Origin of the sequence: Amycolatopsis sp. VC5-11 (genome assembly GCF_037034185.1) — a bacterium.
In the GTDB taxonomy this organism is placed as follows: domain Bacteria; phylum Actinomycetota; class Actinomycetes; order Mycobacteriales; family Pseudonocardiaceae; genus Amycolatopsis; species Amycolatopsis nivea.
On record NZ_JBAGKF010000004.1, the window covers coordinates 112,473 to 223,665 of the forward strand.

Genomic DNA, 111,193 nt, shown 5'->3' on the forward strand with positions numbered 1-111,193 from the left:
CATCGCGGCCGTGCTCTGCGCGGGGCTGGGAGTGCTTGCGCTGCGGTGGCTTCCGAAGGATTCGTCAGCTGAGGACGTCGTAAGCGAGAGCGACCGGGTCGTCGACCGTGCCTGACGGCTGGGCCTGGACGGCGGCCGCGGCGGCGGTCGCGTCGGGAAGGGCCAGGTGGGGGCCGCCGCGGAGGTGGTCTGCTGCGGCCAGCAGGTCAGCGGCGACGACTGGGCGGTCCAAGCGCACGGCGTGGTCGGCGATGCCCACGAGGACGATCGACAGATACAACACCTCACCGGATTCCGCGGCCAAGGCCAGTGCTTCGCGGCGGCGGCCCCGGGCCGTGGGCAGATCGCCGGCTTGCGCGTCCAGGTAGGCGTGCGAATGCTGGATCATCGCGCAGAACAACGGATGCGGCGAGACTTCGCTCAGCAACGCTTCGGCCCGGTTCAGTTCCGCCCGGGCTTCCGTGAGGTCTCCGCGCCAGCGCGCCAGATCCGCTTTCGTCTGGGCCAGAAACGCGCGCGAATCAGGGAACGGCACGGTCCGCGCGTCGCGTTCGGCGGCGGCTATCGCGGTCGATGCTGCTGCCGCGTCGCCGAGTTGCCAGAACAGGTGCGCTTGCCGTCCTCGGGCGAAGAGAACGTCTTCGGCCGAACCGATTTCCGACACGACCTGGATGGATTCCTCGTAGCACGCAACGGCTTCCTCCAGTTCGCCGCGACGGCCGACGACCTCGGCGAGGCTGTTCAGCGCCAGCGACATCCCCCAGCGTTCCCCGCTCTGCCGGAACAGCCGGACGGCCTCGCGGGTGTCGGCTTCCTGCGCGGCCGAGTCGTGCCAGCGGTTCTGCTGTATCCGCGCGCGGTGCAGCCGGGCATGAGCGCGCAGCCACGGGTCCTCATCGGACAGTAAATCGTCCAATGTGGACCCTATGATGCTGGGATCCCCGCTTTGCGTGAATACCGGAATAATGGAGCGCAACAAGGCATTCTTGCTGTCGCGGCTGAGTTCGAGCGCTTTGCGGCCCAGCGCGTCGGCGGTGGTCTCGGAGGACATGCCGATGGTCAGCAACAACGCGGCCATCGCGTAGCCCATCGCGCGCAGTTCGCGATCCACCTCGCCAGGCAACGCCAGCGCCGCCTCGATCACTTCCTGTGCCTCGGTTTTGTGTCCGGTCAGCATCCAGAACCACGCGCACGACGTCGCCAGCCGCAGCGCCGTCGCGGCGTCGCCCGCGGCAACGGCACCGCGCGTGGCGGAAATCAGATTGCCGTGCTCGGCGGCGAAACGCGCCAGCCATTCGATCTGCTCGGCCCGGCGCAGGTATTTGTCGCCGGTCTCGGCGAAGGAAGCGAACCATTCGGCGTGCGCTTGGCGCATTTCCTCGCGTTCGTCGGTCGCAGTGAGCTGCTCCAGCCCGTACGCCTTGATCGTCTCGAGCATCCGGTAGCGCGGCTCGGCGTCCGCGGAGGCAGCCAGTAGCGATTTGTCGACTAGTGCGCTGAGCAGCTCCGAAGTACCGCCGCAGACCGCTTCCGCGGCTTCCGCGGTCGCGCCGCCGGAGAACACCGCCAACCGGCGCAGCAGCTGCCGTTCGTCCGGTTCCAGCAGGTCCCAGCTCCAGTCGACCACCGCGCGGAGCGTGCGGTGCCGCGGCAACGCGGTCCGGCTGCCCGCGGTGAGCAGGCGGAACCGGTCGTCGAGCCGGGCCGCCAGCTGCGACACGGTCATCGACCGCAACCGGGCCGCGGCGAGTTCGACCGCGAGCGGCATTCCGTCGAGCGCGCGGCAGATCCGCACCACTTCGTCCACTGTGGACTCGTCAACGACGAACCCTGGCCGCACCGCAGCGGCACGATCGGCCAGCAGCCGCACCGAAGCGCACGACATCGCTTCAACGGACGTGGCGCCTTCCGCGGGCAGCGTCAGCGGCTCGACCGGCCAGAGCGCTTCGCCGGTCAGCGCCAAGGGTTCACGGCTGGTCGCGAGGATGCGCAGCCGCGGGCACTCGCCGAGCAGGTGGTCGGCCAGTTCCGCAGCGGCTTCGATGACGTGCTCGCAATTGTCGAGCACCAGCACTGCGTCCCGGTCACGCAACGCTCTGGTCGCCCGCTCGCGCGGAGTGCCGCTGACGAGCGATCCCTTGTATATCTGCTCGCGAAGGCCCAACGCGTCGAGCACGGCCTGCGGAACGTCCGCGCCATCCCCGATCGGGGCCAGTTCGGCGAACCACACGCCGCCGCGTTCGGCCAGCAGATGCCGTCCGGTTTCCGTGGCCAGCCGCGTCTTTCCGGCCCCGCCGGGCCCGGTCAGCGTGGTGAGCCGGTACTCGCCGACCAGCTTGGCCACGCGCGCGACCTCGGTGTTCCGGCCGACGAAACTGGTCAACCCGGCCCGCAGGTTCGTGCGCGCGACGTCCTCGTCGGCGACCGTCTCGCGGAGGATTTTGGTGTGCGCGGCGGCCAGCTCAGCGGCCGGATCGGCACCGAGCTCGTCCGCCAGCGCCATCCGGATCCGAGCGAACACCTGCAGCGCTTCGGCTGGTCGTCCGGCAGCTTGGAGCGAGAGCATCAACGCCGCGGCCAGCCGTTCGCGCAACGGATGTTCGGCGAGCACCCTCGACAGTTCTTCGGTGAGATCCGCACCGTGGCCCAGCCGGAGCGCGGCTTCGGCGTACTCCTCGGTGGCGGACAGCCGTAGCTCGTTCAGGCGCGCGATATGGCCTTGGAAGAACTGCGCGTCCGAGACGTCGCCGAGCGCCGGGCCGCGCCACAGGTTGAGCGCCTCGCGCAGCAGCACGACGCGCTTCTCGTCAGACGCGGTCCGGGCGGCGGTGACCAGCTCCTCGAAACGGGCCGCGTCGACGGTCGCCTCGGGCAGCCGGTAGCCGGACGGGGTGGAATCGAGCCGCGTGCCGACCCGGCGCAGCCGCGAGACGAGCGCCTGCAACGCGTTGGCCGTGGCCGGCGGACGCGTCCCCCAGACGGCGTCGACCAGCTGCCCGGCCGAGACGACCCGGCCGGGCTCCAGCGCGAGGGCGCTCAGCAGCGTCCGCAATCGGGCGCCGGTGATCTCGACCGCGGCACCGTCGTCGTTCCGGACCTCCAGCGGGCCCAGCAAGCCGATCCGCACCTGGTCGATGATGCCGCGCCGGCCCCCGTCCCGTCCTCCGGGATCTCCCGGATATCCGGGCAATAAATGCAGTCGACACCAAGTTTGCAGTCTGCTTCACTTTCCGGCGTGGGACTTCGAGAGCGGAAGAAGCAGGAGACCGTGCGGCGCATCGCGGAAACCGCGCTGCGGATGTTCGTCGACCGCGGATTCGAGGCGGTGACGATCGCCGAGGTGGCCGAGGCCGCCGACGTCGCGGTCAACACCGTCTACAACCACTTCCGCGTCAAGGAAGACCTGGTGCTGCCGCCGTCGGAGGCGTCGGCGGGACGGCTGGCCGGGATCGTGCAGGCGCGCGAGCCGGGAGTGTCCGCGGCGCGCGCGGTGCTGGACCGCCTGCGCGGCGAGATCGAGCAGCGCTCGCGGACGATCGGGCTCAGCCCGGGGTTCGGCCGGGTGCTGCCGATGATGCTGGCCGCGCCCACGCTCGCCGCCCGGTTGCGGGAGCTCGGCGAGCAGATGGTCGCCGAACTCGCCGACCTGCTGGTCGCGGAAACCGGTGCGGCGCAGGGCGATCCGGTGCCCGGCCTGGTCGCCGCGCAGATCGGGTGGGTGCACAGCCTGCTGTACGGCGAGATCGGCAAACGCACCGTCGCCGGCGAGCGGCCGGACGACATCGCGGAGGCGGCGCTCGCGCTCCTCGACGCGGTGGAAGGCCTGCTCAGCGAGCAAGTTCTGACTTATGCGACCCGGAAGGACACCTGACATGGACGCGTTCCGCGTAATCATCCGCGGCAAATTCGACGCTCTCGACGAGGCCGCCCGTGCTTCGCTCGAGGACAAAACCGACGTCGCCTTCACCGAGGAAGGCACCTTCACACACGACGTCAACGCGACGGCGTTCACCTTCCGCTGCCAGGTCCCGGCTGGTCCGGACGACGACGAACGCGCCGCCAAAGACGGCGCGACCGCCGCGTTGGCCGCGCACGGCCTGCCGTACCGGGACCTGAACTACGCGGTCACCGACCTGCGGACGATCAAGATCCGGCGCAAGAACCGCCAGTGACCTCCGCCAGTGCGGTCGCCGCGCGCCAGCAGTCGTGGAAGGTGGAGTACATCGGCACCGGCGCGAGGCGGATGACGTCGGGTCGGCGTGCGTCCGCGATAACGCCGTGCTGGGTCCGCAGCGCGGCGCTGACGTCGTCGGCGTCCAACCCGTGCAGGCGGACGGAAAGCTGCGCACCCCGACGGTCCGGGTCGCGGGGTGTGAGCACCTCCAGCGGACGTCCCGCGCAGACCTCGTCGAGCAGCGTTTCGAGGTAACCGGTCAGCCGGATGCTCTTGGCGCGCAACGCAGTCATGCCCACCGCGTCGAACATCTCCAGCGAGGCGCGCACCGGGGCCATCGCGAGGATCGGCGGGTTCGACAGCTGCCACGAGTCGGCGGTGTCGACCGGCGTGACGGTCGGCTGCATCCGGAACCGCACGTCCGGGTCGGTGCTCCACCAGCCGGCCAGCTTCGGCAGCGAACGGTCCGCGAGATGCCGTTCGTGCACGAAGGCTCCGGCGATCGCACCCGGTCCGCTGTTGAGGTATTTGTAGGTGCACCAAGCGGCCCAGTCGACGTCCCAGTCGTGCAGCCGCAGCGGCACATTGCCCGCCGCGTGCGCGAGATCCCAGCCGACGATCGCTCCGGCGGCGTGCCCGGCGCGGGTGATCGCCGGGATGTCGAGCAGTTCCCCGCTGTAGTAATTGACCCCGCCGAGCAGGACGAGCGCGACCCGATGTCCGTGCTCGGCGAGCCAGCCGGCGACGTCCTCGCTGCGCAACGTCGATTCCCCGGGACGCGGTGAAAGCCGGATGACGGCTTCGTCCGGGTCGTAGCCGTGGAACGCGACCTGGCTGCGCACCGCGTAGCTGTCGGAGGGAAAGGCGGTGTTCTCGATGACGATCGCGTGCCGCTCCGGAGTCGGCCGGTAGAAGCTGACCATCATCAGGTGCAGGTTGACCGTCAGCGAGTTCATCATCACGACCTCGGCCGGGCGCGCGCCGACGAGCCGCGCGGCTGGCTCGCGCAGCTGCTGGTGGTAGGAGACCCACGGACGCGCTGCCTCGACGTGGCCCTCGACGCCCAGCCGGGCCCAGTCGGCGAGTTCCGCGTCCAGTGCGGCGCGGGTCGCGGTCGGCTGCAGGCCGAGGGAATTCCCGGCGAAGTAGGCCGTCTCGGGGTAGCCGCCGCCGGTCGCGGGCGGAACGTGGAACTGCGCCCGCGACGTCGGCAACGGATCCTGGGCGTCGAGGTCGCGGGCGGCCGCTTCGGCGAGGGCCACGGTCATGGGAACTCCACAAAGTCGGCGAAGGAACGCTTCTCATCGTTCTTGCCGGACGCCATGCCCGTCCAATGCCTGATTTGCTCGTTCCCATGCCTGCCCGGCTATCCCGAGGTATTCCCGAACGGCTATGTCCGGGCGGGCATTCGGTATTTCCGAAGCGTCGCGGATTGGGTCACGCTGTGCCGACCGACAACGGCCAGCAGGAGGCAGTGATCACGATGCCGACCGAAGCAGAAGCGAACCTCAAGCGAAGCATCTCCCTCTTCCAAGCCGTCGGAGTCTCGTTCCACCAGGTAGTGGGCGGCGGGGTCGTCGCGTTGATGGGCACCGCCATCGCGCTGACCGGGGCCGGCGCGCCGATCGCCTTCGCCATCGCGGCGCTCGCGGTGATCGTCTATTCGCTGCCGATCGCGTCGCTCGGCAGCGCGATGCCGGTCACCGGCGGCCGCTACACCTACGCCGCGCGGCTGGTCTCGCCTGGTGCCGGATTCGCGTCGATGTGGCTGTCCGCCGTGTCGGTCATCCAGCTCAGCCTGATGGCGCTGGCCGGGGCGAACTACGTCAGCGCGCTCGTGCCGGGCGTTCCGGTGCGGCCGCTGGCGATCGCGCTGATCACGGTGTTCTTCCTGACCAACCTGGCGGGCGCGACGTTCTCCAGCCGGGTCGGCATCGTGCTCGCGGTCGTCATGCTCGCCGCCTTCCTGCTGTACGGGATCGCCGGAATCGGGCAGGTGCGCCTGAGCGAGTTCGCGAACCTGACCCCGCACGGCATCAGCGGCCTGCTCAACGCGGCGGCCATGCTCACCTTCGCCACCACCGGTGCGTTCCTGATCGCCGACATCGGCGGCGAGATGAAGCGGCCGGGACGCGACATCCCGCTGTCCGTCGTCGGCGGCACTCTCGTCGCGGCGGTGATCTACGTGGTCGTGGCGATCCCGTCGGTGGGCGTGCTCGGCGCGGCGGCGTCGGCGGGCAAGCCGATGTCGGACGTCGCCCGCCACATCCTTTCCCCGGGCGGTTTCGCGTTCTTCATCCTCGGCGGCGCGATGGCGTCGGTGATCGGGCACATCAATTCGCTCCTGCTGGCCGCGACGAAACCCGTGCTGGCCGCGACCGGCGACGGCTGGCTGCCCGCCGGGCTCGGCGCCGTGAACCGCCGGTTCGGCACCCCGCACTGGCTGCTGGCGATCCTCTACCTGATCGGCGTGGTCCCGGTGCTCGCCGGCTTCAGCGTCGCGAACATCGCGGCCATGACGTCGATCGTCACCGGGCCGTTGCTCACCCTGCTGATCATCGCGTCGTGGCGGGTGCGCCGGCAGCGTCCGGAACTGCACGCGGCGGCCCCGTTCCGGATGCGCCGGACGTCGCACGCCGTGCTGTCCGTGCTCGGCGTCGCGATCCTCGGGGTGCAGACTTGGTTGCTGCTCAAGCAGATCACCCTGCCGGCGCTGCTCGCGCTGGCAGCCTGGAGCGTGCTGGGGCTCGTCGTGTGGCTGGCGCGCCGGTCGCGAACTGTTTCCTTCAACCTCGAAAGCGAGTACGCATGACCACGCAGCTCATCCTCCTGGGCACGGCGGGCGGTCCCGCTCCGAAACGCACCCGGAGCGCTCCCGCGCAGGCGATCGTCGTCAACGGAGCCACTTATGTGATCGACTGCGGCAACGGAGTGGCCCGGCAGCTGGTGCACGCGGGCGTCCCGCTCGACTCGCTGCGCGCGGTCGGCATCACGCACCACCACTCCGACCACAACGCCGATTACGGCAATCTCTACCTGCTGGCCTGGGCCGCCAACCTGGAACGGCGGGTCCCGGCGTTCGGCCCGCCGCCGCTCGCGGAGATGACCCGGCATTTCCTGGCGCTGAACCGCTTCGACATCGACACGAGGGTCGGCGACGAGGGTCTGCGCCCGTTGGATGAACTGCTCGACCCGCACGAAGTCACCGGGGATGGCGTGGTCTTCGAGGACGAGAACGTCCGCATCACCGCGGCCCGCGTGGATCACCCGCCGATCGTGGACGCGTTCGCCTACCGCGTGGACACAGCGGACCGGTCAATCGTGATTTCCGGCGACACCGCACCGTGCGAGAACCTGGTGCGGTTGGCAGCTGGTGCGGATGTGCTGGTGCATGAGGTCATGTACGTGCCCGCGGTGGACGCCATGGTGAGCCGCTACAACGGCACGACGCTGCGGGATCACCTGCTGGCGAGCCACACGAGTGTCGAGCGAGTCGGTGCGTTGGCCAAGGAAGCGGGCGTCGGGACGCTCGTGCTGTCGCATTTCGTCCCGACCGACGCCGACATCGCCGACGAGGTGTGGCACGACCACGCCGCTGCCGGGTTCGACGGCGAGGTCGTCGTCGGGAAAGACCTGCTGCGCCTCTGACCGGATCGGGCCGAAGTCGCGTCGTTCCCCGGGTTCAGCACGCTTCGTACCTACAGTGGCCAGGTGACTACGCCTGCCGAGGACCAGCGCGACCACGTGATGGCGCGCGCGTCCGCGCTCCGCCGCGAGCTTCGTGCGGGTCTGGCGCAGCTGCCGGACCAGGCGGAAGACGAACGCACGCAGACGCTCGACGCCTTGGTCGAGCGGGCGGAGGCGCTGCTGAGCACCGAGAAGGAGGTCGACGCGGCCGTCGAGCAGGTGCGGCTCGCCCGGTTGGAGGCGAAGCGTGGGAAGGTGCAGCGGACGACGCTGTACCTGGCGGTCGCGCCGGTCGCGGTCGGGATGGTGAGCGGGGCGATGATGCTGTTCGGCGCGCTCAACGCGGTCTGGCTGCTGCTCGCGTTGCCGCTGCTGGGCGCCGGACTGCGGATCGCGTTCGGGCCGCTCGGGCCGACGCCGCTGATGGTCAACCGGCGGCAGCGGGCCGCGTACAGCGGGGCGCTGGCCGCGATCTTCACCGCGGCCGCGCTCATCGGGACTGGGCCGACGGCCCAGCCGATCGTGGTCGTTCTGGCCGCGCTCACCACGGTGGCGACCGTGGCGTTTCTGGTGCAGGAGGCGCGGTGACCTACTCCGAGTACTACCGCGACACCGAGTACTACCCCGCCGAGGAGGGGCCAGAAGCCGATCCGGAACTGGTCGCCCTCACCGACACTGTCGGCGGGATGCAGGAGACCGTCGACGATCTGGAAAACCGCACCGTCCGCGAGCTTTCCGAACTGCGCGAGACGGTCGAGTCGTTCACCGAAACCCATTCCCGGCACGAAACCCGGCTGGACCACACGGCCCGGCAGCTCGAACGGCTCCGGCAGCGGTTGCTGGTGCTCGAACGCGCGGTCCGGGTGTCGGAGAAGGTGCCGGTGGTCGACCTGGACGACGTCGGCCCGCGGCTGCGGCAGCTCGCCGCGGAGGCGGAGCGGCGGCACAGTCTGGCCGCGCAGCTGCTCACGCCGAGCCAGCGCCGGCCGTACGAAGAGGACGTCGCGCGGCTGCCGCAGGCACGGGAAGTGCTGGCGCAGAGCGAGGAAGCGCTGATCGCCGTGCTGGAGGTGCTGGCGAAAGCCGAGCGTGGCACGCCGGAACGGGACGACGCGGAGTCGCGACTGTCCGAAGTGGTCGCTCGACGGCGCGGTGTGCTGGATCGCCAGCTGCCCGCCGCGCAGCAGGATGCCGAAGCGGCGCACCAGGTTCTGGCCGCGGACGAGGTGACGCGGACCCGGGTGCTGCCGCAGATCGAGAAGTGCGAGCGGGATTGGGAAGAACTGCATTCCCGGCTGCGCGAGCGGATCACCGACGCGATCGGGTCGAGCGCGTTGCTGCCGGTGTGGTTCACGCACGCGTTCGGAGTCGCGCCGCCGTCCGGTGCGGCGGGGGACAAGTGGATCCGCGCGGCGACGTCCGCCCTGGCCTACCGGGTGACGCACGGCGTGGTCGATCCCGCGCTGCCGCTGGGCGAGCCGCCGCCGTCGGACACCGACTGGACGGAACCGAAGTGGTCCTGGCGCGCCCGGCTGGAGAACGACATCGAGGAACTCGACCTCGGCGTGGATTAACGCGGTTCTTCCGGTGTGTCGTCGGAGGCGGGGACGAGTTCTCGCTGCATCCAGGTGACATCGCGCCAGGCACCGTGTTTCCAGCCGATCCGCCGCCAAGTCCCGATGAGTTCGAAGCCCATCGCCTTGTGCAGTCCGACGCTGGGTTCGTTCGGCTGGGTCATGCCGGCCACCGCCATCCGGAAGCCGCGTTCGGCAAGCCGGGCGAAAAGGGCTTCGTACAAGGCTTTCCCGCCACCCGCGCGCCGCCGATCCTGCGCCAGGTAGACGCTGACCTCGCACGACCAACGGTAGGCGGCGCGCTCCTTGTACGGGCTGCCGTACGCGTACCCGACCACCTCGCCGTCGATTTCCAGCACCAGCCACGCGTACGACTTCGTCGCCTTCGCGATCCGGGCGGCCATCTCCGTCGGTGTCGGCGGTTCGGTCTCGAAGCTGATCGTGGTGTCCCGGACGTACGGCGCGTAGATCGCCGCGCACGCCTCGGCGTCCCGTTCTTCGGCAGGTCGGATCAACATGTCCCCGATAGTAGACACGATCCGCTGCTATAGTCGACCACTGTGACCGATCCCCTCTCCGCCTCGCTCGCCGCGGCGGTGCGCGAAGCCCGGCAGGACCGTGCCCTGTCCGCGGGCGTGCTCGCCGAACGTTCCGGAGTTTCCCGTGCCATGATCGGGAAAATCGAACGCGGCGAAGCGCAGCCGACGGCGGTGCTGCTGAGCCGGCTCGCCACCGCGCTCGGGCTCACGCTGTCCGAGCTCATCGCCCGCGCGGAGGGCGACGACGACCGCCGCCTCGCGCGTCGTGAGGACCAGCCGACCTGGCAGGACCCGGTCACCGGCTACGTGCGCCGCGCGGTCTCGCCGCCCGGGCACGGGGCTGCCGAGCTGGTGGAAATCGAGCTGCCGCCCGGCGCGAAAGCCGGATTTCCGGCCAGCTCCTACGCCTTCGCCGAGCACCAGGTCTGGGTGCTGTCCGGCCAGCTGCGGTTCCACGAAGGCGACGTCGTGCACGAACTCGCCGCGGGCGACTGCCTCCAGCTCGGCCGACCGGTCGACTGCGCGTACGAGAACCCCGGCGCTGAGCCGTGCCGCTACCTGGTGGTGCTCACCAAAGTGTGACCCAGTTCACGCCTTGTTTGTCTGATTACCGGGGTCTCCCGCCCGGACATGATGCGACCGCACAGCATCCGGGAGGAGAAGCAAGTGGGTTCGTGGCGCGAATTGGGAGCGCATTCCAGCACCGCGGTCGTGCTGGCCGGCGGCGTACTGGTCGGCGCGGTCAACATCTATGTGGCAGCAAGCCTTTTGCCGACCGCGGTCGCCGACATCGGCGGGGAGCGGCTTTACGCGTGGAACATGACGGCGTTCCTGGTCGCGCAGGTCGTCGCGACGATGTTCGTCAGCCGTGCGCTCGCGCGACTCGGCAACGCGACGGCGTACTACCTCGGGTTCGGCGTTTTCGCGGCGGGCTCGGTGGTGTGCGCGGTGAGCCCGGCGATGCCGGTGCTGCTGGCCGGACGCGGAGTGCAGGGCTTGGGTGCCGGATTGCTGACCGGACTGGGGTTCGCGGTGATTCACTCGGCGCTGCCGCGGCATTTGTGGGCGCGGGGGAGTGCGTTGATCTCGGCGATGTTCGGCGTCGGCAACCTCGTCGGCCCAGCGCTCGGCGGGTTGTTCGCGCAATTCGGTTCGTGGCGGGCGGCGTTCGTCGTGCTGGCTGGCGCGGCGGTCGTGATCGCGGCCTTGGTGCCGCGGGCGCTCCCGCGCAGCGAACGAAGCGGCGACTCGACTCCGGTGCCGACCTTCGCATTGGTAGCCGTCATGGGTGCGGTCGGAGCGGTGAGCGTCGCCGGAATCTTGACCAACGTCGTCGCGATGGCCGCGTTCATCGTGCTGGGATTCGGTTTCGTGGCGGCGTTTCTGCTTGTCGAGAAGCGCGCCGCGGTACGGGTGCTGCCCGCTGAGACCTATTCCGGCTCGCCGCTGCGGTGGATCTACCTGACCATCATGTGCCTCGCAGCCGGAGTTTCCGTCGAGTCGTTCCTGCCGTTGTTCGGCCAGCATCTCGGCGGATTACCCCCTGCCGCAGCGGGTTTCTTCTCCGCCGCGCTGTCGTTCGGCTGGTCTGCCGGGCAGATCGTCAGCTCCTCGGCCCGTCGTGTCCGGCTGCTCTGCCTGGCCGGGCCGACGCTGCTGGCGGCCGCGTTCGTCGTACTTGCCTTGCTGCAGCAGGAAAACGCGTCGGTGCTGGCGTGGCTGGTCGTCCTTCTCGCCGGTGGCACCGGGATCGGCATCGCCATGCCGCATCTGTCGGTCGCCGCGATGACCAGCGGTCAGCAAGCGGCAGCGGCGATCGCGACCGTGCTCACGATGGCGACCGCGTTCGGTGCGTCGATCGCGGGTCTGCTGGTGAACCTGGGCGCGCCGTCGCTGGTGACGTCCGCGCGCTACCTGCTGATCGGCTTCGCCGTCGTGGCCGCGGCCGGGATTTTCACGACAGCTGCGGCAGGCGTTGGTGCACGTCAAGCAGTTGCGCGAACGGATCTCCCGCCTTCGCCACGCGATCGAGCACGGTCCGGATCGTCCACCGATCCGGAGTGAGGTCGGGGTCGTCGAGTTCGTCCCACTCCAGCGGGACGGACACCGGCGCCCCCGGCTTCGGCCGCACGCTGTACGGCGCGACGAGGGTTTTGTTCAGCACGTTCTGCGTGTAGTCGAGCCGCGCCAGCCCGCCGCGGCGGTCCTTGTGCCACGCCCAGTTCACCAGGTCCGGCACGATCTTGCCGATCGACTTCGACACGGTTTCCGCCCACGACCGGGTCTCGGCGTACGTATATCGCGGCTCGATCGGCACCCAAATCTGGATCCCGCGCTGCCCGGTCGTCTTCGGCCGCCCGACGAGCCCGAAGTGATCGAGCGCGGTGCGGTGCAGCCGGGCGAGCGCGAGCACGTCGTCGAACGAGGTTTCCGAACCGGGGTCGATGTCGAACAGCAGCCAGGTCGGATGCTCGACGTCCGACGTGCGCGACGTCCAGGCGTGCAGTTCCAGCGCGGCGAAATTGGCCAGCCAGGCCAGATCCGCGACGCCGGAGGGGACGAGGTACTGCTGCACGTCGCCGGGGTCGGCTGCCTCGTAATGCCAGCGGTGCAGCCACTCCGGCGCGTGGTCGGGGACTTCCTTGTGCCAGAACCCGGGTTTGCCGACGCCGCCGGGGAACCGGTTGGTGTTGAGCGCGCGGCCGGCGAGGTAGGGGAGCATCGTCGGCGCGATCCGGGTGTAGTACTCGATCAGTTCCCGTTTGGTGATCGGCGCTTCGCCGTCGCGTCCGGGGATCAACGTCTTGTCGAGATTGGTGACCTTCAACTGCCGCCCGGCGACCGTCCACGTGCCCTGCTTGCCCAGCTCGCTCAGCGCTTCGAGTTCGTCCTCGGACGCTGGCTCGAACACCGCGTGCAACGGCACTTCCGCCTCGGTCGCGGGCAGATCGCTCCGCCACAACGCAGGCGGAGCGGCCGCGATCTCGTCGTTGGTGAGCCCGCTTTTCACCGACTTCGGATGGTCCTCGGCGTCCCAGCCCGAGGTGGCGTGGTCGTCCTGTTTGTGCAGCAGGAACCACTGCTTCCCGTCGTCGTCCTTCTTCGGACGGATCAGCACGAAGCGCCCGGCCAGCTTCTCGCCGTAGAGGTCGAAGTGCAGGTTCCCGTCCGCGAGCGCCTGCTCGGGATCGTCGGTGTCGACCGGCTCCCAGCGTCCGCGATCCCACACGATCACGTCGCCGCCGCCGTACTCGCCGCGCGGGATGACGCCCTCGAAATCGGCGTACTCCAGCGGATGGTCCTCGACGTGCACGGCCATCCGCCGCGCCTTCGGATCGAGCGTCGGCCCCTTCGGCACCGCCCAGCTGACCAGCACGCCACCGAGCTCGAGCCGGAAATCGTAATGCTTCCGCCGCGCCCGATGCCGCTGCACGACGAACCGGTAGCCGGGTTCCCTCGGAGCGTTCGCACCAGCCGGCTCGTCGGTCTTCGCGAAGTTGCGCATGGCGCGGTACTTCGCCAGCCGCTCGGCGGCACCGTCCATTCGCTGCCCCTCCCGTCAGCAGGTCGGCGGAGGCTCCTCGGTGCAGGAGCTGCTGTCGACCGTTCCGGAAGCCGCTTGCAACAGCAAGTTGTAGAGCTGCTCGCGCTGGTCCGGATCGAGCGCCGCGAAGACCTCGTCCTCGACCGCCGCGAGCGCCGCCTCGGCCCGGGCCAGCTCCTTCGCACCCCGGTCGGTCAGCACGACGACGTGCCGCCTGCGGTCCTCCGGCGAACGGCGCCGCTCGATCAGCTGGTCGGCCTCGAGGTCGTTGAGCAGGCCGACGACGTTGGTGCTGTCCATCTCGAGGATCTGCGCGAGGGACTGCTGGGTGCTGGAACCGCGGGTCTGCAGGACGGTCAGGGCGATCAAATGCCGAGGCCGCAGCCCGAACGGAGCGAGCACGCTCTCCGCGCGCAGCCGGATCCGGCGCGCGAAGTGCTCGAGCAACGCACCAGACCTGCGCGGAGCCTGGGCGACGAGCGGCAGCGGAGCCATGTGTCCAGTCTACGAGACAGTCCGGGTAGCTGCCGTGCTATAAATGGTTTGTCTTACACAAACTATCTACGGACGGTCATCGACATGGCACACCTGCTGCACCTCGACTCCAGCATCAACGGCGACCGCTCGGTGAGCCGCAAACTCAGCGCACGCGCGGCTCAGGCCTGGCAAGCCGCCCATCCAGACGGAACGGTGACCTACCGAGATCTGGGCGCGAACCCAGTCCCGCACCTGGACCCGTTGGCCTGGGAAGCCCGCATCGCCCCCGCGTCGGAGCACACCGCAGCCCACCGCGAAGCCGCCCGGATCGGCGAAGAACTGGCAGCGGAAGTACTGGCCGCAGACACCGTGCTGCTGGGCCTCCCGCTCTACAACTACGGCGCCCCCAGCTCGGTGAAAGCGTGGGTAGACCGCATGATCGCCGCGGCAGGAGAGGACCCGTCAGTCCTGGGCGGCCGAGAACTCCTGGTCCTGGCAAGCCGCGGCGGAGGTTACGGCGAAGGCACCCCGAGGCACGGCTGGGACCACGCAGAAGGCTGGCTACCGCACGGCCTTTCCCTGACCGGCCTGGAACCGCGCTTCATCACGGCAGAATTCACCATGGCAGACGTCAACCCCGCTTTGGCGGAATTCCGCCCGCACGCAGAAGAAAGCCTCTCCGCAGCAGAACGAGAAATCGACGCCCTCTGGACCCCCGCCACCGCAACCCGCTGACAAGCCACACTCTCCCGGCGGCACAACCGGTCGTGAGGGGAACCCTCACAGCCCCAGATTCCCCCAGGGTCCCCCTCACGACCGACCCAACCCACGCGCCCTAAACCGCACCGGTGCACCCAACAATCGGTGCACCCACACCACCCCCGCACCCCAGACCGTCAGCACAATCAAGCTTCGGGGTGCCCCACGCACGCCAGGGCGCAATGTCGCCGCCAGGCGACGAGCCGAACGTCAAACAACATCCCCCCGCCGAACCCGATAAACCTGCAACCTCAACTCGTAATACTTAGTAGTCTCCCCAACCCAAGACATCCCGATCCGCTCCGCAGTAGCAATAGCCCGGGAATTGCTAGGCCGCGCCACCGCGAACAACTCATCAGTCCCGTCCTGGGAAAACGCCCACTCCACCAACGCCCGCGCGGCCTCGGTCGCGTACCCGTGCCCCCACTCCTCGGGCCGCAACTGCCAGCTCAGCTCCAAATCCTCCCGATAGGGCGGCAGCAACCGGATCCCCAGCCCCCCGATCACCCGGCCGTCAGACCGCAGCTCCACCGCCCACCGCCCCCGCGGCGGGGTCAGATTCGGCTGCGCTTCCTGCCAGGCCTGCAACACCGACCGCATCGCAGCGGCATCCGCGACCCGGTCCATCGCGGGAGTGAGCCAGTGCGTCACGTCGGAGGAGCCGTAGATCTGATACGCGGCTTCGGCGTCGTCAGCCGTCCAGTCCCGGATCACGAGACGGTCGGTGGTAATCGGCAGGGTCATGCAAGAACGGTACGCCCGTTCCACCCGGTCGGGGCAAGTGATCCAGGACGCAACGCAGAAGTCCTGCCCGCCAAGGACTCCGCCCGCGACAACGCGCGAGTTAGACTGCGCGGGTGGAGATCTGGGTGAACCCGCGTTGTTCCAAGTGCCGCTCGGCGGTGTCGCTGCTCGACGAGGCCGGCGCGGAGTACACCGTGCGCCGCTACCTGGAGGATCCGCCGACCGAGGCGGAGCTCGTCGCGGTGCTCGACCGGCTCGGCCTCGACCCGTGGGACATCACCCGCACCGGCGAGAAAATCGCCGGTGAACTCGAGCTGAAATCCTGGTCCCGGACCCCGGAAGACCGTCCACGGTGGATCGCCGCGCTCGCCGAGCACCCGGAGCTGATCCAGCGTCCGATCATCACCGCCGACGACGGCACCACGGTCGTCGCGCGCGACGAGGACACCGTCCGGTCGGTGCTCAGCTGACCGCGACCGCGATCAGCGCGGCCGCCAGCAGCACCACGTACGCGACGGCGTGCACCTTGTCCGGCAACCGGTCGGCGACCCGCCGGACGAGTGCGATCGTCGGCAGTGAACCGGCCAGCAGCGCCGCGCCCGCGATCGGGTCGAGATACCCCGACGGCCCGCCGCCCGCTGTCGCGTAGACCGCCGTCGCCACCACCGCGACGGGCACGCTGAGCGGGTTCGCCATCGCCGCCGCGTCCGCCATCGGCAGTCCCTTGCGGCGCAGCAACGGCACCGTCATGACGCTGCCGCCCACCCCGAGAAAGCTCGCTACCGCACCGATTCCGACGCCGCCCGCAGTGGTCGTAAACGTGCTCAACGGCTTGGGTTCGCCTTGCGGCTTCAGGAATCCGCCGCGCACCAGGCTGTCCACAATGGTCACTGCCAGGTAGACGATGAACAGGACGCGCAACAGTCCGTCCCCCGCGTAGGTCGCGGCCACCGAACCGATGACGGCACCGATCGCGACGAACGCGGCGAGCGGCCAGATGTAGTCGCGACGGAGACGTCCGGCCCTGGCTTGCACGACGGTCGCGCTGACCGCGTTCACCACCATTACCGCGGTGGACGTCGCGACCGCGACATGCATCGCGTCGCCGCGGCTCGTGACCGCCGCGACCACCGGCACGGTGACGAATCCGCCGCCGAAGCCGAACAGCACGGTCGTGACGCCGCTGAGGCAGCCGAAGAGCAGAAGAATCAGGATCGAGGTCAACACTGGCTTCAAGGTAGGTCGTGCCGGGTGCGGCGCGCATCCGAAGATTCGCCAGCTTCTTTCGAGGATCGGACACCTACTCTGGAGGCATGCGCAACGTTCCGTTGTCCGAGGTCGACGCCCTGCCGCGGGCAGTGCTCGCGATCAGCACGGACTACCCGCCGGACCACTTCCTGCCGCCGCATCGCCACCGCCGCGCGCAGTTCCTTTACGGGGCCACCGGCGCGATGCGGGTCGGAACGGCAGACGGGACCTGGACCGTCCCGACGCGGCGCGCGGTGCTGATCCCGCCGGAAACCGACCACAGCGTCGTGATGATGAACGTGACCACGCGCAGTCTGTATCTGGAACCGTCCGCCGTGCCGTGGTTCCCGCGCCGGTGCCAGACCGTCGACGTCTCGCCGCTGCTGCGGGAATTGCTCCGGGAAGCCGTGGACGTCGCCCCGGAATACCCTCGCCGCGGTCGCGATGCCACGCTGATTTCCCTTCTGCTGCACGAAATCTCCCGCTGCGTACCGCTGCCGCTCGAACTTCCGTGGCCGCGGCACGAGGGTTTGCGCGCCCTGTGTCAGTCCTTTTCGGACGCTCCCGATGTGCACGATCCGCCGTCTCGCTGGGCGGCGGAGCTGCACGTCAGCGAACGGACGCTGCACCGGCTGTTCCGCGCCGAAACGGGCCTGAGCTTTGCCCGCTGGCGGGAGCGGGCGTGTGTGTTGCACGCGCTCCCGCTGCTGGCCGCGGACCTTCCGGTCGCCGACGTCGCGGTCACCCTCGGATACGAAAGCCCCGCCGCCTTCACGACGATGTTCAGCCGCCTGCTCGGCGCCCCGCCGACGGCTTACCGCGAGCCGTGACCCAGATCTCATTGAGTGCAACTTGATTGTGCACAACTTAGTTGTACTGTGGGTCCCGTTCGGAACTTTCTCTGAGGAGGACCTCATGACTGCCACTGTCGTTCTGGTGCACGGCGCGTTCGCGGATTCGTCCAGCTGGAACGGGGAGATCGAGCGGTTGCAAGCAGCCGGGCACCGGGTGATCGCGGCGGCGAACCCGCTGCGCGGAGTCGCCCAGGACGCCGCCTCCGTGCGGTCTTTGCTCGACAGCATCGAGGGCCCGATCGTCCTGGTCGGCCACTCCTACGGCGGCTCGGTGATCTCGGCCGCCGCGGCGGGCCACCCCGGGGTGCGGGCGCTGGTCTACATCGCCGGCTTCCTCCCCGCCGAGGGCGAAAGCGCAGGCGAACTGGCCGGCAAGTTCCCCGGCGGGACCCTGGGTGAGACGTTGGAGCAGGTCGCCCTGGCGAACGGCGTCGACCTTTACGTCCGGCAAGACCTGTTCCACCAGCAGTTCGCGGCGGACGTCCCGGCCGCGCAGGCCAGCCTGATGGCAGCGGGCCAACGCCCGATCGCGGCAGCGGCCCTGGACGAAGCGTCGCCCGCACCGGCGTGGAAGGACTTGCCGGTGTACAGCCTGATCCCGACCGCGGACAAGAACATCCCCGCCGAGGCGCAGCGCTTCATGGCGGAACGCGCGGAGGCGGAGGTAGTCGAGGTGGAGGGCGCTTCGCACGCGGTGCTGGTTTCGCAGCCGGAAGCGGTGGCGGACCTGATCCTGCGCGCTGCCCGGTGACTTTGCCGAGGTGAGACCGGTCCCGCGCTGCGCGCTTGGGTGTGCAGCGCGGGTCCGGCTCGGCGGTCCCGGCTCTCCGGGCTCGGTTTCGGTGATTGGCCTGGTCAACAGGCCGGTTGTGCGGGGTTCGGGGAGTCGATCGGTCCCGTTGTGCGGACTCGTCATAGCCGAGCCGGAATTTCGCCGTTCGTCGCGTCGGTGCGGCAGTTACCATCGGCGGCCATGAGCACCTCAGGGGGTCCACAGGAGCAGCCAGGAACGCCGCAGGAGCCGGGCGCGGTCCCGCCGGGATGGCAGGCGCCTCCGCCGGGCGCCGGTTATCCGCAGCAACCCGGAACTCAGCCGGGTTATCCGCAGCAGGCCGGGCAGTCTCCGCAGTACGGACAGCAGTACCCGGGCCAGTCAGGCTCGTACCCTGGCCAGGCCGGACAGCCTGGGCAGTACCCCGGACAGCCCGGGCAGGCGCAGTACCCGGGGCAACCGGGTCAGTTCCAGCCGGGCCAGCCGTACCCCGGCCAGGCGGCTTACCCCGGCCAGCCGGGTTATCCAGCACAACAGCCGGGCTACCCGCCCCAGCAGCCGGGCGCCGGTTACGCCGCACCCGGCCAGGGGTTCCTGCCCCAGAACCAGCCGCTCACCACCCCGGGGCTCGGCGCGATTCCGGTGGCTCTCGGCGCGATCCTCGAGGTCGTCGCCCTGTTCGTCCCCTGGGTCACGTTCACCCTGGGCTCCCAAACCGCCTCGGTGACCTTCATCGACGCGTTCAGCAAGATGACGTCCGGCATGGACAGCTTCGCCGCGATGTACGTGCGGTTCCTCGCCTTCCTCTTGATCGCCGCGACGTTGCTGTCCACTCTCCCGTGGACGCTCGGCGCGCTGCGCACGAAGAGGTCGGCGTACTGGCTCAGCGGGATTCGCCGCCGGGAGCTCACTCCGCCGAACTTCTGGTGGTACCGCACCGTCTTCGCGGGCCGGGCGACCGTCATGCTGGCCTTCCACATCGCGGGGATCGTCGCGATGTTCTCCGAGGACCTGTCGAAAATCGGCCTCGGCGCGTATCTGCTCATCCTCGGCGGGGTGCTCGTGATCGCCGGCGCGGCGATCGGGCCGAAGCTCACGGCTGCCCGCTGACGGCGCGGATGACCGGGTTCTGACAAATGTCATCGCGCACCGGTGCGCGGTGACACTACGGCTCGCTTGCCCGTCCGCCCACCATGGGACGGGCAAGCGGCGCCGGCTCCTCCGGACCGCTCAACGGTCCGGAAAGGACAGTCATGAACTCCCGTCCCGCAACGGTTTCCGAACAACCCCGGATCAGGGCGGTCCGCGTCCTCACCGGGGCTTACCTGGCGCTGAGCGTGCTCACCCTCGGCGCGATCTTCCTCTTCCGCGACGACCCGTCGATGGTCACCGACGTCGTCTGGGTCCGGGCCACGATCGTGGCGGCCAGCGCGCTGCTCACGTTCCTGTTCGCGAGAAGCGCGGCTCACGGGTCGAAACGAGGGCTGCTGCGGCTCCGGATCGTGTCGGCGGTGATGACGGTCGCGATCGTCGTCATCGTGTCGATTCCGGGCTTTCTGCCACTGTGGGTCCGGCTTGAGCAGGGCGTCTGCGGGGCGCTGTTGCTGGCGGTGGTCGTCCTGGTCAACGGACGGCACGTGCGTTCGCTGTTCTCCGAGTAGCGTGCCGGACGTGGACCGCGGCCCCGATTCCGACGCGCAACGCTGGGTACTGGGCTGGCGCCGGCTCGTGCTGGACGCCGGCCTCCTGGTGTATCCGCTGATCGTCCTCGCCCAAACCGGCGGCCAGCCCGCGGCGGTGGTGGCGCTGCTGGCGTTCTGCGCCTGCTACATCGGGGCGGCCGTCGCTGCTTACCAGTTCCGGAGCCGGCTTTTCTGGATCCTGACCGGGGCGTTGACGGTGCTGTTCGCCGTCGTGCTGCCGGTCGCTCGGGCGAACGCGTTTTACCTGCTCGCCGTGGTGGTTTCGCTCGCGGTTCCGAGGTTGCCGCGCTGGGGTGCGGTCGTCGTGCCGATCGCCGCGGCGGCGACTGTGGTGGTGCCGTGGGCGGTTTGGCAGACCGACCCGGGGTGGGCGCAGGCGGCGGCGTTGGTGTTCACCGTGCTGGTGGTGGTCGCGTTCGCGGAGGCGTTGCGGGCGAACCGGGCGTTAGTGCAGGCGCGGGCGGAGGTGCAGCGGTTGGCCGCCGATGCCGAGCGCTCGCGGATATCGCGGGATTTGCATGATCTCCTGGGGCATTCGCTCACCGCGATCACGGTGAAGAGCAATCTTGCCCGGCGGCTCGCGGTCAAGGGGGATGAGCGGGCGGTCGAGGAGATCGGCGAGGTCGAGCAGTTGTCCCGGCAGGCGTTGGCGGATGTGCGGGCCGCGGTTTCCGGGTATCGGGAGGTGACGCTGGCCGGGGAGCTTGCGCGGGGGCGCGAATTGTTGCGGGCGGCGGGGATCAGTGCGGATTTTCCTTCTGCGGTGGACGGGCCGCATCAGGAATTGTTCGGCTGGGTGGTTCGGGAGGGGTTGACTAATGTGGTTCGGCATTCCCGGGCTACCGCTTGTGCGGTGATTGTTTCGGGTTCTTCTGTGGAAATTCGTGACGACGGTGTTGGTTCTGCCGCGGATGCTGGGAATGGGCTATCCGGGTTGCGGGATCGGGTGGTCGCTGCTGGCGGGCGGATGGAGGCGGGGCCAGTGCGGCCTCGGGGGTGGCGGTTGCGGGTGACGGTGGCGTGACTATTCGGTTGTTGCTTGCGGATGATCAGGCGTTGGTGCGGCAGGCGTTGGGGACCTTGCTTGATCTTGAGGACGATTTTGTGGTGGTCGCGCAGGTCGGACGGGGGGATGAGGTGGTGGGGGCGGCGCTTGAGCATCGACCGGATGTGGCGTTGCTGGATATCGAGATGCCTGGGTTGGACGGGCTGGCCGCGGCTGCGGTTTTGGCGGAGCAGGTGCCTTCGTGCCGGGTGGTTGTTTTGACTACGTTCGGACGGGCCGGGTATTTGCGGCGGGCTATGGAGGCTGGGGCGGTCGGGTTTGTGGTTAAGGACGCGCCTGCTGAGGCGTTGGGGGACGCTATTCGGCGGGTGATGATGGGGGAGAGGGTGGTGGATCCGGCGTTGGCGGTGGCTACTTTGGCTGCTGGGGAATCGCCGTTGACTGCTCGGGAAAGGGATGTGCTGATCGCGGCTCGAGGTGGGGGGTCGGTGGCGGAGATCGCGGGGAGTTTGTATTTGTCTGAGGGGACTGTGCGGAATTATTTGTCCGGAGCTATTGCCAAGACGGGGGCCCGGAATCGGATGGGGGCGGTTCGGGTTGCTGAGGAGCGGGGGTGGTTGTGACTGCTCGTCGCCTGGCGGCGACATCGGGCGTTGGTTGCGTGGGGCACCCCGAAGGTTGATTGTGCTGACGGTCTGGGGGTGCTTGTCAAGGCGGGAAAGATGCCTTGACAAGCACCCCCAGACCGCAGGGAGGCTTCGTATCGGGGTGCGGGGGAGGGGCTGGGTGCCTCGATGGGTGGGTGCATCGGCTGTGGTTTAGGGCGCGTGGGTTGGGTGCCTGGTCTTGTTGGGTGAGCGGGCTGCGGCGGGTCCGCGTGCGTTGGGTGTCTGGTCTCGTTGGGTGAGTGGGCTGCGGCTGGTGCGTGTGGTTTGGATGGCTGGTCGCGGGTGGGGCTGCGGTCGCGGAATAGCGCCCCATTGTGGCATTGGGTGCATGTGACGCACCGACTGTGGCATTGGGTGCATCCAGCGCACCCAATGTGGCGTTGGGTGCGTGGGGGTGCACCGAACGCGGCGTTGCAGCGGTGGGGAGGTCGTGAGGGGAACCCTCACGGAATCAGGGTCTGTGAGGGGTCCCCTCACGCACTTCGCGCGCCGCGACGAAGGCCGTGAAGGGCTCCTTGAGGGAATCTGCGTCCGTGAAGGGGCCCCTCACGCGCGCCAGAAAACAATCGTGAGGGGAACCTGAAGGAATCAGGGCCCCCACGTAACGCACCAACACGGGCGCGCAAGAAGGTCCGAAGTGGACGGACTAGTCGTTCTTCTCCGCGTTCAGCCTCGCGGCTTCGCGGCGGACTTCGGCTTGGGTTTCGCGTTCGCGTTGCAGCCAGGTGGGGTTTTCGGCTTTCAGGGCCTCGATCTGGTCCGTCGTCAGGGCTTCGGTGACGCCGCCCCTGGCCAGGCCGCCGATGGAGACTCCCAGTTTCGCGGCTACCACCGGGCGCGGGTGCGGGCCGTTGCGGCGCAGGTCGCGGAGCCATTCCGGCGGGTCGGTCTGGAGGGCGTTCAGTTCGTCGCGCGAGACGGCGCCCGCGCGGAACTCTGCGGGGGTCGCTTCGAGGTAGACGCCCAGCTTCTTCGCTGCCGTCGCCGGCTTCATGGTCTGGGGGGTCTTCTGCGCCGTCATGCCCACCAGCGTAACCGGCGACCCCGCGCCGGTAGCCTTGCCACGTGACAGGAGCCGACCAGGCCTCGGCGTTCCGGCTCGCCTACGTTCCGGGTGCGACCCCCGCGAAGTGGGTCCGGATCTGGGGCGAACGCAATCCCGAAGTGCCGCTCGACCTGGTCGCGGTCGCTGCTGCCGAGGCCGCGGGCGTCGTGCGCGACGGTGGGGTGGACGCGGCGCTGCTGCGGCTGTCCGCCGACCGTGACGGGCTGCACGCGATTCCGCTCTACACCGAGACCACGGTGGTCGTCGTTCCCAAGGATCACCTGGTCGCGGCCGCCGACGAGGTGTCCATTGCGGACCTCGCGGACGAGCTCGTGCTGCATCCGCTCGACGACTCGCTCGAGTGGGACCAGCTGCCCGGCAAGCCCGCCCTGGAGCGGCCCGAGACGACCGGCGACGCGATCGAGCTGGTGGCGGCGGGCGTCGGCGTGCTGATGGTGCCGCAGTCGCTTGCCCGGTTGCATCATCGGCGTGATCTCACGTATCGGCCGGTCGAGGACGCGCCGCAGTCGCGCGTCGCGTTGTCCTGGCCGGAGGGCGAGACCAGCGATCTCGTGGAGCAGTTCATCGGCATCGTCCGCGGGCGCACGGTGAACAGCACTCGCGGGCAGCAGGAAACGCAAGCCAAGACCGGCAAGGCGGCGCCGGCCAAGAAGAAGCAGCGCGAACCGGACCGTCGCCGGAGCGTGCCCAAGTCCGGCGGGCGCGGCAAGCCTCGCCGTCGTCGTTGACGTTCAGGGAGCATCCGTGGATCTCGGGTTGAAGGGCAAGTGCGCGGTCGTCACGGGGGCCAACCGCGGGATCGGGCTGGCGGTTGCCGAGGTGCTCGCGGCGGAGGGCGCTGGCCTCGCGCTCGTCGCCCGGGACGCCGAAGCGCTTGCCGCTGCGAAGGAAAGCCTCGGCAGGCACGGCACGAAGGTGGTCGCGGTTCCGACGGACACCACCGACGACGCTGCGGTCGCGGCGATGGCGGAGCGGGTCAAGGCGGAGTTCGGGGCGGCGGACGTCCTGGTCAACTGCGCGGCGCCGGCGTCCAGCGGGGCCCGCACGCCGCTTGCGGACCTGCGGGACGAAGACCTGCGCCTCGAGATCGAGACCAAGGTGCTCGGCTACCTGCGCTGCGCCCGTGCGCTCGCGCCGGGGATGCGGGAGCGCGGCTGGGGCCGGATCGTGAACGTCAGCGGGCTCAACGCGCGGCTGGCCGGTTCGACGTTCGGGTCGATCCGCAATGTCGCGGTCGCGGCGATGACCAAGAATCTCGCCGACGAACTGGGGCCGCAGGGAATCGCCGTGACGGTCGTGCATCCGGGCTACACGGTGACCGAACGGACGCCGGAGAAGCTCGCCGAGATCGCCGCTGCGCGGGGAATTTCCGTGGCGGAGCTGGAAAAGAGCCTCACGGCCGGGGTGAGCATCGGTCGGTTGGTGACGGCGGCCGAGGTGGCGGACGTGGTGGCCTTCCTGGCGTCCCCGCGCAGCGTGGCGATCAACGGAGACGCCATCGCGGTCGGCGGTGGAGTTCCCGGGCAGATTTACTACTGAACGGCCTGGAGTTCGCGCGCTGGACTGAGGTAGCCGAGACGGCCCTTGGTCGCGGCGAGCACGACCAGCGCGGCGGCGGCGAACGCGGCGAACAGCAGGTGCTCGGCGATTTTCGGATCCGCGTTGGGGAACAGTTCGGACCAGGCGACGGACAGGTAGTTGTTGATCCCAGCGTGCAGCAGCAGCGCGATCGGCAGGCTTTCGCCGCTGCGGTTGAACACCCAGGTCATCACGAAGCTGATCGCGATCGCGGTTCCGACGAACTCCAGCACGGACCAGACCGTCACGTTCGGCCAGTGGCCCCATTCGGTGAAGAACAACGGCAGATGCCAGACGCCCCACAGCGGCCCGAGGATCAGCGTGCCGCGCAGCGGGCCGTACTTCGGCTGCAAATGCGGGAGGGCGAAATCGCGCCAGCCGGGTTCTTCGGCGAGGCCGGTGGTGAGCACCTGGAGCACGAAACCCAAGACCCACACCAGGATCAGCGACGCGGCAGGGGCCCGGAGCGCGCCGGCGAACGGCAGGCTGGCGAGCGTCAGCACGACGGGAACAGCGAAGAGCGCGAGTGCGTACCATCGCCAGTTCACCCGCCATCGCAGCAACCGACCCGCCCACGCGCGCAGCCCGGGACGGCCTTCGGCGAGCGCGGTGACGATGAACGCGGAGAAGATCGGGCCGAGGTACGCACCGGGGAGCATGCCCAGGATTTGCGTCGTGCCGAGTACCGGCGGGAATCCGAAGTGGGCGATGCCTAGGCCATTGTCCGAGAGTACATAAGGGAGCCACGCGAGCCAGCTCAGTGCGATGGCGAACGTGAAGAAAGCCGTGATCGGGCGTCGGGCGACGAGGGCGGTCATGATGGTCCTTTGTGGACGAGTCAGCGGTGGGTGCGGTAGTTCGCGACGAGCGCGATGCCCGAGGCGAGGGTGACGACGCCGAAAACGGTGCTCAGCACCAGGTTGACGCCGAGGGCCGAGGTGATCGCGTTGGCCGCGGCGCTGAGCACCAGCACGCCCCACAACAGCGCCCGGGGAGGTGATTTCGTCATGCCGGGAACGCTACGAACCGGGGCTCGCCAGGACGATCCCGTGCGCGGGAGGATCTAGGTACAGCAGGCTGTACTCCTTCGCTCCGCAGCGGTGCCGGGGTGGATTTCTGGGCTAGGGTTCGGCGGGGTGGGAGGTGCGATGGCAACCGCAGGCGAACCGACGCCGCGTCCGTGGACCGTGCGCGTCCGGGCTGCTCTCGACGCGCTGGAACACCTCGTCGGCGGGATCGGCACCTCGGTGCTGGCGCTGTTGGTGCTGCTCGGCGTGGCCGTGGTCGCGGTGCTGAGCCTCGTGGGCGTCGGTCTGCTGCTGGCCCGGCCGATGCTGCGCATCGTGCACGCGGTCGCCGACCGGGAACGGATCCGGCTCACCGCGATGAAACCGGACGTCATCAGCCCCGGCCAGGGCCCCGAACGGCTCGGTGCGGCGCTGCGCGAGCGGACGGTGCAACGCGAACTGCTGTGGGTCGCGATCCACGGTGCGGCGGGCTTTCTGCTCGGCTTCATTGCGCTGACGATCGTGCTCAACACCGCGCGCGACGGGCTTTTCCCGCTCTACTGGTACCTGCTCCCGCCGGACGAGGCGACGGCGTCACTCGGCTGGCCGGTGCACAGCCTGGCGGAGGCGCTCCCGGTGTCGCTGCTCGGCGTCGCGTGGGCGTTCCTCTCGGTCGCGCTGCTGCCCGCGATGGCTCGGCTGCAGGCGTTGCCCGGCCGACGCCTGCTGCCCGCGGGCTCGGACGCTGACGTCACGCTCCGGATCGCCCACCTCACCGCGACCCGAGCCGCCGCGCTCGACGCGCATTCCGCCGAACTGCGCCGCATCGAGCGCGCGCTGCACGACGGCACGCAAAACCGGCTGGTCGCGGTCAATGTCCTGGTCGGCGCGGCCCGCCGGGCAGCCGCCCGAGGTTCGACCGACGTCGACGAAATCCTCGGCCGCGCGCAGGACGCCACCGAGACCGCGCTCGCCGAACTGCGCGCGGTGGTGCGCAGTATCCTGCCGCCCGTGCTGGCAGACCGAAGCCTCGCCGACGCGTTGACCGCGCTCGCCGCGGACTGTCCGGTGCCGTGCACCATCGACGCCGACCTGCCTGGGCGGTACGCCGTTTCGGTGGAGGCGTCGGTGTATTTCGTGGTCGCTGAGGCGCTTACGAACGTCGCCAAACACAGCGGTGCCAGCGGTGTTGAGGTGGTTTTGCGGCGGGAGGACGACGTGCTCCACCTGCGTATCACCGACGATGGCTGCGGTGGTGCGGCGGAGTCCGGTGGTTCGGGCCTCGGTGGGATGCGTCGTCGGGTCGAGGCGCTTGATGGAACTTTCGCGCTGGCGAGTCCCGCTGGCGGACCGACGACTGTGACGGTGAGCTTGCCATGCGGATTGTGATCGCCGAGGACGACCCGTTGCTGCGCGAAGGGCTCGCGCTGCTGCTGCGGGCCGAGGGCCTCGAGGTCGTCGCGACCACCGACAACCCGACCGATTTCCTTGCTGCCGTGGACAAACACGAGCCGGACACCGCGGTCGTGGACGTCCGGATGCCGCCGACGCACACCGACGAGGGGATCGTCGCGGCGGTCGAGGCTCGGCGGCGGCGGCCGGGGCTGGCGGTGCTGGTGCTGTCGGCGTATGTCGAGCAGGCCTTCGCGACCGACCTGCTCGGCAGCGGCAGCGCGCGGCTCGGGTATCTGCTCAAGGAACGCGTCGGACGGGTCACCGAGTTCATGGAGGCGCTGAACCGGGTGGCCGACGGCGGGACGGCGATCGATCCGGAAGTGGTCGCGCAATTGCTGACCCGGACGCGTGCGGATTCCGGGCTGGAACGGCTCAGCCCGCGTGAACGGGATGTCCTGGCGCTGATGGCGGAGGGATTAGGGAATGGTGCCATCGCGGAACGGCTCGTGGTGACGGACGGCGCGGTCCACAAACATATTCGCAGCATTTTCGCGAAACTGGATTTGGCGCCGGACGACAGCGCGGATCGGCGGGTTACCGCGGTCCTGCGTTATTTGGAAGAAGCGCGCCGTTGATCCTTCGCGTGCTTCTGGGTGAAGCGGTGAAGGCTTGACGGCATGCGGCCCGGAAGGCACCGACGGGCTTCCGGTCAGGGCGAAATGGGCAGCATTCACCGGCATTCGGGCGCGCGCAGTTCACCCGGACGAGTGCAGTATCGGACGCACCCCGAACGGGCCTAAGCCCACCCGGGCGCGTGAAAACCGCACCGGAGCTGTCCGGTGCGATCTCCGGCTGGGACGAGCCCGCCGGTGTCTATGTGCCCGAGCCGGGCTTCTCGTCCGCCGCGCCCTGGGCAACGTCCTCTTCGGACCAGTCGAGCCCGGCCTCGGCGACCACGCCGTCGAAGATCGGGGTGGCCACGGCCTGTTCCGCGCTCATGACGCGCTCACCACGTCGATGATCGCGTCGGCCGCGATCCACTGCGGATCCGCGTCTCTTGCCTGGCCGTCGACCTGGACCGGGACCCAGGTGACCGCGGTCGCGTCGTCGGTGACCGGGGCTCCGGTGACCACCCCGCGCCGGCACAGCTGGCGCCTGCCGGTGCGCTGGCCGACCAGGTAGGTGACCCGGTGGCCGGTGGACAGTTCGGACCGGTGCTGTTCGCCGTCCATGTGTTCCTCCCTGCACGCCACCCTTGTGGGCGACGCTCGCTTCATCGACGCGACTCGCTCCCCTCGGGTCGATGACGCACTCCCGGTCCGTGATCTGGGCCACAGCGACGCAACGGGCCGCGGTGAACGCGACACCTACATCGAGGCAGCCCGACCACAGACAGTCATCCCTCTATACCCAAAGTAACAGGTACAGTGGCGTATCCGGTATGTGACCCGGCGATACACTCGCGCGGATGACGTCCTCAGGTACTCCGCCCGACGGGCGGGCCACCCGGTGGGCAGGGCAGCGCGAACGCCGGCGCCGGGAGTTCGTGGAAGCCGGTATGCGCGCGATCGCCCGGTTCGGGCCGGAGGTGTCCACCGAGCAGATCGCCGACGAGGCCGGCGTCGCTCGCACGCGCATTTACAAGCATTTCGCCGACACCGCGGACCTGCAGCGCGCTATCGCGTTGCGCGCGGCGGAAATGATCGGCGCGCAATTCTCTCCGCTGTGGGGAGTTTCCGGCACTCCGCGCGAAATGGTGCACGCGACGATCGGCGCGCATATCGAATGGCTTTCCGAACACCGCGCGCTGTATCAATATCTGATGCGGCAGTCGGTGACCGGGCCGCGCGACGTCGTGGCGGACGTGAAGACCGCGATCGCCCGGCAGCTGACTGTGTTGTTCGAGTACTACCTCGGCCTGTTCGGCGCGGACCAGCGGGTCGGCGAAACCATCGCGTACGGGCTGGTCGGGTTGGTCGAGTCCAGCACCGCGCACTGGCTCGACGCCCCTCGCGGCATCGACCGCGAGGATCTGCGGCAGTTGCTCGCCCGCTGGGTCTGGTCGATCCTCGACGACACCTTGCGCACGGTCGGCGTCGCGCTCAACCCGGACTCGCCGCTGTCCGATCTGGACTACCGCATCCTCGACTGACCGCGCGAAAGAGCCCCTCGCGGGAATCCCCGCAAGGGGCCCTTCTCGGACCAGCGCGTCAGGCCTTCCGGCCGACCCCGCCCGCGATGCACTCCTGGACCTGGTTCAGCGGCTGGTACCGCGGGCCGTCCGGCCACCAGTCCTCGCACAGCACGAGGCCAGGGTCGACCAGTTCGGTGCCGCCGAACATCCGGCCGATCTCGTCCCAGGTGCGGAAAAGACCGCTGCCCATCGGGCTGTGCGTGAACTTGTCCTCCATCCGCCGGGCGATCTCGCTGTGCTCGGGCGTCTGCGGGTCGAGGAAGTGCGCGACCACCACGAACGACCCGGACGGCAGCGCGTCGACGTAGGTCCGCATCATCTCCTCGTAGTCGTCGCCGAGGTAGTGGTGCAGGGTTCCGTTGTGCAGCAACGCGATCGGCTTCGTCCAGTCGAGGAACTCGCGCGCGGTCTCGTTCTGCAGGATCTGGTCGGGCTTGAAGATGTCCGCTTCGATGAACCGGGTGTTCTCGTTCTCCTCCAGCAGCGCGCGCCCGTGCGCGAGGACCACCGGGTCGTTGTCCACGTACAGCACGCGGGCTTCAGGGATGATCCGCTGCACGACCTGGTGCGTGTTCTCCGCCGTGGGCAGGCCGGAGCCGCAGTCGAGGTACTGGGTGACCCTGCCCTGGGTGGCGAGGAAGCGGCAGGCGCGGATGAGGAAGTTGCGGTTGGCCCAGGCGAGGTCGTTGACCTCCGGAGCCACGGTCCGCACCTGGTCGAGCACCCTGCGGTCGATCTCGTAGTTGTTCGTGCCGTTCAGCGCGGCGTCGTACACCCGGGCAATGCTCGCTCGCGTGATATCGACCCCGACCGGGTGCGAACTGGGCGATTCGACGGCCTCGGTCATTTCTGGCGTCACCTCGGATGTGTCGGACGTCTCTTTGGCCTACTCACCGTAGACCTTCCGGGCTGTCAAGCGACCGCCAGGAGGAGGACAACCGGAGTGGGTGACAGATTCTTGATTCATTCCAGAAAATCGGGCAGACTCCGGGGCATGCCGACGACCACGGACTTCGAGCAGCTGCTGCGCGGAGTGCAGTTGCGGATCACGCGCCCCCGGGTGGCCGTGCTCTCCGCCGTGCACGCCAACGCGCACGCGGACACCGAATCCGTCATCGGCATGGTGCGCGCGGATCTCGGCGAGGTGTCCCACCAGGCCGTTTACGACGTGCTGCGCGCGCTGACCGACGCGGGGCTGCTGCGGCGCATCCAGCCGCCCGGTTCGGTCGCGCGGTACGAGGCCCGGGTAGGGGACAACCACCACCACGTCGTGTGCCGCTCGTGCGGCGCCATCGAGGACGTCGACTGCGCGGTCGGGGAAGCGCCTTGCCTGACCGCTTCCGATGCGCACGGTTACGTCATCGACGAGGCCGAGGTCGTCTACTGGGGCCGATGCCCCGCCTGTTCGACGGCAGCAAACTGATTCTGATTTCCGGAAGGATTCCCGTGTCTGACACCCCGAACGCCGAAGTCGGCGAGATGAATGAGGAGACCGCTGGCGGGTGCCCGGTCCACACGGGCCGCTTCGCGCACCCGACCGAGGGCGGCAGCAGCCGTGACTGGTGGCCGAACCAGCTCAACCTGAAGATCCTCCGGAAGCATCCCGCCGTGGCGGACCCGATGGACGACGGCTTCGACTACGCGAAGGAATTCCAGAGCCTCGACCTCGACGAGCTCGCCCGCGACGTCGACGCGGTGCTCACCGACTCCCAGGAATGGTGGCCCGCCGACTTCGGCAACTACGGCCCGCTGTTCATCCGGATGGCCTGGCACAGCGCCGGCACCTACCGGATCGACGACGGCCGCGGCGGAGCCGGCGCCGGGCAGCAGCGGTTCGCGCCGCTGAACAGCTGGCCGGACAACGGGAACCTCGACAAGGCGCGCCGCCTGCTGTGGCCGGTCAAGAAGAAGTACGGCAAGAAGATCTCGTGGGCCGACCTGATGATCTTCACCGGCAACCGCGCGCTCGAGACGATGGGCTTCAAGACCTTCGGCTTCGCCGGCGGCCGCGCCGACGTGTGGGAGCCGGACGAGGACGTGTACTGGGGCCCGGAGCGCACCTGGCTCGGCGACGAGCGGTACAAGGGCGACCGCGAGCTGGAGAACCCGCTGGCCGCGGTCCAGATGGGGCTCATCTACGTGAACCCGGAAGGCCCGAACGGCAACCCGGACCCGATCGCCGCGGCGCGCGACATCCGCGAAACGTTCGGCCGGATGGCGATGAACGACGAGGAGACCGTCGCGCTGATCGCGGGCGGGCACACCTTCGGCAAGACGCACGGCGCGGCCGACGCGGACGTGCACGTGGGCGCCGAGCCGGAAGGCGCCTCGATCGAGCAGATGGGCCTCGGCTGGAAGAACAGCTTCGGCAGCGGCAAGGGCCGGGACGCGATCACGAGCGGGCTGGAGGTCACCTGGACCCCCACTCCGACGAAGTGGAGCAACTGGTTCTTCCACAACCTCTTCACTTACGAGTGGGAGCTGACCAAGAGCCCGGCGGGCGCGCACCAGTGGAAGCCGAAGAACAACGCCGCCGCGAACACCGTGCCGGACCCGGAGACCGGTGACCTCAACCGGGCGCCGAGCATGCTGACCACCGACCTGGCGCTGCGCTTCGACCCGATCTACGAGCCGATCTCGCGCCGGTTCTACGAGAACCCGGACCAGTTCGCGGACGCCTTCGCCCGCGCCTGGTTCAAGCTCACCCACCGCGACATGGGCCCGGTCCAGCGCTACCTCGGCCCGCTCGTGCCGCAGGAAGAGCTGATCTGGCAGGACCCGGTCCCGGCCGTCGACCACGAGCTGGTCAACGACGCGGATGTCGCCGACCTCAAGGCGAAGGTCCTCGAGTCCGGCCTTTCGGTCGCGCAGCTGGTGTCCACCGCGTGGGCGTCGGCCTCGACCTACCGGCACAGCGACAAGCGCGGCGGCGCGAACGGCGCCCGCATCCGCCTCGAGCCGCAGCGCGGCTGGGAGGTCAACGAGCCGGACGAGCTGGCGCAGGTGCTGCGCACGCTCGAGGGCGTCCAGGAAGCGTTCAACAGCGCGCAGACCGGCGGCAAGAAGATCTCGCTCGCCGACCTGATCGTGCTGGCCGGCGCGGCGGGCGTGGAGAAGGCGGCGAAGGACGGCGGCGTCGAGCTCACCGTTCCGTTCACGCCGGGCCGCACCGACGCGACGCAGGAGCAGACCGACGCGGACTCGTTCGCGCCGCTCGAGCCGAAGTCCGACGGGTTCCGCAACTACCGCGGCAAGGCCAACGCGCTGCCGTCGGAGTACCTGCTGGTGGACAAGGCGAACCTGCTCAACCTGAGCGCGCCGGAGATGACCGTGCTGGTCGGCGGCCTGCGCGTGCTGGGCGCGAACTACCAGAACTCGGCGGCGGGCGTGCTGACCGACCGGCCGGGCGCGCTGACGAACGACTTCTTCGTCAACCTGCTCGACATGGGCACCGAGTGGAAGCCGGCCGACGGCGAGGGCCCGAACGCGGAGTCCTTCGAGGGCCGCGATCTCGCCACCGGCGAGGTCAAGTGGACCGGCACCCGCAACGACCTGGTGTTCGGCTCGAACTCCGAACTGCGCGCCGTCGCCGAGGTCTACGGCAGCGACGACGCCAAGGAGAAGTTCGTCCGCGACTTCGTCGCCGCGTGGCACAAGGTCATGAACAACGACCGGTACGACCTGGTCTGAGTTTCCTGATCAGCTGATCGGAAAGGGCTCCTTGCGGGAATTCCCGCAAGGAGCCCTTTTTTCGCATCACCCGGGTCGCGCGCTACGGGTCAGCTCTGGACGAGCTTGCCCATCGCGTTGACCTCGTCGACGTCGCCGGTGTTGAAGAACGACCACGGCACGGTCACGAAACCGCTGTCGCCCCAGCCGGATCCCCAGCTGTTCTCGATCTTCACGCCCTGGTCGTTGTAGGCCACGATGGTCACCTCGTGCCCGCCGACGACCGGGTCGCTGTTCGAATCGCCGGGCAGGTACGAGTAGTCGCTCGCGGTCGAGGAGTTCAGGTCCATGAAGCTCTGGTGCACGGTGAACCCGATCGCGACCGGCTCGCCCTGGGAAATGGCGTTCTCGATGTCGGACCGCGCCGCGTCGCCGCTCGTGGACAATTGCGTGTAGCCGGACAGCTTGTAGTGCGCGGCATTCGCTTTTTCGTTCTGGTCGGGCTGAGTCGTGTAGTCGAAATCGCCCTGCCAGTAGTCGGATTTGGTGTCGATGCCCTGCTGCTGTTCCATCGGCAGCGCGACGCTCGCCCAGGTGCCCTGGTCGTTGCCCTTGGCGATCTGGGAGTAAATGAACATCGGGGCCATCGGGCCGCCGCTGATGCCCTGCTCGTTCATCAGCACGCCGTAGCCGGTGTAGCCGGTGGCCCAGGTGACGCACGAGCCGACCTGGCCCTGGTCGCCGGGTGCGTTGGCGTACTGCGTGAGGTCGCCGCTGGAGGGCAGTTCGGCGGTGGTGCGCTGGTGCACGGGGAGCGCGGAGTTCGCGTGGGCGTGCATCCTGGACTGCGCGGCCTTGAGCCCGGCGACGTTCAGCCCGAGGCCGTGCTTCTGGTGCTGCGGGTGGTGCTGGGCGGCGGCCGCGGAGGCCGGGGTCGCGCCCATCGCCGCGGCCATGCCGGCGGCGGCGAGCAGGGAAACGAGTGCGGACGTTTTTCTGATCTGCATTCTCATACTCCTTGTGGGCATGCAGAAAAAGAAATTGGAAAGGGTGGGGAGGTGGATCCGACCACAGCAAAGGTAGATCGGCGGAAATTTTCCGGGAACCTACGAAAGGAGGGAACGTATCAACTGCGGTATTTGCGGGGGATCGATCAAGCGGACATTCCGCCCGTTACCGCCGCTATTCCGGCGTACGGGTCCATTATGGACTCGTGGGAAATCCTTGCCCCGGCAGTGGTTTGAACCATTCGGCGAGGGTTTCTCGTAGCGCGGGGAGACTCTGCCGCGATGGGAGAGAAGCACGCTGCGCGTCGCGTGCGAAAGCCGCCGCAGCGAACCGCCGGGCGATGCGGGTGCGCTGGTGCGGCGGGCTCCCGCGAAGTACGTGAGGGGAACCCGCTACGGAGAAACCTCAGTCCGGCAGCGGAGTCGTGCGCGCGCCGTTGAGGAGGGCGTCGATCGCCCATCGGGAACGCGTGTCCGCGTTGCCGGAGAACAGATTCCCGCTCGCCGCGGCGATGTTCGGATGCGTTTCCGGCGAGAGTCCGCGGACGGTTTCGGCGAGCATGTCGTGCTGCCGTTCCGCGTCCGGGCGGTCCTTGCGGGTGCTGTGCTCGACCGCGCTGGCGGTGGCGACGAGCAGCAGGAGGTCGACCGTCCACGCGGCGGGGCCGGACGGGACCCCGGCTTCGGCGAGCAGGCCGAGCACGGTGTCGACGACGGCGAGGTAGTTCGGTCCGTTCAACGGGGTCACGAGTGCGACGCGGGCGAGCCCGGGGTGCGCGTACAGGACGTCGCGGTAGGTGGACATGACTGTCCACAAGCGACTCCGCCAGTCTCCTTCGGCGGCGGCGGCGGCGGTGGTGGGGACTTCGCCGAGGAGTTCGTCGAGCACCGCGGCGTGGAGTTCGTCGGTGTCGCGGACGTAGACGTAGAGCGAGGCCGGACCGGTGTCCAGTTCCTTCGCGAGCCGCCGCATGGTGACGCGTTCGGCGCCTTCGCGGCGCACGACGTCGAGAGCGGCCGCGACGATGCCTTCGCGGCTCAGCGCGGGCTTGGCGGGACGTTCCCGGCGGTTGTAGCCACTCGCGGTCATCCGCCCATGGTAGGCGCACGCCGCTCGAACGGTCTGGACCTTGGCCGGTCTACTCGGCGAGCACGCTGTCCAGGGTGGGCTGGACGTCGGTCCGCAGGATCGCGCCTAGGTAGACGGCCGCGACCCGCTGCTGCTTGTCCACGATCAGTGAGATCGGCACCGCGCTTAGCGGGAGGCCGCGCAGCCGCAGGGCGACCCGGCCGGACGGGTCGAAGATCGACTCGTAGCTGAGCCCGAGGTCCTTGACGAAGTCGGCGGCGTACTTCGGGTTGTCGCGGACGTTGAGGCCGAGCACCCGGATCCCGCGGGCGCGGCCGGAGTCGGCGATGGTCTGCAGAGTGCGCGCTTCGGCACGGCACGGCCCGCACCAGGCGCCCCAGAGGTTGAGCAGGACGACTTTGCCGGAGTAATCGGCCAGCGACAGGTCCTTGCCGGGTTCGCGCAGGCTCTGGCCTTTGAGGTCCGCTACCTTTTTGCGCTGCTCCACGGGATAGTGGATGGTCGTCTGCCCGCCCGGCGAGACGAATTCGAACGTGTCCGACTGGCTGACCGCGTCCTTCCCGGTCGCGCACGCGCTGAGGGGCAGCAGTGCCAGCAGAAACAGGCGACGGGCGAGGCGCACACGGCATGGTATCGCTGATACCGCGGGCGGCCTCCGCCCCGGTTTTCTAGGCTGGACCTCGTGTGGGAGAGAGCGCGGGACCGGTTGCGGAGCAGGCTGGCCGACGGCTTGGCCCGGTCCGGGCTCACGCTGCCCTGGTGGGTGCCGATGGGGACGACCGCCTTCACGGTGATCGGGCTGATCGTCGCGGTCGGGCAGCGGGCCGGGTCCGCGCTTCCGGTCGCGATCGGCGGGTTTCTGCTGGCCACGGCGTCGACGCTGCTGTGGGTGTGCACCGGGCGGCTCGCGCCGTCGTGGGTGAAGGCGCTCGGGATGCTCGCCGGGATCGGGCTGCTGCTGACGCATCCGGTGGTGCCGGACTTCGCGCCGATGCCGTTGATCGTGCTCACCGGCGAACTGGGGTCCATCGCTTCGGCGCGGGTCGCGTTCGCGGCGACCGGCGGGGCGATCGCGGTGCTCGGGGCGGCCGCGCTGACCGTCGGGCTGGTCGGGTTCCCGGTGTACATGCTCGCGGTGGTGGTCGGGATGGCTGCCGGGTTCATGCTGCGCTGGTACGTGCGTGCGCTGGACGCCGAGCGAGGCAAGCAGGAAGCCGTGCGCGAACAGGCGATGCTCGGCGAGCGGCAGCGGATCGCGCGCGAGGTGCACGACGTCGTCGCGCATTCGCTGAGCATCACGTTGCTGCACGTCACGGGCGCGCGGCACGGGCTGCGCACGGATCGCGACATCGACGAAGCCGTCGCGGCGCTCACCGAGGCGGAGCGGATCGGGCGGGCGGCGATGGCCGATATCCGGCGCACGGTTGGATTGCTCGCGCAGGAGTCGGCGGGGACGCGGCCGTTGCCCGGTGCGGGCGACATCGCGGACCTGGTGGCCGAAACGTGCGCGGCCGGACTGGTCGCGGACTACGAACTGAGGGGCGACGTGACCGCGGTCGACAGCACGGTGGGGCTGGGGCTCTACCGGATCGTCCAGGAGTCGCTGGCGAACGTCGTCAAACACGCACCGGGGGAGAAGGCGTTGGTACGGCTGGAGATTGACGCGACGGACGCGCGGCTGACAGTCCGCAATGGACACAACGGCGCGGCGCGCAACGAGGGTGGTTCGGGGTTGGCGGGCATGACGGCGCGAGCGGATCAGCTCGGTGCGCGGCTGGCAGCCGGACCCGAGGGCGGCGAGTGGGTAGTCGACGTGGCGGTGCCGTTGGCGCGCGGGGCCGCGTCGTGACCGCTGCCGCCGGGGAAATGCGGGTCTTGCTCGTCGACGATCAGGAGCTGGTGCGGTCCGGGTTGCGGTTGATCCTGCGTCGCCGCGACGGGTTCGTGGTGGTTGGCGAGTGCTCGGACGGCGACGAGGTCCCGGCCGCGCTCGAAGCGGCCGGCGGGGTCGACGTCGTGGTGATGGACCTGCGGATGAAGCGCGTCGACGGCATCGAGGCGACGCGACAGCTGCGCGCGTCCGGCCCGCGCCCGCCGGTGCTCGCGCTGACCACGTTCGATGACGACGAGCTGCTCGCCGGGGTGCTGCGCGCGGGTGCGGTCGGATACGTGCTGAAGGATTCCTCCGCGGAGGACCTGATCCGCGCGGTGCGAGCGGTCGCGATGGGCGAGGCGTGGCTCGATCCGGCAGTCACCGGACGCGTGCTCACGACCTACCGAGAGGCGGCGGTGGATCGCCCGGCGATGCCGTCCGGGTTGTTGACGCCGCGCGAACTGGATGTCCTGACCGCGGTGGCGCGGGGTTTGACGGACGCGGAAATCGCCGGAACGCTGGGGATTTCCGCGAGCACGGTCGAGGCGCATTTCGAGCGGCTGTGCGCGAAACTCCGCCTCCGCGACCGGGCGGCGGCCATCGTCTACGCCTTCGACCACGGCCTGGTCACCCCCGGTGCCGCCCCCGCCCCGGTCGACCCGGATTCGTTGCGGTTCAGCGTGCTCGGCCCGTTGCAGGCTTGGCGGGGACCGAACCTGCTGGACCTGGGCCCGGTGCGGCAACAAGCGCTGCTCGCGGCGCTGGTCCTGCGCCCGGGCGAGACGGTCAGCCCCGGGGAGTTGCTCGACGGCGTCTGGGGTTTGGAGCCGCCCGGCACCGGTGGCCGGGTGGTTCCGGTTTACGTGCACCGCCTGCGGAAATGCCTGCGCGGGGCTGGCGAGCGGACGGAAGACTCGGTCATCGGCAGCGATCGCGGCGGATACCGCTTCGCCGGGGAGCGAGCGCAGCTGGACGTCACCGAGTTGACCGACCGGATCTCGGAAGCCGCGACCGCCACCCGCGGCGGCGACCCGGCAGCTGCGGTCGACGCGTACGACGGTGCGCTGGCCCTGTTCCACGGCGAGCCCTTGGCGGGATTGCCCGGCCCGTTCGTCGAGGGGGAACGCGTGCGCCTGACCGAGCGGCGGCTGACGTTGGTGCAGGAGAAAGCCGTGCTGCAGCTGAAGCTCGGGCGAACCGACGACGTCGTGCACGAGCTGTCGGCGTTGCTGGCGGTGCATCCGCACCGGGAACCGCTGGCGGTGTTGCTGATGCGGGCGCTCCACGGCGGCGGCCGCCGGGCGGACGCGCTGGCGGTGCACCGGCGGGTGCGGGAACGGCTGCGGGCGGACCTGGGTGTCGAACCGGGGGCGGAGCTGGACCGGGAGTTGCGGGTGGTGCTCAGCTCGGATCGGGGTCCCTCGTGAGTGCGCACGGGACCCTGCACCATGTCGAGTTGTGGGTGCCGGACCTGGCCCGCGCGGTCGCTTCGCTGGGATGGCTGCTGGAAGAGCTGGGATATCAGCGGTTCCAGGACTGGGATGCCGGACGCAGCTGGCGGCTCGGGCCGACGTACCTCGTGGTCGAGCAATCCCCGGCGCTGACCGCGGACCGGCACGACCGTTGCCGGCCGGGCCTGAACCACCTGGCTTTTCACGTCAAGGACGCGGCGACGGTCGAGCGGTTGGCCGCCGACGCCGCCCGGCACGGGTGGCAGCTGATGTTTCCGGAAAAACATCCCCATGCGGGCGGCGCGGAGCACTACGCCGCGTACCTGCAGAACGACGACGGTTTCGAGGTCGAACTCGTCAGCTCTGCTGCGCGGTGCTGACCGGAGTGCGCGGGCGGCTTTGGCTCGGGTACTGCGAATCCGCCGAGTCCGAGTCCGAAGAATCCGCGTACTGCGAAGAAGCCGGATAACGCGACGAAGCCTGCGAAGAAGAATCCGAAGAGCTGGAGTCCTCCCCGGAACTGCTCTTCGACGCCTCGCTGAGCTTCGTCATCAGCTGCGTCGCGGCTTCCAGCCCCTGCGTCACCGAAGTGATCAGCTGCAGCAGATTGTCCGAGTCCGACAGCAAAACCCCGAGCTTCTGCGCGATCTGCCCGCCGTACTGCGTCGCGATCGCCACCGCCTGCGGGATCGCCGCCGCGATGCTCGCGCCGAAGGTCGCCTGCGCGGCGGCGAACGCCTGCGTCATCAGCTGGATAATCTGCCCGACAGCCTCCGAAATGAGCCCGCCGACCTCCTGCTGCGCCTTCGCGACGACCTTCCCCGCTCCGGTGGCCGCCTTGGCCATCGCGATACCGGCCTGACCGACAGCCTCGACGCAGTCCGCGTGCTGGGAGCTGTTGTCGCGGTAGCTCGAAGCCGAAGAACCGCTCCACTCCGACGTCTCCGGACCCGCCGACTGCCGGTAGTCGTCCGCGACGGACGACACCTGCTGGCCGCCGCCCTCCATGCCCTGCGAGTGCGACGACACCGAATCCGGGTTGCCCTGCAGCTGTTTCAGCGGTTCTTCCAGGAACCGCACCAGTTCGGTGATCATCCCGAACCCGGCGGAGGTCAACGCGGCGAGCGGGTCCTGCGACGCGCCGAGCAGGTCGAGCGCGGTGGTCGCGCCGCCGAGGCCGGCGGACACCCAGTCGTGGTTCTCGACCGCCTTCGTGGTGGTCTTCAGGTCTGCCAGCAGCTGGCCGGAGTCGGTCACGGCAGGTCCTTCCCGGGCAGCGAGGACGCGTTGCCCTGGTCGCGGCGCTCGTAGCTTTCCGCGGCCTGGGTGAGGTTCGCGCTCACTTTGTCCACAGTGGACGAAGCGTGCGAGACGGCGTCGTTGGTTTTGCCGACCGCTGCTTGCAGGCCGGCGGTGAGGAACTGCACGAAGACGCCGAGCGCCTGGTCGCCGAGTCCGGACGGGGCGCTGCGGGCGACATTGCCGAGCCGGTCGGCCAGGTCGCCGACGGTGGCCGCGTGCCGGCGCAGTTGCGCGGGGTCGACCTCGAAGCCGGCGGTCACGAGATGATCCCCGGGTTCGCGAAGTAGTCGTCCTCGCGCGGCGCGGCGGGGGCGGCCTCGACCGGCAGGTTGTCACGGACGAGCTGGAGTGCCGGGCCGTCGCCGACGTAGTCGGTCATGATGTCCACGACCTGCGCGCCGGCCTGTCGGTGCGCGTCGTGGACGGTGGCGAGGATGAGCCGGGCGAGCGCGTCGGCTTCCAGCGCGCGGGCGGCGGGGCTCAGCCGCAGGTCGGTCAGCGCGCCGCTCGGGCCCACCTCGACCTCGACCTCGCCGCGCGGGGACGCGGCCCGGCCGCCGACGCGGCTGAGGCTCGCGCTCGCGGCCTCGGCGTTCGCCTGCATCCGGGACAGGTTTTTCTGGTAGTCGGCGAGCCAGGCCGCCGAGTCTTGGATCGGCACGGAAGGTCCTCCGGTCGTTTTCGGTGCGGTCATCACGGCCGCCGCGCGGCGGTGGCCATCTCGCCGAGGGCGAAGCGCAGGTCGGCCGGGCGCAGCGAGTTCACGCTGAGCCAGCCGCCCCGTGCGGGGTTGATCCGGACGCGGCCGCGCGGTCCGTCCATCCAGGACAGTTCGCGGCCTGCCCTGGTGCGCCCGTCGCGGGTCGCGCCGAGCTGGCCGCGGCCGGTCAGCGGGACGACCAGGCCGACGAGGCTGTCCAGCGCCGCCGGGTCTCCGCCGCTGTCGTGGACGAGGTCGCGCAGCCGGTGTGCGCGCGAGGCGTCGTCCTCGTCGTCGGTGAGCGCCATCGCCTCCTTGACCGCGTGCGCGGGCAGCGTGACCGGCATCGTGCGGGCCGCCTCGACCTGCGGAATCTCCGCGAGCACGGCGTCCACCAGCGCGGTCTCGTCCACCCGGCGCACCGACAGCGTGTCGGCCTCGAGCCGTTGCCGGCAGATCAGCGCGGAGGACCGGTAGACGAGTGCGGTGACGGCGGTCGCCCCCTCGGCGTCCGCCACCACCAAATCGACGATGCCGCGGCGTTCGCGCAGTGCGGTCACGGCTTCCGCGGCGAGGCCGTCCGGCCCGGATTCGTCCGCGAGACCGCGCGCTTGCAGCGCCTGCCCGGCGGTGGCGAACAGGATCTCCCGTTCGCCCTCGATCCGGCCGTAAGACGGCACCTGCAACGGAAACGGCCAGCTCGCCCCGGCGTGCACGGCCAGCAGGTCGGCCTCGACGAGTCCGATGTGGACGGTCTCGTCGCCGGCGCGCGGCAGCACGGCGGTCATTCGGCTTGCCGTTCGAGTCGCTGGAAGGCTTCCTGCACCCCGGATTCGTGCTCTTGATAGCGCCGGATGCCCGCCTGCAGCGCCTCGTGGAATCCGGTCAGCTCGGTGTCCGCCGCGCCCAGTTCGCCGGTGAGCCCGGCGTGCCCGGCGGCCTCGCGCAGCCGCTGCGCCAGGTGCAGGGCGGGCGGCGCGGTGCCGAGCTGCGGGAGCCGGTCGGCGAGCCGTCCCGCCGAACCGACGAGTTCCCCGGTCTGCTCGCCGAGCCTGCCCAGCGCGGCGACCTGCCGGTCCAGCGCGTTCGGGGCGACCTCGTGGCCGGTCATCGGAAACTCCTGTCTTTTTCGGCCGTCACAGCCCGATCACCGGGCTGATGGTCTTGTCTTCGGGGTGCAGGAGCGGCTGGTCGAGGACCGGCATCTTGTTCTTGTGCTCCTCTTCCTCCTCCTGCGCGGCTCCCGCGCCGCGGCCGGGCATCATCCCGTTGCCGCTGGCCGCGCGGGCGGCGGCCATCTCCGCCATCGCGGCGTTGCGGGCGAGCAGCACGCCCTCCATGCCGAGCGCGGAGCGGATCCCGGCGGCCATGCCCGATTCGACCGGGGCCGCGGTGGTCAGCGCGCCCCACGGCATGCCGCTGCCCGCGCCGGTCCCGGCCCCGCCGAGCGGACCGGCGTAGCTCGACGCACTGGTCGACTCGTCCGCGCCGTAGGAATTCGCGGTCGTCGCCCCGGCGGGCGGCGGATTGATCGCGTGCGAGCTCTTGTGCAGGCTGGCTTCGTAGCGCTGCATCACGTGCACCGCTTCGGCTTTCTGTTCGGCGGCCGCGACATTCGCGGCGAACATGCTGGCCCCGCCGCCCGCGACCGCGCCGATCGCCGCGCCCATCAACGCACCCGGACCGGCCCCGATCCCGCCCGCTCCGGCGCCGAGGATCCCGCCGATGACCGCGCCCGCACCCGCTCCGGCCGCCGCGGCGGCGACCACGCCCCCAGTCGGGTCGCCCGGCGGTTTCGGCATCGTGTTGCGCGCGACGGCGAGCGAATCGCCCGCGTTCTGGGCCGCGCCGCTGACGGTCCCGGCGCGGTCGCCGATCCCGGACGCGCGCTCGCCGAGCGAACCCAGCCGTCCGGAAGCGCGTTCGGCGGCCTGTCCGCTCCAGTTCTCGTGCAGCGTCCCCTGCTGCGACTTGAGCGAATCGGCGTGCGACCGCATTTCCGAACCGTGCCGCTGCCATTCGGCGGCGACCGTGCTGACGTCGCCGACGTCGGCCTTGTCCCACAGCATCTGGTACAGCTGCTGGTGCGTGTAGGCGTTCCAGTTGGTGCTGCCGGGCGGGATCGGGGCCCCGAAGTAGCCCTCCCACACGTTGCGCAGCGCGGACACGACCGGTTTGGCCAGGTCGCCGACCGGTCCTGCCTTGTCGAGTCCCGCGAGCGCCGAGTCCGCCAGGTTCTCCACCCCGGCCGACGCGGCGTCGACCACTGATCCGGATTCGCCGGTCATACCCCCACCTTCGCCTCTGCCCGGCAGGCTGTCGCCAGGCACTCGCGCACGGTAAGGGGCGGCGATGAAATCACGATGAAAGCTGTGATCACCGGGGCGGGACGAGGTCTCCGCTCTCGATCCTGGCGGCGGTGCGGGCGAGCCACGCGGCGTCGTGCCGGAGCCGCGAAACCAGGAAATGCGCCTCGATCATCTGCATTTCCGGCAAATCGGCGTTGTCGAGCGTCGCGGACAGCTCGTGCTGCTGGTCGCGGACCCGCTCCGCCCGGTCGCGCAGCAGGGTCACCGCGCGGGCGGGCGGCAGTGCGCCGAGGTAGGCCAGCGCGATCAGGAACCGGGAATCGAGGTTCGGGTCGGCGTCGCGCAGTTGCCGTTCGATCCGCTCGCGGAAGTCGGCGAGGCCCGCCTCGGTCAGCCGCACCGGCTGCGGATCGCCGTCGCCGTCCGGTTCGACGAGCCCGTTCCGGGTCAGCGTGCCGACCAGCGTGTACACGGTCGACGTCTTCGGGTTCAGGAACGGATAGCGGGTGCGCAGCTCGCGCAGGAGCGCGTACTGGTGGCGCGGGGTTTCCACGAGCAAGCCCAGCATCGGCAGCACGAGCGGGTTGTCGAGAGCGTTCGTCGGCACCGGACCAGGGTAGCGCACGTTAGTCGTATACGAGTACATTGCTCGTATACGACTTCTGGAGGAGATGCTCGTGATCGTCTTTGGCGTGTGGCCCGGCGTGGTCAGCACGGATCTGGTGCGGCTGGAAACCTTCATCGACGCGCCGCCGGAGGACGTCGAACGGACCGCGGAAGCGCTGCGGGACCTCGCGAAGGGCGCGGAACGGTTCTACGTGCGGTGCTACCGCAGTTACCGGGGCCCGCACGCGCCGACGCCGCCGAACCCGGTGCCGTATCTCGGCGACGGGCGGGTAGTCGACTACGTGCTCGGCTACAGCAGCCCGGAGGCCGATCCGGACGGGTTCGCCGACGCGGTGCGCGCCGCGGTTCGCGAGGTCGCCGAGTTGGGCGGCGGGAAACTGCAGGTCTGCGAGGAGGTCAACGTGGCCGCGCCGCTGGACGGCGGCAGTCCTGGTTGCTACGAAGCGCTCGGCGCCGGGCTCGCGGCGGCGCTGGACGAGCGGACGCGGCTCGGGGCCGACGTGGCGATCGGGTTCAACGCCGCGGTCGCGCTCCCCGGCGATCCGTTCTGGGCCGCGGTGCAGTCGGCAGTGGCTCCCGAGGTGCTGGCTCGGGTCGATTTCCTTGGCCTGGACTTCTTCCCGGACGTTTTCCGTCCCGTGCCAGCCGACGCGTTGGCCGGTGCGGTGACCCACGTCGTGCGTTCGTTTCGGGAATCCGCGTCGGCGATCGGGATCCCGGCGAGCGTGCCGATTCATATCACCGAAACCGGATGGCCGACCGGGCCGGAGAATTCGGAGGAACAGCAGGTTCGGGTGATGGAATCCGTGGCACGCACGGTACTCGGGTTGGCTGCCGAGATCGGGGTGGATACCTACGAGATTTTCGGGCTGCGGGACGGATTGTCGAGCGGTCCGCGGGAAAACCGGTTCGGGCTGCTGCGCGACGACTATTCCGCGAAACCGGTGTACGAGACGGTGAAGCGGCTGATTGCCGAGCATTCTTCCTGACTCGCGGATGTGCGAAAGGTGGACATTCCGCCGCGCGCAGGACCCCGTTAGTGCCATCTGGCCCCTGGTCACGGGTAAGGCGAGGCCCGATTCTGGATCGGTCAGAGATCACCAGTGCCTTCAGGGAGATACCGTGCGCAGAAAGAAGTTGGTGGCAGGCGCGTTGGGTGCCTGCGCACTGGTCATGGGCGTGGCGCCAGCGGCCAGCGGCTACGTCGGCGAGCAGTTGCCGGACACCGCCCGGCAGCCGGCCGGTGCGGCTTATCGCGACGGCGATTCCGCCTCCGCCACGCTGAAGGACGCCAACGGCAATGAGGTCGGCTCCGCGTGGTTCACCGCCGACAACCGTTCGCACGCCGTCTGGGCCGAGGTGTACCTCACCGGTCATTTCACGCCCGGTTTCCATGGCATGCACGTTCACGAAAAGGGAAACTGCACCGTCGGCGACCCGAAGAACCCGTTCACCGCCGCCGGCGGCCACCTGATGCCGATGGACCACCACACCGGACTGCCGATCGGGCAGCTGCCGTCGGTCCAGGTGCGGTCGAACGGCCGCGGGTACCTCAAGTTCGTGCTGGACACTTTTACTCTGGACCAGCTGTTCGGTCCTGACGGGACCTCGATCATCGTGCACTCGAAGTCCGACAATTTCGCAAACATTCCCGCCGACCGCTACAGCGTCCGGGGCGACCCGAACGCACCCGTGCCGGACGAGAAAACCAAGGCGACCGGCGACGCGGGCACTCGGTTCGCCTGCGGGGTGATCACCCGGGACCAGAACTGATTCCGTCCTTTGTGGACTCAAACCCGGGATGGTCCGTGAAGGGCTCCTTGCGGGAATCTGATTCCGGCAAGGAGCCCTTCACGGACCGGCAGCCGGGGTCGGGGAGGCGGCGGCTACTACGATCGGGGCATGTCTAGTCAGCCGGTCACGCTCTCGCGGCCCGTGCGGTTCTTCAGTTTCGCGTCCGCGGCGAGTCTGCGCTGGACCGGCTTCGGCGGGGTGTTGCTGCTGGCCGTCGCGGTGTACGCCGGGGCCGCCGGGATGTCCGGGGTCCTGCCGTTCGCGGGCGGGATCGCCGGTGTCGGGCTGGTGGTGCTCGCGTGGGCGCTGCTGGGCGGGCGCGTCCTTGCCTCGGACCTCCCCGACGCGGGCTGGCTGAAGCGGACGCTCGCGTTGTGGTGCGGGCCGTTGCTCGTCGTGCCGCCGCTGTTCAGCGGGGACGTCTTCAGCTACCTCGCGCAGGGTGCGGTGGCTGCGCACGGGTTCGACCTCAACGTCGTCGGGCCGCAGCAAGCGCTGGGCTCGGCGTCGGACATCGTCGGGCGGGTCAGCGTTTACTGGCGCGAGACGCCGTCGCCGTACGGGCCGCTGTTCGGCGTGGTCGAGCGGGTCATCGCGCAGGTGTCCGGCGGGAATCCGATCGTCGGGGTCGCACTGCACCGGCTGATCGAGGTGGCCGGGCTCGTGCTGATCGCGTGGGCGGTGCCGCGGCTGGCGGCCGCGGCGGGGGCGTCGCCGCGGGTCGCGTTGTGGCTGGGCGTGCTGAACCCGCTGGTTCTGTGGCACGTGGTCGCCGGGACGCACAACGACTCGCTGATGCTCGGCCTGATGGTCGCGGGCGTGGCGATCGCGCTGAACGCGCTGGGCGACCGGATTCGCTGGTGGCCGCTCGCGGGTGGGGTGCTGCTCATCGCGCTCGGCGCGGAGGTGAAGGTGCCCGCGCTGGTCGCGCTGGCCGCGGTCGGCACGGCGATTGCCCGGCGGCGCGGGCGGATCGGCGAGTTCCTGCTCGCCGGCGCGGCGATGGTCGTCGTCTTCGCGGCGGTAGCGGCGGCGGTTTCGCTGGCGTCGGGGATCGGGTTCAGCTGGGTGTCCGCGCTGACGACCTCGGGGGAGGTCAATAGCTGGATGGCGCCGACGAACTGGTTCGGCTTCCTCGTCGGTGGCATCGGTTCGCTGTTCGGCGCGCACATCACGCAGACGATGATCGGGGTCGGCAAGATCATCGGGTACGTGCTCACCGCGGCCGCGATCGTCGTGGTGCTGCAGCGGCAGTGGACCGGCCGGATCGACGCGGTCCGCTCGCTGGGGCTGATGCTGAGCGCGGTCGTGGTCTTCGGGCCAGTGGTCCAGCCGTGGTATCTGCTGTGGGCGGTGATTCCGCTGGCCGCGTCGCTGCCCGCCGGACGCGTGCGGTCGGTGGTGATCACGCTCGTCGCGGTGTTTTCCGTCGTGCTTCCGCCGGTGGGCGGCAACTTCAGCGGGCGCGTCGGCTTGCTGGTGCTCGCGTACGTGATCGGGCTCGCGGTGGTGGTCGCGGCGTTCTTCGCGCTGCGTAAAAGCTCCACAGTGGACTAGCGCTCGCGCGGCCGGATAGGTTGCGATGATGGACATCGAGGTGCTCGTGTTCGACGTGCTCGGCACGCTCGTCGACGAACCGGCCGGAATCCGCGCAGGGATCCGGAAATTCGCTCCGTCGCTCGCCGCCGCGGAAGTCGAAGAGCTGCTTCTGGTGTGGCAGAAGCACGTCGAGCAGGAGCAGGGCCGCATTGTCGCCGGGGAACGGCCGTACGTCGCGAGCGATGTCATCGACCGGGAAGCCGCGCAGGCCGTCGCCGACGCGGTCGGTACCGGCGATGTCGCCGAGTTGGCGCTCGCGGCCCGGCGACTGCCGCCGTGGCCCGACACGGTAGAAGGCCTCGGCCGCCTTGCCGAACGATTCCCGCTGGTCGGTCTGTCCAACGCGAGCCGGACCGTGCTGCTCGACCTGTGCGCGAACGCCGGATTGCGGTGGCACACCGTGTTGTCCGCCGAGAACGCCCGCACCTACAAGCCCGCCCCGGACGTCTACCGCCTGGCCATCGACGTCGCCGGACGTGCACCCGAGCGGCTGCTGATGGTCGCGGCACACGCGTGGGATTTGCGCGGGGCTCAGGAAGCCGGGTTCCGCACCGCGTACGTCGGCCGTCCGGTCGGCGATCCGCCGGGTCCCGCCGATCGGTTCGACCTCCACGCCGACGGGCTCGCGGACCTCGCCGAGCAGCTCGAACACGGTCGCGACTGAACCCAGGACCAGGCATGATCTCGGCGTGACCGATCTCAGCGACTTCGAACAACGGCTCGTCGAAGCGGCCCGCGAAGGCGAACTGCTCGGCGCCGCCCAGATCGACGTCGCGGACCTCGCCGAAACCGAAAGCCCGGACCACGTCGTGCGCGCGCAGGTTCTTCGCGACCTGCTGCTCGGCAGGCACGGCGACCTCGACCCGCGCGGGATCATGCTCGCCAGGGCCCGGATCACCGGTCTTCTCAACCTCGACGGCGTCTCCGCGGCCGCCGGGCTGATGCTGCTGACCTGCGTTTTCGACCAGCTTGTGCTCGCGCGCCAGGCAAGGCTGCCGCACCTGTACCTGATCGGCGGGCGGATGCCGGGCCTGCACGCGTCCCGGGTGCGGATCGAGGGAGACCTGCACCTGTCCGACGGCGTGCGGATCACCGGGGACAGCCCGGACGGGGCGATCCGGCTGATCGGCGCGCACCTCGGCGGGAGCCTGCTGTGCCGGGACGCGGAAATCACGAACCCGGCCGGGCTCGCGCTGGAGGCGAGTTCGGCGGAGCTGGGGAGCGGGCTGTACCTGCACCGGGGAACGCGGATCACCGGCTCGTCGGCCGACGGCGCGATCCACCTCAACGGCGCGTGCATCGGCGGTCCGCTGGAGTGTCAGAGCATCAAGGTTTCCAACGACCTCGGGCCGGCGATCGAGGCGGACACCCTGACGGTCGGTCGCAGCATGCTGATCCGCGATTCGGAGCTGACCGGCAAAGGCGAGATCGGCGCGGTGCGGTTGCAGGGCGCGCAGATCGGCGGGCAACTCGAGTTTTCCGCGACCACGCGCGTCACGTCGCCGGAAGGACGGCTGCTCGGGCTCTCCGACGCGAAGGCGACCACGGTGTTCATGCCGGACAAACTCGTGTGCCCCGACGGCAGCACGAGCGCCGAGTGCGACCACCCCGAACTGGCGTGGCTGGACGGGTTCACCTACGCCGCCATCGATCCGTCGTTCGGCTGGCGGCGATGGCTGCACCTGCTTCGCTGCCACACCGAGTACTACGACGCCACCGGTTACCAGAAGCTGGCGGCCGTCGAACGAACCGCGGGCCACGACGGCAACGCGCGCACCATCCTGATCGCGCAGCAGGACGACCTGCGCCGCCGTTCGCCGGAAGCGCTCGGTGGACGGATGTCGCGGCTGTTCCACTGGATCTGGGGCACGCTGGCCGGATACGGCTACCGAGCCCGGCGGACCGCGGCGGCGTTGCTGCTCGCCCTCGTCGCGGCCGGAGCGCTCGGATTGTGGGCCGGGGCAACGGAAACCCAGCCCGGACACCACGCGGCGCAACGAGTCGCGACCGGTGCGGCGTGCTCCCCGGTCGAGCTGATCGGTCTGGGACTCGACCGAGGCTTGCCGATCGCGCCGACCGGCTTGCGGAGCCGCTGCGACCTCGACACGGCGAGTGTCGCCGGGCAGGTGTTCACCGCGGCGATCTGGGGAGTGCAGATCGCGGTGTGGGGACTCGCGACGCTGGCGCTGGCCGGATACACGAACCTGGTGCGCAAAACCGCCTGACCTGCCGCGCTGCTCACAGCAGATCTGCCGTCGGCAGAGAAGGCGGACGCGACGGGTTCCGCGGCGGCAGAGTCGGGGCATGACCAACGAATCGACTCCGCCGATGTTCGACCAGCGGCTCCGGGAACGGTTCCTGAGCCAGCGGGTCCTCGTACTGGACGGCGTGCTCGACGACGACAACGGGACGGTCCTCGCGACCCAGATGCTGTCGCTGGCCGGCGAAGACCCGGTCAAGGACATCGCGCTGTGGATCCACTCGCCCGGCGGATCGGTCCCGTCGATGCTCGCGATCCGCGACGTGATGCGGCTGGTGCCGTGCGACGTTTCGACGCTCGCCCTCGGATTGGCGTGCAGCGCCGGGCAGTTCCTGCTGTCGGCGGGCACTCCCGGGAAGCGATTCGCCCTGCCGCACGCCCGCATCCTGATGCACCAGGGCTCGGCGGGAATCGGCGGCTCGGCCGTGGAGGTCGAGGTACAGGCCGACGACCTGCGCTACACCCGGGACACCGTGCTGGGCCTCACCGCGCAGGACACCGGTCAGCCGTTCGACCGCATTTTCGCCGATTCCCTGCACGACCGGTGGTACACCGCCGCCGAGGCGCAGGACTACGGCTTCATCGACCAGATCGTCGACCGCCTGGAGCAGGTCGTGCCGGTGCGCACGCACGCGATGGGCTTGGGGGTACGCGCATGAGCACCTACACCATCCCGAACGTCGTGACCCGCAGTCCGGGCGGCGAGCGGATCATGGACGTCTACTCGCACCTGCTGTCCGAACGGATCGTGTACCTGGGCACGGCGATCGACTCGGGCGTCGCGAACGCGCTGATCGCGCAGCTGCTGTTCCTGGAGTCGGACAACCCGGAGCAGGAGATCAACCTGTACATCAACTCCGAGGGCGGCGACCCGGCCGCGATGCTGGCGCTGTACGACACGATGCGCTTCATCAAGGCCCCGGTGGCGACGACCTGCGTCGGCCAGGCGGTGGCGACGGGCGCGGTGCTGCTGGCCGCCGGCGCTGCCGGCCGCCGATCGGTGCTTCCGCACGCGCGGGTGGTGCTGCATCAGCCCGCCGCACAGGGCCGCGGGACGATCCCGGACCTGATCCTGCAAGCCGACGAGGTGATCCGGGTCCGGACCCAGCTGGAGGAGATCACGTCCCGGCACACCGGCCACGACGTCGCGGAACTCCGGCACGACACCGACCGCGACCGGGTGTTCGACGCGGCCGGGGCGGTGGAGTACGGGCTCGCGGACCAGGTGATCGAAGCACGCCCGTGAGGCGAGGACGCAGGCCGGTTCTGGGGCTCCGGCCTGCGGCTTCGCGTCCCGGTTCGGTGGGCCGCGGGTGGTTCCGCGGGCTGCCAACAGCGCTGGTGCGAGCTGCGGCTCGACCGCATCGATCTGCCGGTTGTGCGCGGTGATTTCACAGCCTGGCGCCGGTGGTTCGAGAAATTCCGCGGCCCGGTTCAGGCCGCCATCAGCACCGGACCGGCCGGACGTCGCGCCGGTCGCGGTCCGACCACGCTGATCCGCCGCATGTCCCCGGCGATCCCGCTCAGCAGACCGGCCAGGTTGACCCCGAGCGCCCCGGTCACCGCGGCGATCATCTCGCTCGACGGTTCCTTCCGCCCGCGCTCGATCTCGGACAGGTACTGCGGCGAGATCCCGGCCCGCTCGGCGACGTCGACGAGCCGCTCGCCCTGGTTCTCCCGGGCGGCGCGGAGACTGCGGCCGAGCACCTCGCGCCACAGGGGTTCCGCCTCGTCGTCCCGGGCGGGGGCGCGGCGCTGGTGGAAAGGAAGGATGTCCGCCATAGGCCCAGCCTGGCATCCGCCGGGCCCTCGGCGACAGCGGTTCCGCTCAGGGCAGAACGTCACCCCGCGACTTGGTTGCCGAGCATGATCACACCGAGCACCAGCGCGATCGCCGACACGCCGATGCCCACCCCCGACACCGGCTTCCCCGTACGCCGTCCGACGACGCCCACGAGTCCGAAGGCCAATCCGGCCAGTCCGAACGGAAGCGCGAGGTACGCCCGGATGCCGGTCAGGTCGATCGGCAGCAGCGGGACCACGCAGCCCAGCACGCCCAGCACCAGCGACAACACCCCCAGCCAGACACCGTTCGCCGGAGCGGGCAGCGGATAGGGGACGTAGCCCGGGTACTGCTGGGCATTCGGCTGAACCGGCCACGGCTGCCCGGGTCCGGCCGGCGGCATTCCCTGCGGACGGGGTTCGTCAGTCACCGGAAGCTCCTCACCGTGCGAAAGAAACGTTGCCACACCTTAGAGCGCGGACGTGCTCGGTAGGGTGCCGGAGGAAGCACCCGGCGACCGACGAGGTGACGCATGGACCGGCGCGAACTGATCGACCAGGCTCTCCGCGGCGTCGAGGCCTGGGAGCGCAAATGGGGTCCGTTCACCCCATCCCCGGCCAGCGAGCCGGACGTCGACCTCCCCGCGCTGCTCGAGACCTACGCCGCCCGGATGGACGCGTCGTTCCCCTTCTTCCACCCCCGCTACGCGGGCCAGATGCTCAAACCGCCGCATCCGGTCGCGGTCGCCGCGTATCTCGCCGCGATGGTGGTCAACCCGAACAACCACGCGCTCGACGCCTCGCAGGCCACCTCGCCGATGGAGGTCGAGGTCATCGCGGACCTGGCGCGGATGTTCGGGTTCGCGCAGCCGTCGCTCGGCCACCTCACCTCCAGCGGGACGATCGCGAACCTGGAAGCCCTCTGGGTCGCCCGCGAACTGGCCCCGGGCAAGGCAGTCGTCCATTCGCAGGACGCGCACTACACGCACGGACGCATGTGCCAGGTGCTCGGTGTGGAATCCCGCGCGGTGCGGGCACTTCCCGACGGACGCGTCGATCTGTCCGCTGTGGAAGCCGAAGTCCGCGGTGGCGGGGTAGGCACGGTGGTGCTGACTCCGGGAACGACCGGACTCGGGGCGGTCGACGACATCCAGCAGGCCCTGGCGCTGAAGGAACGGTACGGGGTCCGCCTGCATGTCGACGGCGCGTACGGCGGCTTTTACACCTTGCTGGGCGAGTACGAGGCCTACCGCGCGATCGGATCGTGCGACTCCGTCGTCGTCGACCCGCACAAACACGGACTCCAGCCGTACGGCTGCGGCGCGGTGTTGTTCGCGGACCCGTCGGTCGGCCGGTTCTACAAACATGATTCTCCCTATACCTACTTCACTTCCGACGAGTTGCACCTCGGCGAGATCTCCCTGGAATGCTCCCGCGCTGGTGCCGCCGCCGGGGCGCTTTGGCTTACCCTGCAAGCGTTCCCGCTGGAACGCGACCGAGGACTGGGTCGGCTGCTGGCGGCGTGCCGTCGAGCGGCGAACGACTTCGCCGGACTGCTCAAGGAATCCGACCGGTTCGCACTGCACCTCGAGCCCACTTTGGACATCGTCACCTACTGGCCGCGACGGTCCCGGATGAGCGAGATCACCGAAGCCGCCAACGCCATCCTCCAGAACGGCATGGCGGACAAGGACAACCCGCTGTATCTGTCCACTTTGCGCGTCGACGCGGAGGCGTTCGCCGCGCTGCATCCGGACGTCGAACGGGACGCCGAGACCGTCACGATCCTTCGGTCGGTGTTGATGAAGCCCGAGCACGAGGCCTGGATTCCGCAGCTCAAGCAAGCGCTCGACCGGTTGGCGGAGTGAGTCCCGGACAGCGGGACTGACCGGTTCGATCCGGACGGACCGCCGGTTACATCGGTGCGCATGGCTGAGCAACCGCGCACCGCAGAGCGGTCGACCTGGTATTACCTGGCGATCGTCGTGGCGATCGCGCTCCTGACCGAGAACGCCAACTTCGAGTTCACCCTCGTCGGGGTGGGCCTGCCCGACATCGCCGCCGCCTTCGGAACCGACCAGGTGGCGCTGGTGATGACCGTCGTCTTCGTCGCGTCGCTCGTCTTCCTCCCGATCGCCGGGAAACTCGCCGACACGCACGGCAAAAAGAAAGTCCTCCTGGCCGCGGCCATCATGTTCGGCGCCGGCTCCCTGATCTGTGCACTGGCGCCGGTGTACTGGCTTTTCCTCGCCGGACGCGTGCTCCAGTCCGCTTTCGTCGTCGCGTACGTCGCCGGTTACGGCCTCATCCGCGACCTCTTCCCGCCGCGACTGGTGCCGCTCGGCGTCGGCGCGCTCGGGGTCGGCACCGGCGTCGCCGCGTTCGGCGGTCCGCTGCTCGGCGGGTATCTCGTTGATACCTACGGGTTCCGGAGCGCCTTCTGGTTCACCCTCGGCTACGACGTCGTCGTCTCGACAATCGTGCTGCTCGTAGTCCCCGAAACCCGAGTGCGGATCCAACGCCGCATCGACGTCGCTGGCGGCTTGCTGCTCGGCGGCGGGATGGCGGTGCTCGTGCTCGGCTTGGTCGAGAAGGAGTATCTCGCTTACGCGGTGGCGCTTTCGGTGATAATGCTGGTGCTATTCGTGATTGTCGAGCGTCGCCGCGCCGAACCGTTGATCGATCTGGCGCTGGCGGCTCAACCCAAGGTGTGGCTGACGCTGCTCGCGTCGGGAACCGCCATCTTCGTCACCACTGCCAACAGTTCCGTGCTCATCCCGCAGCTGCTTCGGACTCCGCACGTGCCCGGAGTGTCAGAACACGGTCTCGGCATGAACGCGTTGGAATACGGCGTGAGCTACGGTCTCCCGTTCGGTCTGGTCGGCGCGGCCGCGGGTTACGCCGCCGGATGGGTGTGCCGGAGATTCGCGCCGAGAACTGCCTTGCTCACCTCGATCATCGGCACTCTCGGCGGCGTCGTGCTGATCCTTTTCGGACAGTTGAGCGGACCGGTCCTGATCGTGGTGATCGCCGCGCTCATGGGCATCGGACTTGGATTTCTCTACGCCGGAGCCAACAATCTCGTCATCGAGGCCGTGCCCGCGGAGGCGCAGGGCGTCACGACTTCGTTGCTCTACACCGCACTCGGCGTAATGAACACCCTCGGCACCGCGATCGTCGGCTCGATCACCGCTGCCCATCAGGTCCGGCTCAGCTCCGGTGTCTCGATCACCAACGACGCCGGATACCAGGCGGCGTACTTCGTACTGCTCGGCGTGAGCGTCCTCGCGCTCTTGCTGACTGTCCTCATGCGACACGGCCGCGCCCCGGCCACCGGCGGAACAGCTGCGGCGGAAAGGCCAGGTCTTGACACCAACACCGGTGTCGATAATATGACACAATCGTAAACATGGGTTGATGCCGTCCGGCCCCATGGAAGGAGACCACCGTGCGCAGCGTCAAACGACTTGCTACTCGGATGTTGGCGGTGATGTCGGCGGGGCTGCTCACGCTGACCGGCGTCGCGAACGCGGCCGACGCCTGGCCCGCGACCGAGGCGGTGCCCGGCCTGCCCGGCACGCCGGTGCCCGCCGACGTGCCGGGAACGGCGTCGGCCAGCGGCGCGCAGTGCCGCGACTACTTCTTCCCGGTCACCGAATCGCCGGAAAGTCCCGCTGTGCTCAAGGAATTCGGCCAACTGTGCACTTCGGACCCGGCCTTGCTCGGCAAGCAGCCGGTGCAGATCCTCATCCACGGCGGCACCTACGACCACACCTACTACGACTGGCCGTACCAGCCGGACCGCTACAACTACGTCCGCTACATGACCCAGCGCGGCTTCACGACGCTGAACCTCGACCGGATCGGCTACGGCCACAGCGACCATCCGCCGGCCGCGAGCATGAACTTCGACGTCGCGGCCAATACGACCCACCAGATCGTGCAGTATCTGCGCCAGGGCGCGCTGGGCAAGCAGTTCGGCACCGTGACGGTCAACGGATACTCGATGGGCGGCCTCACCGCGCAGGTCGAGGCAGGCAAATTCCACGACGTCGACGCGTTGATGGTGCACGCCGTCGGCCACGGGCTGCTGACCCCGCGCTCCACGCTGCGGCTCGGGACGTTCGCCTACCCCGCGCTGCTGGACCCCAAGTTCGCGGACAAGCCGTGGGCTCTCGATCCGGCGTACCTCACCAGCATCCCCGGCAAACGCGACCTGTTCCACGGTCCACAAGGGACGTATGACCCGGAGCAGCTGCAGGTCGAAGACGCCACAAAGGACACCATGTCCGCGACCGAGCTGGCGGACATCACCTTGCGCACCTACACCGACCAGACGAAGAACATCGACGCGCCGATCCTGTGGTCGCCGGGCCAGTACGACAAAATCTGGTGCGGCACCACCGACGACTGCAACACCGATCCCATGGCGGCGAACGAAGCGAGCTACTACCGGCCGGGCGTGTTCACGAAATACCTCGTGCAGAACACCGGACACGCCACACTGCTCGGCTACGGCGGCGTCGACTACCTGCGGGAAATCGTGAGCTGGCTCGGCGAACGAGGGATCCGCGGGGTCCAGTGAGCCGGGTGCGCCGCAGTTCGCCGGGGCAGCGGACCGGTAAACTGCGGCGCATGTCCACGGCAGAGCGAGGCAAGGGTTCGCGCAGCGGGTTGCGCCGGACGCTGATGACGTCCGAACTTCTGGACACCGCGACCAAGCTGTTCGCGGAAAAGGGCTACGAGGCCACGAGCCTGCTGGACATCGCGAACGCGCTGAACATTTCCCGGCCGGCGCTGTACCACTACGTCAGCAAGAAGGAAGACCTGCTGGCGATGCTCGTCGAGCAGGTCACCAACGGGTTCGCCGAGGTGCTGGCCCAGCTGAAGGCACGCGACGACCTGACGCCGTCGGAGAAGATCGCCGACGTGGTCGCGCTGATCGTGCGGCAGCGGGCGGAGCACTCCGACCAGTTCCGGATCCTCGACCGGTCCGAGCCGATCCTGCCGGAGCCGCTGGCCGGGGAGCATCTGACGGCCAAGCGGAAGATCCTGCGGGAGTTCACGGCGCTGGTCGAGGCGGGGATCGAGGCCGGGGAATTCCGGCGGGTCGACGCGCGGACGGCGGCGTTGTCGTTGCTGGGGATGTGCAACTGGGTCGCTTGGTGGTTCCGGCCTGGGGGAGATGTGGATTCGCTGGTGGCTACCGTCACTGGGTTGGCGACGGGGATGTTGGCGGCTGGGGAGAATGCCGGGCGGGGGCGGCAGGATGCGCGGACTATTGCGGAGATTCGGGGGTTGTTGGATCGGTTGGAGGGGTGAGGTTTCTCCTCCTGCTGGGTCGGGGAGAGAGCGGCTGTGCCGGGGGGAAGAGCGGCTGTGGCGGGGGAAAGAGAGCGGCGAAGCCGCGAAAAGAGAGTGGTTGCGTGGGGCACCCCGAAGTTTGATTGTGACTACGGCGCGGGGGTGCTTGTCAAGGCGGGAAAGATGCCTTGACAAGCACCCCCGCGCCGTGTTTTTGGCTTCGTATCGGGGGCGGGGGAGGTGTGGGTGCCTCGCTCGTTGGGTGCACCGGGTGCGGCTGGGTGGGGATGGGGGCTAGCGCCCCAATGTGGCATTGGGTGCATCTGATGCACCCAATGTGGCATTCGGTGCGTGGGACGCAACGAATGTGGCATTGGGGCGCATCGCGTAGGGCGGGCGAGCTGAGCTGGGGCTGGGCTGGTCGTGAGGGGAACCCTGAGGGAATCAGGGGCTGTGAGGGTGGCCCTCACGAACCTCGACTGGTGACATGAGTGTCGAAAGTTCGACACAAGTATTGAATTCTGCGCTCGGGCGGCTTACCTTGGCTGCATGACGTTGCCTCCAGCTGCACTTCCAGTGGCCCCGTTCGACGAGGTCAGCGTGCTTGCTTATCGGCGTGCCGGGTTGTGGGCGGGGCAGTCCCTGCCTGCTGAACTCCTGGCCGCGGCTCGTCGGCACGGTGGTCGCACCGCGCTCGTTTCCGAGGGTGTGGCGTGGTCGTACGACGAGCTTTTCGACACTGCGTCGCGGTTCGCGGCGGGGCTGCTCGGGTCCGGAGTAGTCCGTCCGGGGGAGCCGGTGGTGTTCCAGATGGGGAACGTGGCGGAGACCGTCGTCGCGTACCTCGGGTGTTTGTTCGCTGCCGCGCCGCCGGTCTGTACTTTGCCGCAGCACGGGACTCGGGAGATCGGGTTGCTCGCGGCGCACGTCGGGGCGCGGACGCTGATCGCGCAGGCCGATTTCCGGGACGGGCGGTTGCGCAAGCAGGCTGAGCAGTTGCTGGCGGACGGGGCCGTCTCCGACGTCGTTGTGTGTCGGGGCGAGGCGCTCGGGGATACGCCGTCGTACTCGCGGCTCGTGGCTGAACAAGTGCGGGAACCGTTGCCCTACTTGGATGTTGACCTTGCCCGGCCCGCGGTGTTCCAGCTTTCCGGCGGGACGACGGGGCTGCCGAAGGTCGCGCCGCGGTTGCACGAGGAGTACGCCTACAACGCTCGTGCCTGGGCGGCCGCGATGGAGATGGACGAGCACTCTCGGGTGCTGTATCCGTTGCCGCTCATGCACAACGCGGGTATCTCGCTCGCGCTGCAGCCCGCGATCCTCACCGGGGCGACGCTCGTTCTCGCTCCCTCCGCGGACGTCGACACGCTGCTCGACCTCATCGCCGAGCACCGGCCGGACGTGCTGCCGCTCGTGCCGCCCGCGCTTGCCGTGCGGCTTCTCGAATCGCCGCGGGCGCAGGCAGCCGACCTGTCCTGTCTGCGGGATTTCGTGGTCGGCGGGCAGCGGTTGCCGGTGGAGGTCGCCGAGCGGTTGCGGGACGAGCTCGGCATCCGGATCCGGCAGATGTTCGGGATGGCCGAAGGGATGTTCCTGGTCACGCCCGCCGGCGCGGACGAGGACGTGCGGCACCACACCGTCGGTGCGCCGATCTCCGCGGCGGACGAGATCCGGATTCTCGACCCGGTGTCCGAAAGCGAAGTCCCGGACGGCGAGGTCGGCGAGTTCGCCGCGCGCGGGCCGTACACGATCCGCGGCTACTACCGCGCCGAGGAGCACAACAAGACCGCGTTCACGCCTGACGGGTTTTACCGCACCGGCGACCTGGCCCGGCGGCACGTCAGCGCGAAGGGCGTCAGCTATTCGATCGACGGGCGGATCAAGGACGTCATCAACCGCGGCGTCGAGAAGATTTTCGCCGAGGAAGTGGAGGAGATCATCGTCCAGCATCCGGACGTGGTCACCGCCGCGCTCGTCGCGATGCCCGACCCGGTGCTGGGCGAACGAGCGTGCGCGTACCTCGTGCTCGAGGACGGCGCCGAGCCGCTGACGGTGGAAACCCTTGGCGCGCATCTGCTCAGCCGCGGGCTCGCGAAGTACAAGCTGCCCGAACGTGTCGAGGTGGTGCCGGCGCTGCCGTTGACGAACGTCGGCAAGGTCGCGAAGAACCGGCTGCGCGAGGACGTGCAAGCGAAACTGGCCGAAGGGAGTGCCCGGTGACCCGGCGCGCGAACGTAATCGGGGGCGGACCCGGCGGGCTGTATGCCGCCCGGCTGCTGAAACTCAACGACCCGGGTCTGGAGGTCGTCGTCCACGAACGGACGGACGCGTCGCGGGCGACGTTCGGGTTCGGGGTCGGGCTCACCGAGGCCACCATGCGCAACCTCGAACAGGCCGATCCGGAGACCGCGGACCGGGTCCGGGCGGTCAGCTACGTCGGACACGAACTGCGCTTCGACGCTCCTGATCGGTCGGTGTGCCTGCACGGCGCGCGCAATCTAGCGGTCGGCCGGGCGGAGCTGCTGCGGGTGCTGCGAGAAGCGGCGACCGAGGTCGGCGTCGAATACCGGGCCGGGTCGCGCGCTGATCTCGGCACCGTGACCGGCGACGTCGTCATCGCCGCGGACGGGGTCGGCAGCGCGACGCGCACCAAACTCAGCGCGGAACTCGGCGTCCGCACCACCCTCGGACGGACGCGGTACGTGTGGTGCGGTGCCCCGTTCGCCGCGTCGTCGGCCTTCTTCGCCGCGGCTCGGCGGGGGCCGGAACTGTTCGTCACCCATGCCTATCCGTACGCGGAGGACCGCAGCACTTTCCTGATCGAAGTGGACGACGAAACCTGGACGAGCGCTGGTCTAGCTGAGTTCGACGCGGCCACCGGTCCCGGCGAGACGGACCGGCAAAGCGTGCGGCTGCTGGAAAACGTCCTCTCGGACCAGCTTCGCGGCGGCGAGCTGCTCACGAACCGCACTCGCTGGAGCCGGTTCGTCAACCTCGGCCTCGACCGGTGGCACAGCGGGAACGTCGTGCTGCTCGGCGATGCCGCGCACACCGCGCACTACACGCTCGGCTCGGGCACCAAGCTTGCGCTGGAAGACGCGATCGCGCTGGCCGGGGCGTTGACGGGGGAGAGCTCGCCGTCCGCCGCGTTCGCCGCGTACGAACAGGCGCGACGACCGGCGGTGGAGCGGTTCAAGCAGCTCGCCGGTCGTAGCCAGCGGTGGTGGGATTCCTACCGGTGGCGGGCGGACTGGTCGGCCGAACGGCTCGGCCTGTCCTACATGACGCGTTCGGGCAACATCACGATGGCCGACTACGCCCGATCCGAACCCGAGGTCGTGCGCGCCGCGCTGGAGTGGCTGGGTTCGGCGCCGACCGGCGACCCAGAGGAATGGGTGCTCGCACAACCGTTGCGGGGCAACGGTTTCCAGCTTCCGTCGCGGGTCACTACGCGCGCGAACCTCGGTCCGGTCGAAGAGCTTTCCTGGACCGAACCGGACGTGTGGAGCGAGCCCGCCGACGACGCGGTCGCCCGCGCCGGTCGCGGTGCCGGTCCGCTGCTGCTCACCGGAGCCGCGGACGAGTTCTGGGCAAGGGTCGACCTTGCCGAGCGGCTTCGCCTGCAGACCAGCCGCTGCGTCGGCGTGCAGCTCCCCGAATCCGCGCGGGCCTTCGCGGCGACCTCGATCGGTGCCGGCCGGGCCGATTTCGCAGTCCTTGAAGACTTTCCCAGGAGGAATTCGTGACCAGTACTTCCCGGCGCGTCGGGCTGATCGTGCCGAGTTCGAACGTCACCGTCGAAACGGAGCTGCCGCGGCTGCTCCAGCGGGTGGCGGACGTCGAGTTTTCCTTTCACTCCAGTCGAATGCGCATGCACGCGGTGACGCCTGAGCAGCTGCGCGCGATGAACGCTCAGCGCGAGCGTTGCGTCCTGGAGATCGGCGACGCGCGGACGGACGTGCTGCTCTACGCCTGCCTCGTCGCGGTCATGGCGTCCGGTGTCGGGGCACATCGGGACACGGAGCTGCGAATCGCCGAGCAACTCGCGCTCGGCGGCGCGGACGCCAAAGTCCTGTCCAGCGCCGGTGCGCTGGTGCACGCGCTGAAGGATCTTGAAGCCAACCGCGTCGCGCTCGTCATGCCGTACACCGAACCGGTCGCGCGCACTGTGGTCGAGTACCTGGAGGCCGAGGGCTTCACGATCACCGGCTGGCGTGCGCTGGGCGTCGCGGACAATACGGAGGTCGGCTGTATACCGGGCGACAATGTGCTGTCTGCCGCACGCGAACTCGACCTCCGGGCCAGCGACGCGCTGGTGCTGTCGTGCTGTGTCCAGATGCCGTCGCTCGACCTGATCCAGCCCGCGGAGGACGAATTCGGACTGCCCGTGCTCTCCGCCGCCACCGCCGGCGCGTACTCGATCCTGCGCAGCCTCGGCCTTCCCGTCGAGCTGCCGGGCGCGGGTTCGCTGCTGCGCGCCGACGCCAAAGTCCAGGCCTGAAAGGAGTTTCCGCATGACTGAGAAGCCAGTGCACCGCGTGCGCGGAGTCGACCACGCCGCCTTCCCGACCTTCGACCCGGTCGCCACCGTCCGGTTCTACCGCGACGTGCTCAATTTCCCGATCGTCCACTCGATCTGCGCCGCGGGCTGGGGCCCGGAGAAACACCCGGACTTCATCCACTTCTTCTTCGACATCGGCGGCGGCGACCGCTTGGCGTTTTTCTATTACTTCGGCTGGGAACCAGCAGGCGACCAAACCGCCCCGGGCGACGCGTGGGCCCGGCTCCCGCACGGCACGCCGAAATTCTTCGCCGACAGCAGGCATCTGGCGATCAATGTCGCCGACGAGGAAGATCTGCTGGAGTATCGTCGTCGCCTGGACGAATCCGAATGGCCGGTGGAAATGCAGGTGATGCACGAAACCATCGAATCCATTTACACCCACGACCCGAACGGCTACATGGTCGAAATCACCCGCGCCTTGCGTCCAGTGACCCCGCAGGAGGACCTCGACGCGGAACTGACCCTGCGCGCGTTGTGCGACGTCGCTTCGGGCGAGGACCCGTCGATGGACAAACTGCTTACGCGCAAAGCAGAACTGATCGTCGAAGAGGCGGCTTCATGGGAGCCCGCGGGGAAGGAGATGGTCTGACGTGGCGCGGTTCTATGTCCTAGACGTGCCGGAAAACGAAGGCGTCCTCGCCGTGGCCCGCCAAGACGACGGCAATACGGTCGACCGGATCGGCCCGTACTTCCGAATCAGCGCCCCGGGAACAATCGTCATCGACCGCCGCGCGACGGGTTGTCGGCACGCCGTTTGGTACAGCGCGATCGCCGGTCTGGAAGGGTCCGTGATCACTCAGCACGACAAGAACGCGCTGCGGATCGAAAGGCGCCCCCATGCCTGAAAACGGCCTAGGCGCGGGCCGCTACCTGGCCCCCGCCTCCCTCCCCGAGGCGACCACCACGACCGCCCACCAACTCACCACCTCCGACGGCGCGACAGTCAACGGTCTGCTTAGGACAGTCCCAGGTGCGTCCACAGTGGCGTTCCTGATGCATCCGCGGCAGGATTTCTCGCACCACGTCCTGGTTCCCGAACTGCTAGCCCAAGGCTATGCGGTGTGGACCCAAGGCACCCGCACCGTCGGCAACGACCTCACCCTGCTGCACGAACAAGCCCTCCTGGACATGGCCGCCGGACACGTCTTCCTGCGCTCCGCGGGCTTCCCATCGGTAGTCCTCATCGGACACTCCGGCGGCGCCGCCTTGGCTGCTTTCTACTTACAGCAGGCCGCCCTGCCCCCGTCCGCCCGACTCTACTGCGCCCCAAGCGGAAAACCCGTCCCTCTCACTGAGGCCGAAATGCCCGTCGCGGACGGTTTCCTCATGATGGCCCCGCACCCCGGCCAGGGCGCTTTGCTGCTGCGCCTGATCGACCCCTCGGTCACCGATGAACAAGACCCCCGATCAGCTTCCCCGGCCTTGGACCCCTACCTCCCCGCGAACGGTTTCGCCACCCCACCGGAATCCTCGACGTACTCCGCGGATTTCATCACGGCGTACCGCTCGGCCCAATACGAACGCGTCGCCCGAATCGACGAACGAGCCCGGGAACTGACAGAGAAGTCGGCCACCGCACGGCGTCGCTACGCCACCTCCAAAGACCCAGCCGACCGACGGAGCGCCCTGGCGACCGGAGTGCTAACCGTCTACCGCACCGACGCGGACCTGCGTTCAGTCGACCTGTCACTGGACCACAACGACCGCCCATACGGTTCACTATTCGGCCGCCGCCCGGACCTGACCAATTACGGAGTGCTCGGCTTCGGCCGCCTGACGACCCCGGACTCCTGGCTGTCAACCTGGTCGGCGATCTCGAGCAACGCCGACTTGGCTGGCTGCCTGCCGGACGTGAAGGTGCCGACGCTGCTGGTCGAACTGACTGGCGATCAGGCGTGTTTCCCCGCCGACGCCAAACGCTTCCACGACCTGAGCGGCGCATCAGACGCCACGCATGTTCGGGTGCCGGGTAGGCATTTCGGCGCCCCTCTGCACGAGGGGATGACCTCAGGAGCGACCCTCGCCGGAGCGGAGATGGGCCAGTGGCTGGGGGAGCGCTTCCCGGCAGGCGCGCTTGCGGTGAGGTGAGCCGGCTGCCTGCTCCCGGTGGGTTCGCTCGCGGCGAGGTGAGTTGGGCTGCCTTCTCCTGGCGGGCTCGCTCGCGGTGAAATGATCCGGACTGCTGCTCCTGGCTAGTTTGCTCGTGGTGAGGTGAGCCAGACTGCTGCTCCCGGTGGGTTCCGCTCGGGGTGAGGTGAGCAGGGTTGCGGCTCCTGACGGGTTTCGCTCGCGGCGAGGTAAGTTGGGCCGCCTTCTCCTGGCGGGTTCGCTTGCTTGCCTTGAATTCTTTCTTCTGCGCGCCGGTCTTCTCTCGCGGGGAGGACCGGCGCACTTTCGCTTCCCCGAGGGCTTGCGATTCGGCCGTTGCGATCCGGAGGCGACGGGAGTCCCGGCCGCCGGTCCAACACCGGACGGTCGTTGATCCTGCCGACTGGCCACCGATATCCAAGTCGATTGCATACAGTCGCCTGACCACGCGCCGATAGTCGATTGCATACCGTCGACGGGCAGCGCGCGGACACGGCAGGCCCCGAATGGATTCTGCCGGTCGAATCCGGTCGAATCCGGCGGCTCATCTACCGGAGACAGTAAGCAGGATTCCAGTCGCCAGCCGCCTGTCGCGTGTCCGCCAGTCGCGTGTCTGCCGGTCACCTGTCGACCAGTCACCGGCATCCCGGTCGATTGCATACAGTCGGCTGCGGTCTGCAGGCAAACAACATCCGGCAATCGACACTCCGCCGGATCTGACACCTCTCTCGCTGCAGTCAGAGCCCACTGCGGCCGACATCTCTCTCGCCGCAGGCGATCCCCCTGGCAAGAACCCCAGCGGATTGGCGCAGTGCATTGGCGCGCGGAGACCGCTCACCCGCCCGCAACCCCAGCCGAGCACCCGCCCCACCCCAAGGCCACCCCCAACTGTGACCCTCATCAACAACAAGCGCCAACAACATACCGCGTATGCAACTATTGCGAAGGCCGACAAACAGCACCAACACGCAGACCAAGGAGACGCGGGCTCATGCCACTAGCACTGGTAGCGCTGGCCATCGGCGCGTTCGGGATCGGCACCACCGAATTCGTGATCATGGGCCTTCTCCCCGAGATCGCCGCCGAATTCGGGGTGTCCATCCCGTCCGCGGGCCTTCTGGTGACCGGGTACGCGCTCGGGGTCGTCGCCGGAGCGCCGGTGATGACGATTCTCGGCACGAAGATCAATCGCAAGACCATGCTCATGCTGCTCATGGGCCTGTTCATCGCCGGGAACCTGCTGTCGGCGGTCGCGCCCGCGTTCGGGGTCATGCTCGCTGGGCGGATTGTCGCGTCGCTCGCGCACGGGGCGTTCTTCGGGATCGGCTCGGTCGTCGCGGCGGAGCTCGTCGCGCCGGACAAGCGGGCCGGGGCGATCGCGATCATGTTCACCGGGCTCACGGTCGCCAACATCGTCGGCGTGCCGCTCGGGACGTTCGTCGGGCAGGCGGTCGGGTGGCGGGTCACCTTCGGGATCGTCGCGGCGCTCGGCGTCGTCGGGCTCGCGGGCGTCGCGAAGCTGGTGCCGGACCTGCCCCGGCCCGAAGGGGCGCATTTGCGCAAGGAGCTGGCCGCGTTCCGGAACGTTCAGGTGGTGCTCGCGATGGCCATGACGGTCCTCGGTTTCGGCGGGGTCTTCGCCGCGATCACCTACATCGCCCCGATGATGACCGAGATCGCCGGGTACTCCTCGGGCGCGGTGACCTGGCTGCTGGTGCTGTTCGGCATCGGCATGTTCCTCGGCAACCTGACCGGCGGCCGGTTCGCCGATCGCAAGCTCATGCCGATGCTCTACGTCAGCCTCGGCGGGCTCGCGATCGTCCTGGCGCTGTTCACCGTCACCGCGCACAGCAAAATCCTCGCGGCGGCAACGATTCTGCTGATCGGCGCGCTCGGCTTCGCCACTGTGCCGCCGCTGCAGAAGCGCGTTCTCGACCAGGCGCACGGCGCGCCGACGCTCGCGTCCGTCGTCAACATCGGCGCGTTCAACCTCGGCAACGCGCTCTCCGCGTGGCTCGGCGGCGTCGTGATTTCCGCCGGATTCGGTTACACAGCACCGAACTGGGTCGGGGCCGCGCTCGCCGGTTCCGCGCTCGGCCTCGCGGTCTTGTCAGCCGCCCTCGAACGCCGACCGCGCGTCGCGGTGCCCGAACCCCTTGTCCAGCACTGAGAAAGGCAATACCGATGAAGATCCGCCTCAACAACGGCGTCGAAATCCCGCAACTCGGCTTCGGCGTCTTCCAGGTCCCGGACGACCAGACCACCGCCGCGGTGGCCAGCGCTCTCGAGGCTGGCTACCGCAGCATCGACACCGCCGCGATCTACGGCAACGAAGCAGGCGTCGGCCGCGCCATCGCCGAGTCCGGGATCCCGCGCGAGGACCTCTTCGTCACCACCAAGCTGTGGAACGAAGACCAGGGCTACGACTCCACCCTGCGCGCCTTCGACGCCAGCCTCGCGAAACTCGGTCTCGACTACGTCGACCTGTACCTGATCCACTGGCCGACCCCCGCCCGCGACCGCTACCTCGACACCTGGCGCGCCCTGGAACACCTCGCCAAGGACGGCCGCATCCGCGCCGCGGGCGTGTCCAACTTCCAGCCCGCGCACCTGCTCCACCTGCTCGACAACAGCGGCCTCGTGCCCGCTGTCAACCAGATCGAGCTGCACCCCGGCCTGCAACAGGCCGAACTGCGCGCCTTCCATGCCGAGCACGGTATCGCGACCGAAGCGTGGAGCCCGCTTGCCCAGGGTGCCGTCCTGACCGACCCGGCGATCACCGAAATCGCCGCGCGCACCGGGAAATCCGCCGCGCAGGTGGTGCTGCGCTGGCACCTGCAGTTGGGCAACATTGTGATCCCGAAGTCCGTGACGCCCGCCCGGATCCGGCAGAACCTCGACGTCTTCGACTTCGACCTGACCGACAGCGACCTCGCCGCCATCGCCACCGCCGACCGTGGCCTGCGCACCGGGCCGGACCCGGATCAGTTCAACTGACGGATCGCCGCGAGACAGCGGACACCGCCTCCTCGACGCCGCATCGGGTGCACGCCAGGCACTCGATGCGGCGTTTTGCGCATGCCGCCCCGGGGTTCGGCTCGGTCTCGGCCGGGGCGGGATGTGCAGCCTGGTCGGGCGGAGATGCGCAGCCCTTGGACCGGGCGACGTGACCGCCGAGGCCGAGATGTGCGGCATTTGGATCTGGTCGCTGTGTTGGCCGGGGCAGAGTGAGGCGGGGCGTGGATCTGTTGGCTGGGGCGGAGTTGTGCAGCGCCTGGACCGGGCAGCGCTGTCCGCCGGGGTGGAGTTGTGCGGCTCCTGGAACTGGTGGCAGTGTCGGCTGGGGCCGGAGTTATGCGGCACCGGGCAGCTGTGCCCGACGGGGTGACGTTGTGCGGTGCCTTGGCCGGGCCGCCTGCCAGGTGGGGCGGAGTTATGCGGCACTTGGGCCGGGCAGTTGTGCCCGGCGGGGTGGGGTGGTGCGGTGCCTGCGCCGGGCCGCCCTGGCAGGTGGGACGGAGTTATACGGCACTTACGCCGGGCAGCCGTGTCAGCTGGGGCGGAGTTATGCGGCACTTGGACCGGGCAGCTGTGCCCGCCTGGGCGGAGTGGTGCGGCACCTGGACCGGGCCGCCGTGTCAGCTAGGGCGGAGTTATGCGGCGCTTGACCCTGGTTGCCGTGTCGCCCGGGGCGGAGTGGTGCGGCACAGGAGCCGGAACAGCCGTGTCGGCTGGGGCGGAGATGCGCAGTACCCCGACTGGGTAGCCGTGTCAGCGAGCGCCCACCTGTCCGAAGCACGCCCGAAATCGCGGCCCGTCCGTCTAGTTCCGTACGAGCCGGGTCGCCGTGACCCCGTTCGGGAAAGCCGTTCGTTCCGCCACCGAAAACACTGTCGGATCGAACCCTCCCTCCACCATGGGGATGCCCGCACCAGCCACCACTGGGTAGCTCTTCAGCACGATCTCGTCGATCTCCGGCAGCAGCGCGCCGGCGAGTTTGCCGCCGCCGCAGAGCCAGATGTCTTTTCCGGTTTCCTCCGTCTTCAGGTCTCTCACCAGGCCGACCGGATCGCCGGGGACGACGGTTACTGCTGGGTCGAGGTCCGGTTTCAGGGTGCTCGACACGACGTACTGGCGAAGGTGCGCATAGGGACTGGGGACGCTCGGATCGAGCTGATGCGTCGCGCGGCCCATTAGGACAGTGTCGAAACGGCGGTTCGGGGCACCTTCGACACCGGCAGCGGCGCGGAAGGCGGTCGGGATGGTTTCCGGGTACAGCGTGTTCATGAATCCCATGTAGGCGGCGGTCTGCTGGGCGTCGCCTTGCGGGAAGAAGTCGAACTCGCCCGCGGGGCCGGCGATGCGGCCGTCGAGGGTGACTGCGATGTAGTACACGAGCTTTCGCATCTGGTAACTCCGTCTGTAGTACTATGCCTGAAGTGGTTTGAAACGTACTACTACAGCTGGAGTGGTGTCAAATGGCGCGGAGGAACGACCAGCGGCGGGCTGCGCTCGTTGACGCGGCGATCGAGGTGCTGGCGCGCGAGGGAGCGCGTGGGCTGACGTTCCGGGCGGTCGACGGGGAGGCTGGCGTGCCCGCGGGCACCGCGTCGAACTACTTCGCCAATCGTGACGAGCTTTTCACGCAGGCTGGGGCTCGGGTGTACGAGCGGCTGCAGCCGGAGGACGACTCGCTGCCGCCGGGGCTCGGGGACCGGGAGTCGTATGCCCAGCTGATGCGTGAGCTGGTCGGTCGGATCGCGGCGTTTCGCACCGGGTATCTGGCGTTGCTGGAACTCCGCCTCGAAGCCACTCGACGGCCGGAGTTGCGGAGGGTGCTGACGGAGCGGGTCCGGGACGACGTCGAGGGGAACGTCGCGTACCACCTGGCGTCCGGGCTGCCCGGCGACGCCACCGCGGTCAAGCTGCTGATTCTCGCGCTGAACTGGCTGATCGTCGAACAACTGACCTTGCCGGACGTTTTCTCCGAAGCGGAACGGGAACACTTGATCACCGAGGCGGTCGAACGGATCATCGGCCCCGAATAAGGACTATCCGGGAGAAAAAGAACCGTTTCCCGGCCCGCTCTCGACCGCTAATTTAGGTTTGCCTATCGTAATCTGCGTGCAGTGGGCAGACGCGGTTCCGAACCTGATGATCGGCTTGCGCGAAGGGCTGGAAGCGGGCCTCGTGGTGAGCATCCTGCTGGCCGCGCTGCGCAAGATCCGACGGCCGGAAGATGGCACAGCGGGGCCGGTTTCGACCGCTCCGGTGTGGCTGGGCGTGCTGGGCGCGGTGACCGTAGCGGGCAGTTTCGCCACAATTCTCACCTTTTCTACCGATGTCCTATCCTCCCGGGCGCAGCAGATCGTTGGCGGCTCGTTGAGCGTGCTCGCGGTATTCCTCGTAACCGGCATGGTGTTTTGGATGCGGCGTACCGCGATGGGGCTTTCCGCACAATTGCGCGGCGAAGTCGAACGCGCGGTGGCGATCGGCGCGGGCGCGCTTACGCTCACCGCGTTCCTGGCGGTCGGCCGGGAGGGCCTTGAGACCACGCTGTTCCTCTGGACGGCGGTGAAAGCGTCCGGCACCACGGTCGCGCCGCTGACCGGAGCGGCGCTCGGGCTCGGCCTCGCGATCCTGCTGTGCTGGCTGCTCTACCGCCGCGCGGTAAAGCTCAACCTCGGCGTTTTCTTCAGCCGCACGGCATTCGTGCTGATCGTCATCGCGGCGGGCGTTCTGTCCTATGGCCTCGGCGACCTCCAGGACGGAGGCGTGCTGCCCGGCCAGAGCTGGGTCGCCTTCGACCTCACCGGCACGCTCGATCCGAACTCGTGGTGGGTTTCGCTGATCAGCGGCGTCACCGAGTTGACGCCCCGGATGACCGTCCTGCAGGTGACCGCCTGGCTCGGTTACCTCGCCGTCGTGCTCCCGCTGTTCGTCAAGGCCGGTCGGCAGCCCGTCGAGCGCAAGCCGGAAAGCGAACCTGCGCCGGCGGGGAAGTGGGAACGGCTCGCGGGCAAGCACACCGCGATCGTCGCGGGCGCGCTGGTGCTGGCACCGGTCGCGGTGGCCGCGTTGGTGATCGCCGTACTTCCCCAAGCCGCAACGGGTTCCACGATCTCGGTGTCCGAGCACGACTGTGCGCCGGAGTGGAAGTCCGCGCAGGCCGGGACGCAAAGCATCACCGTGACCAACAAAACCGCGAAAGCGGGCGAGATCCGGCTCGACGACAGCAGCGGCGGAATCGTCGCGGAGATCGAGACGATCGGCCCGGCCACGAGTGCCACGATGTCCGCGACGCTGGCCGACGGTTCCTACACCTTCCACTGCCTGATGTCCGGACAGGCGACCACTGCCTCGGCTCCGGTGCAGGTCAGCGGCGGGGCGGCGAACGACGGTCCGGCTCCGGTCAAACCGGTCACCACTGAAGATCTCACCGGTCCGAATCAGAAATATCTCGCTTACGCAGCCCAGCAGCTCGGCACGGTGTCGAGCGCGGTGGGCACGGTCCGCGCGGACCTGGCCGCGAATAACACCGATGCGGCGAAGAAGGACTGGCTGACCGCGCAGCTCGCGTGGGAGCGAGTCGGCGCGTCCTACAACAGCCTCGGCGACGCGGGTACCGCGGTCGACGGCCTGCCCAACGGGTTGCCCGCCAACACAGCTGATCCCGGTTTCACCGGGTTGCACCGCTTGGAGTACGGCCTGTGGCACGGTCAGACTCCGGCGTCCCTGGTCCCGGTCGCCGACCAGCTCACCCAGGATCTCGCGGCCCTGCGCGGAAAACTCGCCACTGACGACGTCGCGGGCGATCCCACGAAGTTGCCGATCCGCGCGCATGAAATCCTCGAAGACGCGATCCGCGATCATCTGTCCGGAATGGACGATCAAGGCAGCGGAACCGCTTACCCCGCAACGGCTGCCGACGTCGACGTCACCCGCACGGTTCTGGCTGAGCTGACTCCGCTGCTCAACGAGCGCGCGCCCAATCTGGTCCAGACAGCGGAAAAGCAGCTCACCACGTTGCACGAGGCGCTGGTCAACCATGCGCCCACCACTCTCGCTCAGCGGCAGGCGGTGAACGGCGCGGCCGGAGCTGTCGTCGAGACGCTGTCCGCGGTGCCCACTCTGCTCGAAGTTCCCCCGAGCCACTGATCGGCTGGTGAATCCCGAAGTGACGAACGTCAATCGCCGCAACTTCCTGAAAGGCGCGGCCGCCGGAGCGGCAGGCACCGCGCTCACCGGAGGCGTGCTGATCGGCGGCGCCCAGGCCGACGAACGCTCCGCCGGCGCGGCGCCGACCCCGGCGACGGAGTATCCGTTCCACGGCGCCAACCAGTCCGGCGTGCTCACTCCGGCTCCGGTCGAAAAGCAGGCTTCCGCCGCCTTCGTGGCATTCGACCTGCTCAGCGGCTCGAAGACGGACCTGATCGCGCTCCTGCACACGCTCACCGACCGCGCCCGGTTCCTCACCGCCGGCGGCACGCCGCCGAATCTGGGCGTCGGACGGCCGCCGTCGGACAGCGAGGTGCTCGGCCCGTCCGTCGTCGCCGACGGTCTCACCGTCACGGTTTCCTTCGGCTCGAGCCTCTTCGACCGCGTCGGTCTCGCTGCGCGGAAACCGAAAAAGCTGACCCCGATGAAGATCTTCCCGGACGACGCGCCGGAAGCCGCCTGGATGCACGGGGACCTGCTGATCCAGTTGTGCGCCAACAATCCGGACACCGTGCACCACGCGCTCCGCGACCTCACCCGGCACACCCGCGGCGCGATGCAGTTGCGGTGGAAGATGCACGGCTACAACCCGCCGCCGCGGCCGTCCGGCGCGGGCCGGAACCTGCTGGGGTTCAAGGACGGCACGGCGAACCCGGTCGGCGGCGAGGCGAGCGGGCTGGTGTGGGTCGACGATCCGGCCGAACCCGCGTGGGCGCGCGGCGGCAGCTACCAGGTGGTGCGGCTGATCCGGATGCTGGTCGAGTTCTGGGACCGGGTGTCGATCAACGAACAGGAGAAGATGTTCGGCCGCCGCCGCGATTCGGGCGCGCCGCTGGACGGCAACGCCGAGACCGACAACCCGGACTACGCCGCCGACCCGAAGGGCGCGGTGATCCCGTTGACCTCGCACATCCGCATGGCCAACCCGCGCACGCCCGCCACCGACAACCAGCGCCTGGTCCGCCGTTCCTACAACTACGACCTCGGCGTGGACGCGAACGGGGAACTCCAGGCCGGGCACGTGTTCGTCTGCTACCAGCAGGACGTCCGGCGGCAGTTCGAGACGGTGCAGCAACGGCTGGCCGGCGAACCGCTGGTGGACTACGTCCAGCCGTTCGGCGGCGGCTATTTCTTCACGCTGCCCGGCGTCCGCGACCAGGCCGACTGGTACGCCAGCGGACTGTTTGGTTAGGCTAACCTTGCTTCGAGTGGTCGAGGTGCGGTGCAATGAGGTATGGACCTGTACTCGATCGGCGAGGTGTCGGCGCGCTTCGACGTGCCGGTGTCGACGCTGCACTACTGGGAGAGCTGCGGCCTGATCGAGCCGCGCCGCCGCTCCGGCTGGCGGTTCTACGACCGGGACCAGCTCTACCGGATCGCGCTGATCCGCACCTGGCGCGAAACCGGCCTGCTGAGCCTCGACGACATCGCGGCGCTGCTCGGCGTCCACGGCCAGTCCGACGACTGGCGGAGCACGGTGACCGCCCGGATCGGGTCGATCCAGGAACAGGTGACGCGGCTGCTCGACGCGCAGGCTTATCTGCACCACCTCATGACGTGTCGGCACGACGGTCCTCTGGACGAGTGCCCTGGGTTCCGGGCCGGGGTGGAGCTGCCGGTCGCCAAAGCAACCAAGTAGCCGGTGCCATCGTGGCACCGGATTTTTCCGAGGTGGCACCACCCTCTGACCAGGTGTTTCGCTATCTGCAGTGCCATAGTGGTGCCAAACTGAGCCATGGTGGCTTGTGGTGGTGCCAAGCGTGTGCCATAGTGGTGCCATGGACTTGACCACGTACGTAAGCAACCTCGGGCGGGAATTCGCGACGCTGGCCGAGGCCGGCGGCGAAGAGGGACGCGCGCTGGTCGAGCGGCTGACCGGATCGCTCGAATCGGCGATCCGGATGACCCTCCTGGACACCCTGTCCGGCGCCGTCGACGAGATCACCCGGGACCTCGCGCCCGGCTCGGTCGAACTGCGCCTGCGCGGCCGCGACCCGAACTTCGTCGTGACCGCGCCGCCCGCCGAACCCGCTCCGGCTCCGGCGCCCGCGGCGGAACCGGCTCCGGAGGCCGAACCGCTGTTCTCCGAGGACGGTCCGTCCGCGCGGATCAACGTGCGGCTGCCCGAACAGCTCAAGGCCGCGGTCGAGGAGGCCGCCGCCAAGGAAGGCCGTTCGGTCAACGCCTGGCTCGTCCGGGCGGCCACCGCGGCGCTGCAGCAGCGGCCCGAACGCGAGCAGCGGTTCGAGCCGCCCGGCGGCACGTTTTCCAAGCAGAGCTTCACCGGCTGGGTCCGGTAGCTCTCTCTTCTTCGCGCACTCCTTCACCTGTCTCTGACCTGCGGAGACGGCACACCTATCCGAAATGTGGGGACAACCATGCCTAAATTCGACACTCCCGACCCGATTTCCGTCACCCTCGACCTGGGCGTCGGCCAGGTCCGGTTCGCCGCGAGCGACCGTGCCGACACGGTCGTCGAGGTCCGGCCGACCGACGAGGCGGACTCGTCCGACGTGAAGACCGCGAAGCAGGTCCGCGTCGACTACAGCAACGGCACGCTGCACATCACCGGCCCGAAGATGCGGGCGTTCGACTTCTCCCGCAAGACCCGCTCGGTCGACGTGACGGTCGAACTGCCCACCGGCTCGCGGGTCACCGCCGAGGTGCAGGCGGGTGCGTTCCAGGGCACCGGGCAGCTCGGACAGTCGCGGTTCAAGACCGCGGCGGGGAACGTCAGCCTCGACCGCACCGGTCCGCTGCGCGTCGACACCTCGGTCGGGCACGTGACGGTCGAAGGGGTCGCGGGCGACGCCGAGGTTTCCACGTCGTCCGGGAAGGTTCGGCTCGGGCAGATCGACGGGACCGTGGCGGTCAAGAACTCCAACGGCGAAACCACGATCGAGTCCGCCGGCGCCGAGGTCCGGGTGCGCGCGGCCAACGGAGACATCACCGTTGAGCACGCTGGTTCCGGGGTCGACGCGAAGACGTCCAACGGGGCGATCCGGCTCGGCGAGGTCGTCCGCGGTTCGGTCCTGCTCGAGAGCGCGATCGGCGACCTGCGGATCGGCATCGCCGAGGGCACCGCGGCCTGGCTCGACGTGAAGACCAACTTCGGCCACGTGCGCAACCAGCTGGAGACGTCTGCCGGCGCGGGCGAGTCCAAGGAGACCGTCGAGGTCCGCGGGCACACGGCGTTCGGCGAGATCGTCATCCACCGCTCCTGACTCACATCTGAGGGGAAACCTATGTCCAGCAACCATTCCCGGCCCGCGATCGCCGCGACCGGACTCCGCAAATCCTTCGGCGACCACGTCGTGCTCGACGGCATCGACCTCACCGTCGCCCGCGGCACGGTCTTCTCGCTGCTCGGCGCGAACGGCGCGGGCAAGACCACCACGGTGAAGATTCTGTCCACTTTGATCAATGCCGACGCCGGTGCGGCGCAGATCGCCGGGTACGACCTCACCGCGGAAGCGGACGGGGTGCGGGCTTCGATTGGGGTCACCGGGCAGTTCTCCGCCGTCGACAATCTGCTGACCGGCGAGGAAAACTTGCTGCTGATGGCGGATCTGCACCACCTCGACCGGACTGCCCGGCGGCAGCGCACCGCGGAGCTGCTCGAACAGTTCGATCTCGTCGAAGCGGCGAAGAAGCCGGTGTCGACGTACTCCGGTGGCATGCGGCGCCGGCTCGACCTGGCGCTGACGCTGGTCGGGAGCCCGCAGGTGATCTTCCTCGACGAGCCGACCACCGGCCTCGACCCGCGCAGCCGCCGTGCGATGTGGGAGATCGTGCGCAAACTGGTGGCCGGTGGGGTCACGATTTTCCTTACCACGCAATACCTCGAAGAGGCCGACGAACTGGCGGACCGGATCGCGGTGCTCGACCACGGGCGGATTGTCGCTGAGGGCACGGCGGAAGAGTTGAAGCGCCAGATTCCCGGCGGACACGTCCAATTGCGCTTCGAGGAAGAGGCGGATCTTGCGGAGGCGCAGCGCGCGCTGAGCGAGGCGTCGCGGCAGCACGACGCGCTGGTGCTGCGCGTGCCCAGCGACGGGAGCCTGCAGTCGCTCAAGGCGTTGATCGACCGGCTCGACGCGTTGCCGGTGAAGGTCGGCGAACTGTCCGTGCACACCCCTGATCTTGACGACGTTTTCCTTGCCCTGACTGGCAACCCCACTGACGAAAAGGTGACTTCCCGATGACTGCTCCCGTTCTCGCCGGACCGGATCTGCGGTTCCACCCGGTGCGCGATTCGCTGACCATGCTGCGCCGGAATCTCAAGCACATGCTCCGGTATCCGTCGCTGACGATCATGCTGGTCGGCATGCCGGTCGTGTTCCTGCTGCTGTTCGTCTACGTTTTCGGCGGGACTCTAGGCGCGGGGTTAGGCGGGGCGGGCGGAGGCAGAGCCGAGTACGCCAACTTCGTCGCGCCGACGATTCTGCTGATGACCATTACCGCCACCGTGCAGGGAACGGCGATTTCGGTCGCGATGGACCTGACCGAGGGGGTCATCGCCAGGTTCCGGACCATGCACATCGCGCGGGTTTCGGTGCTGACCGGGCACGTGCTCGGCAGCGTGCTGCAAGCGTTGTTCGGGCTCGTGGTGGTCACCGGGGTCGCGCTGCTGGTCGGGTTCCGGCCCGCTGCCGGAGTCGGTTCGTGGTTCGCGGCGGTCGGATTCCTGGTGGTGGTGGCGCTTGCGCTGGTGTGGCTGTGCGTCGCGCTCGGACAGGTGAGCAAGAGCGTCGAATCGGCGAGCAACACGCCGATGCCGTTGCTGCTCCTGCCTTTCCTCGGCAGCGGGTTCGTTCCGACCGACTCGATGCCGGGTGCGCTGCGGTGGTTTGCCGAGTACCAGCCGTTCACGCCGATCATCGAGACCCTGCGTGCGCTGTTGCTCGACAAGCCGCTGGGCAACCACCTGTGGTTCGCGCTCGGCTGGTGCGCCGTGATGGGCATCGGCGGCTATCTCTGGTCCAAGAAGCTTTTCAATCGCGAATACGCACACTGAAGGGGGCATGGGGGATGACTGGCGAAGAGATCGTGCAAGGGGTTCCGATGGGGCGGGCGCGGGGATGCCCGTTCGATCCTCCGCCGTCGCTGACCGCGGTGCGGGACCGGGCTCCGCTGGCGCGGATGGCGTTCCCGGACGGGCACGTCGGCTGGCTGGCCACCGGGCATGCGGAGGTCCGGGCGATTCTGGCGGACCAGCGGTTCAGCAGCCGGTACGAATTGTGGCACTACCCGTTTCCCGGGATGGAGCAGTTCCCGGAATTGCCGCCGGCTCCGGTGGGGGACATGACGGGACTTGACGCGCCGGAGCACACGCGGTTCCGGAAACTGCTGACGGGCAAGTTCACGGTGCGGCGGATGCGGTTGCTCAGCGATCGGGTGGCCGAGGTCGCCGGCGAGTATCTGGACGCGATGGAGAAGGCTGGGCCGGGGGTCGATCTGCTCGAAGCTTACGCGTATCCGGTGCCTGCGGTGATGATTTGCGAATTGCTCGGGGTGCCTTATTCGGATCGGGCTTCGTTTCTGGGGTATGCCGCGGCGATCAGCGATGTTGATCTTTCCGAAGCGGAGAGGATGACTGCTTATGGACAGCTGCAGGAGTATGTGGCTTCGCTGGTACCGGCTAAGCGGGCCGCGCCCACGGACGATTTGTTCAGCGACCTAACCGGCAGCGATCTGACCGACGAGGAATTGGCGGGGCTGGGGACGTTCCTGCTGGCGGCTGGGCTGGACACCACGGCGAACATGCTGGCGTTGGGGACTTATGCGTTGCTTCGCCATCCGGAGCAGTGGGCGGCGGTGCGGGATGAGCCGGAGGCTGCTGGCGGGGCGGTTGAGGAGCTGATGCGGTATCTGTCCATCGCGCATACCGGGGTGCGGGCGGCGCTGGAGGATGTCGCGGTCGGCGGGCAGGTTATCCGGGCTGGGGAGTCGGTGGTGCTGTCGGTGCAGGCGGCTAATCGGGATCCGCTGAAGTTCGAGCGGCCGGATGAGCTCGATGTGCGGCGGGGTGCGGTGGGGCATGTCGGGTTCGGGCATGGGATTCATCAGTGTTTGGGGCAGCAGTTGGCTCGCGTGGAGATGACGGTGGCGTTGCCTGCGTTGGTGCGGCGGTTTCCTGAGCTGCGAGTGGCGGGGGAGGTTGTTTTGCGGCCTGAGTTGCAGAATATTTACGGGGTTTCCCGGATTCCTGTTGCTTGGTGAGTCTGGGTTGCGTTGGCTCCCTCGCTTTTGATTGTTTAGCACTGGCTCGGCGCTATCAAGGGCGCCTTCGGCGTCGCTGCGCGATGACCGCTGGCACGGCCACCCTTGACAGCGCCGAGCCAGTGCTAACTGCGGCGGGGGCGAGGGGATGGGGGTGGAGTGGTCGTCTTGGTGAGTTGCGGGGGACGGGATGGCCTTGGCGCGACCGAGGTGTCGTGAGGGGGTCCCTGAGGGAATCAGATTCCCTCAGGGGTCCCCTCACGGACATTCGCAGGGGCGTGCAGGACGGCGGGCTACGCGCGTAGGCATCGCTCGCGTGTGCGGGTCGGCTGCTCGGGGACGACAACGGGCGCTTCTTTCCTCAGGTCGGGGCGGAATTCGAGGCGACGGGCGGCGTCCGGCGGGGGAAGATCGGAAGCGCGGAGTGTCAAGTAGTGGACTGTGTACCGTTCGTAGGGTTCGCGCGGCGCAGGCTCGCGGAGCTGCTTCGGTGAAGCTGGCACCTATACTCGGGCGTTGTGACTGAAGGGTTCTCGCAGGTGCTGGAGCGTTGCCGGGCGTTCCTGGAGGAGCGGCAGCCGTCGACGCCGTGTCTGGTCGTGGACCTTGACGTGGTGCGCGGGAACTGCGAGCGGCTTGGGCAGGTGCTGCCGGAAGCGCGGATGTATTACGCGGTCAAGGCTAATCCGGCGCCGGAGGTCGTGCGGGTTCTTCGGCAAGCGGGCGCTGGGTTCGATGTCGCGGGGCGCGAGGAGATCGAGTTGTGTCTCGCGCAAGGGGTGCGGCCCGAGTTGCTGTCCTATGGCAACACGGTGAAGAAGGCTCGGGACATCGAGTTCGCGCATCGCGTGGGGGTGCGGCGGTTTACCTTCGACAGCCTCGAGGACCTGGAGAAGATCGCGGAGTTCGCGCCGGGGGCGACGGTCTCGTGCCGGATTCTCGTGGACAGTCCTGGATCGCAGACGCCGTTCGGGCGCAAGTTCGGCTGTGCTCCCGAGATGGCGGTCGACCTGCTGGTTCGGGCGGCGGGGTTGGGGCTGGATCCGGAGGGGGTCGCGTTTCACGTTGGGTCGCAGCATGTCGATCCGCGGGCTTGGGAAGTCGGGATCGCTGCCGCGGGCGAGGTTACTCGTGCGGTTGCGGAGCGCGGGGTTTCCTTGCGGGGGCTGAATATCGGCGGTGGGTTTCCTGTCGGCTATCGGACTGAGCCGCCGCCGTTGGAGGAGTACGCGGCGGTTATTCGCGACGCCCTCGGGCGGCATTTCGCGGTGGTGCCTGAGTTGTCGTTCGAGCCGGGGCGGGCAGTGGTGGCGTCGGCTGGGGTGATTCGCAGCGAGGTCGTGCTGGTGTCGCGGAAGTCCGCGGCGGACGGGAAGCGTTGGGTGTATCTCGACATCGGCCGGTACGGCGGGCTCGCCGAGACGGAGAACGAGGCGATCGCGTACCGGTTGGTCACCGCGCATGACGGCGGTCCGGATGGGCCTGTCGTGGTTGCGGGGCCGACGTGCGACGGGGACGACGTGCTTTATCAGCGCACGCCGTATCGGTTGCCGTTGGCGTTGCGGGCTGGGGATTACGTCGATATTCCGGACGCTGGAGCGTACACGCAAAGCTATTCTTCGGTGTCGTTCAACGGGTTTCCGCCGCTGCGGTCGTACTTCATCGGCGGGGAGCCCGGCGGGGTCGGGGAATTCGCTGGACGGCATGTGCTGGCTGAGTTTTCCGGAGTGTCCGCGGAGCTGCTCGACGACCCGGTGTTTCTGTGCGAGAGCTTGGAACGAGTGCTGGACAAGGCCGGCGCGACGGTGTGCGAGCTGACGTACAAGCAGTTCGAACCACACGGGGTGACGGCGATGGCGTTGCTGTCGGAGTCGCACGCTTCGATCCACACGTATCCGGAGCGCGGGTCGGCGTTCGTGGATGTGTTCACGTGCGGGCACAAGGCGGATCCAGAGCAGGCGGTTCAGTTGTTGCGGGACTTGCTCGGCGCGAGCGTTTCGCGGGTCACCACTATCCACAGAGGACAGGAAGACAGTTGAACATCGAGGAACCAGTCGGCACGGGACTGACCCGGACGTGGCACGTCTCGGACGTGCTGGTCGACACGCGGACTGCCTATCAGCACCTGGTGATCGGCAAGACAGCGCAGGGGATTTCGCTGTTTTGCGACGACGAGCGGCAGAGCACCGAGTTCAGTCAGCTGGTGTATCACGAGGCGTTGCTGGTTCCGGCGTTGCTGCTGGCGTCCACTGTGGACCGGGTGTTGGTGGTCGGGTCCAGTGAAGGCGTGGTGTGCCAGATCGCGGCCGAGGCGGGGGCTTCGGTCGATCACGTGGACATCGATGCCGAGGCGGTTCGGCTGTGCGCGGAGCATCTTCCGTACGGGTACACGTCGGCTGAACTGGCCCGAGCGGAGCGTGGCGAGGGGCCGGTTCGGGTGCATTACGTCGATGGGTGGGAGTACGTCCACACCTGTGCGGAGAAGTACGACGTGGTGCTGGTCGATCTGCCGGATGAGCAGGATGGCACCGATGCTCAGCACAATCGGTTGTACGGCAAGGAATTCCTGGAGCAGTGCCGGTCGTTGCTGACGCCTGGCGGGGTGGTGGCGTATCAGGGCGGGTGTCCGACGTTGTGGCGGAACTCGACCTTGGTGAAATGCTGGCGCCGGTTCGAGGAGGTCTTCCCGACGCCGGTGTACTTCGGGTCGCCGGAGCACGAATGGGCGTTTTTCTTCGGGACGGACGTGGAAGCGCCGCTGGAGACCATGGTGGCGCGGTTGGAGACGCTGCCGTACCGCCCGGTGTCGGTCGACGCGCTGACGTTGCGCGGGGCGACGGTTCCGCCGATCAGCCTTCGCCGGTGACGGATGTGTGGACGTTCGCGCTGATCACTCCGGACGGAGTGGTCAGTGACGCGTTCGATTCCATTGTGGATCTGGTGCAGCGCAATGGCTTCGTCGTGGTGACGGGTCGGGTGCTTCAGCTGGATCTGCCGACGATGATGCGGGTGTACCGGGCGTCGGAAGCGGTTGATCTGGAGAACGATCCGTTCGCGCAGCTTTACGGCTCGGGGGCGGCGTGTTTGCTCCTGCTGCATCGTGCCGACGGGGACGCTTGCGCGACGTTGACGCGCTGCAAGGGCGCGACCCGGCCGGACGCTGCGGAGCCGGGGACGGTGCGGTACCTCGGGGAGAACGTCATCCTCAATCTCCTGCACTGCCCGGACGATCCAGCCAATGCGCTGCGTGAACTGTCCATTTTGGTCGGTCCGGAGACTGCTGAGCGGTACCGTGCGGAGGCGGTGTCCGGCGTGCTGCGCGGGGCGGCGGCGGTGCGCGCCAGTCTTCCCGCGACGCACGGCTGGGAGGCGATTTCCTACCCCGTGGCGGTCAATCGCATCCGGCGGCGGATCGCGCAGCAGTTCGCGCCTGCTGATGCGGGCCTCCAAGCCGCGCTGGACGACGAACGTGACCGGATTGCTGAGTGCCGGACCAGTAGTGAACGTCGGCGTGCAGCGGATCGGGAGAACCCGTCGATCCAGCGGAGGCTCACCAGCCTCGGGCTCGGAGAACTAGCCGGAGCGCCGCCGGATCAGGCTGTGCTTGCCGAGCGCGGCGTCTTCGTTTCGCAGCTCGAAAGGCTGGTCATCGACACCCACGACACGTGATCAATGCCCGGAGAACCACCCCGGCAGATCCAGTCGTGCCGAGTCCGGCGAAGCGACCTTCCGCAGATCCTCTTCCATCGACCGCAACCGCCCGGCACCCAAGGTCTCAGCCCACTCGGCCCGCAGCCGGTCGAAGATCTGTGCGGACTTGGTCAGGCAGTCGAGACCGCGGTCGGTCAGGCGCACCAGCATGCGGCGGCCGTCCTCGGGGTCGCGTTCTCGGTGGACGTATCCGAGCCGTTCCAGGGTGTCGATCGTCTTGCCCGCGGCCTGCTTGGTGACCCCGAGCGTGCGGCCCAGTTCCACGGCGGTGGTCCCGGACGGGCCGATTGCCTGGAAGACGAAGCCGTGCATCGGGCGCAGACCGGGGTGGCCCTGCTTCGCCAGCTCGGCGTGCAGGTCGTCGATCAGGCTGCGGAAGGCGAACAGCAGGCGCAGCGGCAGCTCGTATCCGGGCGGATCGCTTGACATAGGTAGACAACCTCGTTGACTATATGGACAACCTGATTGTCTATCTTAACGGGGAGAGCAGCATGGCAGTGATCCGGGACAGCCGTCGGACCGAGACGCCCAACGCGGTGATGACGACGTTGGCTTCGCCGACGCAGGGCGGCAGTCAGCAGGCGGTCTGGAGGGTCGAGATGGTGCCCGGCGCGGTCGGGCCGGTGCACGCGTTCGATACCGAGCAGGTGTGGACGATCCTCGGCGGCGCGGCGGAGATCACCGTGGGCGGTGTCGTTGAAGCCGTGAAGGAGGGGGAGACGGTGGTGCTGCCCGCGGACGCGGAGCGGCGGGTGCGGGCGGACGCGCGGAGCGGCATGGTGGCGATCGCGTGTGCGTCGGGGAGTACTCGGGTGTATCGGACGGGTGTGGTGCCGGCCTGTGCGACGGCGGACGGGGACAAGATTCTTCCGGACTGGGTCGCCTGAGCTGTGGCGGGCGTCACGGAATGTTCGGCGATCTTGGGCGCTACAACGGATATGTCTGCTCCCACTACGCCAGAAGAGTCCGCCGCGGTCGTTCCCGTTCTGGACGACTTCGATTTCCCGCTCGTCGACGGCGCTGCCTGCCGGATCGACGACCCGGACTGCGAAGCCTGCCAGTAACACCGCACGCACGGAGGAATCCGCTGCGTGACAAAGTGGTAACAACACGAGTGACCGGTCGGTGACGGCTCGGGAAACACGGTAACTGCCGGCCCTTCCGGCAGTTACCGTCATTCTCGTGCCGTTGACATTGATCAAAGGTCAGTTCCGGGTCGTCGGGGCCTCCCCGGACGGGGATTCGGTCCGGTTCTATCCCGACCGCGCCGATGCGTTTTCCGCCGCCAACCTCAAAGTGCGGACCAATTCCCGCGGCGGGGTGCAGTTGCGCCTCGACGGGATCGACGCGCTCGAAACGCATTACCGCCCGAGGGTTGCCGGGGCCGAGCTGTGGCGTCAGCCCAAGGAACTGGCGGACGCCGCCGGGGCGGAACTGTTGCGGTACCTCGGTTTCACGAAGATCGAGCGCGACGAAGGCGGGCGCGTTTCCGCCAGTACGCCGGGGGAGACGAGCGGGCACATCCTGACCCGGTTCGCCGACAAGTACGGCCGCGCGGTCGCGTTCGCGTTTCCCGGGCAGCGCGCGGGGCGTTCCACGGACGGCGGGAGCGTGCACCTCGACCCGAAAGCGCTGAAGGCGTCGGCGAATTTCCGTCTTCTCGAAACCGGGCTGGCGTATCCGACGTTCTACTCCAAGCTTTACCCGGACCTCCGGCAGGCGATGTCCGACGCGGCGGTCGCGGCGCGCGGCGCGGGCAAAGGCGTGTGGGAGCACGACGTCACCACCAAGGGATTCAAGCTGAGCAGCCGCGCCCAATTGCGTGACGATATGGTGCTTTTGCCGAAACTGTTCCGCCGTTTGGTCGATTACCTGAGCCTCGACGAAACTGGCGGCGTCTCGCTCGCCGGGTTCGCGGATTACATCGACACCCGCAACGACCGGCTTTTCACCATCCCGGACGGGCACGCGACGGAACTCCACACGCTCCTGTCCGTCCGGCGGCAGACGTTGAAGCTCACGACTCCGCCGGAGCAGATCGTGTTCGAAGAGGCTTGACCGGCTGCCGCAGCACGGTCTTCAGCTTCTCGGGCGCGGTGCGGCGCGGGTCGCTCAGGTAAATCTCGTGGTGGTCGCCGTTGAAGGTCAACTCGTGCGCGGGCAGGTATTCGTCGTGGAGTCGGTGCAGCGTGGGCGTTTCGTCGTCGTACGAGCCGAGGTGCAGGATCTGGACGCTCGTGCCTTCGGTCAGCGTGCGTAGCCGAACGCTGGTGAGGGCGGGGTTGCCCTTCTTCTTCGCGACGCTTTCGGCGGCTTCCCGGACCATCTCCTCGGTGACCCAGTCCGGCTGGTTGATCATCATCGTCCAGTCCCACTTCGCTTTTTCCCGAGTGAGGAAGACGGTGGGGTCGTCGGCGCGCCACAGCCCTTCGAGCGGTCCGACGACGAAGTCCCGGCCGAGGGTTTTCTTGCTGGCGAACTTCACCGAATACGCGATTCCGTACAGCGCTTCGACGGCGTTTGTGTACTCCGGCGCGGTGTTCGGGTCGCCGTGGCCGTCGACGGCGAGGTACTGCAGCGTGGGGACGTCGACGACGGTGAAGTCCTTCGACGGCGGCGCATACAGCGCGCGGTGGGCCTTCTTGACGTCATACTTCTCCATCGCGGTCTCCTTGGCGAGGACGCTCTCGGTCCAGGTGAGGTCGGCCGTGAGCATCGCTTCGCTGTAGTCGAAGATCGCCGCCGCGGCGTCGGGCAGGGGTTCTTGGCGGGCGCGCGTCGCTCGGACTTCGGCGAGTTGTTCGCGTACTGCGGCGAGCCGGGTGGTCAGCCCGGAACGCACTTCCGCGTCCGGCAGGACTGGGCTGTTGGCCATCGCGATGAGGACGCGCGCGTGGACCGGCGTGAGGGTGGCGAGCGCTTCGCGGGTGGCGTCCGCGCAGAGTTCGACGCCGGACGCCGTGGCTTGGAAGGTCGCCCGCGATTTCCCGGAGCGCGGACCGCCGGTGGCTTCGATCAGACCGCGTTTGGCCAGCTTGTCGAGGACGTAATAGATCGAGGAGAAGCCGAGCGCGGTCCAGGCGCGGATGCCGCGGTCCTCGATCACCCGCTCCAGTTCGTAGCCGTGCCGGGGTTGTTCGACGAGCAGGCCGAGGACGGTCAGTTCGGCGTCGGTGAGGGCGGGCACGCCAGCTATTCTAGTACTAGAATAGCTGCGCCTCCAGGACCGCGACCTCCGGTGCCGGGTCGAAGCCGTGCCCGAGCAGCCAATGGACCACCCGGAGGCTGCGCAGCGACCACCACGCGCGGAGTACGTCGAGGTCGATGTCCGTGCCGTAACCGGCGACGACGTCGGCGAGGTGTTCCTGGTGGGCGAGGGTCAGGGCGGCGAGGTCGAAGAGGGCGTCGCCCTGGGCGGCTTCGGACCAGTCGAGGACGCCGGTGACCTCGTCGCCCTCGACGAAGATGTGGGCGACCTGCAGATCGCCGTGGGCGAACACCGGGGTCCACGGCCGCAGCGCCGCCTTGGCGATCTGGTGGTTGCGGGTGACCAGGTCGGCGGGGAGCGCGTCGTTCGCGATCAGCCACGCGCATTCGCGGTCGAGCTCCGCGGCGAGTTCGTCGGGGTCCCAGCCGGGCGACGGCGGCAGCGGCGCCTCGTGCAGTTTGCGGGCGGCGGCTCCGGCAGCGGCCCAGGCCTCGGGCGACGCGGTTGACGGTTTGCCGGGGCGACCCAGTTCGCGTCCGGGCAGGGCGGCGAGCGCGAGCACGGGCGGTTTCCGCCACAGGATCTCCGGCGTCGGGACCGGGGCCAGCGCCATCGCCGCGACCTCGGCGTCGGCGCGCGCCTGATCGGTGTCGACCTTCAGGAACACGTCGCCGACGCGCAGGGTCGCGCGTTCGTGGTGGGCGACGATGACTTCGACTTCCTCCATGGCCGCGATTGTCACGAAGACGATCACTCGCGTCGCCCCATTTTCCGGCACGCCGCGGCGAGTACCCCCAGCACTCGCCCCTCCCGCGGAGGCTGTCCGCCCGGCCCCACCGCCGCCGGCCCGGAGGCCGGCGACCAGGTCCCCACCTCGGGGGCCGGACGTGGTTCCCACCCTGCCCGGCGCCGTCCCCAAGCTGTCCCCGGTCTGTCCTTTCGATCTTCGCGGTGCCGGTGACCTGCGCGGGTATGCTCGTAACCCGGAGCGGAGGAGGGAAGTCGCGGAATGGATTTTCGCGTGCTCGGAGCGCTGGAAATCCAGGACGGGACCGACCGGCTGACGTTGCCCGGCGCGCGCCATCGCCGCGTGCTGGCCTGTTTGCTGCTCTCGCCCAACTCGGTCGTCCCGCTGCCGAAGCTGATCGAGGCGACGTGGGACGGCGAGCCGCCCGCGACCGCCACGAAGCAGATCCAGAACTGTGTGTCCGTGCTCCGCGAGCGGCTCGGCGACCCCAAGCAGAAGCTCATCGTCACCGACGGCTCGGGCTACCGGATCACGGTCGACAATCTGCAAGTCGACTGGCTTCGGTTCACCGACGCCGTTGCCGCCGCCCGGCAGTCGGCGGAGGCAGGCGCGCTGGCGGACGGGGTCGAGAAGATCCGGTCGGCGCTGCGGTTGTGGCGCGGTCCGGTGCTGGACGGACTGGACGCCGCGGCGCTCGCCGGGCGGGCGGCGCGGCTGGAGGAGCAGCGGCTCAACGCGGTGGAGCTGTGCATCGACTGGCAGCTGAAGCTCGGCCAGCACCGCGAGGTCGTGGACGAGCTGGGGGAGATCGTCGAGGAACATCCCCTGCGGGAACGGCCGTACGCGCAGCTGATGCTCGCCTTGGACCGCAGCGGGCGGCAGGCGGACGCGCTCGCGGTGTTCCAGCGATTGCGGACGCAGCTCGCTGAGGAACTCGGGGTCGATCCCGGTGCCGAGGTGCGCCGGTTGCACGAGCAGATCCTGCGCGGGGAGACCGAAGAGCCGGTTGTCGTGGAGCAGGTGCAGCCGGAGCAGCCCTCGAGTCAGCTCGATCGGGCGGCCGAGGAACTCGCGGCGGCGATCGTCCGGCAGTGGACCGCCGAGACCGAGATCCGCTCGCTGCACCGTCCGGAGCCGGTGCCGCTGACCTGGACGAGCACCGAGCGTCCGGTGGCCGCGGCCGCGTCGGCGGTGCTCGGCCGGCCCGGCGACCCGGAGCGGCTGACGTTCAGCGGCGATCTCACCGACGTCGTCGCGAAGTTCCGGCAGGTCCCGGCGCGGCAGCTGGTCGTGCTCGGCGAGCCGGGCGCGGGGAAGTCGGTGCTGGCCATCCTGCTCACGCTGGGGCTGCTGGCCGACCCGCCGCCGGGCGAACCGGTGCCGGTACTGCTGCCGCTGTCGTCGTGGAATCCGCGCGAGGAACACCTGCACGGCTGGCTCGCCCGACGGCTGGTCGAGGAGTATCCGGGCCTGGCCAATACCGGCGCGTACGGCAAGGGAGCGGCGCTGCGGCTAGTGCTCGAAGGCCGGGTCATCCCGGTGCTCGACGGTCTCGACGAGCTGGCTCCCGGACTGCACACCGCCGCGATCGACGCGCTGGACCAGGCCGTTTCCGGCGGTCGTCCGCTCGTGGTGACCTGCCGCAGCACCGAGTACGAATCCGCGGTGGAGCAGTCCGGGACCTTTCTGTCGCGCGCGGCGGTGGTGGAGATCGAACCGGTCGAGACCGAGGACGCGATCGACTTCCTCACCGCCCGGCAGCGCTTCGGCGAAACCCGCTGGGACCCGGTGGTCCGGCAGTTGCGGCAACATCCGGAAAGCCCGCTGGCGCAGGCACTTCGCACGCCGCTGATGGTCGACCTGGCCAGGACGGCGTACGCGCATCCGTCGACCGATCCCGGCGAACTCTGCGACACGACGCGCTTTCCCGACCGCGCGGCGATCGAGGGACATCTGCTGGACGAGTACCTGCCCGTGGTCTACACCTCGCGACCGGCCCCGCCCGCCCGGCTCGACCGGCCGACCCGCCCGCGCGATTACCCGGCGGAGCAGGCGCAGCGGTGGCTGAGCTTCTTCGCCCGGCAGCTGGAACGCGACCAAAGCCGCGATCTCGCGTGGTGGCAGTTGGACCGGGCGGTGCCGAGGCTGGTGCTGGGACTGTGCCTCGGACTGCCGCCGGCGTTGCTGTTCGCGCTGACCGGCTGGATCGCCGCGGGTCCGGTGATCGGGGCGATCTACGGGCTGTCGTTCGCGGTGGCAGGTTGTGTAACGCATACAGTCGGCAGCCGACCGGGGCCGTTGCGGGTGGAGGCGCGGTTCCGCGGTACTGCGGGCCGGTTCCTGCGCCGGTTCGCGGTCGGGGTGCTGATCGGGGTGTGCCTCGGGTTGGCGTGGTCGCTGTCGGTCGGGGTGATCGCCCTGCTCGCGATTGTGTTCGGGCTGGCGATCGGAGTGCACGTCTGGCTGGATACGCCGCTGGAGGCGAGCCGCGTGTCGAGTCCGGCGAGCGTCCTGCGCAACGACCGCGCCGCGACGTTGTCGTTCACCTTGTCCTTCATCGTCTCGCTGGGCCTGTTCTACGGGATGGCGTTCGCCTTCACGAAGGAAACGCGGTTCCTCGGCGTCTTCAACGACCGTTACGACCTGGCGCTGGCCTTCGCCGGCGGGCTGGCGTCGGCGTTGCTGGGCCGGTTTTTGGTGCGGAGTCCGGGAAGTCTCGCCTACGGCATCGCTGGCGTGATCATCGGCGGCCAGGTCTTCTCGCGGGCGTCGAGCACGGCACAGGCGGTGGCGGCCGGGCTGATGTTCGGGTTGGCCGTGGGGCTGAGCGTGTGGATCTCCCGGGCTTGGGGCGCGTACACGTTCAGTCGGCTGTGGCTGGCATCGCGGAAGCGAATCCCGGTGGATCTGATGGGTTTCCTCGACGACGCGCATCGCCGCGGCGTGCTGCGTCAGGTCGGCGAGGTCTACCAGTTCCGGCACGCGCGGTTGCAGGAACGGCTCGCGGCGGATCCGGGTTAACGCTGCAATCGCGGGTCTTGCGATGGGTCCGCGTACATCGGCGGGCAGCCCTGGTCGATGGCTTCGGGCCGCAGTTCGTAGTGCCACGGTTCGTTGCGGTAGATCTGGCACAGTCCATACGCGGCACCGTGTTTCGACAGCCACGCCGTCGCCGCGGAGGGGCCGAGGTCGATCGCGTTTCCCAGGACGTGCGCGGACCGGTCGGCGGTGGCTACCCAGCGGGCGGCTTCCTGTTCCGAGCCGTACTTCGCGATCGCCTTGTGCCGAAGCTGATTCTGATACGCCGGGGAACGCCAGCCGCTGTTGACGCGGAATTCGACGCCGTCGTTCGCGGCGTCCTTCGCCGCTCGACGCAGCGCATCCAGGAAAACCGGGTCGAGATTGGCCACGGCCGGAATCTCGGCGAACACCGTGGTGCCGGGCGGGACGGCTCCGTCGGCCTCGCTCAATGCGCCACGACGGCGAAGCACCTGGCGGACGGTTCGCCGGAAAACGGCGAGAGCCGGGCGTCGTGCTGATTCGCTGCGGGTCATGGCGTCCAGCCAAGGGGAACCGGTGTTGCCAGCACGTACGCGGTTTCGGATATGCCAGCGATACGTGTCTGCTCGTAGCATCGACGGCATGCGTGTGCTGATCGTCGAGGACGAGCCCTACCTGGCTGAGGCCATCCGGGACGGGTTGCGCCTGGAGGCGATCGCGGCCGACCTCGCCGGGGACGGGGACACAGCGCTGGAAATGCTGAGCGTCAACGCGTACGACATGGCTGTGCTCGACCGGGATATCCCCGGGCCTTCGGGCGACGAGATCGCGAAGCGCGTCGTCGCGTCCGGCAGCGGCATGCCGATCCTCATGCTCACCGCCGCCGACCGGCTCGACGACAAGGTCTCCGGCTTCGAACTCGGCGCCGACGACTACCTCACCAAACCGTTCGAGATGCGGGAACTCGTGCTCAGGCTGCGCGCGCTCGATCGCAGGCGCGCGCACAACCGGCCGCCGGTGCGGGAAATCGCGGGACTGAAGCTCGACCCGTTCCGCCGCGAGGTCTACCGCGACGGCCGGTACGTCGCGCTGACCCGGAAGCAGTTCGCCGTCCTGGAGGTGCTCGTCGCGGCCGAGGGCGGGGTGGTCAGTGCCGAAGAACTCCTCGAACGGGCCTGGGACGAGAACGCGGACCCGTTCACCAACGCCGTGCGCATCACGGTTTCGGCGCTGCGCAAACGGCTCGGCGAACCGTGGCTGGTCGCGACCGTCCCCGGGGTCGGCTACCGGATCGACGACGGATCGGACCGCACGTGATCCGCGAGCCGGGGATGAGCGTCCGGCTCAAACTGACCCTCAGCTACGCCGGATTCCTCATGCTGGCCGGGACGCTGCTGCTCGGCGCGGTGGGTTTCTTCCTGCTGGACTACCAGGACCGGGCGCTGGAGGTCATGCCGGTGGTGATGGCCCCGTCCGGCCGCGACCTGATCAAGGATTTCGCGCCCGACGCCGCCGTCGTGATGCTGCTCCTGCTGCTGTTCGGCCTGCTGGGCGGCTGGATTCTCGCCGGGCGCATGCTCGCCCCGCTGAACCGGATCACCGCCGCGACTCGGCAGGCGTCGACCGGGTCGCTCGCGCACCGGATCGAACTGGAAGGTCGCGATGACGAGTTCCGCGAACTCGCCGACAGCTTCGACGCCATGCTCGCGCGCCTCGACGCGCACGTCGCCGAACAGCGGAGATTCGCCGCCAATGCCTCCCACGAACTGCGCACGCCGCTGGCGATCACGCAGAGCCTCCTCGAAGTCGCCCGCGACGACCCGGAGCGCGATATCGGCGAACTGCACGAGCGTCTCCGCGTCGTGAACGCGCGGGCGATCGAACTCACCGAAGCGTTGCTGCTGCTCAGCCGCGCGGATCAGCGGTCGTTCACCCGGGAGCCCGTCGACCTGTCGCTGCTGGCGGAAGAAGCCGCGGAGACGTTGCTCCCGCTTGCCGAGAAACACGGGGTGACCATTGAGACCTCCGGCGATGTCACTGGCGTGAACGGGTCCCGGGCGCTTTTGCTGCAGCTGACGACGAATCTGCTGCACAACGCCATCGTCCACAACCTGCCGGAAGGCGGGACCGTGCAGCTCCGCACGACTGCGTCTGCGACGTCGAGCACGCTCATCGTGGAAAACACCGGGGAGGAAGTCAGCCCGGAGCGGATCTGGACGTTCACTGAGCCGTTCCAGCGCGGCACCGAGCGGATCCGTCGTGATCACGCTGGGGTCGGGCTGGGGCTGGCGATCGTGAAGAGCATCGCGCAGGCGCATGACGGGACGCTTTCGCTCGCGCCGGGCGTTGCGGGCGGGCTTCGGGTGACGGTGCGGCTACCTGGCGGGTCGATGTTGTTGGGCGATCGACAGGACGTGTCGCGCTAGGACAATGTCGGCGTCGGGTGCTCCGGTCGCGGAGGCGCGGGCGGACATCGTCGCGAGACGTGCTGGGTCGGTGAGGATCGGGACGAGGGCGGATTCGATCCACGCTGGGGTCAGGTTGGCGTCGTTGACGAGCAGTGCGCCGCCTGCCGCGACGACTGGCCCGGCGTTCAGCCGTTGCTCGCCGCCGCGGTCGGGCAGCGGGACGAACGCGGCGGGGAGTCCGACGGCGGCCAGTTCGGCGCAGGTCATCGCGCCGGAACGGCAGATCGCGAAGTCGGCGGCGGCGTAGGCGTACTGCATTTCGTCGACAAACGGCAGGACGACATACGACGGGTCGGCCGCTTCGACGGTGTGCCGCGGGCCGGTGATGTGCAGGACTTGCACCCCGGCCTTCCGTAAGGCGGCAGCTGCGCCGGAGGCGGCGGCGTTGATCGTGGTGGCTCCTTGCGAACCGCCGGTGACCAGCAGGACCGGGCCATCGGTGCTGAGGCCGAACTTGCGGCGAGCTGCTTCGCGGGTCGCGAGACGGTCGAGTCCGGTGATCGCTGGGCGCAGCGGGATCCCGATCGCGGTGCCGTTTTTCAGCCGGACATCCGGGGAAGCGGTGTACACGTGGGGCGTCAGCCTGGCGGCCATGCGGTTGGCTGCTCCCGGGCGGATGTTCGCTTCGTGGATGACGATCGGCAGCCGGCGCCGGCGGGCGGCGAGGTAGGCCGGTGCGGCGACGTAGCCGCCGAAGCCCACCACGACGTCGGCTTGAACCTGGTCGAGGACTGCGCTGGCGGCCCGGATCGAAGCGCGCAGCCGGGACGGAATGTGCAGCAGCGCCCGGGTTGCCTTGCGCGGCAGCGGGACCGGCGGGATGAGTTCCAGCGGGTACCCGCGCGCCGGGATCAGCGTCGTGTCCAGACCGCGGACGGTGCCGAGCGCGGTGATCTCCGCGGCGGGGGCCAATCTCCGCAGTGCGTCGGCGAAGTTCATCGCGGGTTCGATGTGCCCGGCCGAATGGCCTCCGGCGACGACCACGCGTGGTGCTTTGATGTCCATCTAGGCAACGAGAAAATCGAAGTACGTGTCCGGATAGGGTTCGTCCTTTAGCGTGTAGTGCCACCACTCGGATTCGTAGGCGCCGAAACCGCAGTCCTCCATGAGGGAACGGAGGTGCTGCCGGTTCGCCGCCTCGGTCGCGGTGAGGCCGGGTGCGCCGTGGTGCGAGACCGCGTCCATCAGGTCGAAGCCGCCGCCCATCGCGACGAGTTCGCCGGTGTCCAGGTGATACAGCGTCAAATCCGCTGTGCTGCCTCGGGTGTGTCCGGATTTGGTTGCCACGTAACCGTTTTCGAACATCTCCGCACGGTTGAGGTTCGGGTAGTGCTGACGCTTTTTCCGGCCGTCCTCCGGCTGTTTCGCCCAGCGCAGGAAACAGTCCACGGCGCGCTGCGGCCGGTAGCCGTCCCAGATCAGCAGGCCGAAGCCCAGCGTCGCGGCTTTGTCCTGCGCGCTTTGCAGTGCGCTGCACAAGGCGTGGGTGCCGACGATCCGGTTCGCCAGGTAGCCGTCGACCGGTTTGCCGGTGAAGTTGTCCCAGGTGGCGTACTTGGCGTCCCAGCGGATCCCGGGCACAGCTTCGTCGAGGAAGGCGAAACCGGGCTTCATCGGGGCGTCCCGGCCAGCGCGAGCGACACCATCCGGTCGAGCATTTCGGCGAACGAAAGTCCGGCCGCCGCCATCATTCGCGGGTATCGGCTGTAAGAGGTCAAGCCCGGGAAGGTGTTGACCTCGTTGAGCATGGCGGTGCCGTCTTCGAGCAGGAACAGGTCGACGCGCGCGAGTCCCTTGCAGCCCAGGGCGCGGTAGATGGTCTGCGCGGTCGCCTGGACGCGGGCGCGCGACTCCGCCGGAATGTCCGCTGGGACGAGGATGGTCGAGTTTTCCGAGCCGCTTTCCGGGTTGTCCTCCTGGTGGATCTTGAAGAACCCGTGCGACAGCCGGATCTGGTCCGGTTCGCCGACGATCAGGTCCGCGCCGTTGCCCAGGACCGCGCACCCGACCTCGCTGCCCTCGACCGCTTCCTCGATCAGCAGCTTGGAATCGAACCGCGCCGCCTCCGCGATCGCACCCGGCAGGTCTTCCTCGCGCGAGACCTTGGTGACGCCAAACGACGAACCGGACCGGGCCGGTTTCACGAAGACGGGGTAGGAGAACTTGCTGGCGTCGACATCCTCGTCCGCGGTGCCAGCCCAGAAATTCGGTGTCGCGATGCTCGCGCTGTCGACGACCAGGTACGCGAGGGATTTGTCCATGCACAGCGCGGAACTCTGCACGTCACAGCCCGCGTAGGGGATTCCGGACAGTTCGAGGAGGCCCTGCATCGCGCCGTCCTCGCCGAGTTTGCCGTGCAGCACCGGCAGCACCACGTCCAGCCGGACCGGTTCGTACTTGCCCTGCTCCTCGACGAGCAGCCCGTGGACGCTTCGATCCGGCGACAACATCGCCGGGCGACCGCTGTCTTCCCACGCCTCGCCGGGTCCGTCGCAGAGCCTCCACGAGCCGTCCTTGGTGATCCCGACCCAGTACGGTTCGTATTTTTCCGGGTCGAGGTTCTTCGCGACCTCTCGCGCGGATTTGACCGAGACGGGGTGTTCCTCGGAGATTCCGCCGAAGATGACGCCGACCTTGAGTTTAGGCATGGTTTGTCCAGCTTTCGAAATTCAGGCAGTTGAGGAGGCTGTTTTTCACCGCGTCGCGCAAGGCGTGGTCGGTGTGATAGGCGGTGTGCGGGCTGATCAGGACGTTCGGGAGGTTTTGCAGCCGCGCCAGATTCGTGTTCTCGAGGGGTTTGCGGCGGCAGTCGGCGTAGAACATCCCTTCCTCCCCTTCGAGGACGTCCAATGCCGCGCCGCCGAGCCTGCCGTTTTCCAGTGCGGACAGGAGAGCGTCGGTGTCGATCAGCCCGCCGCGGCCGGTGTTGACGACGATCGCGCCGGGTTTCATCTGCTCGATCCTTTGTCGGTCAAGGAGATGGTGGGTTTCCGGAGTGAGCGGGGTGTGCAGGGTGACGATGTCGCTCTGCCGCAGCAAATCGTCGAGGGGAACGTAATCGGCTGACGTCCGGGGGTACAGGTCGTAGGCCAGCTTCTGCCCGCCGAAACCCCACAGTCGGTCGATGACCGCCGCGCCGATCCGTCCGGTTCCGATGACGCCTACGGTGAGGTCGCGCAGTTCTTTTCCAGGGGTATGGCTCAATCGGTAATCGTGCGCGTCGGTCCGGCGGATGAGGGACTTCGCGTTTCGGATCGCCATCAGCATAAACATGAGCGTGTAATCAGCGACACTGTCGGGCGAGTACGCCACGTTTTCCACCGTTATGCGCATTTTCTCGGCGTATCCGACGTCGAGATGATTGCAGCCGATACTCCGCGTCGAGAGATACTTGACGCCGACCTCGCTGAGCGCGCGCAAGGTGCCATTGGTGATGCGGGTTTTGTGACTGACGCTGACACACCGGTTCCCGGCGGCGAGTTCGACGGTGGCTTCGGACAACGCCGCCGCGGTGACAGTCGGTGTCACCCCCAAACGAGACACCGCCTCCTCGACCAGAGCGGCTTCGTCGGGCCCGCAGCCGTAGATCGTGATCCCGGCCGCCGGAACCAGCGACCGAACCCGAAGCCCCGCAGCACGTGCCGGTTCGCGGTAGGTCATGGGTGCCAGTCAAGGCAGGAGGATGTTGCCAGCACGTATGCGGTTTCCGATACACGGACGATATGCGGATCGCGGGTCGCCGGGGGATGGTGGGGAAAACCGGTGGAGCTCGCAGCCCTCGGCGTGGTCGGATACGCGGATGGGGGAGTGGGAGCGGAAGAACGCCGCGCGCCGGGCGACCGTCTTGGCCCTGCCGACCGTCCACGCCTGGCATCATGCGCGAATCGTGCCGCCACAGCCGGGAGACGTGCGGATCTCGGAGTCCATCGGGCCGCTCGGTGAGCTGCTGGCGGTCTGGACGGCTCCTGCGGACCGAGCGGTGAAGCTTCCGGAAGTGCGCGCCTCGCGTCCGGTGCGGGTGACCGTGCATGTGCCGGAAATGGCGGTCGCCGCGCGGATTCCGGATTTTCGGCTGGCGCATCCGACGGTGCAGCCACTGCCGGACGGTCGCGTGCTCATGGTCGACGCGCGGTGCACCTGGCGGTCTGAAGGGCCGGACCGCAACGCGATCGTCTACGACTCCGACGGTGAAGCCGTGGCCGAGCAGACCTTCGGCGACGGCATCGATCACGTGCAAACCACCCGAAACGGCGAGATCTGGGTCGGCTACTTCGACGAAGGCACCGAATGGCCCGTCGTCCGGATCCACGACGGCGGCGTGACCGGGTGGCGCAACGAAATCCGCAGCGCCACCGCGTTGGCAGTGCGTGGTTCCCGGCTGGCCTTCTACGGCGGTTACGAGGCGTACCGGGATCGGCTGGTTGCCGGAGTGCTCGATGACGACCGGTTCCGGGTCACCGGCGAGTACCGGCTCGTGTTGCCGGATGGGGAGGAAGTACCGCGAGATGCCCGGGTTTTCGGGCGGGGCGCGGACTTGCACGTCGTGACCCGGGACGACTGGTACCGGCTCAGTCTCGAAGACCTGCCTGGATAAGAACCGCGCCGCAAAGTTACGGCCGACGCTGGCCGTTCTGATAGTTGAGCGCGTAGCGGACCGCGTCGGCGCGCGAGTGGAAGCCGGCCTTGGCGAAAAGGTTGTTGATGTGGGTTTTCACGGTCGCCTCGCTGATGACCAAGGCGGCCGCGATTTCCGGATTGCGCAGGCCGTCGCCGATCAGGCCGAGGATTTCGCGTTCGCGTGCGGTCAGCGCCAGATCCGGTTCGGCGGGCGGGGCCGGTTTGGCGGCCAGCGCGAGCAACCGTCGCTGCACCTCGGGCGAGAGCACGGTCTGGCCCTGCGCCGCGGTGCGCACGGCGTGCAGGATCGTGGTGCGGTCCGCTTCTTTGGTCAGGTATCCGCTCGCGCCCGCCTGCAGTGCGGCCAGGATCGACTCGTCGTCGTCGAACGTCGTGAGCACGAGAACGGTGGTGTCCGGCTGGCTTTCGCGGATGCGCCCGGTCGCGCCGACCCCGTCGAGCACCGGCATGTTGAGGTCCATCAGCACGACGTCCGGACGGTGTTCCTGCGCCGCCTTGACCGCTTCCGCGCCGTTGGTCGCGGTCGCGACGACGTTGACGTCCTCGGCGAGGTCGAGCATGACCGCGAGCGCTTCGCGGACAGTCGCCTGGTCGTCGACGACAACGAGACTGATCGGGCGGTCGGTCATCGAGGCAGCTCCAGTTCCACGGTCCAGCCGTCGCCGGCCGGTCCTGCTTTCAGGGTGCCGCCGAGCAGGGCGGCCCGTTCGCGCATCCCGACGAGCCCGACCCCGGAACCGCTGGCCAGTTCGGCGCGGCGGGGTTCGGTCGCGGGCCCGTTGTGCACGGTCAGCCTGACATGATCGGCGGTGAAGGCGAGCCGGAGGCTGCGAGTCGCGCCCGGCGCGTACTTGGCCGCGTTGGTCATCGCCTCCTGCGCCGCCCGGACCATGGTGTGCGTGGTCTCCGGGCCGACCGCGCCGGCTTCGCCCTCGATCGCGTACTCGGCCGACGCGTGTTCGGCGAGCTGGCTCAACGTCTCAGGCAGCGGCAAGGTGTCTTCGCGCAGCGCGTGCACCGCGCGGCGGGTCTCGCTGATCGAGTCGACGGCGATGGCGCGTGCCTTGCGGACCGCGGCGGCTGCCTCGTCGTCGCGGCCGCTGCCGCGCAGTGCGTCGGCCAGGTCCAATTGCAGGGCGATCCCGGAGAGCGAATGACCGAGGACGTCGTGAATCTCGCGCGCGATCCGGCCGCGTTCGACGAGCGCTGCCTCGCGGGCTTCGGACTCGCGGGCGCGCTGGGCCGAGTCGGCGGCGAGCTGGGCGTTGCGGACGGCGTCGAGACGGTCGTGGTGCGAGATGCCGACCGCGACCGGAAGACCCACGGTCAGGGGCACCCACACCGGCCACACCGGGAAGCCCGGCAGCAGCTCGCCGACCGTCCAGGTCGCGGCGGCCGCGATGACCGATCCGGCGACCGCGATGGTCACCGCGGCCCGGCGGGACGCGAGCTTGACCCCGGAGGCGGACGCGGCGACGAACGGGAACATCGCCGCGAACGTTCCGTGCGCGAGCGGCAGGAGCAGCGCGCCGAACAGCATGTACGCGCCCATCACGGTGATCTGCCGGTTCTCCGCGACCCGCGCCCAGGGCAGCAGCGAGACGATCCCGGCGACCGAGCACAGCACGAACAGCGACAAGGCCAATGGCCGGTACGCGACGGTCGCGTCCGGCCATTGAACCGCGGTGCAGGCGATCGCGGTGAGGACGAGGGCTGGCTGGATCAGCTCGTCCCGGTACTGCCCGAGAAGGGACAGCGACCGCCGGTCCGTCGTGCTCATGGGACCAGGTTCCTCCTCGTCTGGCCGGCGTCGTGCGCGGACTGAGTGTTCCACTCGGCCGGGCGGCTGGTGAGGTTGCGCTGGATGTTGTCCAGCAGCGGCGAGGTCTGCCCGGGCGCGCCGTCGCTGCCGCGGGTCCACATGACCTGGTGCCCGGCGCGCAGCGCGCGGTAGAGCACGACCAGCCCCTCGGCGAGGATGCCGACGCCGATGGTGAGCAGCATGCTGTTCGAGACGCCGCCCGCGTCCTGCGGGGCGAACGCGTCGAGCGCGACGTTCACGCCGATCTTGACCACGATGTTCGCCACCCACAGCCCGACGGTGACCGGCGTGTAGCGGACGAAGGCGGTGCCGTCGCGCCGGGAAATCCGGACGCTGTACCCGCGCAGGACGCCGAGGACGACGCTGATCGCCGCGGTCCCGATCAGGAAGACCAGCGAGGCCGCGGTCTTCACGTCGCCGGACACCGTGCTGAGGCCGACGACGGACAGGATCGCGGGCAGGATCAGCATCTGCTTGGCCTGCGCGGGTTCGCCGATCATCCGCCGCACCATCAGGTAGCCGACCGCCGCCACGATCAGGACGATCTCCACGGGTCCGCTCATGGGTTGTTCCTGCCTTTCGATTTCGTTCCGATGCCGAGAAAACTACGGCGGAACGGCGGCGAAGTCGTGCGGTGAGCGGCGTATTCGCGGGTGGAGAAACGCCTCCACCCGGCCCTGGATTTCTCCACCCGGGATACGCCCGCGGCGCCAAGACGGCCGGGCGCGGCGACCGTAGCGTTTTCCTGGCGAATCCCAGCAGCCAAGCCAAAATCGGGGAGTACGGCATGACCTCGCACGCCCGCACGATGATCACCACTTTGTTCCTGGACGTCGGCCTGTCCGTCGTCGCCTACTACGCGGCCAACCTGCTCGGCGCGAGCGCCTACGTGTCACTGCTGATCGGCACGATCGTCGCGGGACTGCGGACGATCTGGGTCGCGGTGGCACAGCGGAGGCTCGACCTCTTCTCGTCGTTCCTCGTGCTGCTTTTCGGCCTGGGCCTCGGGTTGAGCTTCCTCACCGGCGACCCGCGCCTGTTGCTGGCGAAGGAATCGGTGACGACCTTCTGCGCTGGCGTGGCTCTGGTCGGCAGCTGCGTGCTCAACCGGCCGCTCGCGTACTACGCGGCACGACGCTTCGCGCTCTCGGCAGGCGGCGAGCAGCAGCGCGAATTCGAGGCCACCGCGGGCGACGCGAGGTTGCGGCGGCGTTGGTACCAAGTCTCGCTGGTGTGGGGCCTCGGGTTGACCGCCGACTCCGTGCTGCGCATCGTGGGCGTCTACACGCTGCCGTTCGATACGGCGGCCGCTTTTTCGCAGGCGTTGATGGTCGTCGCGTTCGCCGGGCTGATCGGGTGGACGCTGCTGACCCGGCGGCGGGGCGAGCAGGCGGTTCAGCGTCGGTCGTAGGCGCGCATCGCGGCCGCGACGTCGTCCAGGAAGGACAGGACGACCGGGACGTGCTCGGGCTCGAGCCGATCGGTGATGGCTTCCATCTCGGCGAGCAGCGGGCCCAGCGCGTTCCGGACGTCCTCGCGGGCGTGGTCGGTGGCCTCGAGGTGGACGCGCCGCCGGTCGCCCGGATCGGCGTGGCGGGCCAGGTGCCCGGCCGCGGCGAGCCGGTCGACCAGCACGGTCGCCGACGCCGAGGTGATGCCGAGCCGGGTGCCCAGCTCGCCGGGCCCGATCGGCTCCGGACTGGAAACGACCTGGTCGAGGGCTTGCACGTCGGTGACCCGCAGCGACAGTTTCCGCGCCAGCGCCGCCTGCATGCCCCGGCCCGCTTGCAGCAGCCGCCGCACTGCCAGGGAGAGGTCCCGCGCCGCTTGCTCGTCCGCCACGTCGGCATGGTAGCTAGAACTTCTAGCGACGAGGTACAGTGCCGACTATGGCTAGAAAATCTAGCGAATTAGCCGACGTCAATGCCGAGATGGTGCGGAAGCTGCTCGACGGCCTCGAACCGGGGGCGGAATGACCGGCGTGGTCGTCGCAGGAGGCGGACCCGGCGGCATGATGCTCGCCTACCTGCTCGGCCGCGCCGGAGTCCCGGTCACGCTGCTGGAAGCGCACCAGGACTTCGACCGCGACTTCCGCGGCGATTCGCTGCACCCCTACATCCTTGAACTGCTCGACCGTCTCGGCTTGGCCGACCGGCTGCTCGCCATTCCGCACCACAAAGCGCGCTTCTTCCGCTTCCACACCCCGGCCGGGTCGATCACCACCGCCGACTACGGCAAGCTCTCCTCGTCGTACAACTACGTCGCCCTGATGCCGCAGGCGCACTTCCTCGATTTCCTCGCCGCCGAAACCGCCGCGCTCCCGGGCACGAGTGTGCGGACCGGTGCCAAAGTTGTCGATCTGAACCGCGATGACGACGGCCGGATCATCGGCGTCCGCTACCGCGACGACACCGGTACCCACGACCAGCCCGCCGCGCTCGTGGTCGGCGCGGACGGCCGCTTCTCCCGGATCCGCCGCCTGGCAGACGCTCCGGCGCGCTCCCTCGGCGCCACCACCGACCTGCTGTGGTTCCGGCTGCCGCACCGTCCCGAGGACCCGCCGGACGCCGACGTCGACCTCTTCTTCGGCCGGCACCACTACGTCGGCCTCCTTGCCGGGACCAGCGGCTGGCAGGTGGGGTACAGCCTGCCCAAGGGCGGCTACGCCGAGGCTCGCGAACAGGGCGTCGGCCCGATCCGGGCGTTCCTCGCCGAGCACGTGCCGTGGCTGGCCGACCGTGCCGAGCTGCTGACCGATTTCGGCCAGACGACCCTGCTGTCGGTCGACATCTCCCGGGTGGAGCGCTGGTGGCGGCCAGGGCTGCTGCTCATCGGCGACGCCGCGCACGTCATCTCGCCGGTCGGCGGAAACGGAATCCTCATGGCGATCCAGGACGCCGTCGCCGCGGCCAACCACCTCGTGCGGGATACGTCCGACGCTGCCCTCGCGCGGATTCAGGCCGAACGCGAACCCGCGATCCGGCAGGTGCAGGCACAGCAGGTCCGGCTGGAACAACGCGCCGCTCGCGCGAGGGAGCGTGGTCGTCCCGCCGCCCCGCCGTATCGACTGCTTCGTTTGCTCACCGGCATCCCGGGCGCCCGCGCTCGCGCCGCCCGCGCCAATGCTTACGGACCCACTCCGCCGGTGCTGGAATCCTGAGGCGGGAAAAGCCGCGGCAGGAAGCCGATCATCAGGGCGGACCAGGTCACGTGCGTCAACAAGGGTGCCTGAACACCGCCGCCCCAACGGCGTTGCAGCGTGAAGAGCGTCCCCATGGCCGCCGACGCCAGCACCAAAGCCGGATTCCGTGTCGCGGTGGTCGACAGCACGTACATCGCGGTCGATGTTCGCGCGCCGAACGCGTCGTAAAGCGTGCCGCGGAAGAAAATCTCCTCAGCGGCACCGGTTACGAGCGTCGTCGTCACCACGGTCGGTGTCGAGCCGTGATGGGCGTGGCCGAGCACGCCGGTGATTGCCCGGCGCAGCAACGGAATTCGGCGAGCAACCAATGCGCAGCCGTAAAACACGCCGAACGCGCCCGCGCCCGCCAACACCGGCTGTACGACGGCGGTACGACCTCGTGGCACCGGGCCGGCCGCGCGCGCTCCGGCGAACCAGGTCGCCGCGACCGACGCGGTCAGCGCGTGAAATCGGCGCGACCCCGGCTCGCTCGCCAAGGACGCGCCCAGCAGCCCCGAGCCCGCCACGGTCACCGCTGTCAGGAGCTTCTTCACTTGGCCCGCCGACGCCGCGCTCGTTCGCCCAGTGCTTGCAGCACGGCGTCGTTGTAGCCCATCGGCTCGAAGTCGACGATGCGGCGGATCGCGTCGTCGCGGACGACGACCTCGTTGCCCATCGAGTCGATCAGCGCGCGCCCGGTCGTGGCGTCGATGTCGGTGACCAGCGAAAGCCAGTAGGACGACAGCCGGGGCGTGAGCAGCGGGACCGGCACGATCGCCAGCATCCGGCCCTCGATCACCGCGACGCGCTGCAGCATGTCCCGGTAGGTCAGCACTTCCGGGCCGCCGATGTCGAACGTCCGGCCCTCGGTCTCGGGATGCTCCAGCACGCCGGCCAGGTAGCGGACGACGTCGGCGAGCGCGATCGGCTGGGTGCGCGTCCCGACCCAGCGCGGGGTGATCATCGCGGGCAGGCGTTCGACGAGCTGGCGGGTCAGCTCCCACGAGGTGCCGCCGTGCCCGATGACGATTCCCGCGCGCAGCACGGTCACCGGTACTCCGGTCTCCGCCAGCAGTTGTTCGACCTCGCGTCGGCTGGCCAGGTGCGCCGACAGCGAGTCCGCGTCGTCGCCGAGACCGCCGAGGTAGACGATCCGGCGCACTCCGGCTTCCGCTGCGGCACGAGCGAACGCGCGGGCCGCGGCGGCGTCGCGCTGCTGGAAATCGGTGCTGTCCAGGGAATGCACCAGGTAGTAGGCGGCTTCGACGTTCTTGAGCGCGTCCCGCAAGGAACCGATGTCGGCGACGTCGCCGTGGACCGGCTGACCGGCGCCGCGGTAGCTGTCCGGGCGGCGGGTCATGGCGAGCACGTCGTGCCCGGCGTCGGTCAGCGCCGGGCACAACCGTCTGCCGACGAACCCCGAGGCTCCGGCGACCAGTACCCGCATGCTTGCGACGGTAGCCGGACGAGCGGAATTCCGCTGATCACCGCTGCCGGTCCGTCATGAGCTTGCCCATCAGCCGCGAGAGCGCCTCGTCCAGTTGGCCGCCGAGCCGCGAGCCGAGCACGGCGTCCAGATCGGCGTCGACGGCCGCCGCGAGCGAACCCATCTCGGCCAGCAGGGTTTTCCCTTCCGCGGTGACGGTGAGGATGTGCTTGCGCCGGTTGTCCGGGTCCCGGCGTCGCTCGATGAGGGCGCGCTGCTCCAGCTGGTCGGCCAGCCGGACGACCAGGCTGGGACTCACCCGCATGAGCCGGGCGATGTCGTCCTGGGTCCGGGCGAAACCCTGGTCGACCATGGCGAGCGTCCCGAGGTGTTTGGGCGTCAGCCCGGTTTCGCGCAGGTGCCCGGCGAAGTCGTTGGCCAGGTCGGTGCCGAGCACCATGAGCCGGAAGGCCGCGGTCTCGGGCAAGGAGCTGTCGGTCGCCACGCGGGTACTCTATCATCTGTGCACAGTTCAATTTGTAAATAGTTGATGAGTGAGGTAATGATGATCGTCCTGGTGGTGGCCAATGCCGTGCTCGCGGTGGTCAGCGTTGTTTTCGCGGTGGTGGCGGCCGTGCGGCCGGCGGCGTTGAGCCACAGCGAGGCGCCGGCGAACGGCGAGAAGTTCTACAGCTGGATGTACGCGGTCAGAGCCGTGCCGCTGGGCTGCGCGGCCGCGGTGGTGCCGTTCATCTGGTCTGGACCAGTCTGCGCGGTGGTCCTGATCGCGGCGGCGGTCGCGCAGGCCGGAGACGTCGGCATCGGGATCTTCCGCGGGGAAAAGGGGATGATCGCGGGAAGCTCCGTGGTGGGCGCGGTGCATGTGCTCACCGCCGTCGTGCTGTGGTGAACGAAGCCGGTTGAAAGCCGCGCGTCAGCGTCACGTCAGTGCCGGTTGCGACGCTGTCGGGGTGACGTGCCTGATGTCTGTGTCCAGTTACCTGCCCGCCGCGGTGCCGATCGCGACGCTGCAGGACGCGCTCGGCCTCACCGACGCCCAGTTGCGCAGGCTGCATCGCATCTACGGGTTGTCCGAGGTCTGCCGGTCGCCCGAGTCCGAGGCCGAGATGCTGCTCGGCGCGGTCGCGAAGCTCGACGGGTTCGCCGGGGTCGAGGAACGCGTCCGCTACGTGCTGCGGCCCAAGACCGTGCCCGCGGCGTCGCCGCATCCGTTCGATCCGTTGGCCGAAGTGCAGCAGCGGCTGGGGCTGCAGAACGCGCTCGCCTTCACCGTCACTGATCACGCGTGTGCGTCCGGGCTGCTCGCCCTCGACCTCGCCGGCGCACTGCTCGAACAGGACGGCGACCCGGACGCGCTGGCGCTGATTCTCGCTGGGGAGAAGGCTTTCACCCCGGCCGCGCAGATCATCCCGGACGTCGCGGTGATGGGCGAGGGGACCGCCGCGGTGCTGGTCGCGCCTGGCGGGCAACGGGATCGGCTGCTCGGCTACGCGACGACGACGCTCGGCGGTCCCGGCGGCGAGGTCATCACGAACGAAGAGCAGAACAAGGTGTTCCGGCAGATCTATCCGGACGCGCTGGGCGACGTCACGCGCGCCGCCCTCGAGGCCGCCGGGTGCGCGGCGGGCGATCTTGCGCTCGTCCTTCCGCACAACGTCAACAAGGTTTCGTGGATCCGCGCGGCGGAGGCGATGGACGTGCCGCGGAAGCGGATCTTCCTCGGCAACGTCCCGCGCACCGGCCATTGTTTCTGCGCGGACCCGTTTCTCAACTACCACACCGCGACCCGGCTCGGGCTGCTGAACCCGGGCGAGCGCTACCTGATGGTTTCGGTCGGCCTCGGCTCGACGTTTTCCGCGATGGTCTTCGAACACTAGGAGCAGAACCTGATGAGTACGGAACTCGAGATCGAGGGCGTCGGGATCACCGAGCTGGCCGACCGTTACGGCACCCCGCTGTTCGTCTACGACGGCGGCGAGCTGTCCGGCCGGATGGCCCGGCTGCGGCGGGAACTGCACGACAGCATGGAGGTCTTCTTCTCGCTCAAGTCGAACCCGAACGTGTCGATTTTGGCTGTGCTGCACGACAATGGGGCTCGCGCGGAGGTTTCGAGCCTCGCCGAACTGCGCACCGCACGCCGTGCTGGAGTGTCGCCGAACGACATCATTTTCCTCGGTCCGGGCAAGAGCCAGGCGGAGCTCGAAGCCTGTCTGGACGAGGACATCGCGGCGATCGTCTGCGAATCCTTCGGGGAACTCGCGTTGATCGACCAGCTCGCCGCGGCGCGCGGAGTGCGAGCGCGGGTGGCGTTGCGGGTCAACCCGAGCTTCGCGGTCAAGGGGTCCGGGCTGACGATGGGCGGGAAGCCGCGCCAGTTCGGCATGGACGAGGAACAGCTGTTCGCTGCCGAGGACCTGGTTTCGCGGCACACGAATGTGCAGATCATGGGCGTCCAGGTCTACATGGGCACGCGCATTCTCAGCGAGGAATCGGTGGTGGAGAACACCACGCGCATCTTCGCGCTGGCCGAACAGCTGTCCGCGCGGCTGGGCTTCGGGCTCGACCTGGTCGACGTCGGCGGCGGGCTGGGCGTGGCGTACTTCGACGGGGAACGCGACCTCGACCTCGATCTGCTGACCTCGCGGCTGAACCCGGTGATCGACGAGTTCGCCACGCGGCATCCGGACACTCGGCTCGTGATGGAGCTGGGCCGCTACCTGACCGCGATGAGCGGCACCTACGTCGTGCGCGTCCGTTACGTCAAAACCTCGCTGGGACAGAACTTCGCGGTCGCTGACGGCGGCACCAACCACCACATGGCGGCGGTCGGCATCGGCTCCTACGTCAAGCGCGATTTCCCGGTGCGGCTGCTGAACCGGATCGACGAACCGGCCACCGAAACCTGGCAGATCACCGGCCCGCTGTGCACGCCGAACGACGTGCTGGGCAAGAAGATCCCGTTGCCGCCGGTGCAGCCGGGCGATCTGATCGGAGTGGAACGCTCCGGTGCTTATGGCCCGAGTGCGTCACCGGTGCTGTTCCTCAGTCACGGCTATCCCGCTGAGGTTTTGGTCCATGATGGACAGTCCTATGTGATCAGTGAACGGGACCAGCCGGAGGACCTGCTGCGCCGCCAGCACCTGCACCGGCTGCCGGTTCCCGCGGTGGAGGGCTGATGTTCAGTGCCGGCGCTCCCGTGGCGGCCACGCGGACCTCGCCGTTCGCCGTGCTGCCGATGGGGCTGAAAACCGTGCTGCACCGGCGTTTCAGCTCTGGCGCCGACCGGCTCGACGGCCCAATCATGACGCGGTACTTCACCGATCTGGCCGCCGGACACGACGTCGGCTACTCGCCGGAGCTGGTCGCCCAAGCGCAAGGCAACACGTTCATTTCCCTGGCCCGGGAACTGCTGCACGACCAGGTGAGCGAGCCGATCGACCTGGTCGTCGTCGCCCACGACGGCCCCGATTTCGACCCGCGGCTGTCCGCTCCGGTCAACCTGACCGCGGTGCTGCCGGGCGGCCCGATGACGTACTCGGTCTCCGGACAGGGCCCGCTCGCCGGTTTCCTCGCCCTGCGGGTGGCGGCCGGATACGCGCGCCGCAGGCCGATGCGGCGCGTGCTGATCCTCGTCATGGAGCAGCGAGGAATGCCGTACGCCGGAGCCCGCCCGCCCGTGGACGCGGCTGCCGCGCTGCTGTTCGAGTCCGGAGCAGGCAGTACTCGTGTTGCGCTGCTGCCCGGGATCGACCCGGTTGATGCTCGGGCCGAGGCTGATCGGCTCGCGTCGGCGGATCGTTATGGGCCAGGTTTGACTGGCGGGTCGGTCGTGGAAGGACGCTCCGCTACCGCCTTGTGGGCCGAGCCGCCTGCGGTTCTCGCTGATTACGACCCGATTCGCGGGACTCTGGGAATTTGCGCCTTCGCCGGGGAAAGCGAGCCCTCCGCGCCCCTATAATCGGGAGCGGAACTGCCGCGGCGAAGAAAAGGTGAAGATCTGTGCGCGTGGTCATCGGCGAAGACCAGTTCCTGCTCCGCGACGGGCTGGTCCGGCTGCTCGAAGCGCACGGGATGACGATCGTCGCGGCGCTCGACAACGGGCCGGATCTGCTGAACGCGCTGGTCACGGAGAAGCCGGACGTCGGCGTGGTCGACATCCGGCTTCCGCCGTCGTTCACCGACGAGGGGTTGCGCGCGGCGATCGAGGCGCGCCGCCAGGTGCCGGGGCTGCCGGTGCTGGTGCTGTCGCAGTACGTCGAACGCTTGTACGTCAACGAATTGCTGGCCGACGGCGCGGGCGCGGTCGGCTACCAGCTCAAGGACCGGGTGCTCGACGGCGACCACTTCGTCGACGTCCTGCGCGGGGTCGCCGCGGGCAACACGATGATGGACCCTGAAGTGGTGTCGCGGCTGTTCACGCACAACACGCGCGACGTCGCGCTGGAGAGCCTCACCCCGCGCGAGAACGACGTGCTCCGGCTGATCGCCGAGGGGCGGTCCAACAGCAACATCGCCGCCGAGCTGTTCGTCACCGAGAAGGCGGTGTCCAAGCACATCAACAACATCCTGGCGAAGCTGCAGCTGCCGGTGTCCGAGGACAGCAACCGGCGGGTGCAGGCGGTGCTGGCTTACCTGCGCCGCTGACTGTGCGCCGATACCGCGCGACACCCTCTTGCGTTCAGCCGATCGGCCGGCACGGGATTTCGATGACCACCGAGGTCGGGCCGCCGAGCGGGCTGAGCACGGTGAGGAATCCGTCCAGCGGGGCGAGCCTGCGTTCGAGTTCCCGCAGGCCGGTGCCCTTGGCCGGGTCCGCGCCGCCGTTGCCGTAGTCGGTGACCGTGATGGACAGCCGTCCGGCGGAATGGTGCATGTCGATTTTCCCGGAATCCGCGCCGGAATGCTTCATCGCGTTGTTGAGCACCTCGGAAACGGTGAAATACGCGGCTGTCTCGACGGCAGGTGCGAACCGGCCGGGGAGGTCGACGGTGGTCTCCATCTCCAGCGTCGCTTCCATCCCGAGTTCGCGGACCGCGTCGGCGAGACCGCGGTCGACCAGCACCGGCGGCTGGATCCCGCGGACCAGATCGCGCAGTTCCTGCAGTGCTTTCACCGAACTCGCCTTGGCCTCTTCCAGCAGGCTCTTCGCGGCTTCCGGCTGCCGTTCGGCGAGTTTCGCGGCCGCGTCGAGCGTCATTCCCATCGCGACCAGCCGGGCTTGCGCGCCGTCGTGCAGATTGCGTTCGATCCGGCGCAGTTCCAGCGCCTGGTGGCCGACCGCGTCGTCGCGTGTGGTGGTGAGGTGCTGGACGCGCTGGGCGAGCACGGTGCTTTCGGACGGGGAAAGGAATTTGGCCGCCAGCGCCGCGTGCAGTTTCAGCAGGTGCGGGGCCGCCCACAGGACGAGCGGGAAATGCAGCAGGCCCAGCACGACCGCGATCCAGGCGACGGCCGGGTTGTCCACCGGCAGTGCCACGTACCAGTCGCCGAGCCACAAGTCGTCCAGAACCGGGTAGAGCAACGGCATCAACAGCCCACGGACGCCGTCGACCACGAGCGCCAGCGGGGCCAGCGTGAGCAGGCACCCGATCGTGCTGTCCACCAGCAGCCAGGCGGTGTCCCGCCAGGTGGCACGGTCGGCCAGCAACCGCGCGAACACCTGGAAGAACCGCGTGCCCTCGGGCAGCGGGAGATACGGTTGCGGCACCTCCCGTCCGGTCCAGGCGCCGTGCAGTTTCCGCTGCAGGTTGGCGACCGCGCGGACGGCGTAGACCACCGGGGGAATCAGGAACACCCCGACGCCGACGCCCAGCAGGGAAGCCGCGCAGGCCAGGAGCGCGAAAAGCACCACCTCGACCGGTGCGAGCAGACCCAGCGCGGTGCTGTGCAGCACGGCGAGGCCGCCCCGCGCGAACCAGGGCTTCGGCGCCGCCGGCTCGCGGGCATCGGTGGAGGGCATGTCCCGATTATGTGCTGTTCCCGGCTTTCCCGGCAGGGGTGCTAGGACCAGTCCGGATCGAAGAGTTAGCACCATCGGAATCCGCCCTTGCCGCTCGTAGGTTTCTTCTGTACCCGACGCGCCTGGGAGAGTGACCGATGTACCAGTCCGGACAGCCAAGCACGGATGCGGTGACGCTCCGCTCCGTCACCAAGTTCTACGGAGGGAACCGGGCCCGCGTCGTCGCACTCGACGGGATCTCGGTTTCGTTCGCCCGCGGCAGTTTCACCGCGGTGATGGGACCGTCCGGTTCGGGCAAGAGCACGCTGCTGCACTGCGCGGCCGGGCTCGACCAGCCGGATTCGGGCACGGTCGTGCTGGCCGACCAGGATCTCGGCCGGCTCGACGAGGCGCAGCTGACCCGGATGCGCCGCGACCACATCGGATTCATTTTCCAGCAGTTCAACCTGCTGCCGTCGCTCGACGTGGTCGACAACGTCACGCTTCCGCTGCGGCTGGCGGGGAAGAAGGCCGATCCGGCGCTGGTGAACCGGATCATCGAGCAGGTCGGGCTCGGCGGACGGCGCGGGCACCGCCCCGGCGAATTGTCCGGCGGCCAACAGCAGCGCGTGGCGATCGCCCGCGCGCTGGTCAGCCGTCCGCACGTGACCTTCGCCGACGAGCCGACCGGCGCGCTGGACACGACGTCGGCGAGCGAGATCCTGGACCTGCTGCGCGCGGCGGTGCGGGCCGAAGGGCAGACCATCGTGATGGTGACGCACGATCCGGTCGCCGCCTCCTACGCCGACCGGGTGCTGTTCCTCGCCGACGGGCAGTTCGCCGGCGAGTTGCACGAACCGACCGTGGACGAGGTCGCGCGCGGCCTGACCGCGTTGAGCGCACGCACGACGCGGCTCGGCCGCGACGGCCGGAACACCGTCGGGACGGTGCGCTGATGCTGCGCCTCGCCCTGAGCACGCTCCGGTTCCGCAAGGCCGGATTCACCGCGACGTTCGTCGCGCTGCTCGTCGGAACCGCGATCGTGATGGCGTGCGGCGGCCTCATGCAGACCGGGATCTCGCCGCGGGTGCCGCCGCAGCGGCTGGCCGAGGCTCCGGTGGTCGTCGCGGGCGACCAGCACTACAACCTGCCGCCGACGAACCCGGGCACCGAGGACGAGGACCACGAATCCGCGACGCTGCCCGAACGGGTGCGGCTCGACGTGTCGCTCGGGGCCAAGATCGCGGCCGTTCCGGGCGTCGCCAAGGTCATTCCCGACGTGTCGATCCCGGCGACGCTGCCCGCGGATCCCGACGTGAAACTGGTGCGCGGCAACGCGTTGGGGCACGACTGGGCGACCGCCGAGCTGGCCCCGTATTCGCTGACCGACGGGCGGGCTCCGCAGCGAAGCGGCGAAGTCGTGCTCGACCAGTCGACGGCCGCGGCCACCGGGGTCGCCTCGGGCGGTTCGGTGCAGATCGCCGTGCGCGGCGGGGTCCGGTCCTTCCAGGTGGTCGGAATCGCCGTCGCGGGCGGGAAAATAGCTTCCGACGCCGTGTTCTTCTCTCACGAAGACGCTCTCGCGCTTACGCCCGCGACCGGTCAGGTCGACGCGTTCGGCGTGCTTCCCGCCGCAGGCACGGATCCGGCCGCGCTGAGCACCCAGATCGCGAACGTGGTCCGCGACCAGCACGCGGTCGCGCTGACCGGAGTAGCGCGCGGGACGGCCGAGTTCGCGCAGGCGAGCGACGGCGGCGAAATCCTGGTGATCCTGGCCGCGGTGTTCGGCGGGCTGGCCGTGCAGGTCGCGTTGTTCGTGGTGGCCAGCACGCTGGGTCTGTCGGTGCAGCAGCGGCGGCGCGAGGTCGCGTTGCTGCGTGCGGTCGGCGCGACGCCCAAACAGGTGAGCCGCATGATCACCGCGGAGTCGATGGTGATCGGGATCCTCGCGACCGTACTGGCCGCTTTCCCCGGCGAACTGCTGGGGAACTGGCTGTTCGACCGGCTGTCCGGGTTCGGCGTCTTCGAACCGGTGCTGGCGTATCACCAGGACTGGATCCCGACCGCCGCCGGCGTTCTCGTGGGCCTGCTGTCCGCGTGGGGCGCGGGATTCGTCGCGGCGCGGTACGCCGGGCGGACGCGTCCGGTGGAGGCGATGCAGGAACTGGTCTCGCCGAAGCGCTGGCTGACGTCGTTCCGGCTGTGGTGGGGCATCGGCAGCCTGATCGGCGGCGTGGCGCTCGCGTACCTGACGATCACCGTGATGGACGGACCGCTCGCCGCCAGTACGGCCGGGCCGGCGGTCACGCTCGTCGCGGCGGCGGTCGCGCTCTTCGCGCCGGGGATCACCCGGGTGATGGTCGCGGTGCTGCGGGTTCCGGTGCGGGCGGTGAGCGGGCTGTCCGGCTATCTCGCGATGGCCAACGCCCGGGTGCGCTGGCTGCCGATGTCGGGTGCGGTCGTGCCGGTCATGCTGGCCACGACGCTGGCCGTGTTCATGCTCTACTTCCAGACGACGCAGGTGGAATCGGCGAAGCAGAAGTACGCGTCGAACCTTTCGGCGGACGCGGTCGTCACTTCGTCGACCGGCGACGTCGGCACCGGGTTGCTCGACAAGGTCCGGGCGTTGCCCGGGGTCGGAACCGCTTCGGCGTACGTGACCAGCAAGGGCTACAACGAGAAGCCGTCGGACTCGAGCCAGGACGAGGACGGGCTCGCGCTGACCGGGGTCACCGGTGACGCGGTCGCGAAGACCCGGGCGTCCGAGGTCGCGACCGGTTCGCTGGACGCGTTGCAGGGCAACACCATCGCGCTTCCGGTCGACAACGCGACCCGGCTGCACGTCAAGGTCGGCGACGAAATCGGCCTGCGGCTCGGCGACGGTGCGCAGGTGCGGTTGCGCGTGGTGGCGACGCTGCGCTCGGCGGCGGAGTTCGCGACGGCGTTGCTGCCCGCGGGCACGCTGGCTCCGCACACGACCGACGGGATCGCGTCGCAGGTGCTCGTCACCGCGGCGGCGGGCACGAGCGTCTCGCAGCTGATGAGCACGCTCGACGGGCTGGCGCAGTCCTCGCCCGGCGTGCAGGTCGCGAACCGGGACACGCTCACCGCCAAGTTCGTGCAGGAACAGGAAGCGAACGCGTGGGTCAACTACCTGGTGGTCGGCATGATCCTGCTCTACGCGGCGATCTCGGTGGTGAACACGCTCGTGCTCTCGACCGCGCACCGGCGGCGCGAGTTCGGCCTGCAACGGCTGGCCGGGTCGAGCCGGGGCCAGGTGCTCGGCGTGATGGCCGTGGAGGGGATCGTCGTCGCGATCATCGGCGTGGTTCTCGGCACCGCCGTCTCGCTCGCGATGCTGGTCCCGTTCAGCCAGGCGGTGTCCGACAGCTGGCTGCCGTATGGTCCATTGTGGATTTATGGGGTGGTGGTCGTGCTCGCGGTCGTGGTAAGCATGGTCGCCACGCTCTTCCCGACGTGGCTCGCGGTGCGCGGCAAGACCTCGATCGCCATGCTCTCTCCTGAATAGGTGACCCCTGGGCGGCCGCCCGCCGCTGACTGCCCCCAGCTGTCAGCGCGCGGTCAGCCCGGGGTCACCGCCCCGCCGTAGCGTCACCGGCATGAGTCCGAACGAGGCGGGAAGCCCTTCCTGGGACGCGATCGTGATCGGGTCCGGGATCGGCGGCCTCGTCTGCGCCGGCTACCTCGCCGCCTTCGGCCGCCGGGTCCTGGTGCTCGAACAGCACGACGTCGCGGGCGGCAACTGCCACATGTTCCGGCGGCGGCGCTCCTACGAGTTCGACATCGGCGTGCACTACCTCGGCGACTGCGGGCCCGGCGGGCTGCTCCCGTCGCTGCTGGCCGGGCTCGGCGTCGGCGACCGGGTGCGGTTCCGCAGGCTCGACCCGGACGGCTTCGACCGGATCGTGCTGCCGGGCGTGCGGTTCGACGTGCCGGAAGGCTGGTCCCGGTACGGGGACCGGCTGCTCGAGACCTTTCCCGCGGAGGCCGCCGCACTTCAGGAGTACCTGGCGATCTGCGGCGAGATCGCCGCGTCGGCCCGTTATTCGGCGAGCGCTCAGCCGGTTTTGGGCGGTTCGCCCGCGGTGGTGCGCTGGAGCCGGCGCAGCCTGAGCCGCCTGTTCGACCATTGTGGACTGTCCGTGGCCGCCCGCACGGTGCTGGCCGCGCAGTCCGGCAACTACGCCTCCTCGCCCGCGAACACCGTTGTCGCGGCGCACATTCGCATGCTCGACGACTACCTGACCGGCGGCGCATACTATCCGGTCGGCGGCGGCCAGATGCTGGCGGCCGCGCTGGTGGAGCAGCTCGAAGCGCACGGCGGCCAGCTGCGCACCAAAGCCCGCGCCGCGCGGATCCTGATCGAGGACGGTCGCGCGGCCGGCGTGGAGCTGACCGACGGAGACGTGCTGCGCGCGCCGCTTGTCGTGTCCAATGCGGACTATCGGCGCACCGTGCTGGAGTTGTGCGGTGGCCGGGAAAACTTCCCCGAAGGCGTCGTCCGGCGAACCGAAGACGCGGTCATGCGGCTGCCGCTGGTCACCAGTTATGCGGTGGTGGCCGCGGAACTGCCCGAAGCTTCCGAGGCCAATATCTGGTACTGGCCGAGCGGTGACGTCGAAAGTGCTTACGCCCGAACGGAAGCAGGCCAGTTCGACGAGCTGCCGTTCGTGTTCATCTCGTCCGCGTCGCACAAGGATCCCGGCAACACCGCGGTCTGCCCGCCCGGACACACGAACCTCCAGATCATGACCGCGTGCCCGCCCGGCTACGCACCGTGGGGCGTCACCGAGGGACCGGCGTCCGGTCTCCGCTACCGACGCGTTGCCGAATACCGCGCGGCCAAAGAGAAACTCGCCGCCTGCCTGCTCGACCGCGCCGAAGAGGTGCTCGGCCCGTTCCGGGACCGCATCGTCTACCTCGAATCCGCTACCCCGCTCACGCAGGAGCGCTACACGCTCGCCACCGGCGGAGCCGCGTACGGACTGCAGTCCTGGGGCCCGCACGGACGGCGGCCGGACGTGCGGACCGCGGTGGAAGGACTGTTCGTCGCCGGACAGGACGTCCACGGCGGGGGAGTCGTCGGAGCCGCGGTCGGCGGTGCGCAATGCGCGGAAGCGATTCTCGACCGGCCGGTGCTGGCCGAAGCCTACGACGGCGCGG

117 protein-coding genes and 1 pseudogene (2 of these 118 only partly in view) are annotated in these 111,193 nt (G+C 68.9%); 76 read left to right on the forward strand and 42 right to left on the reverse strand.

All coding sequences use genetic code 11. The features are described from left to right. Window positions 1-115, forward strand: the final stretch of a protein-coding gene (locus WA670_RS15350) for an MFS transporter (RefSeq protein ID WP_336158075.1). The gene continues 1,301 nt to the left of window position 1, outside the view; 115 of the gene's 1,416 nt are visible here — the last part of the coding sequence; the start codon falls outside the window, past its left edge; it ends in the stop codon at window positions 113-115. Here WA670_RS15350 and WA670_RS15355 read toward each other — a convergent pair. Then, window positions 65-3,127, reverse strand: coding sequence for a BTAD domain-containing putative transcriptional regulator (locus WA670_RS15355; protein ID WP_336158076.1), 3,063 nt, complete (start codon window positions 3,125-3,127; stop codon window positions 65-67). The genes WA670_RS15350 and WA670_RS15355 overlap by 51 nt on opposite strands. Before the next feature lie 108 nt (window positions 3,128-3,235). On the opposite strand from WA670_RS15355, the gene WA670_RS15360 reads away from it, so the two are divergent. Both WA670_RS15360 and WA670_RS15365 read left to right on the forward strand, forming a co-directional pair. Then, complete coding sequence (locus WA670_RS15360; RefSeq protein WP_336158077.1) at window positions 3,236-3,871, forward strand: TetR/AcrR family transcriptional regulator; 636 nt, start codon at window positions 3,236-3,238, stop codon at window positions 3,869-3,871. A 1-nt stretch (window position 3,872) separates the two neighbouring features. Continuing rightward, the gene (locus tag WA670_RS15365; RefSeq protein WP_037818390.1) at window positions 3,873-4,172 is read left to right on the forward strand and encodes a DUF6204 family protein; all 300 of its coding nucleotides are present in this window, start codon (window positions 3,873-3,875) and stop codon (window positions 4,170-4,172) included. On the opposite strand, the gene kynU is transcribed toward WA670_RS15365, so the two are convergent. Further along, on the reverse strand, window positions 4,144-5,442 hold the full coding sequence (gene kynU, locus WA670_RS15370; RefSeq protein ID WP_134732767.1) for a kynureninase: 1,299 nt from the start codon (window positions 5,440-5,442) through the stop codon (window positions 4,144-4,146). The genes WA670_RS15365 and kynU overlap by 29 nt on opposite strands. A gap of 176 nt (window positions 5,443-5,618) precedes the next feature. Here kynU and WA670_RS15375 point away from each other — a divergent pair, with 176 nt between their 5' ends. The 4 genes from WA670_RS15375 to WA670_RS15390 all read left to right on the forward strand — a co-directional run bounded on the left by WA670_RS15375 (window position 5,619) and on the right by WA670_RS15390 (window position 9,435). Next, window positions 5,619-6,986, forward strand: a complete 1,368-nt coding sequence (locus WA670_RS15375; protein WP_158714557.1) for an APC family permease — start codon at window positions 5,619-5,621, stop codon at window positions 6,984-6,986. Next, on the forward strand, window positions 6,983-7,822 hold the full coding sequence (locus WA670_RS15380) for an MBL fold metallo-hydrolase (RefSeq protein ID WP_336158078.1): 840 nt from the start codon (window positions 6,983-6,985) through the stop codon (window positions 7,820-7,822). The genes WA670_RS15375 and WA670_RS15380 overlap by 4 nt, the downstream gene beginning before the upstream one ends. A gap of 63 nt (window positions 7,823-7,885) precedes the next feature. After that, complete coding sequence (locus WA670_RS15385) at window positions 7,886-8,449, forward strand: hypothetical protein (protein ID WP_134732769.1); 564 nt, start codon at window positions 7,886-7,888, stop codon at window positions 8,447-8,449. Beyond that, complete coding sequence (locus WA670_RS15390; protein ID WP_134732770.1) at window positions 8,446-9,435, forward strand: hypothetical protein; 990 nt, start codon at window positions 8,446-8,448, stop codon at window positions 9,433-9,435. Before WA670_RS15385 ends, WA670_RS15390 begins: the two co-directional genes overlap by 4 nt. On the opposite strand, the gene WA670_RS15395 is transcribed toward WA670_RS15390, so the two are convergent. After that, the gene (locus tag WA670_RS15395; protein ID WP_037818394.1) at window positions 9,432-9,953 is read right to left on the reverse strand and encodes an arsinothricin resistance N-acetyltransferase ArsN1 family B; all 522 of its coding nucleotides are present in this window, start codon (window positions 9,951-9,953) and stop codon (window positions 9,432-9,434) included. The genes WA670_RS15390 and WA670_RS15395 overlap by 4 nt on opposite strands. Before the next feature lie 42 nt (window positions 9,954-9,995). On the opposite strand from WA670_RS15395, the gene WA670_RS15400 reads away from it, so the two are divergent. Both WA670_RS15400 and WA670_RS15405 read left to right on the forward strand, forming a co-directional pair. Then, a complete protein-coding gene (locus tag WA670_RS15400) occupies window positions 9,996-10,556 on the forward strand; it encodes a helix-turn-helix domain-containing protein (RefSeq protein ID WP_134732771.1) in 561 nt (186 codons plus the stop codon). Between the two features lie 84 nt (window positions 10,557-10,640). Next, window positions 10,641-12,038, forward strand: a complete 1,398-nt coding sequence (locus WA670_RS15405) for an MFS transporter (RefSeq protein ID WP_336158079.1) — start codon at window positions 10,641-10,643, stop codon at window positions 12,036-12,038. On the opposite strand, the gene ligD is transcribed toward WA670_RS15405, so the two are convergent. Continuing rightward, window positions 11,929-13,518 carry a non-homologous end-joining DNA ligase LigD gene (gene ligD / locus WA670_RS15410; protein WP_336158080.1) on the reverse strand — a complete coding sequence of 530 codons (1,590 nt, stop codon included), beginning with the start codon at window positions 13,516-13,518 and terminating at the stop codon, window positions 11,929-11,931. The genes WA670_RS15405 and ligD overlap by 110 nt on opposite strands. 15 nt (window positions 13,519-13,533) lie before the next feature. Continuing rightward, window positions 13,534-14,013: a MarR family winged helix-turn-helix transcriptional regulator gene (locus tag WA670_RS15415; RefSeq protein ID WP_037818398.1), complete on the reverse strand. Its 480-nt coding sequence runs from the start codon at window positions 14,011-14,013 to the stop codon at window positions 13,534-13,536. Between the two features lie 84 nt (window positions 14,014-14,097). On the opposite strand from WA670_RS15415, the gene WA670_RS15420 reads away from it, so the two are divergent. After that, window positions 14,098-14,730: an FMN-dependent NADH-azoreductase gene (locus WA670_RS15420; RefSeq protein WP_336158081.1), complete on the forward strand. Its 633-nt coding sequence runs from the start codon at window positions 14,098-14,100 to the stop codon at window positions 14,728-14,730. A gap of 234 nt (window positions 14,731-14,964) precedes the next feature. Here the strand turns inward: WA670_RS15420 and WA670_RS15425 are convergent, their stop codons facing one another. Continuing rightward, window positions 14,965-15,498 carry a GNAT family N-acetyltransferase gene (locus WA670_RS15425; protein ID WP_043839465.1) on the reverse strand — a complete coding sequence of 178 codons (534 nt, stop codon included), beginning with the start codon at window positions 15,496-15,498 and terminating at the stop codon, window positions 14,965-14,967. A 113-nt stretch (window positions 15,499-15,611) separates the two neighbouring features. Here WA670_RS15425 and WA670_RS15430 point away from each other — a divergent pair, with 113 nt between their 5' ends. Further along, window positions 15,612-15,968: an ArsC/Spx/MgsR family protein gene (locus WA670_RS15430; RefSeq protein WP_037818400.1), complete on the forward strand. Its 357-nt coding sequence runs from the start codon at window positions 15,612-15,614 to the stop codon at window positions 15,966-15,968. Here the strand turns inward: WA670_RS15430 and WA670_RS15435 are convergent. After that, window positions 15,961-16,725 carry a sulfite exporter TauE/SafE family protein gene (locus WA670_RS15435; protein ID WP_336158082.1) on the reverse strand — a complete coding sequence of 255 codons (765 nt, stop codon included), beginning with the start codon at window positions 16,723-16,725 and terminating at the stop codon, window positions 15,961-15,963. The two genes, WA670_RS15430 and WA670_RS15435, sit on opposite strands and share 8 nt — an antisense overlap. Before the next feature lie 86 nt (window positions 16,726-16,811). Between WA670_RS15435 and WA670_RS15440 the strand changes: the two genes are divergently transcribed. The 6 genes from WA670_RS15440 (at window position 16,812) to WA670_RS15465 (ending at window position 21,704) form a co-directional block, all read left to right on the forward strand. Beyond that, a complete protein-coding gene (locus WA670_RS15440) occupies window positions 16,812-17,576 on the forward strand; it encodes an AraC family transcriptional regulator (protein WP_275295346.1) in 765 nt (254 codons plus the stop codon). Window positions 17,577-17,661: 85 nt separating this feature from the next. Then, entirely contained in the window at window positions 17,662-18,351 is a 690-nt protein-coding gene (locus WA670_RS15445; protein WP_336158083.1) for an alpha/beta fold hydrolase, read from the forward strand. Window positions 18,352-18,573: 222 nt separating this feature from the next. Continuing rightward, window positions 18,574-19,482 (forward strand): hypothetical protein, encoded by a 909-nt coding sequence (locus WA670_RS15450; protein ID WP_336158084.1) that lies wholly within the window; start codon window positions 18,574-18,576, stop codon window positions 19,480-19,482. Between the two features lie 143 nt (window positions 19,483-19,625). Next, entirely contained in the window at window positions 19,626-20,033 is a 408-nt protein-coding gene (locus WA670_RS15455) for a hypothetical protein (RefSeq protein ID WP_051729554.1), read from the forward strand. A gap of 10 nt (window positions 20,034-20,043) precedes the next feature. Further along, a complete protein-coding gene (locus WA670_RS15460; RefSeq protein ID WP_336158085.1) occupies window positions 20,044-21,099 on the forward strand; it encodes a sensor histidine kinase in 1,056 nt (351 codons plus the stop codon). Then, entirely contained in the window at window positions 21,096-21,704 is a 609-nt protein-coding gene (locus WA670_RS15465) for a response regulator transcription factor (protein ID WP_037818406.1), read from the forward strand. Before WA670_RS15460 ends, WA670_RS15465 begins: the two co-directional genes overlap by 4 nt. A 691-nt stretch (window positions 21,705-22,395) precedes the next feature. Here the strand turns inward: WA670_RS15465 and WA670_RS15470 are convergent. Then, window positions 22,396-22,770 (reverse strand): DUF5997 family protein, encoded by a 375-nt coding sequence (locus tag WA670_RS15470; protein WP_037820573.1) that lies wholly within the window; start codon window positions 22,768-22,770, stop codon window positions 22,396-22,398. Between the two features lie 44 nt (window positions 22,771-22,814). On the opposite strand from WA670_RS15470, the gene WA670_RS15475 reads away from it, so the two are divergent. Both WA670_RS15475 and WA670_RS15480 read left to right on the forward strand, forming a co-directional pair. Further along, a complete protein-coding gene (locus WA670_RS15475) occupies window positions 22,815-23,543 on the forward strand; it encodes a LysR family substrate-binding domain-containing protein (RefSeq protein ID WP_238608081.1) in 729 nt (242 codons plus the stop codon). Between the two features lie 16 nt (window positions 23,544-23,559). Then, window positions 23,560-24,354: an SDR family NAD(P)-dependent oxidoreductase gene (locus WA670_RS15480; RefSeq protein WP_336158086.1), complete on the forward strand. Its 795-nt coding sequence runs from the start codon at window positions 23,560-23,562 to the stop codon at window positions 24,352-24,354. On the opposite strand, the gene WA670_RS15485 is transcribed toward WA670_RS15480, so the two are convergent. Together WA670_RS15485 and WA670_RS15490 are read right to left on the reverse strand one after the other, a co-directional pair. Next, the gene (locus WA670_RS15485) at window positions 24,348-25,211 is read right to left on the reverse strand and encodes a CPBP family intramembrane glutamic endopeptidase (RefSeq protein WP_336158087.1); all 864 of its coding nucleotides are present in this window, start codon (window positions 25,209-25,211) and stop codon (window positions 24,348-24,350) included. The two genes, WA670_RS15480 and WA670_RS15485, sit on opposite strands and share 7 nt — an antisense overlap. A 20-nt stretch (window positions 25,212-25,231) precedes the next feature. Further along, window positions 25,232-25,402: a hypothetical protein gene (locus tag WA670_RS15490; protein WP_158691536.1), complete on the reverse strand. Its 171-nt coding sequence runs from the start codon at window positions 25,400-25,402 to the stop codon at window positions 25,232-25,234. Between the two features lie 139 nt (window positions 25,403-25,541). Between WA670_RS15490 and WA670_RS15495 the strand changes: the two genes are divergently transcribed. Both WA670_RS15495 and WA670_RS15500 read left to right on the forward strand, forming a co-directional pair. Next, a complete protein-coding gene (locus WA670_RS15495) occupies window positions 25,542-26,789 on the forward strand; it encodes a sensor histidine kinase (protein WP_336158088.1) in 1,248 nt (415 codons plus the stop codon). Then, window positions 26,777-27,430, forward strand: a complete 654-nt coding sequence (locus tag WA670_RS15500; RefSeq protein ID WP_336158089.1) for a response regulator transcription factor — start codon at window positions 26,777-26,779, stop codon at window positions 27,428-27,430. The genes WA670_RS15495 and WA670_RS15500 overlap by 13 nt, the downstream gene beginning before the upstream one ends. 238 nt (window positions 27,431-27,668) lie before the next feature. On the opposite strand, the gene WA670_RS15505 is transcribed toward WA670_RS15500, so the two are convergent. Together WA670_RS15505 and WA670_RS15510 are read right to left on the reverse strand one after the other, a co-directional pair. After that, window positions 27,669-27,794 (reverse strand): hypothetical protein, encoded by a 126-nt coding sequence (locus WA670_RS15505; protein ID WP_336158090.1) that lies wholly within the window; start codon window positions 27,792-27,794, stop codon window positions 27,669-27,671. Next, window positions 27,791-28,027: a hypothetical protein gene (locus tag WA670_RS15510; RefSeq protein WP_037820561.1), complete on the reverse strand. Its 237-nt coding sequence runs from the start codon at window positions 28,025-28,027 to the stop codon at window positions 27,791-27,793. Before WA670_RS15510 ends, WA670_RS15505 begins: the two co-directional genes overlap by 4 nt. Before the next feature lie 236 nt (window positions 28,028-28,263). Here WA670_RS15510 and WA670_RS15515 point away from each other — a divergent pair, with 236 nt between their 5' ends. Next, window positions 28,264-28,947 (forward strand): TetR/AcrR family transcriptional regulator, encoded by a 684-nt coding sequence (locus tag WA670_RS15515; protein ID WP_037820558.1) that lies wholly within the window; start codon window positions 28,264-28,266, stop codon window positions 28,945-28,947. A gap of 58 nt (window positions 28,948-29,005) precedes the next feature. On the opposite strand, the gene WA670_RS15520 is transcribed toward WA670_RS15515, so the two are convergent. Next, window positions 29,006-29,836: an SAM-dependent methyltransferase gene (locus tag WA670_RS15520; RefSeq protein WP_037820552.1), complete on the reverse strand. Its 831-nt coding sequence runs from the start codon at window positions 29,834-29,836 to the stop codon at window positions 29,006-29,008. 147 nt (window positions 29,837-29,983) lie between these two features. Here WA670_RS15520 and WA670_RS15525 point away from each other — a divergent pair, with 147 nt between their 5' ends. Beyond that, the gene (locus tag WA670_RS15525; RefSeq protein ID WP_037820549.1) at window positions 29,984-30,412 is read left to right on the forward strand and encodes a Fur family transcriptional regulator; all 429 of its coding nucleotides are present in this window, start codon (window positions 29,984-29,986) and stop codon (window positions 30,410-30,412) included. A 23-nt stretch (window positions 30,413-30,435) separates the two neighbouring features. Then, window positions 30,436-32,679 carry a catalase/peroxidase HPI gene (katG, locus tag WA670_RS15530; protein ID WP_238608075.1) on the forward strand — a complete coding sequence of 748 codons (2,244 nt, stop codon included), beginning with the start codon at window positions 30,436-30,438 and terminating at the stop codon, window positions 32,677-32,679. A gap of 89 nt (window positions 32,680-32,768) precedes the next feature. Here the strand turns inward: katG and WA670_RS15535 are convergent, their stop codons facing one another. The 3 genes from WA670_RS15535 to WA670_RS15545 all read right to left on the reverse strand — a co-directional run bounded on the left by WA670_RS15535 (window position 32,769) and on the right by WA670_RS15545 (window position 35,377). Further along, entirely contained in the window at window positions 32,769-33,665 is an 897-nt protein-coding gene (locus WA670_RS15535) for a C1 family peptidase (protein ID WP_037820547.1), read from the reverse strand. Window positions 33,666-34,071: 406 nt separating this feature from the next. Further along, window positions 34,072-34,755: a TetR/AcrR family transcriptional regulator gene (locus WA670_RS15540; RefSeq protein ID WP_336158091.1), complete on the reverse strand. Its 684-nt coding sequence runs from the start codon at window positions 34,753-34,755 to the stop codon at window positions 34,072-34,074. A 49-nt stretch (window positions 34,756-34,804) separates the two neighbouring features. Beyond that, a complete protein-coding gene (locus WA670_RS15545) occupies window positions 34,805-35,377 on the reverse strand; it encodes a TlpA family protein disulfide reductase (protein WP_336158092.1) in 573 nt (190 codons plus the stop codon). A gap of 60 nt (window positions 35,378-35,437) precedes the next feature. Here WA670_RS15545 and WA670_RS15550 point away from each other — a divergent pair, with 60 nt between their 5' ends. The 3 genes from WA670_RS15550 to WA670_RS15560 are packed head-to-tail and all read left to right on the forward strand — an operon-like array spanning window position 35,438 to window position 38,459. Then, a complete protein-coding gene (locus WA670_RS15550; RefSeq protein ID WP_037820542.1) occupies window positions 35,438-36,604 on the forward strand; it encodes a sensor histidine kinase in 1,167 nt (388 codons plus the stop codon). Then, window positions 36,601-38,055 (forward strand): BTAD domain-containing putative transcriptional regulator, encoded by a 1,455-nt coding sequence (locus tag WA670_RS15555; RefSeq protein ID WP_336158093.1) that lies wholly within the window; start codon window positions 36,601-36,603, stop codon window positions 38,053-38,055. The genes WA670_RS15550 and WA670_RS15555 overlap by 4 nt, the downstream gene beginning before the upstream one ends. After that, complete coding sequence (locus WA670_RS15560) at window positions 38,052-38,459, forward strand: VOC family protein (RefSeq protein ID WP_238608070.1); 408 nt, start codon at window positions 38,052-38,054, stop codon at window positions 38,457-38,459. Before WA670_RS15555 ends, WA670_RS15560 begins: the two co-directional genes overlap by 4 nt. Here the strand turns inward: WA670_RS15560 and WA670_RS15565 are convergent. The 7 genes from WA670_RS15565 to WA670_RS15595 all read right to left on the reverse strand — a co-directional run bounded on the left by WA670_RS15565 (window position 38,437) and on the right by WA670_RS15595 (window position 42,997). Then, window positions 38,437-39,336 (reverse strand): hypothetical protein, encoded by a 900-nt coding sequence (locus WA670_RS15565; protein ID WP_275295332.1) that lies wholly within the window; start codon window positions 39,334-39,336, stop codon window positions 38,437-38,439. The genes WA670_RS15560 and WA670_RS15565 overlap by 23 nt on opposite strands. Then, window positions 39,333-39,641, reverse strand: a complete 309-nt coding sequence (locus tag WA670_RS15570) for a type VII secretion target (RefSeq protein WP_336158094.1) — start codon at window positions 39,639-39,641, stop codon at window positions 39,333-39,335. Before WA670_RS15570 ends, WA670_RS15565 begins: the two co-directional genes overlap by 4 nt. Further along, window positions 39,638-40,042 (reverse strand): YbaB/EbfC family nucleoid-associated protein, encoded by a 405-nt coding sequence (locus WA670_RS15575; RefSeq protein WP_043839644.1) that lies wholly within the window; start codon window positions 40,040-40,042, stop codon window positions 39,638-39,640. Before WA670_RS15575 ends, WA670_RS15570 begins: the two co-directional genes overlap by 4 nt. Before the next feature lie 32 nt (window positions 40,043-40,074). After that, a complete protein-coding gene (locus WA670_RS15580) occupies window positions 40,075-40,869 on the reverse strand; it encodes an ESX secretion-associated protein EspG (protein ID WP_037820535.1) in 795 nt (264 codons plus the stop codon). After that, a complete protein-coding gene (locus WA670_RS15585; RefSeq protein ID WP_037820534.1) occupies window positions 40,866-41,192 on the reverse strand; it encodes a hypothetical protein in 327 nt (108 codons plus the stop codon). The genes WA670_RS15580 and WA670_RS15585 overlap by 4 nt, the downstream gene beginning before the upstream one ends. Before the next feature lie 25 nt (window positions 41,193-41,217). Next, on the reverse strand, window positions 41,218-42,369 hold the full coding sequence (locus WA670_RS15590; protein WP_336158095.1) for a WXG100 family type VII secretion target: 1,152 nt from the start codon (window positions 42,367-42,369) through the stop codon (window positions 41,218-41,220). A gap of 88 nt (window positions 42,370-42,457) precedes the next feature. Then, the gene (locus WA670_RS15595) at window positions 42,458-42,997 is read right to left on the reverse strand and encodes a PadR family transcriptional regulator (protein ID WP_037820531.1); all 540 of its coding nucleotides are present in this window, start codon (window positions 42,995-42,997) and stop codon (window positions 42,458-42,460) included. Between the two features lie 70 nt (window positions 42,998-43,067). Here WA670_RS15595 and WA670_RS15600 point away from each other — a divergent pair, with 70 nt between their 5' ends. The 7 genes from WA670_RS15600 to WA670_RS15630 all read left to right on the forward strand — a co-directional run bounded on the left by WA670_RS15600 (window position 43,068) and on the right by WA670_RS15630 (window position 49,916). After that, a complete protein-coding gene (locus WA670_RS15600) occupies window positions 43,068-44,006 on the forward strand; it encodes a hypothetical protein (protein WP_442893100.1) in 939 nt (312 codons plus the stop codon). A 133-nt stretch (window positions 44,007-44,139) separates the two neighbouring features. Then, the gene (locus WA670_RS15605; RefSeq protein WP_336158097.1) at window positions 44,140-44,790 is read left to right on the forward strand and encodes a superoxide dismutase family protein; all 651 of its coding nucleotides are present in this window, start codon (window positions 44,140-44,142) and stop codon (window positions 44,788-44,790) included. Window positions 44,791-44,919: 129 nt separating this feature from the next. After that, on the forward strand, window positions 44,920-46,368 hold the full coding sequence (gene mptB, locus WA670_RS15610) for a polyprenol phosphomannose-dependent alpha 1,6 mannosyltransferase MptB (RefSeq protein WP_336158098.1): 1,449 nt from the start codon (window positions 44,920-44,922) through the stop codon (window positions 46,366-46,368). Between the two features lie 28 nt (window positions 46,369-46,396). Beyond that, window positions 46,397-47,074: a haloacid dehalogenase type II gene (locus WA670_RS15615; RefSeq protein WP_336158099.1), complete on the forward strand. Its 678-nt coding sequence runs from the start codon at window positions 46,397-46,399 to the stop codon at window positions 47,072-47,074. 25 nt (window positions 47,075-47,099) lie between these two features. Next, entirely contained in the window at window positions 47,100-48,635 is a 1,536-nt protein-coding gene (locus WA670_RS15620; protein ID WP_336158100.1) for a hypothetical protein, read from the forward strand. A 79-nt stretch (window positions 48,636-48,714) separates the two neighbouring features. Further along, window positions 48,715-49,329, forward strand: coding sequence for a ClpP family protease (locus WA670_RS15625; protein ID WP_037820577.1), 615 nt, complete (start codon window positions 48,715-48,717; stop codon window positions 49,327-49,329). Further along, a complete protein-coding gene (locus tag WA670_RS15630; protein ID WP_009073577.1) occupies window positions 49,326-49,916 on the forward strand; it encodes a ClpP family protease in 591 nt (196 codons plus the stop codon). Before WA670_RS15625 ends, WA670_RS15630 begins: the two co-directional genes overlap by 4 nt. A gap of 188 nt (window positions 49,917-50,104) precedes the next feature. On the opposite strand, the gene WA670_RS15635 is transcribed toward WA670_RS15630, so the two are convergent. Beyond that, on the reverse strand, window positions 50,105-50,452 hold the full coding sequence (locus WA670_RS15635; RefSeq protein WP_043839420.1) for a helix-turn-helix domain-containing protein: 348 nt from the start codon (window positions 50,450-50,452) through the stop codon (window positions 50,105-50,107). A gap of 59 nt (window positions 50,453-50,511) precedes the next feature. Next, window positions 50,512-50,883, reverse strand: coding sequence for a hypothetical protein (locus WA670_RS15640; RefSeq protein ID WP_336158101.1), 372 nt, complete (start codon window positions 50,881-50,883; stop codon window positions 50,512-50,514). A gap of 102 nt (window positions 50,884-50,985) precedes the next feature. On the opposite strand from WA670_RS15640, the gene WA670_RS15645 reads away from it, so the two are divergent. From WA670_RS15645 to WA670_RS15700, 12 genes are all read left to right on the forward strand, one after another. Beyond that, window positions 50,986-52,320: a pyridoxal phosphate-dependent decarboxylase family protein gene (locus WA670_RS15645; protein ID WP_037820523.1), complete on the forward strand. Its 1,335-nt coding sequence runs from the start codon at window positions 50,986-50,988 to the stop codon at window positions 52,318-52,320. A 60-nt stretch (window positions 52,321-52,380) separates the two neighbouring features. Next, the gene (locus WA670_RS15650) at window positions 52,381-53,859 is read left to right on the forward strand and encodes an MFS transporter (RefSeq protein ID WP_336158102.1); all 1,479 of its coding nucleotides are present in this window, start codon (window positions 52,381-52,383) and stop codon (window positions 53,857-53,859) included. 41 nt (window positions 53,860-53,900) lie between these two features. Next, on the forward strand, window positions 53,901-55,037 hold the full coding sequence (locus tag WA670_RS15655) for an alpha/beta hydrolase (RefSeq protein WP_336158103.1): 1,137 nt from the start codon (window positions 53,901-53,903) through the stop codon (window positions 55,035-55,037). A 50-nt stretch (window positions 55,038-55,087) separates the two neighbouring features. After that, the gene (locus WA670_RS15660; RefSeq protein WP_037820575.1) at window positions 55,088-55,774 is read left to right on the forward strand and encodes a TetR/AcrR family transcriptional regulator; all 687 of its coding nucleotides are present in this window, start codon (window positions 55,088-55,090) and stop codon (window positions 55,772-55,774) included. 531 nt (window positions 55,775-56,305) lie between these two features. Further along, complete coding sequence (locus WA670_RS15665) at window positions 56,306-57,976, forward strand: AMP-binding protein (protein ID WP_336158104.1); 1,671 nt, start codon at window positions 56,306-56,308, stop codon at window positions 57,974-57,976. Beyond that, window positions 57,973-59,502, forward strand: coding sequence for an FAD-dependent monooxygenase (locus WA670_RS15670; protein WP_336158105.1), 1,530 nt, complete (start codon window positions 57,973-57,975; stop codon window positions 59,500-59,502). The genes WA670_RS15665 and WA670_RS15670 overlap by 4 nt, the downstream gene beginning before the upstream one ends. Next, window positions 59,499-60,257 carry a maleate cis-trans isomerase family protein gene (locus WA670_RS15675; RefSeq protein WP_336158106.1) on the forward strand — a complete coding sequence of 253 codons (759 nt, stop codon included), beginning with the start codon at window positions 59,499-59,501 and terminating at the stop codon, window positions 60,255-60,257. The genes WA670_RS15670 and WA670_RS15675 overlap by 4 nt, the downstream gene beginning before the upstream one ends. A 13-nt stretch (window positions 60,258-60,270) precedes the next feature. After that, window positions 60,271-60,909: a VOC family protein gene (locus WA670_RS15680; protein ID WP_238608054.1), complete on the forward strand. Its 639-nt coding sequence runs from the start codon at window positions 60,271-60,273 to the stop codon at window positions 60,907-60,909. Window position 60,910: 1 nt separating this feature from the next. Next, window positions 60,911-61,165, forward strand: a complete 255-nt coding sequence (locus tag WA670_RS15685) for a hypothetical protein (protein ID WP_037812097.1) — start codon at window positions 60,911-60,913, stop codon at window positions 61,163-61,165. Beyond that, entirely contained in the window at window positions 61,158-62,408 is a 1,251-nt protein-coding gene (locus WA670_RS15690) for an alpha/beta hydrolase (protein ID WP_336158107.1), read from the forward strand. The genes WA670_RS15685 and WA670_RS15690 overlap by 8 nt, the downstream gene beginning before the upstream one ends. Before the next feature lie 991 nt (window positions 62,409-63,399). Then, window positions 63,400-64,578, forward strand: a complete 1,179-nt coding sequence (locus tag WA670_RS15695; RefSeq protein ID WP_238608052.1) for an MFS transporter — start codon at window positions 63,400-63,402, stop codon at window positions 64,576-64,578. 14 nt (window positions 64,579-64,592) lie between these two features. Beyond that, entirely contained in the window at window positions 64,593-65,405 is an 813-nt protein-coding gene (locus tag WA670_RS15700; protein WP_336158108.1) for an aldo/keto reductase, read from the forward strand. A gap of 825 nt (window positions 65,406-66,230) precedes the next feature. On the opposite strand, the gene WA670_RS15705 is transcribed toward WA670_RS15700, so the two are convergent. Then, complete coding sequence (locus tag WA670_RS15705) at window positions 66,231-66,815, reverse strand: dihydrofolate reductase family protein (protein ID WP_336158109.1); 585 nt, start codon at window positions 66,813-66,815, stop codon at window positions 66,231-66,233. Between the two features lie 71 nt (window positions 66,816-66,886). Between WA670_RS15705 and WA670_RS15710 the strand changes: the two genes are divergently transcribed. From WA670_RS15710 to WA670_RS15770, 13 genes and pseudogenes are all read left to right on the forward strand, one after another. Then, window positions 66,887-67,456 (forward strand): TetR/AcrR family transcriptional regulator, encoded by a 570-nt coding sequence (locus tag WA670_RS15710; RefSeq protein ID WP_336158110.1) that lies wholly within the window; start codon window positions 66,887-66,889, stop codon window positions 67,454-67,456. A gap of 76 nt (window positions 67,457-67,532) precedes the next feature. Beyond that, complete coding sequence (gene efeU / locus WA670_RS15715; protein WP_336158111.1) at window positions 67,533-69,566, forward strand: iron uptake transporter permease EfeU; 2,034 nt, start codon at window positions 67,533-67,535, stop codon at window positions 69,564-69,566. Window positions 69,567-69,585: 19 nt separating this feature from the next. Next, a complete protein-coding gene (efeB, locus tag WA670_RS15720; RefSeq protein WP_037812184.1) occupies window positions 69,586-70,818 on the forward strand; it encodes an iron uptake transporter deferrochelatase/peroxidase subunit in 1,233 nt (410 codons plus the stop codon). Between the two features lie 42 nt (window positions 70,819-70,860). Then, complete coding sequence (locus tag WA670_RS15725; protein ID WP_336158112.1) at window positions 70,861-71,265, forward strand: MerR family transcriptional regulator; 405 nt, start codon at window positions 70,861-70,863, stop codon at window positions 71,263-71,265. A gap of 139 nt (window positions 71,266-71,404) precedes the next feature. Then, window positions 71,405-71,926, forward strand: coding sequence for a YlcI/YnfO family protein (locus WA670_RS15730; protein WP_037812082.1), 522 nt, complete (start codon window positions 71,405-71,407; stop codon window positions 71,924-71,926). A 78-nt stretch (window positions 71,927-72,004) separates the two neighbouring features. Next, window positions 72,005-72,850, forward strand: a complete 846-nt coding sequence (locus tag WA670_RS15735; RefSeq protein ID WP_037812081.1) for a DUF4097 family beta strand repeat-containing protein — start codon at window positions 72,005-72,007, stop codon at window positions 72,848-72,850. Window positions 72,851-72,871: 21 nt separating this feature from the next. After that, window positions 72,872-73,831 (forward strand): ATP-binding cassette domain-containing protein, encoded by a 960-nt coding sequence (locus tag WA670_RS15740; RefSeq protein WP_336158113.1) that lies wholly within the window; start codon window positions 72,872-72,874, stop codon window positions 73,829-73,831. After that, entirely contained in the window at window positions 73,828-74,643 is an 816-nt protein-coding gene (locus tag WA670_RS15745) for an ABC transporter permease (protein ID WP_043839379.1), read from the forward strand. Before WA670_RS15740 ends, WA670_RS15745 begins: the two co-directional genes overlap by 4 nt. Window positions 74,644-74,657: 14 nt before the next feature. Continuing rightward, the gene (locus WA670_RS15750) at window positions 74,658-75,848 is read left to right on the forward strand and encodes a cytochrome P450 (protein WP_336158114.1); all 1,191 of its coding nucleotides are present in this window, start codon (window positions 74,658-74,660) and stop codon (window positions 75,846-75,848) included. Window positions 75,849-76,462: 614 nt separating this feature from the next. Then, window positions 76,463-77,434, forward strand: a pseudogene (locus tag WA670_RS15755) (type III PLP-dependent enzyme); the annotation flags it as partial. Between the two features lie 75 nt (window positions 77,435-77,509). After that, complete coding sequence (gene speD / locus WA670_RS15760) at window positions 77,510-77,887, forward strand: adenosylmethionine decarboxylase (RefSeq protein WP_336158267.1); 378 nt, start codon at window positions 77,510-77,512, stop codon at window positions 77,885-77,887. Continuing rightward, window positions 77,884-78,714, forward strand: a complete 831-nt coding sequence (locus tag WA670_RS15765; RefSeq protein ID WP_037812071.1) for a spermidine synthase — start codon at window positions 77,884-77,886, stop codon at window positions 78,712-78,714. The genes speD and WA670_RS15765 overlap by 4 nt, the downstream gene beginning before the upstream one ends. Beyond that, a complete protein-coding gene (locus tag WA670_RS15770; protein WP_336158115.1) occupies window positions 78,711-79,517 on the forward strand; it encodes a nucleoside-diphosphate kinase in 807 nt (268 codons plus the stop codon). Before WA670_RS15765 ends, WA670_RS15770 begins: the two co-directional genes overlap by 4 nt. Here WA670_RS15770 and WA670_RS15775 read toward each other — a convergent pair whose 3' ends face one another. Beyond that, entirely contained in the window at window positions 79,518-79,988 is a 471-nt protein-coding gene (locus tag WA670_RS15775; RefSeq protein ID WP_336158116.1) for a MarR family winged helix-turn-helix transcriptional regulator, read from the reverse strand. 23 nt (window positions 79,989-80,011) lie between these two features. Here WA670_RS15775 and WA670_RS15780 point away from each other — a divergent pair, with 23 nt between their 5' ends. From WA670_RS15780 to WA670_RS15790, 3 genes are all read left to right on the forward strand, one after another. Continuing rightward, a complete protein-coding gene (locus tag WA670_RS15780) occupies window positions 80,012-80,446 on the forward strand; it encodes a cupin domain-containing protein (protein ID WP_336158117.1) in 435 nt (144 codons plus the stop codon). 51 nt (window positions 80,447-80,497) lie between these two features. Further along, the gene (locus WA670_RS15785; RefSeq protein ID WP_255409804.1) at window positions 80,498-80,623 is read left to right on the forward strand and encodes a hypothetical protein; all 126 of its coding nucleotides are present in this window, start codon (window positions 80,498-80,500) and stop codon (window positions 80,621-80,623) included. Between the two features lie 118 nt (window positions 80,624-80,741). Further along, window positions 80,742-81,617 (forward strand): nuclease, encoded by an 876-nt coding sequence (locus tag WA670_RS15790; protein WP_336158118.1) that lies wholly within the window; start codon window positions 80,742-80,744, stop codon window positions 81,615-81,617. On the opposite strand, the gene WA670_RS15795 is transcribed toward WA670_RS15790, so the two are convergent. Both WA670_RS15795 and WA670_RS15800 read right to left on the reverse strand, forming a co-directional pair. Next, window positions 81,577-82,746 (reverse strand): GyrI-like domain-containing protein, encoded by a 1,170-nt coding sequence (locus WA670_RS15795; protein WP_336158119.1) that lies wholly within the window; start codon window positions 82,744-82,746, stop codon window positions 81,577-81,579. The two genes, WA670_RS15790 and WA670_RS15795, sit on opposite strands and share 41 nt — an antisense overlap. 16 nt (window positions 82,747-82,762) lie before the next feature. Then, window positions 82,763-83,494 carry a phosphotransferase family protein gene (locus WA670_RS15800; RefSeq protein WP_336158120.1) on the reverse strand — a complete coding sequence of 244 codons (732 nt, stop codon included), beginning with the start codon at window positions 83,492-83,494 and terminating at the stop codon, window positions 82,763-82,765. Window positions 83,495-83,776: 282 nt separating this feature from the next. Here WA670_RS15800 and WA670_RS15805 point away from each other — a divergent pair, with 282 nt between their 5' ends. After that, window positions 83,777-86,536 carry a BTAD domain-containing putative transcriptional regulator gene (locus WA670_RS15805; protein WP_336158121.1) on the forward strand — a complete coding sequence of 920 codons (2,760 nt, stop codon included), beginning with the start codon at window positions 83,777-83,779 and terminating at the stop codon, window positions 86,534-86,536. On the opposite strand, the gene WA670_RS15810 is transcribed toward WA670_RS15805, so the two are convergent. Then, complete coding sequence (locus WA670_RS15810; RefSeq protein ID WP_275292146.1) at window positions 86,533-87,069, reverse strand: M15 family metallopeptidase; 537 nt, start codon at window positions 87,067-87,069, stop codon at window positions 86,533-86,535. The genes WA670_RS15805 and WA670_RS15810 overlap by 4 nt on opposite strands. 88 nt (window positions 87,070-87,157) lie before the next feature. Here WA670_RS15810 and WA670_RS15815 point away from each other — a divergent pair, with 88 nt between their 5' ends. Together WA670_RS15815 and WA670_RS15820 are read left to right on the forward strand one after the other, a co-directional pair. Continuing rightward, window positions 87,158-87,832 carry a response regulator transcription factor gene (locus tag WA670_RS15815; RefSeq protein ID WP_336158122.1) on the forward strand — a complete coding sequence of 225 codons (675 nt, stop codon included), beginning with the start codon at window positions 87,158-87,160 and terminating at the stop codon, window positions 87,830-87,832. 14 nt (window positions 87,833-87,846) lie between these two features. Next, window positions 87,847-88,941 carry a sensor histidine kinase gene (locus tag WA670_RS15820; protein ID WP_442893103.1) on the forward strand — a complete coding sequence of 365 codons (1,095 nt, stop codon included), beginning with the start codon at window positions 87,847-87,849 and terminating at the stop codon, window positions 88,939-88,941. Here the strand turns inward: WA670_RS15820 and WA670_RS15825 are convergent. The 4 genes from WA670_RS15825 to WA670_RS15840 are packed head-to-tail and all read right to left on the reverse strand — an operon-like array spanning window position 88,891 to window position 92,643. Beyond that, window positions 88,891-89,988, reverse strand: coding sequence for a UDP-N-acetylglucosamine--N-acetylmuramyl-(pentapeptide) pyrophosphoryl-undecaprenol N-acetylglucosamine transferase (locus tag WA670_RS15825; protein WP_336158124.1), 1,098 nt, complete (start codon window positions 89,986-89,988; stop codon window positions 88,891-88,893). The two genes, WA670_RS15820 and WA670_RS15825, sit on opposite strands and share 51 nt — an antisense overlap. Further along, window positions 89,989-90,597, reverse strand: a complete 609-nt coding sequence (vanX, locus tag WA670_RS15830; RefSeq protein ID WP_134732718.1) for a D-Ala-D-Ala dipeptidase VanX — start codon at window positions 90,595-90,597, stop codon at window positions 89,989-89,991. Beyond that, on the reverse strand, window positions 90,594-91,631 hold the full coding sequence (gene vanA / locus WA670_RS15835) for a D-alanine--(R)-lactate ligase (protein WP_336158125.1): 1,038 nt from the start codon (window positions 91,629-91,631) through the stop codon (window positions 90,594-90,596). The genes vanX and vanA overlap by 4 nt, the downstream gene beginning before the upstream one ends. Continuing rightward, entirely contained in the window at window positions 91,624-92,643 is a 1,020-nt protein-coding gene (locus WA670_RS15840) for a D-isomer specific 2-hydroxyacid dehydrogenase family protein (protein ID WP_442893101.1), read from the reverse strand. The genes vanA and WA670_RS15840 overlap by 8 nt, the downstream gene beginning before the upstream one ends. Before the next feature lie 139 nt (window positions 92,644-92,782). Between WA670_RS15840 and WA670_RS15845 the strand changes: the two genes are divergently transcribed. After that, on the forward strand, window positions 92,783-93,577 hold the full coding sequence (locus tag WA670_RS15845; RefSeq protein ID WP_336158126.1) for a hypothetical protein: 795 nt from the start codon (window positions 92,783-92,785) through the stop codon (window positions 93,575-93,577). A 16-nt stretch (window positions 93,578-93,593) separates the two neighbouring features. On the opposite strand, the gene WA670_RS15850 is transcribed toward WA670_RS15845, so the two are convergent. From WA670_RS15850 to WA670_RS15860, 3 genes are read right to left on the reverse strand one after another with little or no spacing between them, the layout of a single operon-like run. After that, window positions 93,594-94,250, reverse strand: coding sequence for a response regulator (locus WA670_RS15850; RefSeq protein WP_037812055.1), 657 nt, complete (start codon window positions 94,248-94,250; stop codon window positions 93,594-93,596). After that, on the reverse strand, window positions 94,247-95,401 hold the full coding sequence (locus tag WA670_RS15855) for a sensor histidine kinase (protein ID WP_336158127.1): 1,155 nt from the start codon (window positions 95,399-95,401) through the stop codon (window positions 94,247-94,249). Before WA670_RS15855 ends, WA670_RS15850 begins: the two co-directional genes overlap by 4 nt. After that, the gene (locus tag WA670_RS15860; protein WP_336158128.1) at window positions 95,398-96,006 is read right to left on the reverse strand and encodes a DUF1453 domain-containing protein; all 609 of its coding nucleotides are present in this window, start codon (window positions 96,004-96,006) and stop codon (window positions 95,398-95,400) included. The genes WA670_RS15855 and WA670_RS15860 overlap by 4 nt, the downstream gene beginning before the upstream one ends. Before the next feature lie 224 nt (window positions 96,007-96,230). Here WA670_RS15860 and WA670_RS15865 point away from each other — a divergent pair, with 224 nt between their 5' ends. Further along, window positions 96,231-96,854, forward strand: a complete 624-nt coding sequence (locus tag WA670_RS15865) for a VC0807 family protein (RefSeq protein WP_037812049.1) — start codon at window positions 96,231-96,233, stop codon at window positions 96,852-96,854. Here WA670_RS15865 and WA670_RS15870 read toward each other — a convergent pair. After that, the gene (locus WA670_RS15870) at window positions 96,839-97,285 is read right to left on the reverse strand and encodes a MarR family winged helix-turn-helix transcriptional regulator (protein WP_051173179.1); all 447 of its coding nucleotides are present in this window, start codon (window positions 97,283-97,285) and stop codon (window positions 96,839-96,841) included. The two genes, WA670_RS15865 and WA670_RS15870, sit on opposite strands and share 16 nt — an antisense overlap. Before the next feature lie 130 nt (window positions 97,286-97,415). Between WA670_RS15870 and WA670_RS15875 the strand changes: the two genes are divergently transcribed. After that, window positions 97,416-98,603, forward strand: coding sequence for an FAD-dependent oxidoreductase (locus WA670_RS15875; RefSeq protein WP_063762874.1), 1,188 nt, complete (start codon window positions 97,416-97,418; stop codon window positions 98,601-98,603). Here the strand turns inward: WA670_RS15875 and WA670_RS15880 are convergent. From WA670_RS15880 to WA670_RS15890, 3 genes are read right to left on the reverse strand one after another with little or no spacing between them, the layout of a single operon-like run. Further along, window positions 98,570-99,178 carry a CPBP family intramembrane glutamic endopeptidase gene (locus tag WA670_RS15880; RefSeq protein ID WP_336158130.1) on the reverse strand — a complete coding sequence of 203 codons (609 nt, stop codon included), beginning with the start codon at window positions 99,176-99,178 and terminating at the stop codon, window positions 98,570-98,572. The two genes, WA670_RS15875 and WA670_RS15880, sit on opposite strands and share 34 nt — an antisense overlap. After that, a complete protein-coding gene (locus tag WA670_RS15885; protein ID WP_134663267.1) occupies window positions 99,175-100,071 on the reverse strand; it encodes an NAD(P)H-binding protein in 897 nt (298 codons plus the stop codon). The genes WA670_RS15880 and WA670_RS15885 overlap by 4 nt, the downstream gene beginning before the upstream one ends. 37 nt (window positions 100,072-100,108) lie before the next feature. Continuing rightward, window positions 100,109-100,555 carry a MarR family winged helix-turn-helix transcriptional regulator gene (locus tag WA670_RS15890; RefSeq protein WP_336158131.1) on the reverse strand — a complete coding sequence of 149 codons (447 nt, stop codon included), beginning with the start codon at window positions 100,553-100,555 and terminating at the stop codon, window positions 100,109-100,111. Window positions 100,556-100,600: 45 nt separating this feature from the next. Here WA670_RS15890 and WA670_RS15895 point away from each other — a divergent pair, with 45 nt between their 5' ends. The 5 genes from WA670_RS15895 (at window position 100,601) to WA670_RS15915 (ending at window position 104,715) form a co-directional block, all read left to right on the forward strand. Next, a complete protein-coding gene (locus tag WA670_RS15895; protein WP_134732708.1) occupies window positions 100,601-100,960 on the forward strand; it encodes a hypothetical protein in 360 nt (119 codons plus the stop codon). Window positions 100,961-101,033: 73 nt separating this feature from the next. Beyond that, window positions 101,034-101,948: a 3-oxoacyl-[acyl-carrier-protein] synthase III C-terminal domain-containing protein gene (locus WA670_RS15900; protein ID WP_238608023.1), complete on the forward strand. Its 915-nt coding sequence runs from the start codon at window positions 101,034-101,036 to the stop codon at window positions 101,946-101,948. 12 nt (window positions 101,949-101,960) lie between these two features. Then, window positions 101,961-103,247: a diaminopimelate decarboxylase gene (gene lysA, locus WA670_RS15905; protein WP_336158132.1), complete on the forward strand. Its 1,287-nt coding sequence runs from the start codon at window positions 101,961-101,963 to the stop codon at window positions 103,245-103,247. Continuing rightward, window positions 103,247-104,029: a hypothetical protein gene (locus WA670_RS15910; RefSeq protein WP_336158133.1), complete on the forward strand. Its 783-nt coding sequence runs from the start codon at window positions 103,247-103,249 to the stop codon at window positions 104,027-104,029. The genes lysA and WA670_RS15910 overlap by 1 nt, the downstream gene beginning before the upstream one ends. Window positions 104,030-104,070: 41 nt before the next feature. After that, window positions 104,071-104,715: a LuxR C-terminal-related transcriptional regulator gene (locus WA670_RS15915; protein WP_043839341.1), complete on the forward strand. Its 645-nt coding sequence runs from the start codon at window positions 104,071-104,073 to the stop codon at window positions 104,713-104,715. A gap of 34 nt (window positions 104,716-104,749) precedes the next feature. On the opposite strand, the gene WA670_RS15920 is transcribed toward WA670_RS15915, so the two are convergent. Further along, window positions 104,750-106,030 carry a sensor histidine kinase gene (locus WA670_RS15920; protein WP_336158134.1) on the reverse strand — a complete coding sequence of 427 codons (1,281 nt, stop codon included), beginning with the start codon at window positions 106,028-106,030 and terminating at the stop codon, window positions 104,750-104,752. 137 nt (window positions 106,031-106,167) lie between these two features. Here WA670_RS15920 and WA670_RS15925 point away from each other — a divergent pair, with 137 nt between their 5' ends. From WA670_RS15925 to WA670_RS15935, 3 genes are all read left to right on the forward strand, one after another. Next, entirely contained in the window at window positions 106,168-106,965 is a 798-nt protein-coding gene (locus tag WA670_RS15925) for an ABC transporter ATP-binding protein (RefSeq protein WP_037812034.1), read from the forward strand. After that, window positions 106,965-109,538, forward strand: a complete 2,574-nt coding sequence (locus tag WA670_RS15930; protein WP_336158135.1) for an ABC transporter permease — start codon at window positions 106,965-106,967, stop codon at window positions 109,536-109,538. Before WA670_RS15925 ends, WA670_RS15930 begins: the two co-directional genes overlap by 1 nt. 91 nt (window positions 109,539-109,629) lie before the next feature. Further along, on the forward strand, window positions 109,630-111,193 hold the 5' portion of the coding sequence (locus WA670_RS15935) for a phytoene desaturase family protein (RefSeq protein WP_336158136.1). 113 nt of this gene lie beyond the right edge of the window; only the first 1,564 of its 1,677 coding nucleotides appear in the window; it begins with the start codon at window positions 109,630-109,632; its stop codon lies off the right edge, out of view.

Excerpts from the sequence above, each read along its gene's own strand:
- WA670_RS15365 (WP_037818390.1), top strand. The coding sequence starts at position 3,873 with ATGGACGCGTTCCGCGTAATCATCCGCGGCAAATTCGACGCTCTCGAC.
- kynU (WP_134732767.1), bottom strand. The coding sequence starts at position 5,442 with ATGACCGTGGCCCTCGCCGAAGCGGCCGCCCGCGACCTCGACGCCCAG.
- WA670_RS15380 (WP_336158078.1), top strand. The coding sequence starts at position 6,983 with ATGACCACGCAGCTCATCCTCCTGGGCACGGCGGGCGGTCCCGCTCCG.
- WA670_RS15395 (WP_037818394.1), bottom strand. The coding sequence starts at position 9,953 with ATGTTGATCCGACCTGCCGAAGAACGGGACGCCGAGGCGTGCGCGGCG.
- ligD (WP_336158080.1), bottom strand. The coding sequence starts at position 13,518 with ATGGACGGTGCCGCCGAGCGGCTGGCGAAGTACCGCGCCATGCGCAAC.
- WA670_RS15415 (WP_037818398.1), bottom strand. The coding sequence starts at position 14,013 with ATGGCTCCGCTGCCGCTCGTCGCCCAGGCTCCGCGCAGGTCTGGTGCG.
- WA670_RS15420 (WP_336158081.1), top strand. The coding sequence starts at position 14,098 with ATGGCACACCTGCTGCACCTCGACTCCAGCATCAACGGCGACCGCTCG.
- WA670_RS15425 (WP_043839465.1), bottom strand. The coding sequence starts at position 15,498 with ATGACCCTGCCGATTACCACCGACCGTCTCGTGATCCGGGACTGGACG.
- WA670_RS15440 (WP_275295346.1), top strand. The coding sequence starts at position 16,812 with ATGCGCAACGTTCCGTTGTCCGAGGTCGACGCCCTGCCGCGGGCAGTG.
- WA670_RS15445 (WP_336158083.1), top strand. The coding sequence starts at position 17,662 with ATGACTGCCACTGTCGTTCTGGTGCACGGCGCGTTCGCGGATTCGTCC.
- WA670_RS15450 (WP_336158084.1), top strand. The coding sequence starts at position 18,574 with ATGAGCACCTCAGGGGGTCCACAGGAGCAGCCAGGAACGCCGCAGGAG.
- WA670_RS15455 (WP_051729554.1), top strand. The coding sequence starts at position 19,626 with ATGAACTCCCGTCCCGCAACGGTTTCCGAACAACCCCGGATCAGGGCG.
- WA670_RS15470 (WP_037820573.1), bottom strand. The coding sequence starts at position 22,770 with ATGACGGCGCAGAAGACCCCCCAGACCATGAAGCCGGCGACGGCAGCG.
- WA670_RS15485 (WP_336158087.1), bottom strand. The coding sequence starts at position 25,211 with ATGACCGCCCTCGTCGCCCGACGCCCGATCACGGCTTTCTTCACGTTC.
- WA670_RS15490 (WP_158691536.1), bottom strand. The coding sequence starts at position 25,402 with ATGACGAAATCACCTCCCCGGGCGCTGTTGTGGGGCGTGCTGGTGCTC.
- WA670_RS15495 (WP_336158088.1), top strand. The coding sequence starts at position 25,542 with ATGGCAACCGCAGGCGAACCGACGCCGCGTCCGTGGACCGTGCGCGTC.
- WA670_RS15500 (WP_336158089.1), top strand. The coding sequence starts at position 26,777 with ATGCGGATTGTGATCGCCGAGGACGACCCGTTGCTGCGCGAAGGGCTC.
- WA670_RS15505 (WP_336158090.1), bottom strand. The coding sequence starts at position 27,794 with ATGAGCGCGGAACAGGCCGTGGCCACCCCGATCTTCGACGGCGTGGTC.
- WA670_RS15510 (WP_037820561.1), bottom strand. The coding sequence starts at position 28,027 with ATGGACGGCGAACAGCACCGGTCCGAACTGTCCACCGGCCACCGGGTC.
- WA670_RS15515 (WP_037820558.1), top strand. The coding sequence starts at position 28,264 with ATGACGTCCTCAGGTACTCCGCCCGACGGGCGGGCCACCCGGTGGGCA.
- WA670_RS15520 (WP_037820552.1), bottom strand. The coding sequence starts at position 29,836 with ATGACCGAGGCCGTCGAATCGCCCAGTTCGCACCCGGTCGGGGTCGAT.
- WA670_RS15525 (WP_037820549.1), top strand. The coding sequence starts at position 29,984 with ATGCCGACGACCACGGACTTCGAGCAGCTGCTGCGCGGAGTGCAGTTG.
- WA670_RS15535 (WP_037820547.1), bottom strand. The coding sequence starts at position 33,665 with ATGCAGATCAGAAAAACGTCCGCACTCGTTTCCCTGCTCGCCGCCGCC.
- WA670_RS15540 (WP_336158091.1), bottom strand. The coding sequence starts at position 34,755 with ATGACCGCGAGTGGCTACAACCGCCGGGAACGTCCCGCCAAGCCCGCG.
- WA670_RS15580 (WP_037820535.1), bottom strand. The coding sequence starts at position 40,869 with ATGACCGCCGTGCTGCCGCGCGCCGGCGACGAGACCGTCCACATCGGA.
- WA670_RS15585 (WP_037820534.1), bottom strand. The coding sequence starts at position 41,192 with ATGACCGGCCACGAGGTCGCCCCGAACGCGCTGGACCGGCAGGTCGCC.
- WA670_RS15590 (WP_336158095.1), bottom strand. The coding sequence starts at position 42,369 with ATGACCGGCGAATCCGGATCAGTGGTCGACGCCGCGTCGGCCGGGGTG.
- mptB (WP_336158098.1), top strand. The coding sequence starts at position 44,920 with ATGTCTAGTCAGCCGGTCACGCTCTCGCGGCCCGTGCGGTTCTTCAGT.
- WA670_RS15615 (WP_336158099.1), top strand. The coding sequence starts at position 46,397 with ATGGACATCGAGGTGCTCGTGTTCGACGTGCTCGGCACGCTCGTCGAC.
- WA670_RS15625 (WP_037820577.1), top strand. The coding sequence starts at position 48,715 with ATGACCAACGAATCGACTCCGCCGATGTTCGACCAGCGGCTCCGGGAA.
- WA670_RS15630 (WP_009073577.1), top strand. The coding sequence starts at position 49,326 with ATGAGCACCTACACCATCCCGAACGTCGTGACCCGCAGTCCGGGCGGC.
- WA670_RS15635 (WP_043839420.1), bottom strand. The coding sequence starts at position 50,452 with ATGGCGGACATCCTTCCTTTCCACCAGCGCCGCGCCCCCGCCCGGGAC.
- WA670_RS15645 (WP_037820523.1), top strand. The coding sequence starts at position 50,986 with ATGGACCGGCGCGAACTGATCGACCAGGCTCTCCGCGGCGTCGAGGCC.
- WA670_RS15650 (WP_336158102.1), top strand. The coding sequence starts at position 52,381 with ATGGCTGAGCAACCGCGCACCGCAGAGCGGTCGACCTGGTATTACCTG.
- WA670_RS15660 (WP_037820575.1), top strand. The coding sequence starts at position 55,088 with ATGTCCACGGCAGAGCGAGGCAAGGGTTCGCGCAGCGGGTTGCGCCGG.
- WA670_RS15665 (WP_336158104.1), top strand. The coding sequence starts at position 56,306 with ATGACGTTGCCTCCAGCTGCACTTCCAGTGGCCCCGTTCGACGAGGTC.
- WA670_RS15680 (WP_238608054.1), top strand. The coding sequence starts at position 60,271 with ATGACTGAGAAGCCAGTGCACCGCGTGCGCGGAGTCGACCACGCCGCC.
- WA670_RS15690 (WP_336158107.1), top strand. The coding sequence starts at position 61,158 with ATGCCTGAAAACGGCCTAGGCGCGGGCCGCTACCTGGCCCCCGCCTCC.
- WA670_RS15695 (WP_238608052.1), top strand. The coding sequence starts at position 63,400 with ATGCCACTAGCACTGGTAGCGCTGGCCATCGGCGCGTTCGGGATCGGC.
- WA670_RS15700 (WP_336158108.1), top strand. The coding sequence starts at position 64,593 with ATGAAGATCCGCCTCAACAACGGCGTCGAAATCCCGCAACTCGGCTTC.
- WA670_RS15705 (WP_336158109.1), bottom strand. The coding sequence starts at position 66,815 with ATGCGAAAGCTCGTGTACTACATCGCAGTCACCCTCGACGGCCGCATC.
- WA670_RS15710 (WP_336158110.1), top strand. The coding sequence starts at position 66,887 with ATGGCGCGGAGGAACGACCAGCGGCGGGCTGCGCTCGTTGACGCGGCG.
- WA670_RS15725 (WP_336158112.1), top strand. The coding sequence starts at position 70,861 with ATGGACCTGTACTCGATCGGCGAGGTGTCGGCGCGCTTCGACGTGCCG.
- WA670_RS15730 (WP_037812082.1), top strand. The coding sequence starts at position 71,405 with ATGGACTTGACCACGTACGTAAGCAACCTCGGGCGGGAATTCGCGACG.
- WA670_RS15735 (WP_037812081.1), top strand. The coding sequence starts at position 72,005 with ATGCCTAAATTCGACACTCCCGACCCGATTTCCGTCACCCTCGACCTG.
- WA670_RS15740 (WP_336158113.1), top strand. The coding sequence starts at position 72,872 with ATGTCCAGCAACCATTCCCGGCCCGCGATCGCCGCGACCGGACTCCGC.
- WA670_RS15745 (WP_043839379.1), top strand. The coding sequence starts at position 73,828 with ATGACTGCTCCCGTTCTCGCCGGACCGGATCTGCGGTTCCACCCGGTG.
- WA670_RS15750 (WP_336158114.1), top strand. The coding sequence starts at position 74,658 with ATGACTGGCGAAGAGATCGTGCAAGGGGTTCCGATGGGGCGGGCGCGG.
- WA670_RS15775 (WP_336158116.1), bottom strand. The coding sequence starts at position 79,988 with ATGTCAAGCGATCCGCCCGGATACGAGCTGCCGCTGCGCCTGCTGTTC.
- WA670_RS15780 (WP_336158117.1), top strand. The coding sequence starts at position 80,012 with ATGGACAACCTGATTGTCTATCTTAACGGGGAGAGCAGCATGGCAGTG.
- WA670_RS15785 (WP_255409804.1), top strand. The coding sequence starts at position 80,498 with ATGTCTGCTCCCACTACGCCAGAAGAGTCCGCCGCGGTCGTTCCCGTT.
- WA670_RS15800 (WP_336158120.1), bottom strand. The coding sequence starts at position 83,494 with ATGGAGGAAGTCGAAGTCATCGTCGCCCACCACGAACGCGCGACCCTG.
- WA670_RS15805 (WP_336158121.1), top strand. The coding sequence starts at position 83,777 with ATGGATTTTCGCGTGCTCGGAGCGCTGGAAATCCAGGACGGGACCGAC.
- WA670_RS15810 (WP_275292146.1), bottom strand. The coding sequence starts at position 87,069 with ATGACCCGCAGCGAATCAGCACGACGCCCGGCTCTCGCCGTTTTCCGG.
- WA670_RS15815 (WP_336158122.1), top strand. The coding sequence starts at position 87,158 with ATGCGTGTGCTGATCGTCGAGGACGAGCCCTACCTGGCTGAGGCCATC.
- WA670_RS15820 (WP_442893103.1), top strand. The coding sequence starts at position 87,847 with ATGAGCGTCCGGCTCAAACTGACCCTCAGCTACGCCGGATTCCTCATG.
- WA670_RS15825 (WP_336158124.1), bottom strand. The coding sequence starts at position 89,988 with ATGGACATCAAAGCACCACGCGTGGTCGTCGCCGGAGGCCATTCGGCC.
- vanX (WP_134732718.1), bottom strand. The coding sequence starts at position 90,597 with ATGAAGCCCGGTTTCGCCTTCCTCGACGAAGCTGTGCCCGGGATCCGC.
- vanA (WP_336158125.1), bottom strand. The coding sequence starts at position 91,631 with ATGCCTAAACTCAAGGTCGGCGTCATCTTCGGCGGAATCTCCGAGGAA.
- WA670_RS15840 (WP_442893101.1), bottom strand. The coding sequence starts at position 92,643 with ATGACCTACCGCGAACCGGCACGTGCTGCGGGGCTTCGGGTTCGGTCG.
- WA670_RS15845 (WP_336158126.1), top strand. The coding sequence starts at position 92,783 with ATGGGGGAGTGGGAGCGGAAGAACGCCGCGCGCCGGGCGACCGTCTTG.
- WA670_RS15850 (WP_037812055.1), bottom strand. The coding sequence starts at position 94,250 with ATGACCGACCGCCCGATCAGTCTCGTTGTCGTCGACGACCAGGCGACT.
- WA670_RS15855 (WP_336158127.1), bottom strand. The coding sequence starts at position 95,401 with ATGAGCACGACGGACCGGCGGTCGCTGTCCCTTCTCGGGCAGTACCGG.
- WA670_RS15860 (WP_336158128.1), bottom strand. The coding sequence starts at position 96,006 with ATGAGCGGACCCGTGGAGATCGTCCTGATCGTGGCGGCGGTCGGCTAC.
- WA670_RS15865 (WP_037812049.1), top strand. The coding sequence starts at position 96,231 with ATGACCTCGCACGCCCGCACGATGATCACCACTTTGTTCCTGGACGTC.
- WA670_RS15875 (WP_063762874.1), top strand. The coding sequence starts at position 97,416 with ATGACCGGCGTGGTCGTCGCAGGAGGCGGACCCGGCGGCATGATGCTC.
- WA670_RS15885 (WP_134663267.1), bottom strand. The coding sequence starts at position 100,071 with ATGCGGGTACTGGTCGCCGGAGCCTCGGGGTTCGTCGGCAGACGGTTG.
- WA670_RS15895 (WP_134732708.1), top strand. The coding sequence starts at position 100,601 with ATGAGTGAGGTAATGATGATCGTCCTGGTGGTGGCCAATGCCGTGCTC.
- WA670_RS15900 (WP_238608023.1), top strand. The coding sequence starts at position 101,034 with ATGTCTGTGTCCAGTTACCTGCCCGCCGCGGTGCCGATCGCGACGCTG.
- lysA (WP_336158132.1), top strand. The coding sequence starts at position 101,961 with ATGAGTACGGAACTCGAGATCGAGGGCGTCGGGATCACCGAGCTGGCC.
- WA670_RS15910 (WP_336158133.1), top strand. The coding sequence starts at position 103,247 with ATGTTCAGTGCCGGCGCTCCCGTGGCGGCCACGCGGACCTCGCCGTTC.
- WA670_RS15920 (WP_336158134.1), bottom strand. The coding sequence starts at position 106,030 with ATGCCCTCCACCGATGCCCGCGAGCCGGCGGCGCCGAAGCCCTGGTTC.
- WA670_RS15925 (WP_037812034.1), top strand. The coding sequence starts at position 106,168 with ATGTACCAGTCCGGACAGCCAAGCACGGATGCGGTGACGCTCCGCTCC.
- WA670_RS15930 (WP_336158135.1), top strand. The coding sequence starts at position 106,965 with ATGCTGCGCCTCGCCCTGAGCACGCTCCGGTTCCGCAAGGCCGGATTC.